This window comes from Pantoea sp. SM3, from assembly GCF_000963995.1.
Classification (GTDB): Bacteria; Pseudomonadota; Gammaproteobacteria; order Enterobacterales; family Enterobacteriaceae; genus Pantoea; species Pantoea rwandensis_B.
Map to the genome: position 1 here is coordinate 1 of NZ_JZRD01000005.1, position 113,656 is coordinate 113,656.

The following is a 113,656-nucleotide window of genomic DNA, read 5'->3' on the forward strand; positions in this document are numbered from 1 at the left end:
ACGGGGTTAGGTGGACTGAGTCCGGTACAATACCGAACTCAGTACCAACAGGCGATGCTGTAACTGTCCAGGTTAAGGGGTTCACTTCATATTGGGTGCCCTTTCACGCGAAGTAAGAAATTAGTGCTTTTGATTATCGCGTAGGTATTGCTCTGTGGACTCAATCTTTGCAATGCCAGCTTCGAGTATCGAGATGAACTGTCTGGCTACATCAGTAGTCAGCCAGTAGGTGGGGCCCACGTCAGCTTCTTCTTCTTTCTGATCCTGCGATGATAGCGAGTGCAGGCGGATCATCATGGCGTCATAACTGTCTACGGTGCTGATGTCCCATCCAACCAGCGGATGAGTCTGAATGACGTCTTTATTTCTGTCCATTATAACCTCCTTATTACTCGTTAAACGAAGTGCTTCTTGAGGTTCAATGCGGCTTTTCTTGCACTAGCGGAACAATTATAACATGAAACAGGCGGTACAATAGTTAAAACGTGTGGCGATTAAAAAGAGAACGATAATAAATGCGTTCAGAATGCGACTTTTGTCGAATAATAAAGTGCCCGGTGTGCTGGGCATTTATTCAATAGTCTGAACAGTGGCTATAGCGTAGTTATCGGCGGTGTTAAGGGAAAACTTTATGCCGAAAAAAGGGGAAGGCTTCAGGCTTGTTCTGCCGGAGGTACCTGACCATTACGCCGCTGAATCTCTTCTGCCAGCCGAGTAAAGTGCTGTTGTAACTGTGCGTCGTGGTTCTGATTTTGCGCTTCGAGCGACAGATTATGCACCAGTAACTGACTGGCGCGATCGTCGAGGCAGAACGTCAAACTGGCAAAGGCATTTTCCAGCACCGTTAAACGTCGCTGCTGTTCGGCAATTAATGCCAGCAATTCACCGAAGGTCATCGCCTCTTCTGGTTTTTCAGTAGTCATGTAAAACACCTCCCGTAAGCATGACGAGGCAAGGATAGGAGATCGTTAAACATGAGTCTAGATGCAGCGACTTTATCTGGCGAGAGGGAAATTAAAACAAAAAAACCGGGTGGCGAAACCCGGCAAAAACGGCACAGTGGCAGTTAATCAGTAATAAACCAGTCGTCTGCGCTTTCCCACGTTTCTTGTAAAATATCGCTAATGCGTTCGCGTGACGCTTTACAGCCACCAAATACGCTCAATTGATTGCCGCCCGCATAACGGACTTTGACATGGTGATCGTCATCGGGGAAATCACGGGAAATACGACGGGTGAGTTCGGCACTGAGTGCATCCAGTGCACCTGCGGGAAGGGGCTGAGTTTTCGCTACGGTAATTTCAACACGCATAAAAGCCTCCGGGATAATATACTGGTTATTTGTACAGTAAATTTATCCCGAAGGCAAGCTGTGCAATATTATTCTTTAATACGCCAGTTTAGGGTTTCACCTGCGAGGAACGGCACCAGCGTGTCATCGGCCACGTTGATGGTGTCCTGCACTGTCCAGGAGTCACGGACCAGCGTCAGTGTGCCCTCATTCAGCGGCAGCCCGTAGAAGTTCGGCCCGTTTTCTGAACAGAACGCTTCGAAATGTTCCAGCGCATTCAACTCTTCGAATACCGTGGCATAGGCAGGCAGTGATGTCGGTGCGTTAAACACGCCGGCACAGCCGCAGCTCGCCTCTTTCAGGTGACGCAGATGCGGTGCGGTGTCCGTACCGAGGAATACGCGACGATTGCCACTGGCCACCAGGCTGCGCAGTGCTTCCTGGTGAATGTTGCGTTTCAGAATTGGCAGGCAATAGAGATGAGGACGTACACCGCCCACCAACATGTGATTGCGGTTAAACATCAAATGCTGCGGCGTGATGGTGGCACCCAGCAGGTCGTTGCCCGCGGCCAGATATTCTGCCGCTTCTTTAGTGGTAATGTGTTCCATCACGACTTTCAGGGCAGGGAAGCGCTGACGCAGCGGTTCCAGCACGGTTTCGATAAAGCGCGCTTCGCGGTCAAAAATATCGATGTGCGAATCCGTGACTTCACCATGCACCAGCATCGGCATGCCGATCTGCTGCATACGGTCCAGCACGCTGGCGATAGAATCAATATTGGTGACGCCGTGGCTGGAGTTGGTGGTGGCATGCGCGGGATAGAGTTTCGCTGCGGTGAAGGTCCCGTTGCGGAAGCCACGCTCAATTTCATCCGGATCTAAGGAATCAGTGAGGTAGCAGGTCATCAGTGGCGTAAAAGCGTGTTCAGCAGGCAGCGCAGCCATAATGCGCTCGCGATAGGCAATGGCGGCCTCTACGCTGGTTACCGGTGGAACCAGGTTTGGCATGACAATCGCACGACCATTGACCGCACTGGTATAAGGCAGAACGGCATTGAGCATCGCGCCATCGCGCAGATGGATATGCCAATCGTCAGGGCGGCGAATCGTGATTTGCTGGGGTTGGGCTGTCATTCAAAAAGGCTCCGGCTGAGAAAAAACGAATGGGCACGTTTAGGCCGGGGAGTAATCATAAGGGTGTGAGCAACCGTTTGCACGGGATTTTATTGCCGGAAACAAAAACCGCACCCGAAGGTGCGGTGGTTGAGGTTAATCCGTAAACGGAATCACCAATTGTCCCGGCTTCACTTCAATGCCTTTGGCAAATTTCTTCGCCAGTGCTTCACCTTTGCTACGGTCTTCGCTTAGTACATAGGCAGGCTTCTCATTGAAGTAGCGTTTGAGAGACTCACTAAGATAAGGCGTCAGTGTTTTCATGATGGACGCCATCTTTTCTGGCTGTACTTGCGCGTCGACAATTTCAATATCATGCAGATAAATCGCGCCTTCCTGTGCATTGAAAATCGGCTGCGCTTTCATCTTGAGCTGCATCTCAGCCTGCTGCGGACCAAATAGCGAGCTGACGTTGATGTTTGCTTTGCCGGACAGGGTAATCTTGCCGGGTTCTTCACGACCAATCTGACTGGTGAGATCGCTGAGCACGATGTGTGCATTGACCAGCCCGGATACGCCGACGTCTTTTTCGAAGTTATTGCGCTTCTGCAGCGCTTGATTCACTTCCTGTTCGCTGATGGTGTATTGCGTCAATTGATTGCAGCCGCTCAACAGCACGGCTAAAAACAGGGCCAATAGCCCAGACATCGCCTTTTTCATAGATCCTCATCCTGAACGATACGGCAAAACAGCCATAGCCTGCCTGAAACCGGGCCAGGTGTCACCAGGAGAGGGATGAGAAACGCCGCAGCGTTTCTCATCGGACGGGGCTATGCCGCGATGGAAGAGAGCAGATTAATCTGGGTTTGCTTCGCCATATTGTCGCGGTAATCCGCGACGCGACTCGGCCATTCGATGCCTGCCACTAAGGTGAGCGAACGCAGGAGCGGAAACAGATTGATATCGTCTTCAGACAGTTCGCCATTCACGGCATTGGGTTTGACGATGAGCTTATCGAGCTGACGCAGGTCATCACTGATGTTTTTTATCAGCCCGGGTGCGTGTTTACGCAGCTCCGTGAAATCTCCGACGCTGGCCTGCTTTTTCTCACGGAAATAGCGACGCGCTGCCGGCGTGGCAAATTCCGCAAACGAGGCATCAGCGATGCGCGGAATCAGTAGCTTATTGATATAGCCGTTAACGCGGCGCAGCCATTCGCTGATGGCGGGGTTGTTTTTGCCGTTAAGCAGCGGCTCGCGATCCTGTTTATCCACCAGTCGAACAATGTCCATACTTTCTGGCATCGCACTGCCATCGGCTTTTTGCAGAATGGGCGCCATCTTCTGCCCGATGAGTTTTTTGGGCATCTGCTCATCGTCATTGAGCATAACGATCAATTCAACCGGCAGGTTCTTTAAGCCAAAAATCATGCGTGCTTTCACGCAGAAAGGGCAGTGATCGTAGATGTAGAGTTTCATCCCGTTTCTCCTGTGTAAATCTAAGGGTGACAAAGGTCACCCTTTTTCCGGACGTGCGGGAAGTATGGAAGAGATCCTTCGAAGGGGCAAACTAGCTGCTGAAGATGATCGGTGCCACCGGGCGCGGCTGGAACTGCCACCACAAGGCTAGCAGGGTGATGATGCCAACGCTGCTCAGCAACATCCAGGGCAGTTCAGGCAGAGCCAATTGCTGGCCCATATCGAACATCCACCCGCCACCGGAGTAGCCAATCAGACCGCCGATGGCCAGACCTAAACGACTGAATCCCATGTAACTGCCCCGCGCGCGTGAACTGGCCAACGATGCGCTGAGCGTCTCGCGTGCCGGTTCGGCGATGATGGAACCCAGGTAGAACACGCCGATTAACAAAAACAGCGAGGGCAGAGATTGGGCCATGCCGACAGGCAGCAGGCTAAAGGTCATCAGGAATAAACCCGCCATCAGCCGGGTTTCCAGCCGGAAGCGCTTTTCGCTCCAGCGGGCCAGCGGATAGAGCAGGCTGAGCGACAACATGGCCTCGATGGCGTACATCCATTTCACGGCGGCGGGTGCGCCAGCCACCTGATTCACCATCACCGGCAACATCAACATCACTTGCACGGCCAGAATGTAGTAGCCGGTCAACGTCAGCACATAAAGGCGGAAACGTTTATCCTGCCAGACGCGCTGCATACCTTCGCGCATCGCAATGCGTTCCGTTGAGATGCGCCACGCCGGTAACCACACAGCGTTAAATAGCGCCGCGGCGACAAACACCGCCGCACCTACCCAGCACACCAGACGGAAATCCCACGCCAGCAGCCAACTGCCAACCAGCGCACCCAGCACGGCGCCTGCGCTGTCCTGCATCATCAATAGCGAGAAGAAACGACCGCGCTCGCGAGCGCGTACCAGTTTCACCACCATGGCGCTACGGGGAGGATCAAACAGGGTGCCACCGAGGCCGGATAGCAAACAGGCCAGCCATAGCATCCAGGGTTGATGAGCCAGCGCCATGCAAGCGAATCCAGCTGCACGCATCAGCATTCCCGTCACGATCAGCGGACGCGCGCCGAAACGATCGGCAATCGCGCCGCCGAAAATGCCCAGTCCCTGCTGCACAAACTGACGCAAACCCAGCGCGATACCCACCATTAATGCCGCCCAGCCCAGCTGTTCAACGAAATGGATGGAAATCAGGGGGAATACCACGAAAAAGCCTAACACCACCAACATGTTATCGACTAAGAGGAATGTTTTACCGAGGCGTCGTGCCCGCGCTACCCGAGACATGCTTAATCCTGAGCAAGTGATGAGAAAAGTGACCAGTTGGTCTATTTTCCGCCTGCGCTGACGGGAAAGACAGCGTATCCAGGATGATATTTTTTCATCGAATGAGCAGAAAAATTAATCCTGATTAAGGATGAATCACGTTGTATGTTGTCGAGGGTTTTACCGTAGCGAAGGTGACGGTTATAGTGAGAAGTATCGCCTCCGGCGTACATCTTTCTTAAAGTTATTGATTTCAGGAGTCATGATGTTTGGCTATCGTTCTGCTGGACCCCGCGTGCGCCTGACTACCGAACGTTTGGTGGTCCGTTTAGTTCACGAGCGCGATGCCTGGCGATTGGCAGATTATTATGCAGAGAACCGCGTCTTCCTTAAACCCTGGGAGCCGGTGCGCGACGAAAGCCACTGCTACCCCTCAGGCTGGCAGGCACGCCTTGGGCTGATTGCAGATATGCATAAACAGGGCTCAGCCTACTATTTTGTGCTGATGGACCCGGAAGAGCATGAAGTGCGCGGTGTGGCCAATTTTAGCAACGTGCTGCGCGGTTCATTTCACGCTTGTTACCTCGGTTATTCATTAGGCGAAAAGTGGCAGGGGCAAGGCATGATGTTTGAAGCGTTGCAGTCAGCGATTCGCTACATGCAGCGGCAGCAACGCATTCACCGCATCATGGCCAACTATATGCCGCACAATCAGCGCAGCGGTGATTTGCTGGCACGTCTTGGGTTCGAGAAAGAGGGGTATGCCAAAGATTATTTGCTGATCGATGGACGCTGGCAGGATCACGTGTTGACCGCGTTGACCTGGCAGGAGTGGACCCCAGATCGTCGTGGACAATAATAAGGAAATACGCATGAAAATGGCTTTATCCGCGCATGCGCTGCGTGTGATCGGTTGCCTGCTAGAAAAGCAGGTCACCACTCCGGATCAATATCCACTTTCCCTCAATGGTGTGGTCACCGCCTGCAATCAAAAGTCCAACCGCGAACCAGTGATGAATCTGAGTGAAATGGAGGTGCAATCTCAACTTGATGAGCTGGTGAAGAAGCACCTGGTGACCTCCAACAACGGATTCGGTCAACGCGTCAGCAAGTATGAACAGCGCTTCTGTAACTCCGCATTCGGTCATTTGCAACTCAGCAGCGCGGAAGTGGCGGTACTGGCTTTGCTGTTCCTGCGCGGCGCACAAACGCCGGGTGAACTGCGCACCCGCAGTGGACGTTTGCATGAGTTCAGCGATATGAACGAGGTTGAGCAGACGCTAAACGGCTTAATCACCCGTGATGACGGTCCGATGGTGATACGCCTGGCACGCGAGCCGGGCAAACGCGAAAGCCGTTACATGCATCTGTTTGGCGGGGAAGTGGCTGAAGAGCCTGCCATGAGTGCGGATGAGAGGGACAGCGATGACCTGTTGAGCCGGGTTGCGCAGTTGGAACAGCAGGTGGCTCAACTGCAATCTCAACTGGAACAACTGCTGCAGAAGGAGCAATAACATGACGCTACGTATCGGTATTATTGGATTAGGCGGCATCGCGCAAAAAGCCTGGTTGCCGGTGTTGTCGCACGCCACCGACTGGCAGCTGGCAGGGGCATTTTCGCCGAATCAGGCTAAAGCCCAGCCGATTTGCGACAGCTACCGCATGCCATATTTCAGTCAGCTGGACGCGCTGGCGGCCGCCAGTGATGCGGTCTTTGTGCACAGCAGTACCGCCAGCCATTTTGAGGTGGTGCAGGCGTTGCTGCTGGCGGGCAAAGATGTTTGCGTGGATAAACCATTAGCCGAAACCCTGCAGCAGGCGGAAGCGCTGGTGGCTTTAGCGGAGAAGCACAAACGCAAACTGATGGTGGCGTTTAACCGTCGCTTTGCGCCACGCTATCAACAGTTGAAAGCGGAAATGCCGCGAGCGGCTTCACTGCGTATTGAAAAGCATCGCGCGGATAGCGTGGGTCCAGGGGATTTGCGCTTTACTCTGCTGGATGACTACCTGCACGTGGTGGATACGGCGCTGTGGCTGGCGGGGGGCAAACTGACGCGTGAGCAGGGCTTTATTGAAACCAATGAGGAGGGGGCGATGATGTACGCTGAACATCACTTCTCAGCAGGGGCGCTGCAAATCACCACCAGTATGCACCGTCGCGCCGGCACACAGCGCGAAGTGGTGAGCGCCATCTGCGACGGTGACTACATCGAAATTAATGAGATGCGTGACTGGCAGCAGGAGAATCTCGGCGGCTTACGCACCGATCCGGTAGCCTCCTGGCAAAGCCATCTTGTTCAGCGCGGTTTCAGCGTTGCAGCACAGCATTTTATCCAATGTGTACAAAATCAGACGATGCCTGAAACCAGCGGTGAACAGGCGCTGGCGGCGCAGCGTCTGGTGGAAAAACTGTGGCGCGATGCCGAACAGGAATAACCCCTTGTAACACTCAATGCTGGTCATTTCCCGCAGTGGCAGTAGACTATCGCCGGACATCAGCAGATGTCCGCGCTAAGTTGCTCATTTATCCGACACTTTTCAGGATGCGCCACTCAAAATGAATTTGTTGAAATCGCTGGCTGCGGTCAGTTCGATGACCCTTTTTTCCCGCGTGCTGGGCTTTGCCCGTGATGCCATTGTGGCACGCGTGTTCGGTGCCGGTATGGCTACCGATGCCTTCTTCGTGGCCTTTAAACTGCCCAATTTGCTGCGCCGTATCTTTGCGGAAGGCGCCTTTTCTCAGGCGTTTGTGCCCATTCTTGCTGAATACAAAAGCAAGCAGGGCGAAGAAGCCACGCGCGTATTTGTCGCCTACGTTTCCGGTTTACTGACGCTGGTGCTGGCGGTGGTGACGGTGCTCGGCATGATTGCCGCGCCCTGGGTGATTATGGTCACCGCACCCGGATTTGCCGATACCGCCGATAAGTTCGCACTGACCAGTTCACTGCTGCGCGTCACCTTTCCTTATATTCTGCTGATCTCTCTGGCGTCGCTGGCCGGTGCGATACTCAACACCTGGAATCGCTTCTCGGTTCCGGCATTTGCGCCGACGTTATTAAACATCAGCATGATTGGCTTTGCGGTATTTGCTGCCCCGCATTTCCATCCACCGGTGATGGCGCTGGCATGGGCTGTGGTCGTCGGTGGGGTGTTGCAACTGTTCTACCAGCTGCCGCACCTGAAGAAAATCGGCATGCTGGTGTTGCCGCGCCTCAACCTGCGTGACGCCGGCGTATGGCGCGTCATGCGCCAAATGGGACCGGCGATTCTTGGCGTCTCGGTGAGCCAAATCTCCTTGATCATCAACACCATTTTCGCCTCATTCCTCGTCTCGGGTTCAGTGTCGTGGATGTACTATGCCGACCGTCTGATGGAGTTCCCGTCGGGCGTATTAGGTGTAGCATTGGGCACGATTTTACTGCCATCGTTAGCGAAGAGTTTCGCCAGCGGTAATCATGATGAGTACTCGCGTCTGATGGATTGGGGCCTGCGCCTCTGCTTCCTGCTGGCCCTGCCGAGCGCCGTTGCTCTCGGAATCCTCTCTGGCCCGCTGACCGTGGCGTTGTTCCAGTACGGCAAATTTACCGCGTTCGATGCCGCCATGACGCAGCGTGCGCTGGTGGCGTATTCGGTAGGATTAATGGGGCTGATCGTGGTCAAAGTGCTGGCGCCCGGCTTCTATTCGCGTCAGGACATTAAAACCCCGGTGAAGATTGCGATTGTGACATTGATCATGACGCAGGTGATGAACCTGGCGTTTATCGGCCCGCTCAAACATGCCGGATTGTCGTTGTCGATCGGATTAGCGGCTTGTCTTAACGCCGCGCTGCTGTACTGGCAATTACGTAAACAGGATATCTTCCAGCCGCAGCCGGGTTGGTTTAGCTTCCTGGTGCGTCTGATGATTGCGGTTGTGGTCATGGCGGCAGCACTGCTGGGCATTCTGCATGTGATGCCGGCCTGGGAAGAAGGGCAGATGTGGTGGCGGTTACTGCGTCTGGCTGCAGTCTGCGCCATTGGCGGTGGGGCTTACTTTGTCATGCTGGGTCTGTTGGGCTTCCGCCCGAAAGATTTTGCCCGCCGTACGCTGGCATAAAAAAATCCCGCCTCGGCGGGATTTTTCTTTATTAACCTTTGCGGCTGAGCGTCGACTGACCTTTGCCTAACCCATCGGGACCGTAAAACGCCTGAGTCTGGTGCGGCTTCAGTATCGAGAGCGCATCATTGGTGAAGCTGATTTGATGCTGCAGCAGAATACCGTTATGAGTGTTGGTATCGCGCAAACGGCGGGTATGCTGCTGAATGCTCTGCCAGCGGCGTTCACGATCGCTGTGACCACCATAGGGCGCCTGAGTACCGAGTGATTTTTCGGTATTTCGGCGCATTTCGTCCAGATAATTCAACGTCGTCAGCAGCGCGCTTTTATCTTCTGATATGCGCTGCAACAGGTTGCCATTAACCTGGCCGGCAGACAGTTGCTGTTGCTCTTCATCCATCACCACAGTGAGTGAAGCCAGCACGTCCTGCATTTTATCTAAGGTGGTCAGCAGATTGTCCATTGGGATTAGTTACCCTCTAAATACGCCTTGGTATCGGCGATCAGCGCGTCGGCGATCTTACCGGTATCCATTTTCAGTTCGCCATTACGAATAGCGGTTTTCAGTTGTTCAACACGTGCAGTGTTGATGTCTTTGCTGCCCGGCTGCATTAACTGCGCCTGAGCCGTGCTCAACTTCACTTCGGCACCGCTTTCGCTGGTGCTGGCGTTGGTTGAAGCAGTCACGTTTTGGCGCACCTTGCCGTTGTTATCGTTGGTGTCGCGGGATTGTACAGTGCTCACCGGGCTTAAAGGCTGCGTTCTGTCGATGCTCATGGTCTTGCTCCTGTAAGGTCAGTTGAGGGTCAGTCAACTGAGTCAGCATAGGGTAATGTCTTTGTTGATATCTCTATCGGCAGAACAACAGGGTTCTTTAACGCTTTATAGCGATATCAGAATATTCCCATCCGCGTCGACGCGCCCACTGACAACCTGACCATTTCCCATGCGCACGCGCACCATTTGTGCCGCGCTGGCGTTGTTCAGCGCACGTCCTTCGCTACTGGCATTAAACCCGTTTCCGCTGGCTACCACCATCACATTTTGTCCTGCTTTAACCCGCCAGGGCTGACGCAACATCATCGCGGTCACCGGCTGTCCAGGCGGGATATCGCGCAGCGCAATCGCATCGGCCACGCTGTTGTTATCGAACAGGGCACGCGGAGGCAGTTCATCCAGACGCCCGGTCTCGAGACGAAAATCATTCGGGTCCAGGGTACTGCCACGTGCTACCTGACGGCTGGCAACTAAATATTGACCGGTCACCTGTACCTGAACCTGCAGGAAACGACGATTCTGATCGCAGCTGGCGGCAATGCTGAGATTGCCCCACTGGCGACTGTTGCCCGGCAGTTGTAACGCCGGCGCCTCGCAGGTCGGCCACTGCTCTTTGGGCGTGCGCACCACTACGGTCATCCCCGCGGCATGTTGCGGATCGCGCGCTTTAAAAAACTGCGTTAACTGTGCGGTCAGGTCCGCCGCATGGCCGGGCAGCGCGAAGGCCAACAACAACGTGGCCAGCAAAGGTAAAGATCTGCGCATAAACGCCTCCTGTCGAGAAGATGGCCTGAGTCTACTCTTCGCGCGAAAAATTCAATGTCAAAAATAGCCGTGATTTTTGCTGCTATTCAGACGATCGCCCTTGCATTTGTCCACTTAAGCTGTCAGCTCGAAATTCTCATTCGCGGAGGAAGCATGCTCGACAAACTCGATGCCGCGCTGCGATTTGGTACAGAAGCGTTAAATCTGCGTGCTCAGCGCCAGGAAATCCTGGCGTCCAATATTGCCAACGCCGATACCCCGGGCTACCAGGCGCGGGATATCGACTTTGCCAGCCAGCTGAGCAAGGTGATGGAAAACGGTCGCGCGGAGGGGAGCAGCATGGCGCTGAAAGTCACCTCTTCACGCCATATCGCCGCTGAAACCAACTCTCAGCCATCCATGGACCTGATGTACCGCATTCCCGATCAACCTGCCGCGGATGGCAACACCGTGGATATGGATCGTGAACGTACGCAGTTTGCTGATAACAGCCTGAAATACCAAACCGATCTCACCCTCATCAGTAGCCAAATCAAAGGCATGATGAGCGTTCTGCAGGGGCAATAACCATGGCATTGCTGAATATTTTTGATATCGCCGGTTCGGCGATGACCGCGCAATCACAGCGCCTCAACGTCAGCGCCAGTAACCTGGCCAACGCCGACAGTGTCACCGGGCCGGATGGTCAGCCTTATGTGGCAAAACAGGTGATATTCCAGACCGATGCCGCCCCTGGCGCGGCGACCGGTGGCGTCAAAGTCGCGGGCGTGGTGAACGATCCTACCCCGGCCAAATTGGTGTATGACCCAGGTAATCCGATGGCGGATGAGAAGGGTTACGTCAAGATGCCAAACGTCGATGTCGTATCAGAAACCGTTAACACCATGTCAGCGTCCCGCAGCTATCAGGCCAACGTCGAAGTGTTGAACACGGTGAAATCAATGATGATGAAAACCCTGACGATGGGTCAATAACGGAGCACGAACATGAGCGTAGCAGTCGGCGTTAATGCCAATCTTGACCCAACGGTACTGAGTTCGTCCAGTTCAACAGGGACGGGAAACAGTGCTCAGGACTTGCAGAACCAATTCCTGACCATGCTGGTGACGCAGTTGCAGAACCAGGATCCCACCAACCCAATGGACAACAGCCAGCTCACTACTCAGCTGGCGCAGATTAACACCCTGAGCGGCATTGAGAAGCTGAATACCACGTTGGGTTCTATCTCTGGTCAGCTCACCACCAGCCAGTCACTGCAGAGTACGACGCTGATTGGACATGGTGTGATGATTGATGGCAGCCAGATCCTGGTTGGCAGTGGTACCACGACCCCATTCGGGGTGGAGTTGAGTACCGCCTCTACCGCCACCACCGCGACCATCAAAGATTCGAACGGCACTGTGGTTCGCACTGTCGACTTGGGCGCATTGACGTCCGGCGTTCACGCCTTCTCCTGGGACGGCAAAGACGCGAATGGCACGACAGTGGCTGATGGCAAATATTCTGTATCGATTGCCGCCAGTAATGGCAGCACACAATTGGTGGCACAACCGCTTAATTACGCTTACGTGAATGGCGTGAGTACGGTGAATAACACCTCAAAACTGGACCTCGGCACCATGGGCTCCGCCACTCTTGATGAAGTTCGTCAGATTCTCTAATTCAATTTTAGCAGGAGACACGTTATGTCTTTTTCTCAAGCTGTCAGTGGTATGAATGCGGCCTCCAGTAACCTGGATGTCATTGGTAACAACATCGCCAACTCCGCGACCGCGGGTTTCAAATCCAGCACCATTTCGTTCGCAGATATGTTTGCTGGTTCCAATATCGGTATGGGTACCAAGGTCGCTGCGGTTATTCAGAACTTCAACGACGGTACCACGACCTCAACCAGCCGTGGTCTGGACGTGGCACTGAGCGGTAACGGTTTCTTCCGTATGACCGATGCTGCGGGTAGCGTGTACTACTCTCGTAATGGTCAGTTCACGCTGGATGCCAACCGTAACCTGGTGAACACCCAGGGCATGAGCGTGACCGGCTATCCGGCAACCGGTACCCCGCCGACCATTCAGACGGGTGCAAACCCGGTGGCATTGAGCGTACCGACGACGCAGATGTCGGCGCGCGCGACCACGACGGCCGGTTTGGTGTCTAACCTGAACTCCACAGATAGCGTGCCAACAGTGGCAACCTTCAGCGCGTCAGACGTCGATAGCTACAACGCCAAAAGCACCGTCACTGTGTATGACTCACAGGGTAACGATCATGCTCTCGACCTCTATTATGTGAAAACCAGTGATAACAACTGGGCTGTGCACGCGATTGATTCCACTACTGGAACGTCAGCAGGTGATTTCTCGATGACCTTTGACTCCAACGGTAAGCTGCAATCTATCACAAGCGGCGGGACAACCACCGCAGGCGCAACCACTGTTGGCTTGACTATTCAGGGATCTAATGGTGCTGCGGCTAATCAGGCCATCACTTTGAGCGTACTTGGAAGCCAGCAACAAAACACCGGCACCACGTCATTCGGAAACCCAACGCAGGATGGTTATGCGCCGGGCGACCTGACCAGCTACGCCATCAACGATGACGGCACCATTACCGGTACCTATTCGAACCAGAAAACTCAGCTGCTGGGTCAAATCGTTCTGGCCAGCTTCTCTAACCCGGAAGGCCTGAAGTCAGAAGGCGATAACGTCTGGTCTGCGACCAACTCTTCGGGTCAGGCGGCAATCGGCCTGGCAAACACCGGCACTTACGGTTCACTGACTTCAGGTGCACTGGAAGCCTCCAACGTCGATCTGAGTAAAGAGCTGGTCAACATGATCGTTGCACAACGTAACTATCAGGCGAACAGCCAGACGATTAAAACGCAGGATCAGATCCTCAACACCCTGATCAACTTACGTTAATTCGCTAACGGGATTGCATTATGGATCACGCAATATATACCGCGATGGGCGCCGCCAGTCAGACGATGGAACAACAATCGGTGACCGCCAGCAACCTCGCCAACGCCTCAACGCCGGGCTTCCGCGCCCAGCTCAACGCGTTGCGCGCGGTGCCGGTCAACGGCTGGTCCCTGCCGACGCGCACCTTAGTGGCTGCCTCAACGCCGGGTGCCGATATGACGCCAGGCGCCATGGACAACACCGGACGCCCGCTCGATGTGGCGGTACAGCAAGATGGCTGGCTGGCGGTGCGTACCGCTGACGGTTCTGAAGCCTATACCCGCAACGGCAACATGCAGATCAGCTCGACCGGTATTTTGACCATTCAGGGCAATCCCGTGATGGGCGATGGCGGTCCAATCGCCATTCCACAAGGCTCCGAGCTGACTATCGCGGCTGACGGTACCATCACCTCGCGTAATGCGGGTGATGCGCCAAACGCCACGGTGCAGATTGGCAAGCTGAAGCTGGTTAAGGCCACGGGCAAAGAGTTACAGCGCGGTGACGACGGTATGTTCCGTCCAACCCAGGCGACGCAGGCGACACGCGGTGCGGCTCTAGCGCCTGATGCAACGGTCGCCGTTATGCCAGGCGTGCTGGAAGGCAGCAACGTTAAGCCAGTGGAAACCATGGTCGACATGATCGCCAACGCCCGACGTTTCGAGATGCAGATGAAAGTCATCACTAACGTCGATGAAAACGAACAAAAAGCCAATCAACTGCTCAACATGAGCAGCTAAGGCGTAAGGAAAACAACATGATTCGTTCTTTATGGATCGCTAAAACCGGCCTTGACGCCCAGCAAACCAATATGGACGTCATTTCGAACAACCTTGCGAACGTTTCAACCAACGGATTTAAACGTTCGCGTGCCGTGTTCGAAGACCTGATGTATCAGACGCTGCGTCAGCCGGGCACGCAGTCATCGGAACAGACTACATTGCCTTCAGGCTTGCAGATTGGTACCGGTGTGCGCCCAGTGACCACCGAGCGTCTGCATACCCAGGGCAACCTGTCGCAGACCAGCAACTCAAAAGACGTGGCGATCAACGGTCAGGGTTATTTCGAAGTGCAGATGCCAGACGGTACCTCTTCATATACGCGTGACGGTTCATTCCAGGTGGATCAGAACGGTCAGCTGGTGACCAACGCCGGCTATCCGGTTCAGCCTGGGATCACTATCCCGGCGAACGCCACCAGCATCACCATCTCGCGTGACGGTGTGGTGAGCGTGACACAGCAGGGGCAGACCAACCCAGCGCAGGTGGGACAGTTGACGCTGAGCACCTTTATGAACGATGCAGGCCTCGATAGCCTGGGTGAAAACCTCTATCAGGAAACGCAGGCATCCGGTGCGGCGACGCAGAGTACGCCAGGCCAGAACGGCGCGGGTTTGCTGTATCAGGGTTATGTTGAAACCTCTAACGTCAACGTGGCGGAAGAGTTGGTCACCATGATTCAGACGCAGCGTGCTTATGAAATCAACAGCAAAGCGATCACCACCTCTGATCAGATGCTGCAGAAATTAACCCAGGTTTAATCTGGGGTCGTTGGGCCAGCCTGGCTGGCCCGATTAAGAACATGAATAAGGTCAGAACTCCGTGGCGAAGCAAGTGATTCTCAAGCCTGGGCATTGGTTAGTAGCCACGCTGCTACTGACATTAAACGGTTGTGCGTTAGTCCCGCGTACGCCTCTGGTGCAGGGTGCCACAACGGCAGAACCCACGCCTTCCGCACCGCCAGTGGTAAACGGTTCTATTTTCCAGGGCGTTGCGCCACTGAACTACGGCTATCAGCCGCTGTTCGAAGACCGCCGTCCACGTAACATTGGCGATACCCTGACGATTACGCTGCAAGAGAATGTCAGCGCCAGCAAAAGTTCTTCAGCTAATGCGAGCCGTGATGGCAGCAACAGCTTTGGCGTGAGCACTGTGCCAACCGGCCTGAGCGGTCTGGTCGGCGCCGCCGGTGAGAAAGCCGGTCTGGATGCCAATGGTAAAAATGACTTCGCTGGCAAAGGTGGCGCAACGGCCAATAACACCTTTACCGGCACCATCACCGTCACCGTGAATCAGGTGTTGTCGAATGGCAACCTGCGCGTGGTCGGTGAGAAACAGATCGAAATTAACCAGGGAACCGAATTTATTCGCTTCTCCGGTGTGGTTAACCCACGCACCATCAGCGCCAGCAACGCCGTGTTGTCAACGCAGGTGGCCGATGCACGTATTGAGTATGTCGGAAACGGGTATATCAATGAGGCGCAAACCATGGGCTGGTTCCAGCGTTTCTTCCTGAACGTGTCGCCGATGTAATCGAGGTAATGATGAAAATGAACACTCTGCTGCGTCTGAGCCTGAGCCTGCTGCTCGGTGTCAGTCTCATGGCCCAGGCTGACCGCATTCGCGATCTGACATCCGTGCAGGGCGTGCGCGAAAACCAGCTGATCGGTTACGGCCTGGTGGTGGGGCTTGATGGGACAGGTGACCAGACAACGCAAACCCCGTTTACCACCCAGACGGTAAGCAACATGCTGTCGCAGCTCGGTATTACCGTGCCCACTGGTACTAATATGCAGTTGAAAAACGTGGCGGCGGTGATGGTCACGGCGAAGCTGCCGTCGTTTGCGCGGCAGGGGCAGAATATTGACGTAGTGGTCTCTTCGCTGGGTAACGCCAAAAGCCTGCGCGGTGGCACGCTGTTAATGACGCCGATGAAAGGGGTCGATAACCAGGTGTACGCGCTGGCGCAGGGAAATATTCTGGTGGGCGGTGCAGGTGCATCTGCAGGCGGCAGCAGTGTGCAGGTTAACCAGCTAAACGGTGGCCGCATTACTAATGGTGCAACGGTAGAGCGCGAGCTGCAAAGTAACTTTGGCAGCCAAAACACCATCAATCTCCAATTGAATACTGAAGATTTCACCATGGCGCAGCGTATTGCCGATGCGATTAATAGCCGTGGCGTGGGTTCAGCGCAGCCACTTGATGCGCGTACCGTGCAGATTCGCGTTTCACCCAACAACAGTTCACAGGTGCGCCTGCTGTCAGAAATCCAGAATATAGACGTTTCCGTGCCGGTTGAAGATGCCAAAGTCATCATCAACTCGCGTACCGGTTCGGTGGTCATGAACCGCGAGGTAACGCTCAATACCTGTGCTGTGGCGCAAGGCAACTTGTCGGTGACAGTGAATCAGCAGCAGAACGTCAGCCAGCCGAACACGCCGTTCGCCGGTGGACAAACCGTGGCGACGACGCAGACGCAGATCGACTTGCGCCAGAGCGGCGGAGCCTTGCAGCGTGTTAACGCCAGCGCCAACCTTAATAACGTGGTCCGTGCCCTTAACGCCCTGGGCGCAACGCCGATTGAGCTGATGTCGATTCTGCAGTCGATGCAAAGTGCAGGCTGTCTGCGCGCCAAACTGGAAATCATCTGATGACCGATACGCAATCGCTGATGAGTGCGGCTTATGACAGCCGCTCACTGAACAATCTGAAACGCGAAGCCGCCGCCGACCCGAAAGGGAAGGCGCTGCAAGTGGCAAAACAGGTTGAGGGAATGTTCGTACAGATGATGTTGAAGAGCATGCGTGAAGCGTTGCCGCAGGATGGCATCTTCAGCAGCGACTCAACAAAGATGTACACCTCAATGTACGATCAGCAGATTGCGCAGGAAATCGGTAAACGCGGGCTGGGTATGGCGGATTTGATCGTCAAACAGATGCAGCCCGCGCAAGAGCCTGATGAAACCGCTGGCACGGTTCCGATGAAGCTGGATAACAGCTTCATTTATAGCAATCTGCCTTCCAATCAACTGGAGCAGATGGTACGCAAAGCGGTGCCGCGTCTGCCGGTCTCGCCGTCCAGCTTCCCAGCGGATAGCAACGACTTTATTGCCCAGTTATCCCAACCCGCGCAGGCCGCGAGTCAGCAGAGTGGTATTCCTCATCACTTGATCCTTGCCCAGGCGGCGCTGGAATCGGGTTGGGGACAACGCCAGATTCTGACGCGCGACGGCAAGCCGAGCTATAACGTGTTTGGCATCAAGGCCGGTGGTGACTGGAAGGGCGCAACCACCGACATCATGACCACCGAATATGAAGGTGGCGTGGCGAAGAAAGTGCGTGCCACCTTCCGTGTGTATGGTTCCTATATGGAAGCACTCAGCGACTACGTCAAACTGCTGTCCAATAACCCGCGCTATGCCGCCGTTGCCAACGCCGCAACGCCGGAGCAGGGCGCACGAGCCCTGCAGGCAGCGGGCTATGCCACCGATCCGAAATATGCGCAGAAATTGGTGGGAATGATCCAGCAATTCAAAAACATGGGCGAAAAAGTCGTGAAGGCTTACAGCCAGGATATTACCGATTTGTTCTGATTTTTTACCTCAAGTTTCACTTAAGCACGCCGATAACCATCATAAGCTGCGGGCGTTTTAGCCCGCCCAATCGCACTGATGACTGCCAGCCCGGTTAACGGGAAATAAAGGAACCGAGATGTCCAGCATAATTAACTCAGCGATGAGTGGGCTGAGCGCCGCACAGGCCGCATTAAGCACCACCAGTAACAACATCAGCAACTACACGGTAGCGGGTTACTCACGTCAGACCACCATTCTGTCGCAGGCCAATAGCACCCTGCAGGGCAACAGCTACTATGGCAATGGCGTGACGCTGAATGGCGTGCAGCGTGAATATGATGAGTTTGTTACTGCTCAGTTGCGCGGATCCAGTGCCAATTACAGCGCGGTGAACACCCAATACAGTCAGATTTCAAACATTGATGACCTGCTGTCGACATCGACCACCAGCCTTTCAACGTCGATTCAAAGCTTCTTTACCAATGTGCAAAACGTCGTAAGCAATGCAAACGATCCGTCTGCACGTCAATCAATGCTGAGCTATGCCCAGGGGTTGGTCAATCAGTTCCAGACCACGGCGCAGTACTTGAATAATATGCAAACCAGCGTGAATACGGACATTGCGTCCAACGTTGACCAGATTAACACCTACACCAGCCAGATTGCCGACCTCAACACCCAGATCGCAAAACTCACCACCGGCAACGGTGCTGCACCGAACGATCTGCTGGATCAACGCGATCAGTTGGTGAACAACCTCAATAACATCGTTGGGGTAAACGTCTCTCAGCAAGATGGTAGCTATATCGTCTCGATGGGGAGTGTCACTCTGGTTAACGGCAAAAACTCGACTAATTTGGTCGCGATGCCTTCCAGCGCCGATAACTCGCGTATCACTGTCGGTTATGTCGACAAGCAAGCGGGTAATGTCGAAATTCCTGAAAAAACCCTGACGACCGGTTCACTGGGTGGTTTGCTGGCGTTCCGCACGCAGGATTTAGATACCGCACAGAATCAGCTTGGCCAGTTAGCGGCAGCCTTCACCACCAGCTTTAACGCCGTGCAAACTGCAGGTTATGACAGTAACGGCGATCAGGGCACGAAATTCTTCAACATCGGCTCACCGAACGTAGTGAGTAATAGCAAAAATACGTCCACTGCAACGGTGACCGCAGAATGGTCTGATACCAGTGCACTTAAAGCCTCTAACTACTCCATGAGCTATGACAGCGCCAGCAGTACCTGGTCTGTGACTCGCTTGTCTGACAACGTGAAATTTAGCGTTACGCCTGATGCGACAGACGGCACCCTGAGCTTTGATGGTCTGAAACTAACCGTTAGCGGCACGCCTGATAATAAAGATAGTTTCCTGGTAAAACCGGTCCAGAACGTGATTAGCAGTATGTCTGTGGCTATCACGGATGAATCGCAAATCGCGGCTGCATCCAGTGCGACCAGTGGCGAAAGTGACAACACCAACGCCCAAAAAATGCTGGATTTGCAGGATGCGAAGTTGGTTAACGGCAACGCAACGATTGCGCAAGCGTATGCCAGCATCGTCAGCACGGTGGGTAACAAAACCAGCACACTGGAAACGGCCAGTACCACGCAGAAAAACGTGGTCGATCAACTTACCGACCGTCAGCAGTCGGTCTCAGGGGTGAACCTTGATGAAGAGTACGCCAACCTGACCAAATATCAGCAGTTTTATATGGCGAATGCGCAGGTATTGCAAACCGCCAGCACGATTTTCAATGCGCTGATGGACATCCGCGGCTAAGCATAGAGGATAAAAACCATGCGTCTTAGTACCAATATGATTTTTGACCAGCAGGTGCGCGGGATTACTGACTCGCAATCTTCCTGGTTAAAAGTGGGCGAACAGCTTTCCAGTGGTCGTCGTGTTAACAACCCATCGGATGATCCGATTGCGGCCTCTCGTGCCGTGGTGCTGTCGCAGTCTCAAGCGAAAAGTACCCAATATGCGACAGCGCGTAGTTTCGCGGATCAAAGCTTGTCGATGGAAGAGAATGCGCTTAAAGGCGCGACCAGTAGCATTCAGGATGCACAAACCCTGATTGTTTATGGCTCTACCGGCACACTTAGCGATGATGACCGTGCCTCTATCGCCACCCAGCTGGAAGGTATTCGCGCCCAATTGCTCAATCAGGCCAACAGCCAGGATGGTAATGGTCGCTATATCTTTGCCGGATACAAAACCGATACGGCGCCATTCACCGATACTGCCGGCACTGGCGTGAGCTATGTGGGCGGCGATCAGGCTATCACGCAGAAAGTCGATGATGGCCGCACAATGGATGTGAGCAGCACGGGATCTTCTGTGTTCATGTCGATTACCAGCAATGCGAAAGCTGAGCCAGATGGAACGGCGAGCGAGACCAATGTCTTTAATATGCTCGACAGTGCCATTGCGGCCCTCAAAGTGCCACAAGACAATGCGGATGATGCGACCAAACAAACGTTCCAGGATGCGATGGATAAAACCAACCGTGGCCTCAGTAATTCTCTGAACAATGTTTTGACCGTGCGTTCTGCAGTCGGTACACAGTTGTCAGAGCTCGACACGCTGAATGCGCAGGGTGACGATCGCGATACTATTATGACCTCGCAAATGAGTGATTTGGTGGATGTCGATTACACCTCCGCCATTTCCAGTTACACCATGCAACAGACAGCACTGCAAGCGTCTTACAAGACTTTCACTGATATGTCGAAGATGTCACTGTTCCAGCTGAATTCATAAGATCTGACTTGAAAATTTGAGCGTGCTTAAACCGGGCGCGCTTAGTTTCTCCCACTGCCTTTTGGGGCCGTGGGATTTTTTTTGCCTGTCATTTCGTCGCACAGTTCATCTCGCCTGCCTCATGCGGAGCAGTGATCTGTTTGCATACTCTGCCAGATCACCGCCTCTTCGCACCTGCCTCATGCGGAGCAGCGCTCTGTTTGTGTCATCTGTCAGTTCACTACCTCTTCGCACCTGTCTCCTGCGGAGCAGCGGTCTGTTTGTGTCATCTGCCAGTTCACTACCTCTTCAGACCTGCCTCATGCGAAGCAGCGCTCTGTTTGTGTCATCTGCCAGTTCACTACCTCTTCGCACCTGCCTAATGCGGTGCAGCGGTCTTTTTGTGTACTCTGCCAGATCACCACCTAATGCTGCGAAAGAGCAGGATCAACAGGCAATAAAAAACCCCGAACCAGTCGGGGTTTTGTTAATGCTGATTAGCGACTAAGACTTAAACGCTTTCCGGACGTGTTGCCGGTGCCGTCGCCTGATGCGTGGCGCTATGGCCGCCCGCAGAACCACGGCCTTCAAAGTCAAACGGTGGGCGAACCCAATCGCTGTGACGAACGACTTCTGGCTCCCATGCCGGAGCAGGTGCTTTGGTCATCGGCGCCGTGGCGTGATGCTTCCAGCGGGTTTCAGCGTTGCTCACTGCGGTGTCACGTGCAGCAACAGGCGCATGCGGTTCAGTCACCGGTGCAGCAGGCGCTTCAGCAGCAACTGGTGTAGCCAGTACTTCTTCCACTTGCGCTGCAACAGCTGGCTCAACTTCAGAAGGCGCTTGCTCAGCCGCTGCAACAGCAGGCTCAACTTCAGCAGGCGCTTGCGCTGCTGCTACAACTGCTTCGCTTGCCTGTGGTGCGGCAGTTTCCGCAGCAGGAACCGCTTCAGCCGGTGTCACTTCAGTAGCAGAAACCGTTTCAGTCGATGCAGGCGCCACTTCAGCAGCAGGTGCCATTTCAGACGATGCAGCAGCAACATCCGCAGCCGGTGCGACGTCAGCCTGAACATCTTCGACTTCATTAGTGATGGCAGTTTCAGCCGGTGCCGTTGTCACTTCATCGGCCGGTACGGCTTCAGCAGCGGTTTGTTGTGCAATCTGCTCAACAGCGGCAGAAATCACGGCAGGCTCTTCGTTGACAGGCGCAGCGATTGGGGTCAGATCATCGGTGTTCACCACTGGCACTTCAGTATGTGCCTGTGGCTCAGACTGATGAACAGCCTCTTGCGCTGCTGGCTGAGCAACCTGTTCTGCTGCTGCCGCAACCGGCAGTGCGTCCGCTTCACCGGTATGTTGATAGCTGTAATCTGGCATTTCGTTCAGCGCTTCCTGAGAGGAGAACTGATCGTGGGCCTGGGCAACCGGGTAGGTAATCCAGACCTTGCCGGATGCCATCTCTGGAGAAGACGCAGCCGATTCCAGCGGCATGGCTGATTGCGTTGGGTAACGCTCATCACGATAGCGACGACGACGTTGGCCGCTCACGCGCAGATGACGTGGTGAACGACGTGAGCGACGCGGCATGTTGGCGCTATCACGGTTCTCGTTATCATCCTGTTCATCCTGAGCGACTTCAGATTGCTCATTGAATGCAGCGCGCTGTGCATTTTCTACAACCGCTTCAGTGGCTGCGGGTGCCGGGTTAGCTGCCGCCACTTCGCCGGTATCACCCACACGCACGCGCTGGGTCAGTTGACGCTGTTTACGACGTGGCATGACCTGCACACGCTCTTCTTCCTGCGCAACGTTTTCATCAGCGATATCGGTCTGAGCAACGGCTTCAGCGACTTTCTGATCCTGCTGCTGATTACGTTTCTCATCCTGACGACGACGCTGGCGTTCAGCACGCTGCTCACGACGCTGTTGCTGCTGCTCATCACGCTGCTGCAGCTGCTCATCGGTCAGCGCTGGACGTTCACCACGAGGCTCGTTCTGACGCTTGTTACGGCGATTGTCCTGATTGTCACGCGGCTCGCGGGCTTCACGTGGTTCACGCGATTCGCGTGGCTCACGAGCTTCACGCGGTTCACGGCCTTCGCGACCCTGAGCATTTTCACCGTTGCGCGGAGTGCGATCGCGACGATTATTGCTACGACGGTTGTTGCGGCGGTCACCACGCTGCTGATTGTTCTCACTTTCAGCGGCTTTCTCTTCTGGTTTAGCTTCAACAGGTGCAGCAGCAGGTGCATCGCCAGCAAACAGTTTTTTCAAACCGCCCAACAGGCGAGCGACAAAGCCAGTGCTGGCAACGGCAGGCGCCGCGGCAGCTGCTGCTGGTTTTGCATCCGCTTTAACCGCAGAACGGCTCTCTTTCTCCACTTCAACCGGCGCAGGCGGCGCATCAGGCATCACAAAGGCGGCCAGAGCTGGCTGCTCAGGACGACGACGTTCGGCATGCTCTTCTTCCGAAGGCAGCGCCATCTCGGCTTCATGCAGTTTCGGCAGGTGGTAAGACAGTGTCTGCGTCTCTTCGCCTTTGCGCACGCGCAGCACAGAGTAATGTGGCGTTTCCATCTGATCGTTTGGCACGATGATGGCACGCACGCCACCCTGGCGTTTCTCGATCGCACTGACTGCATCACGTTTTTCGTTCAGCAGGTAAGAGGCGACGGGCACAGGTACAATCGCATGCACTTCTTTGGTGTTGTCTTTCAGCGCTTCTTCTTCAATCAGACGCAAGATAGACAGCGAGAGCGATTCGTTATCACGGATGGTGCCGGTGCCGCTACAACGTGGGCAGACGTGATGGCTGGATTCACCCAATGATGGGCTAAGACGCTGACGCGACATTTCCAGCAGACCGAAACGTGAAATGTGACTGATTTGAATGCGTGCACGATCCTGACGAACCGCTTCACGCAGACGGTTTTCAACCGCGCGCTGGTGTCGAACCGGTGTCATGTCGATGAAGTCGATGACGATCAGGCCGCCGAGGTCGCGCAGGCGCAACTGACGAGCGATTTCATCAGCCGCTTCGAGGTTAGTATTGAAGGCCGTCTCTTCGATGTCGCCACCGCGTGTTGCACGGGCGGAGTTGATATCGATGGCGGTCAGCGCTTCGGTGCTGTCGATAACAATCGAGCCACCGGAAGGCAAGCGCACTTCACGCTGGAATGCAGATTCAATCTGCGACTCAATTTGGTAGTGGCTGAACAGCGGGATTTCACCGGTGTACAGTTTGATTTTGCTGCTGAAGTCCGGGCGGCCGAGCGCAGCAATATGCTGACGCGCCAGCTCCAGTACTTTCGGGTTATCAATGAGAATCTCACCAATATCCTGACGCAGATAGTCTCGGAAGGCACGCACGATGACGTTGCTTTCCTGGTGGATCAGGAATGGGGCAGGGCGGCTATCCGCAGCTTTTTTGATCGCTTCCCAGTGCTTCAGTCGGAAACTCAGGTCCCACTGCAGCGATTCGGCAGATTTGCCAACGCCTGCGGTACGCACGATCAAGCCCATGCCGTCTGGCAGTTCCAGTGCGGACAGCGCTTCTTTCAGTTCGGTACGATCGTCACCTTCGATACGGCGGGAAATACCCCCGGCACGCGGGTTATTCGGCATCAGGACTAAATAGCTACCGGCCAGAGAAATGAAGGTGGTTAAGGCCGCACCTTTATTTCCACGCTCCTCTTTATCGATTTGCACGATAACTTCCTGACCTTCACGCAACACCTCTTTGATGTTTGGACGGCCGTGTGCGTTGTAATTAGCAGGGAAGTATTCGCGGGAAATTTCTTTCAGAGGGAGGAAACCGTGACGTTCAGCACCGTAATCGACAAATGCCGCTTCAAGGCTGGGTTCAACACGGGTGATTTTACCTTTGTAGATATTGGCTTTTTTCTGCTCGTGTCCGGGGCTTTCGATATCCAGATCGTACAGACGTTGGCCGTCAACAAGGGCAACGCGCAACTCTTCCTGCTGAGATGCGTTAATTAACATTCTTTTCATCGTGACTTACTCGTTATTCTCACATGAGTGATGTAGCTGCGGGCATCGTTACCCTGGACGAGAATCAACCGATGGCCCCGTGTCTTAATGCACTGACGTCAACCTCACGGCTGTCGTCGGCTAAAGGGGCGCAAATCTTGTCGGTGGCCTGTTTTTCATAAGGAAAAACAGCGCCTGAAGGTGGAATAGCTATAGAAAATTCAGAAATCCACACATCCCAGTCTGTCGTCCAGGCTGCAACCCGCAGCCCGCTAAGTGCCTGATTTAACATTACGTCTTACGCCATTGCTGCGTGTCCGTTCAATCCGGCAAAATGACTTATTTCGCTCTTTTTTCCTGCCTGAATTTTTCCAGGGCAGAAACCCCTGCATTATTCCATTGCTCACTCACATATAGCAAGGCGACTTTTGCCGAGCTGTGAAGTTTGTGCATCCTTAACCTGTTCATTTGCAGGGCTTAACATCGCATCGGTGAAAAAGTCATCATTATGGCCTTTTTCCGGAGCGACAAAGAGAGAGTTAAGCACAGAAAAAGGGGTGGCGCTATCCAGGGACACTATTTAGAATCGCCGCCATGAAAACAGAGAATCCCGGCGTACTTTATGTCGCCATTACGGCTGAAAATGCCGAACAACGTATCGATAACTTTTTGCGCACTCAGCTCAAGGGCGTGCCGAAAAGTATGATTTATCGCATCTTGCGTAAAGGCGAGGTGCGCGTAAATAAAGGGCGCGTGAAACCCGAATACAAACTACAGGCGGGGGATGAAGTCCGTATTCCTCCGGTGCGCGTGGCCGAGCGTGAAGAGCAAGCAGTATCACCGAAACTCGATAAGGTTGCCGCGCTGGCGAACGCCATTCTGTATGAAGACGATCATCTGCTGGTGCTGAACAAGCCATCGGGTACCGCCGTACATGGTGGTAGCGGTCTTAGCTTTGGTGTGATTGAAGGCCTGCGCGCGCTGCGTCCTGAAGCCCGTTTCCTCGAACTGGTTCATCGTCTTGACCGTGATACTTCCGGTATTTTGCTGGTGGCAAAAAAACGTTCTGCGCTGCGTTCGCTGCACGAGCAGTTACGTGAAAAAGGCATGCAGAAAGATTATCTGGCGCTGGTGCGCGGTGACTGGCCTTCACATTTGAAAGTGGTGCAGGCACCGTTGCTGAAAAATATTTTGCAAAGCGGTGAGCGCGTGGTGCGCGTCAGTGCGGAAGGCAAGCCATCCGAAACCCGTTTCAAAGTGGAAGAGCGTTTTGGATTCGCCACCCTGGTGAAAGCCAGTCCGGTGACCGGGCGCACGCACCAGATCCGTGTGCACACGCTGCATGGTGGCCATCCTATCGCCTTTGACGATCGCTATGGCGATCGGGACTTTGATCGTCAGCTCGCATCAACGGGCCTGGCGAGGTTGTTCCTGCATGCTGCAGCGCTGACCTTTACCCATCCGAATACCGGGGAAGTCCTGCGAATGGAAGCGCCGCTGGATAATGCACTGAAACACTGCCTGGCGCAGCTGCGTCAGAAAAAAGCCTGATTTTCCGGGCATCAACCCAGCGCGTTGATGCCCACTTTAATCAGCATCTTATTTAACGCTATCAGCGGTAATCCAATCAGCGTATTGGGATCGCGCCCCTCCAGCCGCTCAAACAAGCAAATTCCCATACCTTCGCTTTTAAAGCTGCCCGCACAATTCAACGGCTGCTCTTTTTCCACATAGTGACGAATTTCTTCCTGGCTTAGATGACGAAAATGTACGTTGAACGGTTCACAAACCACCAGCTGTTGTGCTGTTTGTGGCTGAATCAGGGCGAGCCCGGTATAAAACGTAATCACTTTGCCGCTGGCCGCATCCAGTTGTCGGCAGGCATTCTCTACCGTATGCGGTTTTCCGGTGATGTTGCCATCAAGCACGCAGACCTGATCGGAACCAATGATCCAGCTTTGTGGATGCTGAGTGGCTAGCGCCTGGGCTTTAGCCAGTGCTAAGCGTTGCACTAATTGCGGTGCGGTTTCGTTCGGTTGCGGCGTCTCGTCGCAATCGGGCGCAACGGCAATAAAAGACAGGCCAAGCTTACTCAACAAGGCCTGACGGAATGGGGAGGTGGAGGCCAAAATTAACGGTGTCATGATTTTTTTTCAGAATAGATAGCGTAAAGATGACAGGCATTTTAAACTATGCGCCGCACTGGATGCGACTAACGGGTGAAAGATGCTGTAAACCGGCCTTTTTCTTTGACTCTATGACGTTACAAAGTTAATATGCGCGCCCTATGCAAAAGGTAAAATTACCCCTGACGATCGATCTGGCCCGCGCCGCGCAAAAGCGCCTTGATTACCAAGGTGTGTATGCACCTGAATTGGTGGCGCGCCTGGCCGAAACGGTCGTGAGTGTGGACAGTGATGTGGAATGCACCATGTCGTTTGCGATTGACAACCAGCGCTTAGCGGTTCTGCAAGGAACAGCTGATGTGCAGGTGACATTGTCGTGTCAACGCTGCAACCAGTCATTCCCGCATGCTGTTCACGTAAGCTATTGCTTCAGTCCTGTCTCTTCTGATGAGCAGGCCGAGGCACTGCCGGAAGCTTACGAGCCAGTTGATATCAATGATTTCGGCGAAATCGACTTGCTGGCAGTTATCGAAGATGAACTCATCCTCGCGCTGCCTGTAGTTCCGGTGCATGATTCTGAACACTGTGAAGTGTCCGACGCGGACATGGTATTTGGCAAGTTGCCTGAAGAGGCAGAAAAACCAAATCCCTTTGCCGTATTAGCCAGTTTAAAGCGTAAGTAATAGGAGTAAGGTCCATGGCCGTACAACAGAATAAACCAACCCGTTCTAAGCGTGGTATGCGTCGTTCGCACGATGCGCTGACCACCGCAGCTCTGTCAGTAGATAAAGTTTCTGGTGAAACTCATCTGCGTCACCATATCACTGCGGATGGTTACTACCGCGGTCGCAAGGTTATCACCAAGTAATTCTTTGCGGTTACGCAAGGCGATACCTTGACACGTTTGACCCTGGCAGTTGATGCCATGGGCGGGGATTTCGGTCCCTGCGTGACAGTGCCTGCATCCTTGCAGGCACTGGCCTCTCATACGAATCTGGTTCTTCTTCTGGTCGGTGATCCCGACATCATCTCGTCATTTCTTGCCAAAGCGGATTCCTCGTTACTGGGGCGTGTGCAGGTTATCCCTGCCGAATCGGTTATTGCAAGTGATGCCAAGCCTTCACAAGCCATTCGGAACAGCCGCGGCAGCTCGATGCGTGTGGCACTCGAACTGGTGAAAGAGGGTAACGCGCAAGCCTGTATCAGTGCAGGCAACACCGGCGCGTTAATGGGGCTGGCAAAAATGTTGTTGAAGCCGCTGGATGGCATTGAGCGTCCGGCGTTGATGACCGTTCTGCCGCATCAGCAGCAGGGTAAAACGGTGGTGCTGGATCTCGGCGCAAATGTGGAATCGGATAGCGATATGTTGGTGCAGTTTGCCATCATGGGCGCTGTCATGGCTGAGGAAGTGCTGGAAATCGACAGACCGCGTGTCGCGTTGCTCAACATTGGGCAGGAAGAGACCAAGGGGCTGGAAACGATTCGCACAGCATCTGCGGTTCTGCGGGAGACGCCGCAAATCAACTATATTGGTTATCTTGAGGGGAATGATCTCCTCACCGGCAAGACGGATGTGCTGGTCTGTGATGGCTTCGTGGGAAATGTCACGCTTAAAACCATGGAAGGCGTGGTAAGAATGTTTCTTTCTCTGCTCAAGTCGTCAGAGGATGGGAAAAAACGGGCATGGTGGCTGAAATGGGTAGGGCGCTGGCTGCAAAAGCGTCTGGCTAAACGTTTCGGCCATCTCAACCCCGACCAGTACAATGGCGCTTGTCTGTTAGGATTGCGCGGAACAGTGATCAAAAGCCACGGTGCGGCGAATCAACGTGCGTTTGCCGTGGCGATAGAGCAGGCAGAGCAGGCGGTGCGCAGGCAAGTCCCAGAGAGGATTGCGGCGCGCCTTGACGCTGTATTAGCCAGGAGTGACAAAGCGTAGATGTTTACCAAAATTATCGGTACGGGCAGCTATTTGCCTGAGCAGGTTCGCTCCAATGCGGATCTGGAAAAAATGGTGGAGACTTCGGACGAGTGGATTGTCACGCGTACCGGTATCCGTGAGCGCCGCATTGCCGCGCCAGATGAAACGGTTGCCACTATGGGCTTTGCGGCTGCACAGCGCGCGCTAGAGATGGCGGGCGTTGCGGCCAGCGATGTCGGCCTGATTATTGTGGCGACCACCTCTTCCAGCCATGCCTTCCCAAGTTCAGCGTGCATGATCCAGCAGATGCTGGAAATTAATGACTGCGCTTCTTTCGATCTGGCTGCTGCCTGTGCAGGTTTCACTTATGCACTAAGTGTTGCCGATCAATACATCAAAAACGGTGTGGTCAAACACGCGCTGGTGATCGGTGCGGACGTCTTAGCCCGCACCCTCGATCCTAACGATCGTGGCACCATCATCCTGTTTGGTGACGGCGCTGGCGCTGTGGTGCTGGGTCAAAGTGAAGAGCCGGGTATCCTGTCAACGCATCTGCATGCTGATGGTCGTTATGGCAAGCTGTTGACGCTGCCGTATCAGGATCGTGAACATCAGGATGAACCAGCCTATCTCACGATGGCCGGTAATGAAGTCTTTAAAGTCGCTGTGACCGAGCTTGCCCATATCGTGGACGAGACGCTGCAAGCCAACAACCTTGATCGCGAAATGCTCGATTGGCTGGTGCCACATCAGGCCAACCTGCGCATTATCAGCGCAACAGCCAGAAAGCTCGGCATGGGCATGGAAAAAGTGGTGGTGACGCTGGATCGTCATGGCAACACTTCAGCGGCTTCGGTGCCAAGTGCACTGGATGAAGCGGTGCGAGATGGCCGTATCAAGCCTGGCCAACTGATTTTGCTGGAAGCCTTTGGTGGTGGTTTCACCTGGGGTTCTGCGCTGGTTCGCTTTTGATTGACAGGAACGACAGATGACACAATTTGCTTTTGTTTTCCCAGGACAGGGCTCACAGACCGTCGGCATGTTGGCCGATCTGGCTGTGGAAAACCCGCAGGTTGAAGCCACTTTCCGTGAAGCTTCTGACGCACTGGGATATGACTTATGGCAGTTGGTACAACAAGGTCCAGCTGAAGAACTGAATAAGACCTGGCAGACGCAACCTGCGTTGCTGGCGGCTTCCGTCGCGATTTATCGCGTCTGGCAGAGCAAAAATGGCCCGCAGCCTACGCTGATGGCCGGCCATAGCCTGGGTGAATACTCTGCGCTGGTGTGTGCTGGCGTATTGAACTTTGCGGACGCGATCAAGTTAGTCGAATTACGCGGCAAACTGATGCAGGAAGCGGTTCCTGAAGGGACCGGCGCCATGCAGGCAATCATCGGACTCGACGATGAGTCTATCCGTAAAGCGTGCGAAGAAAGCGCGCAAGGTCAGGTGGTTTCACCGGTGAACTTCAACTCGCCAGGCCAGGTGGTCATCGCGGGTAACAAAGAAGCGGTTGAGCGTGCAGGTGCTGCCTGTAAAGCGGCCGGTGCCAAGCGTGCGTTGCCATTACCGGTGAGCGTTCCTTCGCATTGCGCGTTGATGAAGCCTGCAGCAGATAAACTGGCTGTGGCACTGGAAAGCATCACTTTCAATGCACCGACTGTGCCTGTCGTTAATAACGTAGACGTCAAGTGTGAAACCGATGCCGCTGCGATTCGTAGTGCACTGGTTCGCCAGTTGTATAGCCCGGTGCGCTGGACCGAAGCTGTTGAATTTATTGCCACCCAAGGCGTTGGCCAGTTGCTGGAGATCGGTCCAGGTAAAGTCCTGACCGGTCTGACCAAACGTATTGTGGATAGCCTGACCGCTGCAGCCGTGAACGATTCTGCTTCACTGTCTGCTGCGCTTACACAGGAATAAGAGGAAAAACATGAGCTTTGAAGGTAAAGTAGCGCTGGTGACTGGCGCAAGCCGCGGCATTGGCCGTGCAATCGCGGAAACGCTGGTTGCGCGCGGTGCGAAAGTGGTGGGCACCGCCACCAGCGAAAGCGGTGCGGAAGCAATCAGTGCTTACCTCGGCGATAACGGCAAAGGTCTGCTGTTGAACGTGACCGATGCGACCTCTATTGAGAGCGTGCTCGAGAAAGTTCGCGCTGAATTTGGCGAAGTGGACATTTTAGTCAATAATGCAGGCATTACGCGTGACAATCTGTTGATGCGCATGAAGGACGATGAGTGGGCGGATATCCTCGATACCAACCTGACATCTGTCTTCCGTCTTTCTAAGGCGGTTATGCGTGCCATGATGAAAAAACGCGTGGGCCGTATCATTACCATCGGTTCTGTAGTTGGAACCATGGGTAACGCGGGTCAAACAAACTATGCGGCAGCAAAAGCTGGTTTGATTGGCTTTAGCAAATCACTGGCGCGAGAAGTCGCGTCACGTGGCATTACCGTAAACGTCGTGGCTCCGGGCTTTATTGAGACGGACATGACGCGTGCACTGAACGAAGATCAGCGCTCGGGCATTTTGGCAGAAGTGCCGGCAGGTCGTTTAGGCGACCCGCAGGAGATTGCCAATGCTGTTGCATTCTTAGCCTCTGACGAAGCCTCTTACATCACGGGTGAGACGCTCCACGTCAATGGCGGCATGTACATGGTCTGATAATCACGAAAACATTTGCATTATCTGCGGTAAACACCGCAGAATAGCGCAAAATCGTGGTTCGACCAGCCGGGATTTTGTTGCATCTTTTTCAACATTTTATACACTACGAAAACCATCGCGAAAGCGAGTTTTGATAGGAAATTAAATAGTATGAGCGATATCGAACAACGCGTTAAGAAAATCGTAGCTGAGCAGCTGGGTGTTAAAGAAGACGAAGTGATTAACACTGCTTCTTTCGTTGAAGACCTGGGTGCAGATTCTCTTGACACCGTTGAGCTGGTAATGGCTCTGGAAGAAGAGTTTGATACTGAAATTCCAGACGAAGAAGCTGAGAAAATCACTACCGTTCAGGCAGCGATCGATTACATCAATAGCCACCAAGGCTAATGAATATCTTCAGGCGGTCACCTCGACCGCCTGAGTTTTATGTTTGCCCCACATAGCGTTATTTTTTCCCTCCCTGGAGGACGTACGTGTCTAAGCGTCGTGTAGTTGTGACTGGTCTTGGCATGTTGTCTCCTGTCGGCAATACCGTAGAGTCTACCTGGAGTGCTCTCCTTGCCGGTCAGAGCGGCATCAGCCTGATCGACCATTTTGATACTAGTGCCTACGCAACACGCTTTGCGGGCTTAGTAAGAGATTTTAATTGCGATGAATTCATCTCGCGCAAAGATCAGCGCAAGATGGATGACTTCATCCAATACGGCATTGTTGCTGGTATTCAGGCTATGGCGGACTCCGGTCTGGTCGTAACTGATGAGAATGCCGGTCGCATCGGCGCAGCTATCGGTTCCGGCATCGGCGGACTGGGTTTGATTGAAGACAACCACAGTTCACTGGTTAACGGCGGTCCGCGCAAAATCAGCCCGTTCTTTGTTCCTTCTACCATTGTTAATATGGTGGCAGGTCATCTGACCATCATGTACGGTCTGAAAGGTCCAAGCATTTCTATTGCAACCGCTTGTACTTCAGGTGTGCACAACATTGGTCATGCTGCGCGTATCATTGCGTACAACGACGCCGATGTCATGCTGGCCGGTGGTGCTGAAAAAGCCAGTACCCCGCTGGGTGTGGGTGGCTTTGGTGCTGCACGTGCGCTCTCAACCAATAACGATAATCCTCAGGCGGCAAGCCGTCCGTGGGATAAAGACCGTGATGGTTTCGTGTTGGGTGATGGTGCAGGCATTGTGGTGCTGGAAGAGTACGAGCATGCGAAAAAGCGCGGTGCGAAAATTTATGCTGAAATCATCGGTTTCGGCATGAGCAGCGATGCTTACCACATGACGTCTCCGCCGGAGGATGGTTCAGGTGCTGCAGCAGCGATGGTGAATGCATTGCGTGATGCGCAGCTGAACGCTGAACAGATTGGCTACGTCAACGCGCATGGCACCTCAACGCCAGCGGGTGACAAAGCTGAAGCTCAGGCGGTCAAGTCTGTATTTGGTGCAGCGGCTCACAGCGTGATGGTGAGTTCTACCAAATCCATGACTGGGCACTTGCTGGGCGCAGCAGGCGCAGTAGAAGCGATTTATTCGATTCTGGCGCTGCGCGACCAGGCGGTACCGCCAACCATCAACCTGGATAACCCAGATGAAGGTTGTGACCTCGACTTCGTGCCGCATACAGCACGTCAGGTGAGCGGACTGGAGTACACGCTGTGTAACTCCTTCGGATTTGGCGGCACCAACGGCTCGCTGATCTTCCGCAAGGTATAAGCTTTACCCAGCCAAACAGAGGCCCGCAATGCGGGCCTTTTTTATATTTTGTCACGCAGTGACGTGGATTCTTACCGCTGTCAGTGGTATTCAGACTGGCAGGGCAGCCAAAGGTGAGCGGTATGTGGATAAACGGCGTAGAGCAGTTCGAACTTTCTGCGCGCGATCGCGCGGTGCAGTTTGGTGATGGCTGTTTTACCACTGCTGCGGTAGTGGCAGGCAAGATACAACTGATGAACGCCCATTTGCAGCGATTGCAGGAAGGCTGTGAGCGTTTATTCATTCCCTTACCGGATATGGCGCAGCTGGCCGAGGAGATGCAGCATGCCGCCAATGGTCAAACCCAGTCGGTTTTAAAAGTGATTCTGACGCCAGGTGTCGGTGGACGGGGATATAGCCGAACCGGTTGCACAACCCCGACGCGCATCCTCTCCCTTTCGCCGTGGCCGCAACACTACACCACTTTGCAGCAGCAGGGTGCAGCGCTGATAACCAGCCCCGTGAGACTGGCGCGTAATTCACTGCTCGCCGGCCTCAAACATCTTAACCGACTGGAACAGGTGCTGATCCGTCAGCAGCTCGACCACACCGATGCTGATGAGGCGCTGGTGCTTGACACTGCAGGGACGGTGGTGGAATGCTGTGCGGCCAATTTATTCTGGCGCAAAGGCGATCAGGTTTTCACGCCGCGTCTTGAGCAAGCGGGTGTCGATGGCATTATGCGCCGTTATCTGATGGCGAAGATGGCGTCGGAAGGCCAGGCTTGTCAGTTGATTGAAGGAAGCAGGGACGATGTGCTGAACGCCGATGAAGTGGTGATCTGCAATGCCCTGATGCCGGTTTTACCTGTGCGGAAAATTGACGATGTTTCGTTCACCGCACGCACGCTGTACCAGCAGCTGTATAACAGTTGCCAGAAGATGGAAGCATCATGACCCGAATGAAAAAAATACTCGCCAGCGCTGTGGCGATTGCCGGCCTCGCGGCGGCATTGAGTTATTGGCAGATTGAACGTTTAGCCGATACCCCTTTGACTATTAATCAGGAAACGATCTACACATTGCCCGCAGGTAGTGGTCGGGTCGTGCTGGAAGCGCAACTGGAAAGCCAGCACATCATTCCGGAAAGTATCTGGTTTGGGCCGCTATTGAAACTTGAGCCTGAGCTCGCGAAGTTCAAAGCCGGAACCTACCGACTGGAAAGCAATATGACAGTAAGGCAGCTGCTGCAGTTGCTGGCCAGCGGTAAAGAAGCGCAATTTCCGGTGCGGTTTGTCGAGGGTTCTCGCCTGAAGGAGTGGTTGGCCGAACTGCGTCAAGCGCCCTATATCAAACATACGCTAGCTGACGATCAGTTTGCGACCGTCGCCGCTGCGCTGAAAATGGATGCAAATCAGCTTGAGGGCGCTTTCTACCCCGACACCTATTTGTATACGGCTAACACCAGTGATGTATCGCTGTTGGAGCGTGCGCACACGCGCATGAATAAACTGGTGGATGAGATCTGGCAGGGGCGGATGGACAATCTGCCCTATAAAAAAGAGCAAGATCTGGTCACCATGGCCTCGATTATCGAAAAAGAGACCGGCGTGACGGAAGAGCGCGCGCGCGTTGCCTCGGTCTTTATTAATCGTTTGCGCACCGGCATGAAGCTGCAAACCGATCCAACCGTGATTTACGGTATGGGCGATAACTACACCGGTACGATTACGCGTAAAGACCTCGAAACGCCGACCGATTACAATACCTACACGATTAGCGGATTGCCGCCAGGTCCTATCGCGATGCCAGGTCGAGCCTCGCTGGAAGCGGCGGCGCATCCAGAAAAAACCAACTATCTCTATTTTGTCGCGGATGGCAAAGGCGGACATACCTTTACCACCAATCTCGCCAGCCATAATAAAGCGGTGCAGGTCTATCGGCTGGCCATGAAGGAAAAAAATGAAAAGTAAGTTTATCGTCATTGAAGGCCTTGAAGGCGCGGGCAAAACCACTGCGCGTGATGCTATCGTGGCGGTGCTGCATGAGCAGGGTATCGACGATGTGGTGTTCACCCGTGAGCCCGGCGGCACGCCGCTGGCAGAACAATTGCGCGTGCTGGTGAAGCAGGGAATTGATGGCGAACAGGTGACTGACAAAGCCGAATTGCTGATGCTGTATGCTGCCCGTGTTCAACTAGTCGAGAACGTCATTAAGCCTGCATTAGCGCGTGGCGCCTGGGTGGTTGGCGACCGTCACGATCTCTCATCCCAGGCTTACCAGGGCGGTGGCCGTGGCCTGGATACGCAGTTGATGACCACCCTGCGCGATGCGGTATTGGGCGACTTCCGTCCGGACTTGACCCTATACCTGGATGTGACACCGGAAATTGGCCTGCAACGCGCGCGTGCTCGAGGGGAACTCGATCGTATTGAGCAGGAATCACTGCGTTTCTTTGAACGCACGCGTGACCGTTATCTGGCGTTGGCTGCCTGCGATGACACCATTTTAACCATTGATGCGACACAAAATATTGAAGAGGTGACATCGTCACTTAAATCAGCGCTACAGAAATGGCTGGCAGGTCAGGCGGCATGAACTGGTATCCGTGGCTGAATCAGCCCTATCGGCAGATTATCAGCCGTCATCAAAGCGGTCAGGCGCACCATGCCTTGCTGATACAGGCCATTAATGGCATGGGTGACGATGCGTTAGTGTGGGGTGTTAGCCGCTGGTTAATGTGCCAACATCCAGAAGGCTTGAAGAGCTGCGGCCATTGCCACGGCTGCCAGCTGATGCAGGCGCAGACGCATCCTGACTGGTATCGCCTGGAAGCAGAAAAAGGCAAATCTTCACTGGGTATTGATGCGGTCCGTGACGTCACCGAGAAGCTCTACCATTTTGCTCAGCAGGGCGGAGCAAAGATTGTCTGGTTGCCGGATGCGGCGCAGCTCACTGAGGCCGCAGCCAATGCGTTGTTGAAAACCCTGGAAGAGCCTCCTGCCAACTGCTGGTTTTTCCTCAGCGTCCGTGAGCCATCACGTTTGCTGGCAACATTGCGTAGCCGTTGCATGACATGGCATCTTTCCCCACCGGAAGAGCTGCCCAGTTTGCAATGGCTGCAGAAGCAGTTGCCGCAATCCGAGCCAGTACTGCGAGCCGCTCTGCGCTTGAGCAATGGCGCACCTGCTGCGGCGTTGACCCTGCTACAGCCTGAGCGCTGGCAGGCACGTGAGAAGCTGTGTGAAACCTTGCTCAGCGCGTTGAACAGCGATGTACTGCAACTGCTGCCCGCGCTGAACAGCGACGATGTGGCAGAGCGTCTCAGTTGGCTGATTTCATTACTGGTGGATGCCATGAAAGTGCAGCAGGGTGCCAGCAACTGGTTGAACAACGGCGACCATCCTGATGTCGTATCGCAACTGGCTCAGCAGTTTAGCAGCAGCGCGCTCAACGCCAGCGCCCAGCAGTGGATGCAGTGTCGTGAGCAACTGTTGCATGTCGCCGCCCTGAACCGTGAACTGATTTTGACCGATCGCCTGTTAGCCTGGGGACGCTTAATGTCGCCCTCGGCGGTCGGCTAAGCGCAAAAGAGAGAAGTATGTTTATTGTTGATTCGCACTGCCATCTTGATGGCCTGGATTATGAGAAGCAGCACCGCGATCTGGACGATGTGATCGCCAAAGCCGCAGCGCGTGACGTGAAGTTTATGCTGGCGATTGCCACCACGCTGCCGGATTACTACAAGATCAAGCAACTGGTCGGCGACAGGGAAAACATCGCTCTGGCGTGCGGCGTGCATCCGTTGAATCAGGAAGCGCCGTACGATGTCGAAGAGTTTCGTCGACTGGCCGCTGAAGAGCAGGTGATTGCACTGGGCGAGACCGGGTTGGATTACTTCTATCAGCAGGAGACCAAAGCGCAGCAGCAAGCCTCGTTCCGTGAACACATCCGTACCGGCATCGCGCTGAATAAGCCGATCATCGTACACACTCGTGATGCACGTGAAGACACGCTGGCGATCCTGCGTGAAGAGCAGGTGGAAAAGTGTGGTGGCGTACTGCACTGCTTTACTGAAGATAAAGAGACTGCGGCGCAGTTGCTGGATATGGGCTTCTATATCTCCTTCTCCGGCATTTTGACCTTCCGCAATGCTGAACAGATTCGTGATGCCGCGCGCTACGTGCCGCTGGATCGCATGCTGGTAGAGACCGACTCGCCGTATCTGGCGCCGGTTCCGCATCGTGGCAAAGAAAACCAGCCTGCCTTTACGCGCGATGTCGCGGATTATATGGCTGTGCTGAAAGGTGTTGATATCGAAACCCTGGCCGCGGCCACCACAGAAAACTTCTCGCGTCTGTTCCATGTCCCAATGAGCCGACTCGGCGGCTAATCCGCTTTATTTCAAACTCTGTAATAAATCCATAATCACTGACCTGTGCGGCATATAACGCGGCACGGGCAGTGATTTATTGCTGTTTCTCCAGGCAATTCAGTCAAAAATAACAGAAAGCAAGCGTTCGTCTTGAGCGAAACGTGATAGCCGTCAAAGTAACAAATATCGATTTATTTTACTCTTCGTAATAAATCAAAAGACGCTCAGCGTCACCCCGGTGAAGGATCCTCCCCCTTTGCCAGCGCACTGCGCAAATATGCACTCATACTCAGGAGCTTCTATGTTCAAGAACGCATTTGCGAACCTGCAAAAAGTAGGTAAATCGCTAATGTTGCCGGTATCGGTTTTGCCGATTGCCGGTATTTTATTAGGTGTTGGTTCGGCTAACTTCAGCTGGTTGCCTGCTGTGGTTTCACATGTGATGGCGGAGGCGGGCGGTTCCGTGTTCGCCAACATGCCGCTGATCTTTGCGATTGGCGTGGCGCTTGGTTTTACCAATAACGATGGCGTATCGGCGCTGGCTTCCGTGGTTGCTTACGGCATCATGGTGAAAACCATGGCGGTGGTTGCACCATTAGTGTTGCACTTGCCGCCAGCGGAAATTGAGGCCAAACACCTTGCCGATACCGGGGTGCTGGGCGGGATCATTGCCGGTTCGATCGCCGCGTATATGTTTAACCGTTTCTATCGCATCAAGCTGCCTGAATATCTTGGCTTCTTCGCCGGTAAGCGTTTTGTACCGATCATTTCCGGTCTGACCGCGATTTTCACGGGTATCGTGTTGTCCTTTATCTGGCCACCAATTGGTACCGCGATTCAGGATTTCTCACAATGGGCGGCTTATCAGAACCCGGTGGTGGCATTCGGCATTTACGGTGTGGTTGAGCGTTCGCTGGTGCCGTTTGGTCTGCACCATATCTGGAACGTGCCTTTCCAGATGCAGATTGGTGAGTTCACCAACGCCGCAGGTCAGGTGTTCCACGGTGATATCCCACGCTATATGGCGGGCGATCCAACCGCAGGTAAACTCTCTGGCGGCTTCCTGTTTAAAATGTACGGTCTGCCTGCGGCTGCGATTGCTATCTGGCACTCGGCTAAGCCGGAAAACCGCGCCAAAGTGGGCGGCATTATGATCTCCGCCGCGCTGACCTCGTTCCTGACCGGTATCACCGAACCGATTGAATTTTCGTTCATGTTCGTGGCGCCGATTCTGTATGTCATCCATGCGATTCTGGCGGGTCTGGCATTCCCAATCTGTATTCTGCTGGGTATGCGTGATGGCACCAGCTTCTCACACGGTCTGATTGACTTTGTGGTGCTGAGCGGTAACAGCAGCAAGATCTGGTTGTTCCCGATTATCGGTATCATTTACGGCCTGATTTATTACACCGTTTTCCGTGTATTGATTGTGAAATTGAATCTGAAAACACCTGGACGTGAGGACACCGCAATGGAACAGAGCAGTGCCACCGGTAGCGAGATGGCAGGCAAACTGGTTACTGCATTTGGTGGTAAAGAGAACATCACCAATCTCGACGCCTGTATTACGCGTTTGCGTGTGAGCGTCGCGGATGTGGCGAAAGTGAATCAAAATGAACTGAAAAACCTCGGCGCGCGTGGCGTGGTGGTGGCCGGTTCCGGTGTTCAGGCGATCTTCGGCACTAAGTCCGATAACCTGAAAACTGAGATGGATGATTATATTCGTAATATGTAAAGGGTTGGGGTCGGTCTGAGGCTGACCTCAAGGTCAAGGCAGTGGCCGAGCCTGTGCGATGAAGCGGCGGCAGATCGTAAAGACGCCATAAACCATCCCTGGGGCTCGGCCCGCGACATCCCTGTCGCGGGACGCTTTACTCCTCTGCCGCCGCTTCCTCGCACCTCACCTTAGGTGCGGTATTGGAAAAAACCTCAGTACTTCATCGGATTTATCAGACTCACCGTCAGAAATTAGGGTTTCGGTGTTAGCGGTATTGGATGGTCATGCTAAATTCCACTGCCTATGGTTACTGACTCGAAAAACTCTACACGTCTGCAACCGCTATCTCCCACTTGAACGTAAATGCGACTACAAATAAACCCGCAGATACTCCGTAAGACACAGCAGCGCCATCGCCTGGCCATAGGGCATTGACGTCAGCGGCACCTGGCGGTAGTAGTCCAAATCGCGGCCCATCGCGGTGCCAAAAGAGACCTGTTTTAACTCTCCGTCTTCATCAATATTGGCGATCACGCCACGCAGGGCTTTTTCCGCCATCGGGCGATATTCATCAGACAAATATCGTTTACGCACCGCTTTGAGAATCCCATAAGCGAATCCCGCAGTGGCAGACGCTTCCGGATAGCTTTGTGGATCGTCAAGCAAGGTATGCCAGAGACCGCTGCTGTGCTGGCAAGCGGCTAATGCCTTTACCTGACTGGCCAATACCTGCTGCAGGAAGCGACGCGTGGCATGCTGTTCCGGCCAGTTCATCATCTCAAGGAAATCCGGGATGACGATGGTCAGCCAGCTATTACCGCGTGCCCAACGGGCATTGGCAAAGTTGTGTCGGCCATCGAAGGTCCAGCCGTGGAACCACAAACCGGTTTGGCGATCCATCAGGTATTGGGTGTGGATCAGGAATTGATAACTGGCTTCTTCGACAAACTCCGGGCGATCGAGTAACTGGCCGATCTTCGCCAGTGCCATCACGCTCATCATCAGGGTGTCGTCCCACAGCTGCTGGGTATTTTCGTTGTTGTAGACGATGTGCTGCAGACCGCCTTGCTCAGTGCGCGGCATTTCATACATCACCCACTCAGCCCAGCGTTCCAGCACCGGGCGCCATGCTGCGTTACCCGTCTCTTCATAGCGATAAGCCAGCGTCAGGAACGGGCACACGGTGTTAACGTTTTTGGTGGGCGTGCCCTCTGCAATGCGCGCGCTAAACCAGTCATCGATGATTTTGAGTGTCGTCTGATCGCCGGTCTGCTGGGTGTAATGCAGCATGCCATACAGCCCGATGCCGTGCGTCCATTCCCAGCCAGCCCAACCTTTAGTATCAATGACGCGGCCATCATCCAGCCGCAGCAAAAACTCGCCGCTATGATCGGTGATATTGACCAGGTTGTCGGTGAGTTTGTGGATCAGTTGCACTAATTCACTGCGTGGCAACAGGTATTCAGGCTGGCGTAACAGAGCGCTGTGTTTTACCGGAAATACAGTCATGGTTCATTCCTATCGTTAATCAGGGTAGGGAGAGGAGGTAAGCTGCCGCGTTGTGTGGATAGCGCTGGCGCCGGGAGCTTACTACGGTTGAGGTAACCGACATTGTTATTGCCCCACAGATTTTCATAGGGCATCCCGGCTAGCGTTTCGACGATGGCACGTGCCTGCGGCGTAATTCGTTCCGGGACAACGCGTCCGGCTTCACGCATCTTCAGCGTCTCTTCGCGCAGCACGGTGTGGGTATGCAGATTAAGTTTGAAGCGTAGCGACACAATGAAACCGCAGGTCAGGACGCCAACGGTGCCGATGCTGAGGATCAGCAGAATGCTGTGGCTCACCGCAGGAACCTGCTCAGCTTTACCGGAGGTAAAACCGGCCAGTTGCAGCAGGATGCCAACGATCATCACGGCACCGGCCTGCGAGGCTTTGCGTGTCAACGTCATGATCCCGGCGAAAATCCCTTCGCGCCGTTGTCCGGTGATCACTTCATCGACATCGGCGATATAGGTGTAGGTATTCCATGGCACGTAGTTGATGCCACCACGTCCTAAACCGGCGAAGGCCGAGATAAGCACTAACAGCGCGAAGTTATCGTGCATTCCGCTGTACCACAGCCCGGCGTAGGAGAGGGCGCTGAGGCCAAACAGCACCACCACCAGACGATAGGCGGGGGCCGGTCCGAGGCGTATACACAGCGGGATCATTGCCATCACTGCGATAAATTGCAGCACCGCCATCGTTCCCATCAGGCTGGAAGCGATTTGCGCGCTCTGCATCAGTACCAACACCACGTACCAGGTAAATACCGCATTAAAGACGTCCTGAGCGATGTAACCGCCCAAATACATGCCAAGATGCTGACGAAAGATACGGATGCGCAGCGTGGAGGCGAGCTCGATATACAGCCGTTTCAGGCTTTGGAACAGCGAGAGTTGCGTCTTTTCTTCTTCGGCTCGACGTGACTCGGCGGAAAAATCCTCCGGTGCGCGTTCCCAGGTGAAGCGCCACACCAGGGTTAGCACCAGCGCACAGATCACCGAGAACACCAGGCTGGCATAAAAGAAGGAGATGGGATTCTCTTTGCCAAACCAGCCAATCAAAATGCCGGGCAGGAAGGCCGCCAGAATGGAGGAGAGCTGCGCCAACGCGATACGCGCGCCGGAGAAGCGGCTCTTTTGTTTAAAGTCATCGGTCATCTCCGGCACCAGCGTTTCGTAGGGCACCAGAATCATGGTGTAGACCATATCGAACAGCAGATAAGTCAGCAGATACCACCAGAAACTCATGTCGCCAATCCACATCAGGCTATAGCTGAAAACACACGGAATACCGAGCAGGATAAAGAACTTGCGGCGGCCAAAGCGCTTGCCAAGCCAGGTAGATCCGAAGTTATCGGTGAGAAAGCCCATCAGCGGGCTGACGACCGCATCCAGCACGCGGGCAGCAGCGAAAATAAAGGTGGCTTCAATCGGCGAAAGCCCGCAGAAGGTGGTGTAGAAATAGAGTAACCAGGCAGCGGTGAGCGCCGTGGTGCCGGCGCCGAGAAAATCCCCGGAACCGTAAGCCAGATAATGGCCGAGACTAATTTTACGAGACTGCATGGCAGGTTCTCCTTGAAATCGACGGATGACACATCCCTCATTACTCCGTACTGCTTGCCCGGATTGGATAGAAAGTAGAGCGCGGTGCAGCGGCAAACCTTCGCGATTTGGCAAGGGTTGACGGTTGAGTGGCAAAAACACAAAGAAACTGGCGTGATATCTCTAATTTATAAAACAGCGTTTCATTTTAATGATCGGCGACGGCATAAATTTGAGAGGGAGAGCACAGCAATACTGCCTGGGGGATGAAATGGTGCAAAGGCAGCCATTTAACAGAAGAAAAGTGGTACTGAGGTTGAAAGCAAACGAATTCCTCGCGCATACTGCCTGACTGAACTCAGGCTTAAGGAAATGCACCATGGCTGAAGAAACCATTTTCAGTAAGATCATTCGTCGCGAAATCCCCGCCGACGTGGTTTATCAGGACGAACTGGTCACCGCCTTCCGCGATATCGCGCCTAAAGCGCCAACGCACATTCTGATTATTCCTAATGTATTGATCCCTACCGCTAATGACGTGCAGGAAGCCCACGAGCATGCGTTGGGCCGTATGATTACCGTGGCGGCGAAAATTGCGAAAGAAGAAGGGATTGCCGAAGATGGCTATCGCCTGATCATGAACTGTAATCGTCATGGTGGTCAGGAGGTTTATCATATTCATATGCACCTGGTCGGCGGTCAGCCGCTGGGTCCGATGCTGTCTATCTAACCTCAGGCGGACCTTGTGATGCGTCAATGGCTGAGTGGCCTGCTGCTGCTGTCCCTTGCCGGGTGTAGCAGTGACAAACCGATGATCAACACGTCGCAATCGCTGGTGATGGAGTCTTCCGTGCTTTCTGCGGGCATCATCACCGATGAACCCACGCTGGCCAGCCGTGATGGGCAAATGCGAGCCTCGAGCGTCCTCTTTAATCAGCGGGAAACGCCAGTGACCGTACATTACCGTTTCTATTGGTATGACGAGAAGGGACTGGAGATTACCCCGGAAGAGCCGGCTCAGACCCAAATTGTCCCGGCGCATGGCAGCACTGAAGTTGTCTCTCAAATCGGTAACCTGACCGCCAGTAAGGTGCGTCTCTATCTTTATCTCTGAGGAGTAACCTGTGATTCGCAGTGTAAAACATTCCAGCGCGCTGTTATTTGCGTTGATGCTCACCGGTTGTGTGGTGAAACAGCAAACTCCGGCGCCGGTTGAACCGACCCAGCCGACGACGCCAACCCAACCAGAGCAGCCACCTGTGCAGCCGGTGCCGCCGCCGGAAAATGTGCCGCAGCCACCGAAGCTGAAAACCATTAACTGGAATGCCAGCGTGCAGCCATTAGTGGGGAATATGGTGCAGTCTGCGGGTGTTAATCCAGGCAGTGTGCTGCTGGTGGACCGCATCAAGAACAGCACCAACGGCGCGTTGCAGAGCGATAAAGCCACCGATGCCATCCAGAATGCGCTGGCAAACAACGGCAAATTCACGCTAGTGACGCCAGAACAGCTGGCACAGGCCAAACAGACGCTGGGCTTATCAGCCGATGACAGCCTCAATTCGCGCAGCAAAGCGATTGGCCTGGCACGCAATGTCAACGCGCAGTATGTGCTTTACAGCAGCGCCCAAGGCGATGTGAAAGCACCAACGCTGCAGATGCAGCTGATGCTGGTGCAGACCGGTGAAATTATCTGGTCAGGCAATGGTATTGCTCAACCCTGATCCCTTACTGCAACAACGGATTCAGCAACAATGGCCGACGGCGCAAGCTGCCGGTCATTTTTTCGCGCTGCCGGGATTGAGTGGCAACAGTGTTCGGGTGAAAACCGAGCAGGGTGAGCTGCTGGCGCGTCGTGCGCCGCAGCAACCGCTCCCGTTTGTTGATCGTCAGCGCGAATATCGCATCTTGCGTCAAATGCGTGCTGCGCACCTCGGGCCAACGCCACTGGATTGGCATCATCCCTGGTTATTACAGAGCTGGTTGCCCGGCGAGGTGCTGACCCCTGCGCAGTTCAATCAACAGCGTGATGCGGTGCTTGCCTTGCTGCATCGCCTGCATCAGCAGCCGCTGACAGGCTATCGCTTGCGACTGACACCGCTGTTGCAACACTACTGGCAGCTGTGCCAGCAACGCCACTGGCGCTGGCAACATCAACTCCAGCGCCTGATCAGGCAGGGTGAACCCCGGCCGTTACGCCTCGTGCCGATTCATATGGATGTTCACGCCGGCAATGTGATTGCCACACCAGACGGCTTACGTCTCATCGATTGGGAATATGCTGCCGATGGTGATGTGGCATTGGAACTCGCGTCGCTCTGCGCGGTCGATGGAGAACACCAAATCGACTGGATTGCGGGTTACGCGCAACGCAGCCAGCTTGACGAAGCGCAACTTAAGCGACATATGCGGCGCTGGCAGCCGTGGCTGCACCTGCTGATGGCCAGCTGGTATCAGCTGCGCGCTGAACAGAGCGGTGACCCTCATTTACAACAGCTGGCGCAGGCCAGCTGGCAGGATCTTTAACTCAGGATTGTAACCATGACCATGAATACTCCCGGCCCGCTGATGCTGGATGTTGAAAGCTACGAACTCGACGCCGAAGAGCGTGAGATTCTGCAACATCCTCTGGTGGGCGGACTGATTCTGTTTGCCCGCAACTTCCACGATGTGGATCAGCTGGCAGAACTGGTGCGCCAGATTCGCACCGCTTCGCGCAATCGTTTAGTGGTCGCCGTGGATCAGGAAGGCGGGCGCGTGCAGCGCTTCCGTGAAGGCTTTACCAAACTCCCCGCGATGCAATCTTTTGCCGCCCTGCACGATATCGCCACTGCAGGTGAAGTCGCCCAGCAGGCGGGCTGGCAGATGGCAGCGGAAATGATCGCGATGGATATCGACATCAGCTTTGCCCCAGTAATGGATATTGGCCACATCAGCGCGGCGATTGGCGACCGTTCCTTCCATGAAGATCCCGCGATTGCATTGCAAATTGCCCGCCGTTTTATCAACGGCATGCACGAAGCGGGCATGAAAACCACCGGCAAGCATTTCCCCGGCCACGGTGCGGTGAGTGCTGATTCCCACAAAGAGACCCCGCGTGATACGCGCGATGCCGCCACGCTGCGCCAGCATGACATGGCCATCTTCAAACAGTTAATTGATGAGCAGTTACTGGATGCGGTGATGCCCGCGCACGTTATCTATACTGAGGTGGATCCGTTACCTGCCAGCGGCTCGCCTTACTGGCTGCAAACGGTGTTGCGCAAAGAGTTGGGCTTCAACGGTGTCATTTTCTCCGACGATCTGTCGATGGAAGGTGCTGCGGTGATGGGCAGTTATGCTGAGCGCGCGCAGCAGTCGCTCAATGCCGGCTGCGACATGATCCTGGTGTGCAATCAGCGCGCCGGAGCGGTGAGTGTGCTGGATAACTTGACGCCGATCCAGGCGGAGCGTGTGACGCAGTTATACCATCAGGGGCGTTATACCCGAGAAGCGCTGCAATCCAGTGAACGCTGGAAGCAGAATCATCATCAGCTGAGCGCATTGCAGGAGCGCTGGCTGGAGCATAAAGCGTCGGGCAGATAAGCGTCGCTGCCCGGATTTCATTCCACGCTGAGGATAATCATGATCATCTATCTGCACGGTTTTGATTCCAACAGTCCGGGCAACCACGAAAAAGTGCTGCAACTGCAGTTTATTGACCCGGACGTCAGACTCATCAGTTACAGCACGCAACACCCCAAACATGACATGCAGTTTCTGTTGAAAGAGTGCGATAAATTGCAGCAGCAGGGCGGTGATGCTCATCCCTTGATTTGCGGGGTGGGGCTTGGGGGTTACTGGGCCGAACGTATCGGTTTTCTCTGCGGTATGCGCCAGGTGATCTTCAATCCCAACCTGTTTCCGTTTGAGAACATGGAAGGCAAGATTGATCGTCCGGAAGAGTATCTGGATATCGCCACCAAGTGCGTCAGTGATTTTCGCGAGAAGAATCGCGATCGCTGCCTGACCATTTTGTCCCGTCATGACGAGGCGCTGGATAATCAGCGCACGGCCGCGCAACTGCATCCTTTCTATGAAATCGTGTGGGACGAACAGGCCAGCCATAAATTCAAGAACATCTCGCCGCATTTACACCGCATTAAGGCCTTTAAATCCCTCGCCTGAGCCTCCGCGCGCCGTGTGATGCGGCGCACAAAACGTTTAACATTCTGATAATGCGCTTGAAAGATTGATGTACATCAATTTTCTTATGATATGTCGTTAGCGCCGTGATATTCTGCCCTCAGCTCGCGATTTAACGTCGCCAACCCTATGTTTATTAAGGTTTTTAGTAACCATTAATTAACTATTGGTTTACAACTTTGAGGGGGTCTTTGTTGACTACATCTATGGAAAAAATCGTCATTATTGGCGGTGGTGCCGGCGGCTTAGAGCTGGCAACGCAGCTCGGTCACAAGCTGGGTCGGAAGAAGAAAGCCGAGATAATTCTCGTCGATCGCAACCACAGCCATCTGTGGAAGCCATTGCTGCATGAAGTGGCAACCGGTTCGATGGACGAAGGGATCGATGCCCTGAGCTATCTGGCGCACGCGCGTAATCACGGTTTTCAGTTCCAGCTGGGTTCGCTGACGCAAATCAACCGCGAAAACAAAACCATTGAGCTGGCGGAAATCCGCGATGCTAACGGTGAATTGCTGGTGCCGCAGCGCGAGATGGCTTATGACCGTCTGGTGATGGCGCTGGGCAGTACTTCCAATGACTTCGGCACACCGGGTGTGAAAGATCACTGTATCTTCCTTGATAACCCGCATCAGGCTCGTCGTTTCCACAACGAGATGCTTAACCTGTTCCTGCGCTTCTCCGCCAGTGAAGGTAGCCTGGAAAAAGTGAACATTGCGATTGTCGGCGGCGGCGCCACCGGCGTTGAGCTGTCAGCAGAACTCTACAATGCCGTGAAGCAGCTGCACAGCTATGGCTACAAAGGCCTTGATAGCTCTGCACTGAACGTGACGCTGGTGGAAGCCGGTGAGCGTATTCTGCCAGCCTTGCCACCGCGCATTTCTGCTGCGGCACACCAGGAACTGACCAAGCTCGGCGTACGCGTCTTGACGCAAACCATGGTGACCAGCGCGACAGAAGAGGGGCTCAATACCAAAGGCGGCGAATTTATCAATGCTGACCTGATGGTGTGGGCTGCCGGTATTAAGGCGCCGGACTTTATGAAAGAGATTGGTGGGCTGGAAACCAACCGCATCAATCAGCTGGTGGTGAAAGACACGCTGCAAGCCACACTGGATGATGACATCTACGCGATTGGCGACTGCGCTTCCTGCGCACTGCCGGGCGGCGGTTTTGTGCCACCGCGCGCGCAGTCTGCACACCAGATGGCGTCACGCGCGCTGGAAAATATTCTGGCACAACGCAAAGGCAAACCGCTCAAAGCTTACGTCTATAAGGATCACGGTTCGCTGGTGTCACTGTCACGCTTCACCACGGTGGGTAGCCTGATGGGCAACCTGATGCGCGGCTCGATGATGGTAGAAGGGCGCATTGCGCGTTTCGTCTACATTTCTCTATATCGCATGCACCAGATTGCGCTCCACGGATACTTCAAAACCGGCCTGATGATGCTGGTCGGTAGCCTGAACCGTGTGCTGCGTCCTCGCCTCAAGCTGCACTAATGATTGCCGGGCGGTTATCTGCCGCCCGATGCCGCTCCGCCTGCCGTAACCTGCTGAAAAACTACAATTCAGTTTAAGGTTACGGCGGTATTTCAGCTTCTCTCAGAACTCTCCGAAAAACTGGCCCTGACGGCTTTCCGTTGCGTTTCCTCCATTAATCTGATGTTGCAATTACGGACCATCTGTAAAACTTATATCCACAAACACGGCGCGGCGCGCACGCCGGTTATGCCTCGGCTACACAGGATTTCGTAGCGGCAGGAATGCGCGGTAACAACATTCAGGAGGACATTCCTGTGAATAAATCAATGTTAGCGGGTATCGGTATCGGCGTGGCAGCAGCGTTAGGGGTTGCCGCAGTCGCCAGCATGGATGTCTTTGATCGCGGCCCGCAGTATGCACAAGTTCTTTCGGCTACGCCGATCAAAGAGAGCATTAAACAACCGCGACAGGAGTGTCGCAACGTGACGTTAACGCATCGTCGTCCGGTACAGGATGAGAACCGCATCGCCGGTTCAGTACTGGGTGCAGTGGCGGGCGGCGTGCTCGGTCACCAGTTTGGTGGCGGTCGTGGGCGCGATGTCGCAACGGTAGCGGGCGCGCTGGCGGGGGGTTACGGTGGTAACCAGGTGCAGGGGGCACTGCAGGATCGTGATACCTACACCACCAACGAGCAGCGTTGCAAAACCGTTTACGACAAACAGGAAAAAATGCTGGGTTATGATGTGACCTATAAAATAGGCGACCAGCAGGGCAAAATCCGCATGGAAAATGACCCTGGCACCCGCATTCCGCTCGACCGTAATGGTCAGCTGATCCTGAATTCGAATCAGGCCTGATTGGGCAAAGACACGTCACAGCAGCAGTAACGAAAAAAGCGCCGTAAGGCGCTTTTTTTATGGTGTAAACCGGAGCGGCGAGATGTATCTCGCGTCCCGATAGCCACAATGTTGCATGCAGAAGCGCAAGGTATTGCTTCGCCAGGCGAGATGCGGCTAAACCCGATTCTTCGCCAGTTCGGCAATGAAGCCCTGCACCCACTCCATCCGTACTTTGCGCTCTTCCAAATCACGAGTGAATCTCAGACGGGTTGGACCATCCAATTTCCACTGTTTAGGATCTTTTTGCAGCAGGCCAATTAACCAACCGGGATCGACATGGTTCTGCGGCGCGAACTCGAAGAATCCGCCTTTTTCACTGGCTTCAATTTTACGCACGCCCAGTTCTCGCGCCACCAGACGTAAAGCCGCCACATCCAGAAGGTTGCGCGCCGCATCCGGCAATTTGCCGAAACGGTCGATCATCTCAACCTTCAGCTCAGCCAGTTCCTGCTCGTCACTGGCTGAGGCAACGCGTTTATAGAGTGACAAACGCGTGTTCACATCCGGGATAAAGTCATCCGGCAGCAGCGCAGGCATGCGCAGTTCGATTTCGGTCTGGTTGCTGGTGAGATCTTCCAGCGACGGCTCGCGCCCGGCCTTCAGCGCATCGACCGCGTTTTCCAGCAGTTCCATATACAGCGTGAAACCGATCGTTTCCATCTGGCCGCTCTGATCTTCGCCCAGCAGTTCACCGGCACCGCGAATTTCAAGGTCGTGCGTCGCCAGCGCAAAGCCCGCGCCCAGGTCCTCCAGCGAGGCAATCGCCTCCAGACGCTTCTGCGCATCAGTGGTCATGGCTTTTGGATGCGGCGTTAACAGCCAGGCATAGGCCTGATGGTGTGAGCGTCCGACGCGGCCACGCAGCTGATGCAGCTGCGCCAGGCCAAAGTGGTCAGCACGCTCAATGATGATGGTGTTAGCGCTCGGCACATCAATACCGGTTTCGATGATGGTGGTACACACCAGCACGTTAAAACGCTGGTGGTGGAAATCATTCATCACCCGTTCCAGCTCGCGCTCGCGCATCTGGCCGTGACCGATGGCGATGCGGGCCTCAGGCACCAGCTCCGCCAGGCGTTGTGCGGCTTTTTCAATGTTCTCGACATCATTGTAGAGATAGTAAACCTGACCGCCGCGCAAAATTTCACGCAGCAGCGCTTCTCGCACCACCAGGCTGTCGTACTCGCGCACAAAGGTTTTCACCGCTAAACGGCGGGCTGGCGGTGTCGCAATGATCGACAGATCGCGCATGCCGCTCATCGCCATATTCAGCGTACGTGGGATCGGCGTGGCAGTCAGAGTCAGGATATCAACGTCCGCGCGCATCGCTTTAATACGCTCTTTATGGCGTACCCCAAACCGGTGTTCTTCATCGACAATCAGCAGGCCGAGATCGTGCCATTTCAGGTCGTTTGACAGCAACTTGTGCGTGCCGATCAAAATATCCACTTTGCCTTCACGCGCCTGTTCCAGCACCTGATTTTGCTCTTTGGCGCTGCGGAAGCGTGACAGCATCTCAATGCGCACCGGCCAGTTGGCGAAACGGTCGCGGAAGTTATCGTAATGCTGCTGCGCCAGCAGGGTGGTGGGCACCAGCACGGCGACTTGTTTGGCATTCTCCACCGCGAGGAAGGCGGCGCGCATCGCCACTTCAGTTTTACCAAAGCCTACGTCACCGCACACCAGACGATCCATTGCCAGCGGCTGGCACATGTCGCTCAGCACGGCATTAATGGCCTGGCCCTGGTCCGGCGTTGTCTCAAACGGGAAGCCTTCGCAAAACAGTTGATACTGATCGCGATCGTGCTTAAAGGCGAAGCCGGTTTTGGCCGCACGTTGGGCGTAGATATCCAGCAGTTCGGCGGCTACATCACGCACTTTCTCGGCCGCTTTCTGGCGTGCGCGTGACCAGGCATCGCTGCCAAGCTTGTGCAGCGGGGCATTCTCATCCGCGCCACCCGCGTAGCGGCTGATCAGGTGCAGTGATGAAACGGGCACGTACAGCTTGGCGTCGCCCGCATAGGAGAGCATCAGATATTCCGCGACAATGCCGCCAGCTTCCAGCGTGGTCAGGCCAATATAACGACCCACACCGTGTTCCAGATGCACCACCGGCTGGCCGGGGTGTAACTCGGCGAGGTTGCGAATCAACACATCGGGATTGATGGTACGGCGATTATCCTGGCGACGACGGCTGACACGCTCACCCAGCAGGTCGCTTTCACAAATCAATGCACGATGGCCCGCGCTATCAATAAAGCCGCGTTCGCTGGCGCCAATCATTAAACTGTGCGGCTGTTTGGCGGCTTCTTCAAAGCGTTCAATCGGCTGTGGGCGCAGTTTGATGCGCGCCAGCAGCTCCTGCAGGCTTTCACGGCGGCCTTCACTTTCCACCGAGAAAATGATCTGCCCATCAAACTGCTCCATGAACTGACGCAGCAGATCGAGTGGCGCTTTAGCCTGGGCCTGTACTGTCAGTTCCGGCAGCGGTTGATAGCCGAGATTGGTATTGGCGGCTTTTTCTGGCAGCGTTTCGCTGCTGAGCTGCATGCGTGGCCAGGCTTTCAGTTCGCCAAGCAACGCGTCCGGGCGCAGCCACAACGTTGCAGGCTCCAGCAGCGGGCGCATAGGATCGATGCGACGATTTTCGAAACGCGCGTTAGCATCCTGCCAGAAGCGATCGGCGCTGCCGTGCAGATCGCCACTGTTGAGTACCAGCGTGTTAGCAGGCAGATAGCTGAACAGGGTGGGCAACTCCTGTTCAAAGAACAGAGGCTGCCAGTATTCGATCCCGGCCGGCAGCGTGCCTTTGCTCACTTGCTGATAGACATGCTCCGGCTCGCGGCGCACATCAAATAGCTCGCGCCAGCGGCTGCGGAACAGCTCAATCGCTGCTTTATCAGTAGGAAACTCGTGCGCAGGCAGCAGATTGATGGCATCAACCGCTTCCAGCGTGCGTTGGCTGTCCACATCGAACAGGCGCAGGCTGTCAATTTCGTCATCAAAGAAGTCAATGCGATAGGGCTGATCGCTGCCCATTGGGAACAGATCCAGCAGCGCGCCACGCGTGGCGTACTCGCCGTGTTCCATCACCTGATCGACATGGCGATAACCAGCCTGCTCCAGCTGATCACGCAGCGCATCGCGCGAGAGTTTTTGCCCCTGTTTCATCACCAGCGCATGGCCGTGCAGGAAGCTGTGCGGACAGACGCGCTGCATCAGCGTGTTGACCGGCATAATCAGCATGCCGCGCGTCAGATTGGGCAATTGATAAAGGGTGGAAAGACGGGCGGAGATAATGTCCTGATGCGGCGAGAAGCTGTCGTAAGGCAGCGTTTCCCAGTCGGCGAGATTGGTGACCGGCAGATCGGTGAACTGGCGAATCTCCTCCTGCAGACGCAGGGCAGATTGCATATCTGGCGTAATCATCAACACCGGACCCGGGTGGCGTTCGGTGATACTGGCGCACTCAACCGCCTGCGCGGCGCCAATCAGTTCGCCGAGCTGACGATGATCGCCCGCTTTCGCAGGCAGGGTATAACGACTCTGTTCCGACATAAGGACTCGACATTCTCTCCTTGGATTCCAGGGCGTCATCATTCCATAATCCGCCCTGAGGATCATCTGTCGCTGTGCTATTTCTCATCGCCCTTCATATTTCGCGCTGTGGCCACGTTGGCTGCGTTTGCGAACCCCAGTCACTTACTGGATTGCTGTGTGTAGTGCATGCGCGGACGATCAACGTTGGCCCAGGACAGCTCTTTTTCCAGATGATAGCTGTGATTGCCGTCGTCCCACTTCACGTAATAGCCGGTTGCCGCATCTCCCTGTTCAAAGACGTTGACGATCTCGCCTCTGATTTCTCCCGATTTGTGCTTCACGATACTGCCTTTGGGATATCTGAACATGAGATGTACTCCTTTTCGCCCTGCATACTTCGCGCTGTGGCGGTATTGGCTGCGTCTGCGAACCCCCGTCACTGACTTCAGTAAGCTCCCGGGGATTCACAGGCTTGCCGCCTTGCCACAGCACGAATTATTTTGGGCTGACTGCGGTGCCGGTTGGACATAAATTCTTAACTGCAAGAGCGAGTCTACAGCAGGGTATGCCTAATAAACGCACAATGAGTATCATTATTTTGTCGCAATTTTATGCATTGACGCAGATTGCGACGTATTTGGATGCAACTTTGCCACAGACTCAGAGGGTTAGAGGTTTCATAAACAGGGCTGCTCCTTTATCATCCCACTACTTATTTTCAGGCAACTGCCAAGACGGATCTCATGTATCAACCAGTCGCGTTATTCATCGGTTTGCGCTACATGCGTGGACGTGCCTCAGACCGCTTCGGTCGCTTCGTCTCCTGGCTTTCCACCATCGGTATCACGCTGGGCGTGCTGGCGCTGGTCACCGTGCTGTCGGTGATGAACGGCTTCGAGCGTGAGCTGGAGGGCAATATCCTCGGCCTGATGCCGCAAGCGTTGGTCACCAGCGACAAAGGCAGCATCAATCCACAACAGGTGACGGCGCAGAGCCTCAAACTGCAGGGCGTCACGCGTGTCGCCCCGCTGACGACCGCGGATGTGGTGCTACAAAGCGCGCGCAACGTTTCTGTGGGCGTGATGCTGGGCATCAATCCTGATGAGCAGGATCCGCTGACGCCTTACCTCGTCAATACTCAGCAAAGCGTGCTGCAATCGGGCCAATATAATGTGATTCTCGGCGAACAACTGGCGTCTCAGTTGGGTGTGAAACGTGGCGACCAGCTGCGTCTGATGGTGCCTACGGTGAGCCAGTTCACGCCGGTAGGTCGCTTGCCAAGCCAGCGTATCTTCACCGTCGCAGGCACCTATGCTGCTAACAGTGAAGTCGATGCCTATCAGATTCTGGTTAATCAGCAGGATGCCTCCCGCGTGATGCGCTATCCGCTGGGTAACATCACCGGCTGGCGTTTGTGGCTGGAGAAACCGCTGAATGTGGATGCCTTCAGTGAACAGCACCTGCCGGATGGCCTGACGTTAAAAGACTGGCGCGAGCGCAAAGGCGATCTGTTCCAGGCGGTGCGTATGGAAAAAAACATGATGGGGCTGCTGCTGAGCCTGATCATCGCGGTAGCGGCGTTTAACATCATTACTTCACTCGGTCTGCTGATCATGGAAAAGCAGGGTGAAGTGGCGATTCTGCAAACTCAGGGCTTAACCCGCCGACAGATCGTCGCGGTGTTTATGGTCCAGGGCGCCAGTGCTGGCATTATCGGCACCTTGCTCGGTACGCTGCTGGGTGTGCTGCTCGCCAGCCAGCTTAATAATTTGATGCCGGTGATTGGCCTGTTCCTGGATGGCGCGGCGTTGCCGGTCGATATCAACGTCTGGCAGGTGGTCACTATCGCGCTGGTCTCCATGATCGTCGCGCTGCTCTCAACCCTTTATCCGTCATGGCGCGCTGCCGCCGTTCAACCCGCTGAGGCTTTACGTTATGAGTAATACCCCTTTGTTGCAGTGTCGTGACCTGTGCAAACGCTATCAGGAAGGCAGCGTGCAGACCGATGTGCTGCGCAATGTGGCTTTTAGCCTGCAGCCAGGCGAACTGACGGCCATCGTTGGTAGCTCCGGCTCGGGTAAAAGTACCTTACTGCATCTGCTCGGCGGCCTCGATGCGCCCACTTCGGGTGACGTGGTGTTCGACGGCAAATCACTGAATGCCATGTCCTCTGCAGCGAAAGCCGAACTGCGCAACCGCGAGCTGGGCTTTATCTATCAGTTCCACCATCTCTTGCCAGACTTCACGGCGCTGGAGAACGTGGCGATGCCATTGCTAATTGGCAAAACTGCAAAAGCAGAAGCCGCCTCGCGCGCGCTGGAAATGCTGGCGGCGGTCGGACTGGAAAAACGTGCTGCGCATCGTCCATCTGAGCTGTCAGGCGGTGAGCGTCAGCGTGTCGCAATTGCGCGTGCGCTGGTGAACCGTCCGCGCCTGGTGATGGCGGATGAGCCGACCGGCAACCTGGACGCGCGTAATGCCGATGCGATTTTCAAACTGCTGGGCGAGCTGAATCAGCAGCAGGGCACCGCATTTTTGGTGGTGACGCACGATCTGAATCTGGCTAAACGTCTGAATCGCCAGATGGAGATGCGCGATGGTCAGCTGAGCGAGCATCTGACGCTGGGAGCTATCTGATGGGTTCGTCATTATCCCTGCTGCTTGGCCTGCGCTTTAGTCGCGGTCGGCGGCGCGGTGGCATGGTCTCACTGATCTCCATCATCTCGACCATCGGCATCGCCCTGGGTGTTGCCGTGTTGATTATTGGCCTGAGCGCGATGAACGGTTTTGAACGCGAGCTGAACAAACGCATTCTGGCCGTGGTCCCGCACGGTGAAATCGAACCGGTGAATCAACCTTTCCGCAACTGGCAGCCGATGATTGCACCGATTGAAAAGGTGCCGGGTATCGCGGCAGCGGCGCCTTACATTAACTTTACCGGCTTGATTGAAAGTGGCGCGAAGATGCAGGCGCTGCAGGTTAAGGGTGTCGATCCGCAACAGGAATCGCGGCTGAGCGCTTTGCCGAGCTTTGTCGATGGCGATGCGTGGCAGCAGTTCGGCGCGGATAAACAGCAGATCATCCTCGGTGGCGGCATTGCGAAATCGCTTAACGTGAAGCAGGGCGATTGGATCACCATCATGATCCCGAACAATGACGGTGAAAATAAGCTGCTGCAACCGAAGCGTATTCGTCTGCAGGTATCAGGCATTCTGCAACTCAGCGGGATGCTCGACCACAGCCTGGCGCTGGTGCCGCTGGCGGATGCGCAAAAATATCTTGATATGGGTGACAGCGTCAGCGGCATTGCGCTGAAGATGAGCGATCCTTTCCAGGCGCAAAAACTGGTGCGTGATGCCGGTGAAGCCACGCACTCCTATGTCTATATTAAGAGCTGGATTGGCACCTACGGTTACATGTACCGCGATATCCAGATGATCCGCGCGATTATGTATCTGGCGATGGTGCTGGTGATTGGCGTGGCCTGTTTTAATATCGTCTCGACGCTGGTCATGGCGGTGAAAGACAAGAGCAGTGATATTGCGGTGCTGCGCACGCTGGGCGCCAAAGATGGCCTGATCCGCGCCATTTTTATCTGGTATGGCTTGCTGGCCGGATTGCTCGGCAGCATCAGCGGTGTCGTGGTGGGCGTGCTGGTGGCGCTCAACCTGACGCCGATCGTGCGTGGACTGGAGCATCTTACCGGTCATCAATTGCTGGCGGGGGATATCTACTTCATTGATTTCCTGCCATCGGAGCTGCACTGGATTGATGTGATTTCGGTGCTGGTGACCGCTATCCTGCTCAGCCTGATTGCCAGTTGGTATCCGGCGCGGCGTGCCAGTCGAATCGATCCGGCTCGCGTACTGAGCGGACAGTAATGATAAAAAACGCAGCCGCCTTCGCGGCTGCGCACATTTTCAGCGTCTGTGGCATGCAGCCGTCATGCGCAGCCGCTATTATCGGGAACCATTATCCTGAGCCAAACACCCGACATGCGGTGACAACCACCGCAGCATAAGGAGCTTTTATGCGCATACCGCGCCGCCGCCTACGACTCGCCCGTGACAAGAAAAATCGCCGCAAAGTGCATCAGCGCTTTCGCCAGCGCATCTTTGAACGCGATCGCAAAGCTGAACTGGCTGCGCACCCGCAGCCGCGCGTCGTGGTACTGACCGGCGCTGGCATCTCCGCCGAGTCAGGCATTCAGACCTTTCGCGCTGCCGACGGATTATGGGAAGAGCATCGGGTTGAAGATGTTGCCACACCAGAAGGATTTCATCGTAATCCCGATCTGGTGCAAGCATTCTACAATGCGCGCCGCCGTCAGTTGCAACAGCCGGAGATTCAGCCAAATGCCGCGCACAAAGCGCTGGCCGAGCTGGAGCAGGTGCTGGGCGACAACTTCCTGTTGGTGACGCAGAACATCGATAATCTGCATGAGCGGGCAGGCAGTCAGCGCGTGCTGCATATGCACGGTGAATTGCTAAAAGTGCGCTGTGAAAGCAGCGGACAGGTGCTGGATTGGACGGAAGATGTGAAGCCGGACGATCGCTGCACCTGCTGCCAGTTCCCGGCCCGACTCCGTCCGCATGTGGTGTGGTTTGGCGAAATGCCGCTCGGCATGGAAGAGATTTATCAGGCGATCGAGAAAGCCAATCTGTTTATCGCCATTGGCACCTCCGGGCATGTCTATCCCGCCGCCGGTTTTGTGCATGAAGCAAAACTGCAGGGTGCGCATACCGTTGAACTCAATCTGGAGCCAAGTCAGGTTGGCAATGAGTTCGCGGAAAGCCAGTACGGCTTAGCCAGTGAAGTGGTACCGGATTTTGTGCATACCTTTCTACGCGGGCTGTATAAGTAAGACGATATCTGGTTAAGCACTTTGCGCTGAGAACGCTAACCTGAAGGATAATGATTTGACGCAACATGGCGCGCCTCACGCGCCATGATAATAACGCAGGTTCTTTAGAGGGATGACAAATGGATCAATTACTTGAGCGTTTTCTCAGTTATGTGGCAGTAGAAACTCAGTCAAAACCGCAGGCGCGTCAGGTGCCCAGCAGTGAAGGGCAGTGGACGCTGGCGCGTCAGTTACAGGAAGAGCTGATTGCACTGGGATTTGTTGATGTATCCCTGAGCGATCACTGCTGCGTGATGGGCACTTTGCCCGCCAACGTTGACTGGCCGACCCCGGTGATTGGCTTTATCTCGCATATGGATACGTCACCGGATTTCACCGCTAAAAACGTCAATCCGCAGATTATCGAAAACTACCGTGGCGGCGACATTGCGCTGGGCAACGGCGATGAAATCCTCTCGCCGGTGATGTTCCCGATCCTGCACAAGTTGATTGGCCATACGCTGATCACCACCGATGGCAAAACCTTGCTGGGCGCAGATGATAAAGCGGGTATCGCTGAAATCATGACGGCGATGGCGCGTCTGGTGAAGGAGGATATTCCGCACGGCGCGATTCGTGTGGCGTTTACCCCTGATGAAGAGATTGGTCGCGGCACCTCTCATTTCGATGTTGAAGGTTTTGCAGCGGACTGGGCGTACACCATTGATGGCAGCGATCTTGGCGAATTTGAATTTGAAAACTTCAATGCCGCGACCGCGATGGTGAAAATCACCGGCAATAACGTGCACCCCGGCAGTGCGAAAAACGTGATGGTGAATGCACTGGATCTGGCAATGCGTTTCCACGCTGAGCTACCCGCCAAAGAAAAACCTCAGTTCACCGACGGTTATGAAGGCTTTTTCCATCTGCACACCATCAAAGGCACGGTTGAGCATGCCGAGTTAATGTATCTGATTCGTGATTTCGACGCCGACAGTTATGAACAGCGTAAACAGCTGCTGGAAGAGATTGCTGCGCGCGTTGGGAAGGGGCTGCAGGCTGAATGCTCAGTGAAAGTAGAGATCAGCGACAGCTACCGCAATATGCGTGAGAAAGTTGAGCCACATCCGCAGATTATTGAGCTGGCGCTGCAGGCCATTCGTGATTGCGGTATCGAGCCGGTGGTGAAGCCGATTCGCGGTGGCACCGACGGTTCTGCGCTATCGTGGAAAGGTTTGCCGTGTCCAAACCTGTTCACCGGCGGTTATAACTACCACGGTAAACACGAGTTCGCGTCATTAAATGTGATGTCGCAGGCGGTAGATGTGATTGTACGCTTGTCTGCTCTGGCAGCAGAGAAGAAATAGTATGAAAAAGGCCTGCTAAGCAGGCCTTTAATCAATATCTTACGTGGCGGCGCAGTCGACAGCGTCTCTGTCGCGGCAAACACGTGTGACAAATCGCGCCGTGATAAAGAGACGCGATTTTAGTGCAACAGATTACTCACCGAAGAACCAGTAGCCGCTGTTCACCAGCGCCGCAAGCTGTGCCAGCAGTGACGGATCGTCCAGCGCATCGCCGAAATCTTCCAGCGTTAACACCTGATTGTGTGCCAGTGCCGCCAGCACTTCTGGGTGGCTGCACGCCACACGTTCCCCGTTCACAAATACCGCGTCGCCCAGCGTCAACACGCGCAGGCCGCCAAGGCGCGTCAACGCATCGCCTTGCTGCAGCGCATCATAAATCTCATCAGGCTGATACGGCGGCTCTGGTGGGGCGATATCCAGTTCGTGACGTGACTGCGAGATAAACTCGCCAAACCACTGATTGAACTGTTCTGGTTGGTTGATCACATCCAACATCACCTGACGGATCCCTTCCACTTCAGAGGGCAAAATCTGTGACGGACAATCGCGCGAAGGCACATCTGGATCGCTGAAACGATAGCTGCCCAGCTCATGTGCCAGCATAAAGTCGGCGAAACCGCTAATCAGCTCGCGGCCATTGGGTGCACGGAAACCGACCGAATAATTGATGGCATTTTCCAGCGAATAGCCCTCATGCGGGAATCCTGGCGGAATGTACAGAATGTCGCCCGGCTCCATCTCTTCGTCGATGATGGCATCAAACGGCTCAACCTGCAGCAGATCGGGATGCGGGCAGTGCTGTTTCATCGGCACTTTTTCGCCCACGCGCCAGCGACGACGGCCGGTGCCCTGAATGATAAACACATCATACTGGTCGAAGTGTGGGCCTACACCGCCGCCCGGAACGGCAAAAGAGATCATCAGATCGTCGATGCGCCAGTCAGGCAGGAAACGGAACGGGCGCATTAGCGCGGCAGAAGGTTCATGCCAGTGATTAACCGCCTGCACCAGCAGCGACCAGTTGCTTTCACCGAGATGATCATAGCTTTCAAACGGACCATGGCTAACCTGCCATTTGCCGTTGTTATGGCTCACCAGGCGGCTGTCCACCTCGTTTTCCATCGCCAGACCCGCCAGCTCATCAGGAGAAATGGGATCAATGAAGTTTTTAAAACCACGCTTGAGCACCACCGGACGTTTTTGCCAGTAGCGCTGAATAAAGTCGGGCCAGTTAATATCGAGCTGATAGTCCATACGAGTGTTCCGGTTAGGGCCATGAATGCAGGCAAGTATAACAGCCCGCAGGCCTTTCTACTCGCGGTGATGTTCAACTTCCTGACGCTGGAAAATCACTTCCATGCGGGCACCGCCCAGCGGGCTGGTGCTGGCGATCACCTGACCGGCGTATTGTTCGAGGATGTCGCGGACCACGGCTAAGCCAAGGCCCTGGCCGGGACGTAACGTATCGGCACGCTGACCGCGCACGAAGATCAGATCGCGTTTGCTTTCAGGAATGCCGGGGCCGTCATCATCAATAAACAGATGCAGTGCCTTGTCGGTTTGCCGTGCGCTGACCTCAATAAATTCCAGGCAGTATTTGCAGGCGTTATCCAGCACGTTGCCCAGCACTTCCATAAAGTCATTTTGGTCACCGATAAAGGTCAACTCGGGGGAAATATCCAGGGTGATTTCGACACCTTTGCGCTGATAAACCTTATTCAGCGCCGAGCAAAGGCTGTCCAATAGTGCCGACACCGAATGCAGATCGCGCTGCAGCGGATTATGATCGGCCTGCATACTGGCACGATGCAGGTAGTAGCCAATTTGTTGTGAAATACGGCTGATCTGCTCCAGCATCACCGGCTCGGCCTGCTCCACGGTGAGCTCCTTGCCGCTGCGCAGGGAGCGCAAGGTACTCTGCAACACCGCCAGCGGGGTTTTCAGGCTGTGCGTTAAATCAGACAGGGTGGTGCGATAACGCGTGTAGCGCTGGCGCTCATTGGTCAGCAGCAGGTTGAGATTTCGCACCAGGCTGCGTAACTCCTGCGGCGGATTGTCGTCCAGATTCTCGCGATGGCCCGTTTCCAGTTCCCGCACCTGCGCGGTTAAATCACCAATAGGGCGCAGGCTCCAGTGCGCCGCCAGCCACAGCAGCGGAATCACTAACAGCAGGTTCGCTGCCAGCACATAGCTAAACCATGACCACACCACATCCGAGTGCTGCAGTTCCTGGGGAATGGAATCCACCACTACGATGGTCAGTGCCGGTAAGTTCGTGGTGGCATCGTAACGGTTGACGGCGACCGAGTGGGTAAAAGTGTCGTTGTTGTCGCTGTCCAGTTGATGCAACCGCTCTTTGACCTCGGAGTTGTTGCCGATGGCGGCCAGACTGGTGCGATTTGTGGTGTCGATTTCATAAAAATCGGGTTTGAGCAGCCACTCACGCCGAATGTTTTTGCGGATGTCCGGCACATCACGCTGCTGCCACAGCAACTTGCCGTGTTCATCGTAGATAAACACCAGCGTCGGGAAATTGAGCGTCATACGCTCTGGCTGGGCAATGGTCAGCTTATTGTTTTGCCACTGCGCCAGGGTGAAGAACAGGTTGCTCTCGCCGCGCATCACGCGATAGGTGTTTTTATCGAAACTCACCACATAGCCGACTACGGCAACCATGCCGTAGGAGAGCGACAAAAACAGCACAATAGCGGCGGTCGCCAGTAAAAACCGGGCGCGTAATGAGAAAGGACGTAAGCGATTCAGCCAATTCATAAATCAGAGATCAAAGCGATAGCCCTGGCCGCGCACGGTGTTAATCACTTCGGTCGGATGGAGCGCAAGAATCTTTTTACGCAGGCGACCCATCAAAACATCAATGGTGTGGCTCTCGCGCAGTTCGGCATCGGGATAGAGTTGCAGCATCAGCGAATCTTTGCTGACCACTTTTCCGGCGTTGCGGATCAAGGTTTCTACAATGGTGTACTCAAATGCGGTGAGTTTAACCGGCGCATCATTGACGGTGACTTCACGACGTGACAGATCAACCTGGAAAGGCGGCATCGCAATGATCTGTGAAGCGTGTCCACTGTTGCGACGCATCAGCGCCTGCAAACGTGCAGCGACTTCTTCGATATGGAAAGGTTTGGTGACGTAGTCATCGGCACCGGCTTCGAGTGCTTCCACTTTAGCCTGCCAGCCTTCACGCGCCGTCAACACCAGAATCGGTTGACGCACAGCATCACCGCGCCAGCGACGAATCAACGACATGCCATCTTCATCAGGCAAGCCTAAATCGACCAGCGCAATGTCGGGAATGTGTTCCTGCAGGAAATAGTCGGCTTCTTTGGCATCTTCGGCAGCATCCACCTGATGACCCATTTCACGTAACTGCACGGCGAGATGATGACGCAGCAGTGCATTATCTTCCACAACCAGAACACGCATAGAATTTCCTTACCTTCAAACTCAGTGATGATGGCAAGAGTATATGTTAAGCGAGCTAAACAAGAGAACAACACTTGACTGTCATCGTTTGAACGACAGCAAAAAAACGCGGCGAGTATTCATTCCGGACGCAGGCAACAAGGGATTGATGCACTTGCCGATTTGCAGGCGCTCGACTGCCTGAGAGGAAGAGTAGGGTGTGCCCGCAGGCACACCCTTAATGATTATTTTAAATCATCAACCATCTGAATGGCGCGGCCGAGATAGTTGGCCGGTGTCATCTGCTTCAGACGCACTTTCTCTTCTTCCGGCAGTTCGAGGCTGTCGATGAAGGCCTGCATACCGGCTGCATCCACACGTTTGCCACGCGTCAGCTCTTTCAGCTTTTCGTATGGCTTCTCGATACCGTAGCGGCGCATCACGGTCTGGATCGGCTCGGCCAGCACTTCCCAGTTGTGATCCAGTTCGTCCAGCAGACGATCGCGGTTCACTTCCAGTTTAGAGATACCTTTCAACGTCGCCTGATAAGCGATCAGCGCGTAGCCCACGCCGACGCCGAGGTTACGCAGTACGGTAGAGTCGGTGAGATCGCGCTGCCAGCGGGAAACCGGCAGTTTGCTCGCCAGGTGCTGCATCACCGCATTCGCCAGACCGAGGTTGCCTTCCGAGTTTTCGAAGTCAATCGGGTTTACTTTATGCGGCATGGTGGAAGAGCCGATTTCGCCGGCGATGGTTTTCTGCTTGAAGTGATTCAGGGCAACGTAACCCCAGATATCACGGTCAAAGTCGATCAGGATGGTGTTGAAACGCGCGATGCAATCAAACAGTTCTGCGATGTAATCATGCGGTTCGATCTGCGTGGTGTACGGGTTCCAGGTCACGCCCAGTGAGGTCACGAACTGCTCGCTCAGCTGATGCCAGTCAACTTCCGGATACGCAGCAATGTGAGCATTGTAGTTGCCGACCGCGCCGTTGATTTTGCCCAGCACCTCGATTTTGCTCAACTGACGCAGCTGACGCTCCATGCGGTAAGCGACGTTGGCCATCTCTTTACCCATGGTGGAAGGCGTAGCGGGTTGGCCGTGCGTACGAGACAGCAGCGGGATATCGCGATATTCCTGCGCCAGACCTTTCACCGCATCGATAATTTTGTTCCAGAAAGGCACGATGACGTCACGGCGAGCGGTTTCCAGCATCAGCGCGTGCGACAGGTTGTTGATATCTTCAGAAGTACAGGCGAAGTGGATGAACTCTGATACCGCATGCAGCGCAGGGACATCAGCCACTTTCTCTTTCAGGAAGTACTCAACCGCTTTGACGTCGTGGTTGGTGGTGCGTTCGATGGTTTTGATGCGCGCCGCGTCTTCTTCGCTGAAATTGGCGACAATAGCATCAAGGAAAGCGTTTGCGTCAGCATCAAATGCAGGAACTTCCTTGATCTCTGCGGTCGTAGCCAGTTTCTGTAACCAGCGAACTTCAACCTCAACGCGGAATTTCAGCAAACCGTATTCGCTGAAAATGGCGCGCAGCGGGCTGACTTTATCGCCATAACGGCCATCGACAGGTGAGACGGCGGTCAGAGAGGATAATTCCATCAGTGCAACTCCTGAATCGTTAACAAATTAGGGCAGGGCGGCGCTTAATACGCCGGGCCCAACCGGGATAAAATGGTTTTGGCTTCACGCAGCAAACGCTGACGCGAGAACATCAGCTGCAGGCGGCCACCGCCCACCTGCTGCCACAGCACAGCAGCACGAATACCTGCCAGCAAGGTGGCTCGCACTTTACTCTGTACCTGAGAATTCTGTAATACCTGCGGCGAACCGGTGACCTGAATGCGCGGACCCAGTGGGCTAATGACATCGACATAAATCCCTGCCATGGCACTGGTGATGGTTTCAGATTCCAGCTCGTAATGCGCTAATTGGCGATCAAGTTGCGCAATACGCTGAGAAAGGGTGTTCAGCGCCGCGCTGTTGCCGTGCAGTTTTCGTTCCAGCACCATCATGCTCAGGGTGTAACGTGTCAGTTCGGCCCCGGCACCCTGGCGGCTGCCGCTGTTCAGCACCGCCATCAGCGATTCCAGGCCGAGATGCAGATTCGCTTCATCATTGCCAAATACCGCCAGCGTCGAGCCGGGGTTCAGATCCAGCAGGCTGCGCAGCGACACGGTTAATGCGGCATTGTTGCAACTGCCCTGATGCGCTAATTGCTGCACCAGATGCGCGGACTGACAAATACCCGCGAGCGCGAGCGTTATCTCATAATAGTTCTTGGCCACGCTTAACTCCTGTCATCGCGTCGGCAGCGCCGACCTCAGGCTTCTGCCAGGGGCAGGCGCTGTTCAATAATGCCGCCACCGAGGCAAACATCACCCAGATAAAATACGGCCGACTGGCCAGGCGTGACGGCCGCAACCGGCTCGTCAAAACGCACTTCAATACGATTGCTATCCAGCGGAATGATTTCACAGGGAATATCGGTCTGGCGATAACGGGTTTTCACCGTGCAGCGCAACGGGGCCGTCATCGTTTGGCGATCAACCCAATCCAGTTGCTGAGCAATCAAGCCAACAGACATCAGGCGTGGATGTTCTGCACCCTGCGCCACCACCAGGCGATTGCGTGCGACGTCTTTGTCGACCACATACCAGGGATCGTCATTGCTCTCTTTGCGACCACCAATCCCCAATCCTTTGCGCTGACCCAGCGTGTGATACATCAGCCCCTGGTGTTCACCGACAATCTCACCCTCAACGGTTTCGATTTCGCCCGGCTGTGCAGGTAAGTAACGGCCAAGGAAGTCGCGGAATTTGCGCTCGCCGATAAAACAAATGCCGGTCGAGTCTTTTTTCTTCGCAGTGATCAAATCCAGTTCTTCAGCGATACGCCGAACTTCAGGCTTCTCCAGTTCACCCACCGGGAACAGGCTTTGCGCAATCTGTTCATGACTCAGGGTGTAGAGGAAGTAACTCTGATCTTTATTGCCGTCGAGACCGCGCAGTAACTGGCTGGTGCCATTCACATCGGCGCGGCGCACATAGTGTCCGGTGGCGATGAAGTCTGCACCAAGATCTTCAGCCGCGAATTCAAGGAAGGCCTTAAATTTGATCTCTTTATTGCACAGAATATCGGGGTTTGGCGTGCGGCCCGCTTTGTACTCTTCCAGGAAGTGTTCGAACACGTTGTCCCAGTACTCAGCGGCGAAGTTGATTTTGTGCAGTTTGATGCCGAGTTTGTCACACACGGCTTGAGCGTCAGCCAGATCATCAGCGGCGGTGCAATACTCCTCGCCGTCGTCTTCCTCCCAGTTCTTCATGAACAGGCCCTCAACCTGATAGCCCTGCTGTTGCAGTAACCAGGCGGATACGGAAGAATCGACGCCGCCGGACATCCCGACGATCACTTTTTTCTGGCTGTTGTCAGACATGACGCACTCTTAATTACGATAAAAACAGGCGGCGCATTCTATCATGCCGAAGCCGGGCGCGCACCTTCGTGAAACGGCCATTGGAACGGCGCCACCAGTTGCAGCGGATAACGTGCGCCTTGTTGCCACAATCGTACACTCTCAGCGACCAGCGGTGAACGCAGGCGATTCGCCGTCAGAATCTGCTCTGGCGGCAGCCACCAGCAACAATCGATGTCACGATCGTGCGGAGACGTCTCGCATTTTTCTGGCAGATCGAGGCCAAACAGGAAACGCACAAAAGGTGTATCGTCAGGCGCGATCCACTGCTGCACGCCGAGGAAATATTCGGGTTGAGCATCAATGCCGGTTTCTTCAAACAACTCACGCTGTGCGGCTTCGAGCAACGTTTCATCGGCTTCGAGATGACCCGCCGGCTGATTCCACGTAATGCGGCCGTGAACACGCTCTTCGACCACCAGTAATTCGCCTTGCGCCTGCACGATACAAGCTACCGTTACATGAGGTTTAAACATCCTTTCTCCGAAATTGTTAACTAAAAGTTATTGAAAAGTGGTGCTCTAAACGTTGGCACTGATATCGCGCCACTCTCCCAGGGCTAAATCGTCGAGTTGATATTTGCCCATGGCAAAGCGAATCAGGCGCAAGGTGGGAAAACCAATATGTGCCGTCATGCGCCGCACCTGACGGTTACGCCCTTCGTACAGGGTGATTTTCAACCAGCTGGTCGGGATCGCTTTACGCTCGCGGATCGGCGGCTGGCGCGGCCAGAGCCACTCTGGTTCAGTGACCAATTCCACGCCAGCAGGCAGCGTGGGTCCATCATTGAGGGTGACGCCGTTGCGTAACAGGGATAAATCTGATTCCTGTGGTGCACCTTCAATCTGCACATAATAGATTTTTCCGGTGCGCTTTCCGGGCTGCGTCAGTTGCGCCTGGAGCGCGCCATCGTTGGTCAGAATCATCAAACCTTCGCTGTCACGATCGAGGCGGCCGGCGGCATAAACGTCGCTCACCGGCACGAAATCCTTGAGCGTGCGGCGTCCTGCTTCATCACTGAACTGCGGTAAAACATCGAAAGGTTTGTTAAAGAGTATGACGCGTCGCGGTCCTTTTGGACGTGTGTCACGGCGCACGGGCTGGCGTGCGGCGGTGTTTGGACGCTTATCCTGGTGAATTCGTTGAGAAGTTTTTCGCATGGGCTTTGCAGTCAGAAACAATCGGCGCATTATAACGCGAAACTGCGGTGATTGGCGTAGCGGAAATATTCAAGTAGTATTGACCCGCATCTTACAAATCATTAACAAAAAATCGCTCGAAGGAGAGGTTGATGGAAAGCAAAGTAGTTGTTCCGGCGGAAGGTCAAAAAATCACCCTGGTTCAGGGCAAACTCACTGTTCCGAATAACCCAGTCATTCCTTACATCGAAGGTGATGGCATCGGCGTTGATGTTTCCCCTGTAATGCTGAAAGTGGTTGATGCCGCTGTGAAGAAAGCCTACAACGGCGAGCGCAAAATTTCCTGGATGGAAATTTATACTGGTGAGAAATCAGTAGAACTTTACGGTCAGGACGTCTGGCTGCCGCAAGAAACCCTCGATTTAATCAAAGAATACCGCGTTGCCATCAAAGGCCCGCTGACTACCCCAGTCGGTGGCGGTATTCGTTCTCTGAACGTTGCGCTGCGTCAGGAGCTGGATCTGTACGTGTGCCTGCGTCCGGTTCGCTACTACACCGGTACCCCAAGCCCGGTTAAACGCCCAGAAGATACCGACATGGTGATCTTCCGTGAGAACTCAGAAGATATCTATGCCGGTATCGAGTGGAAAGCGGGCACGCCAGAAGCGGATAAAGTGATCAAGTTCCTGCGTGAAGAGATGGGCGTGAAGAAAATTCGTTTCCCTGAGCAGTGTGGTATCGGCGTGAAGCCGTGCTCTGAAGAGGGCACTAAACGTCTGGTACGCGCAGCGGTTGAGTACACCATCACCAACGATCGTGATTCTCTGACCCTGGTTCACAAAGGCAACATCATGAAGTTCACCGAAGGCTCATTCAAAGACTGGGGCTACCAGTTGGTGAAAGAAGAGTTCGGCGGCGAGCTGATCGATGGCGGTCCGTGGATGAAGTTCAAGAACCCGAACACCGGCAAAGAGATCATCGTGAAAGACGTGATCGCTGACGCCTTCCTGCAGCAGATCCTGTTGCGTCCAGCCGAATACGACGTTATCGCTTGTATGAACCTGAACGGTGACTACATCTCTGATGCCCTGGCGGCACAGGTTGGCGGTATCGGTATCGCACCAGGCGCAAACATCGGTGACGAATGTGCACTGTTCGAAGCCACCCACGGTACGGCACCTAAGTACGCGGGTCAGGATAAAGTGAACCCAGGTTCCGTTATCCTGTCCGCAGAAATGATGTTGCGCCACATGGAGTGGTTCGAAGCCGCAGACCTGATTGTTAAAGGCATGGAAGGCGCAATCGCCGCTAAGACCGTGACCTATGACTTCGAGCGTCTGATGGATGGCGCTAAACTGCTGAAATGCTCAGAGTTTGGTGACGCGATCATCGCGAACATGTAATTTCTGCCAGCCAGAAATTGAGACGGGAGCCCATGGCTCCCGTTTTTTTATGCGCTAAATTAATCGGCCTGCTGTTCAACGGATTTGGCGGATGACGCATGCTGCTGTGACAAGCGCCAGAAATCATTGCCGCCCGGATGCTGATACATGCGCAGCCCAAACTGGCCGACAATCGCATAGATATATTCGAAGATCGCTGACTGCGAATTCTCATACTCGACCCAAAATATCGACGAGGTGAAGCAATAAACTTCTACCGGCAAACCTTCCGGCGAGGGCTTCATGGTGCGCACCACGATATACATATCTTGCTTAATATCATCGCGCTGCGACAGCCACGCGGTGAGATATTTGCGGAACACCGTCAGGTTAGTCATGCCGTTGTCAGCAAACCAGCGATCGCCCACAGCATTGCTGTCACGGCCATCCATTAACGCTGAAAGCTGCTCGTTAACACCGCGAATCTGGCTCATCTGCTGAATGAGTTCGTGATCGAGAAAGCGAATCGACATTTGGTCGAGGTGAAAGCTTCGCATAATACGGCGCGCGCCGGAGGAGAACATCGCCTGCCAGTTGGTATAGGTTTCAGTGAGGAAGTTTTTCGTCGGGATGCGTGACAACGTGTTATCCCAGTTACGCAGCGTAATGGTGTGCAGTGCAATATCAATCACTTCGCCGCTAATGCCTTTATCCGGCATCTCAATCCAGTCACCAAGTTGCAGCACGTCGTTGGATGACACCTGAATATTCGCCACCAGCGACATTAAGGTGTGCTGGAACACCAACATCAATACCGCAGCAACCGCACCCAAACTCGAGATAATAATCACTGGCGATTTATTCGACATAATGGCCAGGATCATGATCGCCGAAATAATGTGCACCAGGATCTTGCCGACCTGAATATAGCCCTTTATCGAGTGATTCTTACGCTTTGATTTGCGGGAGTAGGAGTTGTTAACAATCTCCAGCACTTCTGTGAAGAACAGCGACAGATAAACAAAGAACAAAATGCCGCAGATTGTCTTAATAGCAATCAGCAGATGCTCGGGCAGATCTGGCATAAACTGCAGCAGGTAATAGACCGTGATCACCGGAATAAAATTAGAGAGCTTTTCAGAAAGCCGCACATCTTTATCGAGTGGAACCTGTTTTTTGTGTGTGCTAAAGAAGACCTTGCGCACCACCTTCACCACAAAGAATTTGCAGATCAGATGCGTCACCATCCCCGCAATCACCAGCAGCAGCAAGCTAAAAGTGGTGGATAGCAGGGTGTTACTCTCAATAAATTTCTGGATATCGCTTAAATAATTCATATTCACAACATGCCTGACAACGTTGGCGGGGATTCAATCACAATCCGTCTGCGGGCTATAAGCGACGCGTGCGCAATCTGCATAGTTCATCACGATTGGGACAATGCTTTGCGTGCCGCTTCAGCGAGGAAATGGCTGCGGCTGGTATAACGCGCATCATGACCCACAACACGATCAATTTTCTCAATTAACAGATGTGGCATGGTGATATTGATACGCTCAGATTTTCCAAGATAGCGAGTGATATCAATATCCACATACATCCAGATCCCCGGCTGACTCAGATTGTTCATCCAACGCTGCGAAGGCTCAGGGATCAGCAACCCTTTTTCGACCATCAATTCAAAGTGAGCATGTAATGCCTTGTGGGCATCGTGCAGTGTATGTTCCGGGGTGTTGCCAGCAAAATAGCAGCCTGTGACATCAGGAAAAAAACCACTGGCTGAGCCATCAGCATCGACTTCGATTAAGGCGGGAAACAGCATAGCTTCTCCTGAAAATTGAAAGGTGAGTTAGTGATGATGAAACAGGTTTGCATCCTTAAGAATCTGCATCAGCGTGCCTTTTTTTAAATCTTTCTTGGGATGCGGAACGGTGATGAGGTGGACAAATGCCGGGTGTGAAAACTGATGATGGCTGCCCTTAATTCTCTCCAGAATCCATCCATTGCGCTTTAGTAGCTTAATCAACTCTGCGCTTTTCATTGCTGTCCTCGAGGTGAGATTATACACACGATACACACTTATGCAATGCGATTGTTAGGGGTTGGAGTGTGACTGCGAGTAACTTAGCGAAGCTGACTTAAGGTATGCATGCCTTACAATGTCGTTTTGCGAGCTCTCTCCGCGAGAATCAACGGATTTGAACAATACATTTCGAAAAACTTTGAAACAGCTTGCATTCAGACGGCCTTCATCGTGCCTTTTCTGATTGAAACCGCTATCTTCAACGCTTCTGATTTGGAGGTGGTATGCAGGGTGTAATCAAATTCGTTAAAGGCTGGCTGCTGTTTTCTCTATTGTGGGGCATCTTCATGTGGTTTATGTCGTGGCAGGCGCAAGGCGAGGCGATCCCGATGGTAATAGTGAAAAGCTTATACGCCGGGTTGATTTATCAGGCGCTGATGACCATGGTCGCACGTTACAAAGCGCGTCGTTCACAAGCCTGATTGCTCACAACTGCCCAAACAGCTTTGCGCAGTGCTGACGCTAATTTGCACTCTCTCAGGCAATCTGAGCCGACTTAAATCAGTGTGGATGGGCGTAGGGATGGGGAAGAAGACAATCGCGGCGTGGTTTTTCCTGCTGGTTTCATTTTGCAGTTGTGCGCAGTTACCGGATCAGCCGCAGAACATGTCGATGCACCATGGTCGTCATCTGGATGTGAATAACAGCACGGCTGATGTGGCTGAGACGCCGGATGAACATATTCAGGAAAGGTTGGATGAGGCCGGTCATCATCAATAAGCGTTGGGGCCAGGAAGGCCCCCCATCGCAGCTTATTTCCTGCCCAGCAGGAAACCGACAATAATGCCGATGCTGGCTGCTACCGCCAGGCCAGTTGCCGGATTATCACGTACCGATTTGACCACACAGTCTGCCGCATCCTGCACAGCATAACTGGCTTGCGCGGGATAACGACGCGCGGCACCTTTAGCCTGATGTTTGCGAGAGCCGGTCCATTCCCCGATTTTTTCTTCAACTGCGCCCGCTGCTTCATTCAATTTTGCTTCCGCTTTATCAGTCATGATGACTCCCTGCTGGTTGTGAATATTACGATTCAGCGTAGTCACAGATTTTCAGACCAGCAACCCAACGAGCATTCAGGTTGTAACAGCTGTTTGCAGGAACAGAGAATTCTGTCCAGGCTTGAAGATGGCAGGGGGCGTGATGCATCTTGCCGAACTAGCTCAACGGCAGCGGGAGGAAATATGAAACGTGATGTGCTGAACGACGACGATTACGATGAAGTATGCCGGGTAATTGGCGATGCGGTGATCGTCCTTTCCGAATGTGGCCATGAAACGAAAAGAGCAGAGATTACCGAATTACTGCAGCGAACCCGCCACCATCGCTCGCATGATGAACGCGACGAGCAGCGGATGCTGGAGCATGCGATTCGTCTGGTCAAACCCTAAGCCCGATAGGGTGTCACGAGACGCCCTCAGGGATTGCCGCGGTAAGCCGGATACCAGGTCACTAAAAAATGGCGTAGATGATCGAAACACCACTCGGCATCGTCGGCTTGCTGACAATAATAGCGAATGGTGACTTTCTCATAGCGCATATGACGCTGATGCAAAGGTGACCAGCCCCAATCCATCACGGCGCGGGCGTAATTGACCAGGGTGCCGCTCTGCATGTTGTGCTGCTTCTCTTGTCGGCTCAGATAGAGTTCAAATGCCTGATCCAGACTTTGCGTCTCTTCACTGCTGCCACTCGATAGCGCCGGGCGTAAAGCCACATCGATAAATCCGCACACGCCGTCATCACGCTGCTGCCAGTCACAGGCTAAGGTCATAAATACTCCCTCCTGCAAATTCACCTCTTCGAGTAAACGCCGTAAATTTTCGGAATGTTTACCCGCTGAGATCTCGTCGATGCGATCGGTCTCCAGCGTGAGGTCAAATCCACAAGGATTCACCGAACCATCTGCGTTGGTGGAAGCGGGGAAGGGAAAGTCGATGTAGCCGTTATTGTCCAGACTCTTTTCCATAGTACAGGTCCGCAGCGTGAGGAAGCCTGACAATAAACCATCTTTCCCGGCTAAGCACGTTTAAGGGCACGTCCAGGTAATCATGGTGTTCTGATAAGGGTTGATCAGACGGAATTGCTTATCTGACAGCCGCTGAGCGGTGAAGCCCTCAGGCGTCACGGCAGAAGGGACATACTGGAAACGATCGCTGGAGTGCAGTGTGCCGCTTTTCACCGCCACGCCATCACGCGTAACCGTAAAGGCATTCACCAAATCGAAAATGCGCGCCTGAGTCTGCCCAATTGATTGTCCATAAATGGTCGCGACTTCGCCCGGGCAGTCGACACCTTTGGGCGTGGAGCTGCAACCAGCCAATAATAAGAGGGTGAGTACTACCGTGATTCGCAACATGATCCTGTCCTGGTTCGATTCCTTGTTTGCAGTGGCCCGTCAATGCCCACTGATATGCTGATCATAGCAGGTCTGGCACCGCTTCCCATTTGTCATTTGCTTAATCGTTAAGCGGTAAGAATGTAAAGGGGTGACTTTGGTAGCAGATAAACGTTATTCTTGCCAGCGTTGCGCATCAGGTAAGCAAAACAAGGGCAAATCTATGAAAGAAGAAGAAGCCAGTTTAATGATTCTTCAGCACGCGATTGATAAATTAGAAGCCGACAAAAAAAAGCAGATTATGAACTGTGTAGCGGCCATACAAGAAGTGATGCAAGGCTTCGATCCGGAAGATGCGGGTCTGGCGTTAATGTTAGTCGCTGCACAGGTTGCAGCAGAGTAATCCCTTTCGGTCATTCCTTCCCCATCCGTTGCGATGGAAATCCATGCAATATAGCTGCTGCTCAGTCGATACCGGCTGATGCGCAGCGATTGTTCTGCACAGATTAATCTTTCTCCTGGTTCACATGACTCCGCGCTGTGCTAAACCTGACAGTGAATCCAAAAGGAGGATGAGATGAAAAAGACATTGTTTTTAATCGGTACTTTTAGCCTTGGCCTACTGCTGGCGGGCTGTGCATCCGATCACGTCCTGCACACCACCGATGGACAAACCATTGTGGTGCAAGGTAAACCTAAAGTGGATGAAGATACCGGCATGATTACTTACAAAGATATTGATGGTAAAGAACAGCAGATAAACCGTAATCAAATCAAAGATATGAACTCGGTTAGCTAAGGTTTTCTTTACCCTTCTATCCTTGCAGGCCCGTACTCAACGGGCCATTATTCGTCTTCTCGCTTTTTTCTATGTTACGCTTCTCTGCATAAAACCCAACTAAATCATCATCTAACCTCAGCGGAGATCCCAATGAAGGCGATAGCTATTGCCGTTGGCTTAATGGCGTGCCAAATCGCGCCGGCCTGGAGCGAAACCGAATTTCAAATTACCTGTCCGGGGCGCCCGACCATGACGGTATCGCGTGCGGAATACGGTTTAAGCACGCTGATGTGGCCAACACGTCATTTTCAAATTGCAGCAGGGCAACAGCGCACGCGTTTGCAAGGCGGGGATAAAGTGGCGATCACGCGTTTTCGTAATGGCGATCAGCTGATTGTGAACAAAAATAATGACGATACGTTCTTTGTCTATGCCGATAGCGATAAACTGATTCCCTGCAATCGCACCGAAAAACGCGATGCGGAAATTCTTTCGCTGGAACGTTACGACGATAGCCAGCGCCCCAATTCATAGTGGCCAGTCAAAGGAGAAGACGATGCAATTAAGCGTAACCGACACCGTTACCGCACAGGATCTGGATGATGTTCGTCTCGGCCTCACCGAATATAACAGCCGCTTTATCGATCCCAGTGAGATGCAGGCGATTGGCGTCTTCATTAAGGATGCTTCTGGCCGCAAGCTGGCCGGGTTGACCGGTTCCACCTTTGGTAACTGGCTGCGCATCGACCTGCTATGGGTCGGCGATGCGTTACGCGGGCAGGGGGCTGGCACACAGTTGATTCAGGCCGCCGAAACAGAAGCCCGCGCCCGTGGTTGCCTTTATGCGCAGGTTGATACGGCCAGTTTCCAGGCGCGCCCGTTCTATGAAAAGATGGGCTACACCTTACGCTTCAGCCTCGATAATTATCCGCGTTTGCATCAGCGTCATTACCTCAGTAAATCGCTGTAATCAGATCAGTGGCTGCTGGCGCAAATCCAGCGGCGATTGCTCTGCCTCATCGATCGCCGCCAGCCAACTCTGCAAATCGACTTTCGCCCATGACAGGTGACCACGCGTGGTGCTCATTAGCACCACGTCCGGGCGCAGTGCGCGATACAGTTCCAGCGACTGCTGCAACTCCAGCGGATTACTCTCCGGTACTAACACGCTGATCCAGCGGTTGTAGTCACAGGTCAAGGTATCGCCAACAAACAGATAGGTCTGGCCCAGCGGGGAGTGATAAAGGTAACTGCAACTGCCGGGTGTGTGGCCGGGTGTGGGCAGCAGATGGAAGTCACCAAAGTGGCTTTCCTGCTGAATGAAGGTCTCATCGGGTTCGACAATCAGACTGACGGGCCCCAGTGAACGGCTGTGACAGTAGAGCGCACTGTTAAAACGCTGCTGGATCGCCACGGCGCCTGGGGCGGCTTCATGCCAGTGGGTGAGGTAGTGACGAATCACGCCGCCCGCATCATTGAGAAACTCATGATCGAGCGGATGTTCGACACGGCCGATGACCAGATTGCCGCGCGGATGGCGCAGCATAAAGCCATGCATCATTAAATCTTGCGCCGTTTCTTCGGCGGGAAATTCCGGGGTGGAGATCCACAAATCTTCGTACAGTGGCTTCAATGTCGGTCTCCTGCGGCAAAACGTTAGCGCAATGTCGGGTGGCCGGTGAAGGCAAGCTGTGCTTCGCCCTGTTCAAGCTGTAAGGTGGCGCTGGCGCCCAGCGGCAGCGTGACGGTGTCGGCATCGTGGCCAAACGCCAGTTCGCTGATCACCGGTAGCTGATATTCATCGCGGATGCGTTGCCATACGCTGGCAAAATCGAAACCATTGTCATAAGCAGACAGTGATGTGCTGGTAAAACTGCCGGTGATGATCGCCCGCTGGCGCGCCAGAATGCCGCTCTGTTGCAGTTGAATCAGCATGCGCTCTATGCGGAAAGGATGCTCATTCACATCCTCGATCACCAAAATGCCGTTTTCAATTTGCGGCATCCACGGTGTGCCGATCAGAGAGCAGATCATCGCCAGATTGCCGCCCCACAAGGTCCCTTGCCAGCGTCCCGCATCCGGGCTGTGGGTCTGCCAGCCTATATTGACTGTAGGAGAAGAGAGCGTCTGCCAAAAGTGTGACAAGGTAAATTCGGATAATGCCTCTGCGCCGAAGTTGCCGGCCAGCATCGGGCCGCTGAAGGACACCAGCCCGGTTTGCGCCAGTAACGCCAGTTGAATCGCGGTGAAATCACTGTGTCCACAAAGCGCGATAGGTTGATTGAGCAGCCGACGCTGCAGACCGACATAATCAATCTGATCCAGCAAGCGCGAGGCACCGTAGCCACCGCGCACCGCCAGCACAATATCGGGCAGCGTGCTCAGTGTTGCCAGCTGGTTCACATCATTCAACCGTTCCCCGTCCTCGCCCGCAAAACGCTGGAAGCGGCGTGTAATCGCTGATAAGTTGTCCAACTGATGTCCCTGAGCCTGTAAACGACTCACTGCACGTTGGGCCGCATCCTGATTATGGCAGTAGCCGGAGGGGGCGATCAGACGAATGGAGCGGGGGGAAAGCATAGCGTTCATCCTGATTTAGAGTGGCCTGCCGATGATGGCGAAATCCGTTACCGATGTCACGGCAGCACAAGGTTTTTTACGTATTTAGGATAAACGGTAATTTTGCATTGCGCTGCGCCAGGTATCATAGCTTGCGCCAACTCTATTGCGGAACCAAAAATCAGTGAAAATTCGACTACTTATGCTATCTGCGCTGTTGCTCGCGGGCTGTGCCAGTGAGCCAGAAAAAACGGTCGTGCCAGAGAAAAATACGCCATTAACCCAGGCACCCCCGTCGAAAGTGAATGATGCATGGTCAATGTTTACCGAAGATGCCGCCAGTCATTATGGCGTTGATGAGAAGTTAATCAGCGCCATTATTAGTGTCGAATCCGGGGGCAATCCCACCGTTACCAGCCGCTCAAACGCGGTAGGGTTGATGCAGATTAAAGCCTCAACGGCGGGGCGTGCGGTGTATCGCACTCAGGGACGTCACGGTCAGCCGACGTCTTCGGAATTGCGCGATCCAGCGAGAAATATCGATATCGGCGCGGCATATCTCAAGCTGCTGCAGGATTCTGAGTTGGCCGGTATTCGAAATCCACTGACGCTGCGCTATGCCACCATCGTTTCTTACGCCAACGGTGCCGGTGCGTTGCTGCGCACCTTCTCACGAAATCGCGATCGGGCGATTGCGATGATCAACTCGATGACGCCGGACGAATTCTATCAGCATGTGCAGGATAAACATCCGGCGGCACAGGCACCACGTTATTTGTGGAAGGTCACGACAGCATACCGAACCATCGGTTAAGTCGTCCTGGCGAAGCGCGGCTCGTCAGGGCCGCGCCTTAAAGCACACTGTTAATTCGTTCATTCCATCAGCAATCGTGCGGTGGGATAGTCCACAATCAGCACTTTCACATATCCACCGCGCAACGCTCCGCGAATCGCCTGGGCTTTCTCTTTGCCGCCTGCCAGCGCTACCACTTGCGCGCACTGTTTAACCTGCGCCAGCTCCATGCCAATCACCGGATCTTCCTCGGCGTTCAACACCGGTTTTCCGGCAGCATCAAAATAATGCAAACAGATATCGCCCACCGCACCGCGCTCGGCCAGCGTGCGCAGCATCTCGCCGTCATAGTAGTTGCCGGAATTGCGTAGCAGCGCAGAAGGCTCAAGATCGCCAATGCCGACAATCGCCAGATCCACTTGATCAAACTTTTCCAGCACCACGGCCACGTCTGGGTTGACTGATAAGCGTTGACGATCCTGCACTGAATGCTCAATCGACTGCGACGGCAGCAACCAGGCCGGGCAATCCAGCAGCGCCGCCAGATTCTGCGTCAGGATGGTGGCCTGCACGTTGCCGTTCGCGCCCACCCCGCCGAGCAACTGGATCACGCCTTTGCAGGGCGCACTCAGCGGATGCAACGCGTCCACCATCGCGCGAATGGTGCCACTCCATGATGAAATGCCGATCAATTCATCGGCGCGCAGGCGGGTTTCCAGATAGTGCGCCGCCGCTGAGCCAATCGCCTGTTTAATTTGCAGCGCGGAAGCCTGATCCGGCACATCGACCACAATCACCTGTGGCAGCTGATACTGCTGCTCAATCGCCTTCTCCAGTTCGGGAAAGACATTGGCGGGTGGCACCACGCTGATCTTTACCACGCCTTCTTTCACGCTGCGATTGAGAATGCGTGACACAAAGGATTGCGACAGCTTCAGCAGCTGCGCAATGTCGGACTGCTTCATGCCTTCCACATAATAAAGCGTGGCGATTTTCACCATCAGCCGCTGTTCGTCCTGTTTTGCCATGGTTTTTTCTCTCTCTTAACCTGCCTGGTATTGTTAATCAGGCTGTCATAAATAACAACGCAGAACATTTTGTGATCGTTTTCGCTTTTTCAGGATCGCGCGATGGACGAGTTCAGGAAGCCAGCGCATAGTCATTATGCATATAAAATCGCAATTGAATATATATTCAAGCGGAGAAAAATTAATGAAAGCTTCTGTCCTCAAAATGACCCTACTGGCTTCACTGATGTTGGCCTCAGCGGCAACGCTGGCGGCAGAGAAAGGCTTGATTGCTATTATCACGCCTTCTCACGATAACCCGTTCTTTAAAGCCGAAGCCGATGGCGCGCAAGAGAAAGCCAAAGCGCTCGGTTACACCACGCTGGTGGCCTCGCACGATGATGACGTGAACAAACAGAACCAGCTGATCGAAACCGCCATCGCGCGTAAAGCCAAAGCGATCATTCTGGATAACGCCGGTGCTGACGCCACTGTCGGCCCGGTGCAAAAAGCCAAAGATGCCGGCATCCCCACCTTCCTGATTGACCGTGAGATCAACAAAACCGGCGTCGCCGTGGCGCAGATTGTCTCCAACAACTATCAGGGCGCGCAGTTGGGCGCAGAGAAGTTCGCTAAGTTGTTGAACGGCAAAGGCGACTACGTTGAGCTACTGGGCAAAGAGTCGGATACCAACGCGGGCGTGCGCTCACAGGGCTATCACGATGTGCTGGATGACTATCCCGATATGAAGATGGTGGCGCAGCAGAGTGCCAACTGGAGCCAGACCGAAGCCTTCAGTCGCATGGAAACCATTCTGCAGAAAAATCCCAACATCGTCGGGGTGATTTCCGGAAATGACACCATGGCGCTGGGTGCGGAAGCCGCGCTGAAAGCCGCCGGTAAAACCAACGTGATCGTGGTCGGCTTTGATGGCAGCGACTACACGCGTGACTCCATTATCAATAAAGGCAACATCAAAGCCACGGTGCTGCAGCCAGGCTGGGATCAGGCACAAATGGCGGTTGAGCAGGTGGATTACTACCTGAAAAACGGCAAAGCGCAAAAAGAAGAGAAGCAGCTGATGGATTGCGTGCTGATCGACGACAGCAACGCCGCGAAGCTGAAAAACTTCAACCTAGCGAAATAAGACGGAGGTCGGCATGAAGGGAAAAGCAGCAGCCGGGCTGATGGTTGGGCTCTTATCGCTGATATTGACCGCCTGCACCGTGGTGGATCTCGATGCAAACGGCAATCCCATCATGCCGAAAGATCCGAATGCCAAACCCGGCTACAGCAACCAGACGCCACAGCAGATTGCCGAATCGAGCTGGGCCAGCCGGGTGCAGCAACCGGCTGAGAAGCAGGCGCTGAGCTGGGCGGATATGGAAACCAAAAGTCATACCGTTAAGGCAGGGGGCAGCGAAAGCGTGTTTGTGCGTGCCGGAGGAACCGTCACCGCCTTTGATAACAGCAACGAGCGGGAACGCAGCCTGACCGTCACCATCAATGGCAAACCGGTCAAGGTGTTGATTGGGCCGGTACTGCGCAGTAATGCGATTCGTGATGCGGCGGGCTATCGCTTTGAAGAGTTCACCAATCAGGTGCAATACGCCCAGCTGACTAAAGCGTTGAACCGCCATGCCGTCCAGCAGCTACCGCCGGTGGATGCCAGTTGGGTCGGCAAACCGGTGCAGGCGCTGTTGGCCGTCAGTATCGAGCCGAATCAGGTGGATGACGTGGTGGCGATTCAGTTGCAGCAGGGGAATCCATGATGAGCGATGAAATCATCCTGCAGGCCAAACAGATGTCGATGTTGTTTCCAGGCACCCTGGCGCTGGATCGTGTCGATTATCGCGTGTGGCGCGGCAAAGTGAACGTCATCATCGGCGAAAACGGGGCGGGGAAATCCACGCTGATGAAGATCCTCGCCGGGGTACAGCAGCCCACCAGCGGCGAAATGTTCCTTAACGGCGAAAAAGTGGTGTTGAGCAGTACGCGAGACGCCGCCCGTCACGGTATCGGCATGGTGCACCAGGAACTCAACCTGTTTGAAAACCTGAGCGTGGCGGAGAACATCTTTCTGGGACGGGAAATCCAGCGCGGCATCAGCCCGATTAACGAAGCAGAACAGAAGCGACGTACGGCTGCGTTATTGCAACGTCTCGACCAGCCAATTTCACCGGACGAGATAGTCGGTAACCTGAAAGTGGGTCAGCAGCAGTTGGTGGAAATTGCCAAAGCGCTGGCAGAAAACGCCGACATCTTAATTCTGGATGAGCCGACCTCGGCGTTGAGCAAAACCGAAGTGGAGATTCTGTTCCGCGTGATCCGCGAACTGACGCGGCAGGGGGTTTCCATCATTTATATCTCACATCGGCTGGAAGAGCTGATGGCGATTGGTGATGTGATTACCATCCTGCGTGACGGACGTTTTCAGGCGGAAGCGAAGGTCAGCGAAATCGATGTCCCCTGGATCGTGCGTGAAATGCTCGGCAGCGAACCGGTGAGTAACTTTCTGCCGCCTAATCGTCAGTTCGGGGCGGCGGTGCTGGAAGCCGAGCACATCACCTGTGTCAGTGCCCATGGCAATACGCTGGTGGACGATGTCAGTTTCAATGTACGCGCCGGGGAGATCGTCGGCATTTATGGCCTGATGGGCGCGGGGCGCACCGAGCTGTTTGAGTGCCTGCTCGGCAGCCAGCGCAACTATCTCGGCAAACTGTGGCTGGACAGCAAACCGTTACCCACACGCTTGCCAACCGCCGAACGTATTCGTATGGGCATGAGCCTGGTGCCGGAAGATCGTAAACGGGCCGGTATTTTCCCGGTCTCCTCTGTGGCCAGCAATCTCACCATTGCCAGCTTGTGGCGACGATTATCGCATCGCACCGTGATCTCCGAACAAGCTGAACGCGAAGCGGTAAACAGTACGGTAGGCAATCTGGCCATCAAAATCTCGTCGCCCGACGTGGCGATCAGTGCGCTGAGTGGCGGCAATCAGCAGAAAGTGGTGATTGGCCGTTCATTGCTCACCAATCCACGTTTACTGCTGCTGGATGAGCCCAGCCGGGGCATTGATGTGGGTGCCAAAGCGGAAGTGTTCCGCATGATGGTGAAACTGTCAGAGCAGGGCATTGCCGTGGTGTTCTCCACCTCCGATCTAAAAGAAATTATGGCCGTCGCCGATCGCATTCTTGTGATGTCTGGCGGCAAGTTGACAGCTGACCTGCCGCGCGCGGAAGCGGAAGAGGCGGCGCTGGTTAAAGCAAGTGCACAGGGGTTCTGAGCATGAAAAACAATGGCGCAATGGCGCTCGCTTCGCCAGGTAAGGTTTTCAACTCGCGTGAAGGCATGATTCTGCTGCTGTTAAAACTGCGCACCTTTATCGCGTTGTTCCTCATCGTCGGCTTCTTTGCGATTACCGTGCCGGATTTCCTCGCCGTGGGTAGCATGGTGATCATGGTCAAACACATCGCCATCAATGCGTTTCTGGCGCTCGGCATCACCTTTGTCATTATCACTGCGGGTATTGATCTCTCCATCGGCGCCACGCTGGGCCTGTGCGGCATGATTGCCGGCTGGTTGATTACCAAAGGCATTGTGTTGCCGATGTTTGGCATCGCCATCTTTCCCAGCGTTTGGGTGATTGTGCCCGTGGTGATAGTGGTAGGCGGACTGATTGGCGCGGTGAATGGCTGGATCATCACCAAATACAACGTGGCCCCGTTCATCTGCACGCTGGGCACCATGTACATCCTGCGCGGGGCGGCGATGCTGACCTCTGGCGGCGAAACCTTCCCCGGCTTGCAGGGCAATCCGCTGCTGGGTAACACCGGTTTCGACAAAATCGGTGCGGGGTATTTTCTCGGCTTACCGTGGGCCATCTGGATGATGGTGGTGCTGGCGTTGGTGATTGCCTATGTGGCGCGCCGCTTGCCGTTTGGCCGTCAGGTGTATGCGATTGGTGATAACGAGCGTGCGGCGGAACTCTCCGGCGTCAAAGTGAAGTCGGTGAAAATCTGGGTTTACACCCTTTCAGGTTTCTGTGCGGCGATTGCTGGCATTGTGGTGTCTTCGCAGCTGGTGGCCAGCCATCCGGCGAACGGTACCTCATTCGAGATGAACGCGATTGCGGCCGTGGTGCTCGGTGGTACTTCACTGGCTGGCGGACGCGGCACCATTCTCGGCACGCTGGTGGGGGCCTTTGTCATCGGTTTTCTGGCGGATGGCTTGATCATGATGGGCGTCAGTGAGTTCTGGCAAATGGTGATCAAAGGCATCGTGATTATCGTGGCGGTGATCATCGATCAGATGCAAAGCCGCATGCAGCAAAAAGCCGCCGTGGTGGCGCAGAAGGCATTGATTCAGGAAGGTGAGGCCAAAGGTTAATCATTACCCGTCATAAGCTGAGCCGCAGGTGCGTGGGTTGCACTTGCTCACCCCAGTCACTTACCTGAGTAGGCTCCTGGGGATTGACGAGTTGGCCGCCTTCCCGCAACTCAGCTTATTTAGGGTAAAAATCGAGGTAAATTTTTTTACCTGTTTTGAATATATATTCAATAACGCTTTAAAATGCAGAGGTGTCTATGAATCCTTTCAAATATTCGGTGGCGGACCTGGCAGCGAAAGCGCGCGCCGTACGTCGCCGCATCATCCAGCTCAATGCCGGTAGTCCGGCGGGTGGACACACCGGTGCCGATCTCTCTCAGGTCGAAATCCTGACGGCGCTCTATTTCCGCATCCTGAATTGTGCGCCGGATCGCACCAACGATCCGCAGCGTGACATCTACATCCAATCGAAAGGGCATGCGGTCGGCGGCTATTACTGTGTGCTGGCAGAGGCGGGTTATTTCCCAACCGAGTGGCTGCCCACTTACCAGCATTCGGATTCACATTTGCCGGGCCATCCGGTGCGGCAGAAAACGCCGGGCGTGGAACTCAACACTGGTGCACTGGGGCACGGCTTACCGGTGGCGGTGGGTATTGCGCTGGCGGCGAAGAAAGATAACAGCGACCGCCGCGTCTTCGTGGTAACCGGCGACGGTGAACTGGCCGAGGGCAGTAACTGGGAGGCTGCGCTGGTGGCGGCGCACTACAACCTCGATAACCTGGTGATCATCAACGACAAGAACAAACTGCAACTGGCAGGGCACACGCGCGACATCATGAACACCGATCCGCTGCCGGATAAATGGCGCGCCTTCGGTCTGGAGGTCACTGAGTGCAACGGTAATGATATGGCTTCCGTGGTGGAAACCATTGAAAACCTGCCGCGTAACGGCAAACCGCAGGTGATTGTGGCGCATACCGAGAAAGGCTTTGGCATCTCCTTTATTCAGGGCAAACCAGAGTGGCATCACCGTGTGCCGAAAGGGGAAGAGATCGAACTGGCACTGGAGGAATTAAAAGATGAGTAATGCAAAACACCTGGCCACGGTGATGGTGGAAGCCTTTATTGACGCGGTCAATCGCGGTGTGGATCTGGTGCCAGTGGTGGCGGATTCCACCTCAACGGCAAAAATATCACCTTTCATTAAGGCGTTCCCGGATCGCCTGATCAACGTCGGTATTGCGGAACAAACGCTGGTGGGCACAGCAGCTGGTCTGGCAATCGGTGGAAAAGTGGCGGTGACCTGTAATGCCGCACCGTTCCTGATTTCCCGCGCCAACGAGCAGGTAAAAGTGGATGTCTGCTACAACAACACCAACGTCAAACTGTTTGGCCTGAATGCCGGTGCCAGTTACGGCCCTCTGGCCAGCACCCACCACAGCATTGATGACATTGCGGTGATGCGTGGCTTCGGCAATATCGAGATTTACGCGCCATCCTGCCCGCTGGAGTGCCGCCAGATCATCGATTATGCCCTTGCGCATGTGGGGCCGGTTTACATCCGTCTGGATGGCAAGGACCTGCCTCAGCTGCACGACGAAAACTACCAGTTCCGTCCCGGTCAAATCGACGTCATGCGTGAAGGCAACGACATCGTGCTGGTGGCGATGGGTTCCACCGTGCATGAGGCGGTGAGCGCGGCTGAGCAATTGCATGCACAGGGAATCAGCGCAGGTGTGATCGCCATTCCATCAATTCGTCCCTGCGATACCCAACAGCTGCAAGAGCTGTTAAAGCATTATCCGGCGGTGATCACCGTAGAGGAGCACAATGTTAACGGCGGCGTCGGCAGCCTGGTGGCCGAAGTGCTGGCTGAAGGTGGCTGCGGCATTCCGCTGTTACGTCTGGGCATCCCCGATGGTCAATACGCGATTGCTGGCGACCGTGCCTCCACGCGCGCGCATCATGGTATTGACGCCGCCAGCGTGGTGAAGAGTGCAGTGCGCATGTGTGCAGGAGCGTAAACATGGCGGGTCCATTAATACTGGCAATTGATGAAGGTACCACGAACGCGAAAGCCATAGCGGTGGACCGCGCAGGCAAGGTGGTGGCGCGCGGCAGCCAGCCTCTGACGCTAGCCCATCCGCAGCCTGGATTGGCCGAACAGGATCCGCTGGCGATCTGGCAGGCGGTGAAACAGGCGATTGAAAGCTGTCTGGCGCAGTGCGGCGGGGCAGAGGTGGCCGCCGTCGCGATCAGCAATCAGCGCGAGTCGGTGCTGATCTGGCAGCGCCGCGACGGGCAGCCGCTGACGCCGCTGGTGAGCTGGCAGGATCGTCGCTCAGAAGCGTTTTGTCGTGATTTACGCATGGCGGGTAAAGCGCCACGCATCACCGGCTTAACCGGTTTGGCGGTCGATCCGATGTTTCCCGCAGGCAAACTCACCGGGATGCTGGCGGCGATACCGGATGGCCAGGCGCGTGCGCAGGCCGGTGAACTCTGCATTGGCACTGTGGATAGCTGGCTCAGCTGGCAACTCAGCGGCGGCGAGAGTTTTATTACCGATCACGCGAATGCGGCCCGCACCCAACTCTATAATTTGCACAGCGGTGACTGGGATGAGGAACTGCTGACGCTGTTCCATATTCCGCGCACGGCGCTGCCACATATTGTGCCCTCCGCCAGTGCGCAGGGTGTTGTCACGGTACAGGACATCGCCGGACTGAAAGCGGGTACACCCATTTTGTCGCGCATTGGCGATTCCCATGCGGCACTGCAGGCGCAACGCAGTGCGGGTGAAGAGGTGGTGAAAGCCACTTACGGCACTGGTTCATCGCTGATGATGTCAATGGCCACACCTTTGCTGACCGAAAACGGCCTCAGTACCACGGTGGCGTGGCACGATGGCACGCTGCGATTTGCCTTTGAAGGCAACATCACCCATACCGGTTCAGGCGCGGCCTGGCTGGGACGCATGCTGGGCATCAGCGATCCGCGTGAACTGACGGCAATGGCGCAGCGCAGCGAACATAATCAGGGCATCTATTTCGTGCCTGCCTTGTCAGGCCTGGGCGCGCCCTGGTGGGATTTGAAGGCGCGCGGCATGGTATGTGGCCTTACCGATGCAGCCACGCCAGAGGTGCTGGCGCGCGTGGCGCTGGAATCTATCACCTTCCAGATTGCCGATGTGTTCTTCGCGATGGAGCAGGCCAGTGGTGTGCAGTTGCCCGCGCTCTGTGTGGATGGCACGGCGACCGAAAACAGTTGGCTGATGCAGTTACAGGCAGACGTGTTGCAGCGGCCGTTGAAACGTGCCCCCACCGCTGAAGTCTCCGCCCTTGGTGCCGCGCTGCTGGCGGGGCGCTCATTAGGCTGGTGGCAGCAGGGCAGTGATATGCAGGCGTTGCAGGGTGGCAGCGTGATGGAGCCGCGCAGCGATCGCGCGACCATTTTGCAGGAGAATTATCGCGGCTGGCTGGAAGCGGTGGCGCGTTGTCGCTATCAACCGCACCATTAATCTTTATCGTCTCAAAGACAACGTATCGCACGAGGGCGAGTCACACCGCGCCCGCCCAGGCGTGATAAATCATGTCGAAGAGAAATCTGCGGGGTTCACTCTGATCCCCGCATGTTACTCAATTACTGGAAGCGATTCGCTTTGTCGCGCGCCAGACGCTCCAGCGCAAAGATCACCTGCTGTAGCTGGCGTTCCTGCACCGGCTCAATGGCGGTAAAGCGGAAGCTGAGACGGGGGGTTGTGCGGGTTTCATTCTTGCTGGTGACGGTGCTGCGCTCGCCAATATGCAGCAGCTGTGCGGTGACCTCAAAATGACCGTATTCGCCCAATTCCACACGCAGGTTCTTAAAGGTATCACCCCGATTCAGGCCTTCAGGCAAGCTGTCATCCAGCAATACGCCCGCGCCACCGAGAGAGAGATCCTGTAAACGAAAACGCGCTTTGCTACCATCCGGCCACTGCGTATGGCAGTAAAACACCGGTTCCATCGGGGCGGAAACACGGAAAAATTCACGACGCTGAATCTGCCACAGCAGCTCAGGCAGTGGGGCAGTGAAAGCGGGTAAGCCTTCAAACTCGGTGCGCTCAAGTTTGATCAAGCCAAACTCTACTTTTGCCCCCTGGGTTTCTGCCGCGATATTCACTTCACCGCCCTGCAGCGCTAAATCGTTATCCAGCGCATTGCTGCCGAGATCGAAAATGACGCGATCTTCATCCGCATCCAGCATGCGGCTAATAAATTGACCGCGCGAAAAACTGACCATTAAAGGGGTCTGGAAACGCAACAAATCCTTCATTACGTTTAAAACAGCAAGGGTGCCTCGTTTGAGATATTGTTCGTTATCGGCGTCTTTCACATCCTGCTCCACTTATCCGATTGTTATTATCACGGGTGACACGGCTATCGAACTGTTATCGACGTTTTAACAAAAAGCTTTAGCCTGCTAACTCTCTATCTACTGTGATGTTCCTCAAGCAGATTAAAAATTTCCGACTATACTAATCGCAGTGAACACCTTGATTCATAACGTAAGGAGCAGTAAATGGGTATTCTTTCATGGATTATTTTTGGTTTGATTGCCGGGATCATCGCTAAATGGATCATGCCAGGTAAAGATGGCGGCGGATTCATCATCACTGTGGTACTAGGGATCGTCGGCGCGGTGGTTGGCGGCTGGATCAGTACCCTGTTTGGCTTCGGCAAAGTTGACGGTTTCAACTTTGGCAGCTTCGTGGTGGCGGTAATTGGTGCCATCGTGGTGCTGTGGATCTATCGTAAAGTTCGAACCTAGTAGCGCACTCTGATTTTATGAAATCCGCATCCCCAACGGGATGCGGATTTTTTTATGGCGGTTAGAAATCGTAACCCACGGTGGCGGTAATGGTCCGCTCCGCACCGCGATAGCAGTATCCGGTGCCATAACAGGCGGCGAGATACTTTTTGTCGGTCAGGTTATTGGCATTCACCTGCAGCCATGCCCCTTTCAACTGTGAATCCCACGCACCGAGATCGGCACGAACGGAAGCATCAAACAGCGTCACTGACGGCAAACGAGTGGTGTTTTCATTATCAGCCCACTGCTTACCGATGTAACGCACACCCGCACCGGCGCTCAGCCCGTAATCAAACTGATAGTGACCCCAGAATGACGCCATGCTGTTCGGCGTGACGTAAGGCGTATGGCCATCATTTCCGTCAACGGAATCTTTGAAACGCAGATGGTTCAGCGTGTAACCGGCAATGGTGCTGAGTCGCGGCGTCAGTTGATTACGTGCTTCCAGCTCAATGCCCTGCGAATGCACTTTGCCGGAAGGGCTGTAGGTGCTGTCCACCACGTTACGGTTCGCCACATCGTTTTGCGTCAAATCGTATAGCGCGATGGAGTACATATCGCGTGTGCCCACAGGCTGGTATTTCACACCGGCTTCATACTGCTCGGAAGTGGTTGGCTTCAGCTGATTGCCGTCTGGGTCGGTCAACGAAGCCGGGGTAATCGCCTGGCTCCAGCTGACGTAAGGTGAGATGCCGCTGTCGAACGCATACAGCAGCGCAGCACGGCCGCTGACGTGGTCATCCTGGCGACGGCTGGTGCCATTATTGGAGACGATGCGATCGTAGCGGCCAGAGAGATCCAGATGCCAGCGGTCGAGTTGCATTTCATCCTGCAAATAGAGCCCGGTCTGATAATAGCGACGCGTTTGTTCGGTCCAGCTGTAATCCGGCATGCTGCCGAACGCTTCGCCCGTCCAGGGGTTTAATGAACTCGCATAGCCACTGGCTTTACTCAAATCGTTCTTATAACGGTGGTATTCGGCACCGAGGATCACCCGATGCTGCAGCGCGCCGGTGGCAAAATCGGCCTGCAGACGGTTGTCGTTGGCCCATGCGCTAAGCGAAGAACGTTCACCGGAGTAGTAGCGGGTCAGCAGGTCCGGGTTAGCGGCGTCCCAGCCAATCTGATACACCTGATCAAGATCGACATTAGAGTGGCTATAGCTGGCGGTAGAGTAGACAGACCACACTTCATTGAAGCGGTGCGAGAAGTCATAGCTGTAAATCTGTTCGTGGCGTTTGAACTGATCCAGCGCGCTGTCGCCCTCATAGAATCCATCACTCAGCTTGCGGCCATTATGGCTGTAAAGCGTGCCTTCAACCGGTACGGAACCGTGATAACCGCCGGATGGATCTTTTTGCAGATAGGCACGCAGCACCAGACTGGTGTCTTCGCTGGGTTGCCACAGCAGCTGTGGCGAAATCGCATATTTCTCTTCACGGGTGTGATCGTATTGCGTGTCGCTGTTACGCGTGATGCCGGTGAGACGGAAGGCCCACTGATCGTTAATCGCATTGGTGTAGTCAAAGGCGGCGCTGTTGGTGGCGTTGGTGCCGGTCGACAGGCGGAAATGGCCCTCTTCAGCAAACTGCGGCCGTTTGCTCACCTGATTGACTAATCCGCCTGGCACGGTCTGGCCGTAAAGTGCGGAGGAGGGGCCTTTGATCACATCAACGCGATCGAGGAACCAGTTATCCACCTGCAAGATGTTGAAGCTGCCGCCATCACTCATGATGCGCAAGCCATCCAGGAAGGTGTTGTCGACATCGCCGCCATGGAAACCACGTAGCGCGATGGTGTCATAACGGGTGGCGGCGCCGCCGAAGTTGGTGAATACGCCCGGCGTATAGTTCAGTACCTGATTGAGATCCTGCGCACCCTGATCTTCCATCTGCTGACGTGTTACCACCGAGATGGACTGCGGCGTGGTGATCAGCGGTTGATCGGTTTTACTGCTGCCGCTGCTGCGGGTGGCGAGATAGCCTTGTGTCGGTGAGCTGGCGCTCTCCTGCGGTTGCGCGGTGACCACGATGGACTCTTCTGCGAAGGTTGCAGCAGGAAGGGCCAGAGCCAGCGCACAAAGCACGCGGGCACGATTAAGGGGAAAAAGCGTCATCGGAAATCCTTTAACGGGAAACAGAACAAAAGCAGCACTCAACCAGCACTGCAGTAAATTGAGAATGCGATTAAAATTAAGAGTGAGAATTATTATCTTTTAGTGAGGTATGTTTCAAGTTGTGAATGTGAGTGAAAGAGATTGTGAGGAAATGAACGGGAAGGGTGGCGTAGCGAGTACGGCTTTAAGTGAGAACAGGTTTCATGATTCAGTCATATAATCTGTCGCGGTGCGCGAGGGTGTGGAAACCTGAGGTGATGACTTCACTGCGTTAAGTGGTGACATCGCATGCCTGAGGGGATGGTATTAAGCCCCCTTGGCTTTGACAGCGCGAACCGATTGCGCTGCTACCGTTTGACAAACAAAGCAGTAGCAGCGGTTTTATTTAAGAGAGTAAGAGGGTTATTTCCCCGCATTCAGTGCGGGCATATTCGGGATATCGCTCGCGTTATTACAGGTGTTATCTTTCGGGCAGTATTTATCCAGTAGTTTGAGCGTCACGCCATTGGTCCAGCCGAAGCCGTCCTGCAACGGATATTCACCGCCACCACCCCCACCCAGTTGCGCGCCTTCCACCACATACTTCTCAACCAGCTTGTGCTCTTTGTCGTAAGTGGCCTGCACGTTCTGCAGGAAGCGCTGACCAATTTCCTGCGCCAGCTTGGGTTGCTTGTAATGTTCCAGACCTTCCACCGCCACCCATTGCAGCGGCGCCCAGCCATTTGGTGCATCCCATTGCTGACCATTATTAACGGTTGTCGTCACCAAACCTCCCGGTTTCAACAGCTGTTTCTCAACCGCTTTGGCGGTGCGGTCCGCCTGTTTTTCACTCGCCACCTGCATATACAGCGGGAACAGGGTAGCGGCGGTTAACTGCGGATGAACGTGTTTTTTCTGCCAGTCATAGTCGGCGTACCAGCCTTGCTTCTCATCCCACAGATAACGATTAATCGCTGCCTGACGTTTTTCAGCATCGGCCGCGAACTGTTTGGCTTTGTCATCCTGCTGTGCCAGTTTCGAGGCTTTGGACAACACCTGCTCCAGATGGAACATCAGGCTGTTAAGATCGACCGGTGCCAGCTGGGTGGTGCGGATCGAGGCCAAATTGTGGGCATCGGTAAACCAGCGAGAGCTGAAATCCCAACCGGAGGCCGCACCGGCACGCAGATCGCGATACACCTGCTGTTTATTGCGATCTGGCGCTTTGTTGGCGGTATTCACATCGTCGAGCCAGGACTCGGTGCGTGGAGCATCGCGGTCATCCCAGTAACGGTTAAGCAGCGTGCCGTCACCCAGTTTAATCACGCGCTTGCTGGCTTCTCCGGCCGCGACTTTATCGCTGTCCGCCATCCAGTAGTCATACTCTTTCTGCAACTGCGGCAGATACTGGCGGTAAACATCATCACCTTTGTGCGTCGCCAGCAGATCCACCATCAGGCTAAAGAACGGTGGCTGTGAACGGCTGAGATAATAGCTGCGATTGCCGTTCGGGATGTGGCCGTATTTATCCAGTTCGGTGGCGAAGTTATCCACCATATCCTGCACGCGATCCCAGTGCCCGCTCTCGGCGAGGCCCAGCATGGTGAAGTAGCTGTCCCAGTAATATACTTCGCGGAAACGGCCGCCGGGGACCACATAGGGTTTCGGTAGCGGCAACAGGGAATCATACTGGCTGGCGGTCGGTGTCGATCGTGTCAGCACCGGCCACAGGCCGTTGATATGTTCACGCAGGCTTTGTCCGGCAGGCGGCACGTATTTGTCCTGCTCTTTAGGCAGGGTGAAATTAGCGTCCACGAAATGCTTGAGGTCGAAGTTGCGCTGGCTCTTTTGCATCTGCCAGTCCGCCAGTATCGAAGAAGGATTGTACTTCGGAACCGCATCGGCAAAGGTTTTCTGATCCGGATAAAATTTTGCCTGCTGTACTGCATTAAACAGAGGCCCAAGGCGGATATCGGGCGGCTGTGGCTGGCTGCTTAGCATTCGGCTGGTATCTTCCGCCTGCGCAACAGAGGCGCCGGCCAGCAGCGCCGCGCTCAGTAACAACGTCAGTGGCGCGGGCGTGAATTTGACATTTTTTATCATCGGTTTTTCTCCTTGTCCGAAAAGGTGGTGTGCTAACACATTGACCACCCGAACAACTTTAGTCGTTAACGCGCCGCTTAGCCGCCTCAAGCCATGGAAATGTGAAGCCGTGGGAATTAATCACGCAAGAAATTGCATTAACAGTGAGGTTTTTGCTTGCCCTTCACCGCTATTTGCCTGAGGCTGAAGGAAAAAAGGAGAGCTGTATGGAGATTATCTGGTATCACCCGTCGCAAGCCCCCGATCGCTGGCTTGCGGGACTGCGTCAGCGTTTACCGCAAGCCAACGTGCGCTACTGGCACCCGGGCGACACGGCTCCGGCGGATTATGCCATCGTGCGTTCGCCCCCCATCGAGATGCTGGCTGGCCGTCCGTTAAAAGGCGTGTTTGCCATGGGCGCGGGCGTCGACGAAATTCTTAAGCAACTGCGCGCTCATCCTGAAATGCTAGCCGATGACGTACCGCTGTTCCGCCTCGAAGATACCGGTATGGCGCGTCAGATGCAGGAGTATGCGAACTGGTGCGTGCTGGGCTGGTACCGCCGCTTCGCCGACTATCGTCAGCAGCAGCAACAGGCGCACTGGCAACCACTCGACACAGCGGATCGCGCCGACTTCACCATCGGCGTGCTCGGTGCGGGAGTGCTGGGCAGTAGCGTGCTTGAAAGCTTACGTCAGTGGGGTTTCCCGCTGCGTTGCTGGAGCCGCTCGGCTAAGCAGATTGATGGCGTGCAAACCTTCCACGGTCGCGATCAGCTGGATGCGTTTCTCGATGGCACTCAGGTGCTGATCGACCTGTTGCCCACCACGCCGGAAACCACCAACCTGATCGATGAAAAGTTTCTGCGCGTGTTACCGCAGGGTGCCTTTTTCCTCAATCTGGCGCGCGGCGCGCACGTGGTGGAAGCCGATCTGCTGGCCGCATTGAACAGCGGTCAACTGGCGGGTGCGGCGCTGGACGTGTTCCAGACCGAGCCACTGGCGGCGGATCACCCGCTCTGGTCTCATCCACATGTCACATTGACGCCACATACTGCGGCTATTACGTTGCCCGGCGAGGCGATGGATTTCATTGCTGGTGCCATACTTGCTCTGGAGCAAGGGGATCAACCGGGTGGTTTAGTCGATCGTCAGCGCGGTTATTAATTCACATTGAGTCAGGAGAAGAGGATGTATCCCGTCGATTTGCATATGCACACCGTTGCCAGTACCCACGCCTACAGCACACTGCATGACTATGTGGTGCAGGCGAAGCAGAATGGCCTGAAGCTGTTTGCCATCACCGATCACGGCCCGGATATGGCGGATGCGCCGCACTACTGGCACTTCGTTAATATGCGTATCTGGCCACGCGTGATTGATGGCGTAGGCGTGTTGCGTGGTATTGAAGCCAACATCAAAAATCAGCAGGGTGAAATTGACTGCAGCGGCCCGATGCTGGATGCGCTGGATCTGATTGTGGCGGGTTTCCATGAGCCGGTGTATGCACCGCGTGATAAAGCGCATCACACGGAAGCGATGATTGCCGCCATGGCCGGTGGGCTGGTGCACATTATTTCGCACCCGGGCAACCCGAAATTCCCGGTGGATATCCGCGCCATTGCCGAAGCGGCCGCGCATTATGATGTGGCGCTGGAGATCAACAACTCTTCCTTTACTCACTCACGTCCGGGCAGCGAACCGAACTGTCGCGCCATTGCTGAAGCGGTGCGTGATGCCGGCGGGCGTCTGGCGTTTGGGTCGGATTCGCACACCGCATTTACCCTTGGTCATTTCGAACACTGCATCCGCATTACGCGCGAAGTGGATTTTCCCGAGGATCGCGTGTTAAATGTCACGCCGCGCCGCCTGCTCGACTTCCTCGAACAGCGAACCGGTAAGCACATTGCTGAATTTGCGGACTTTTAACTTTTAGCCTCAAGGAATTCTGTTGCATGAATGAGTTTTCCATTCTCTGCCGCGTCATCGGCTCGCTGTTCAACCGCCAGCCACAAGATCCATTGCTGGTGCCGCTCTTCACCATGCTGCGTGAAGGCAAACTGAAGGCTCAGTGGCCGCTGGAGCAGGATGAACTGTTAACCCGTCTGCAGCAGAATAGCGATCCGCAGGCCCTGGCGGCGGATTACAACGCACTGTTCGTCGGCAGCGAATGCAGCGTACCGCCTTACGCTTCGCAGTGGCCAAACGGTCCGCAGGAAGCGGATGTCCGTGCCTTCCTCGCCTCACGTGGCATGCCGTTAAGCGATGCGCCTGCCGATCATTTTGGCGTGCTGCTGCTGGCGGCCTCGTGGCTGGAAGATCAGTCAGCGGAAGATGAGTTCGCCGCGCAGCTGGCGCTGTTTGACGACTACCTGCTGCCATGGTGCGGTGCGTTCCTGGGCAAAGTGGAAGCGCACGCAACCAGCGCCTTCTACCGCACGCTGGCTGCGCTGAGCCGTGAAGCCATTCAGGCGATGTACGATGAACTGAACGAAGGCAACGGCGAAGAAGCCTAATCACCAGCTGGCTACGCTGCTGCCGAGCTTAACGCCCGGCGTGGCGCAGATCATCGGCGTGCCGGGCAGATACGCAGCGGCACGCAATCTTTCGGCAATCCCCCACGCGTTGATCTCTACTGTCGGCAGGGCATCGCCGTGCTGTGCCGCAATGCCATGCTGCGGCTGTGGCGGGGACGCGCCAAACTGTTGCAACAGTCTTGCGGTGCGCGCCAGTGATAAGCGTGCCTGCCAGCCAACGTGATTTTCCCGACGCTGTCTCATCCCTTCCAGTACGGCGGCGGCCATCATATAGCCGGTGGCGTGATCGAGTGCCTGCACTGGCAGCGGCGTCGGTTGGACGTTACCACGCCAGATCATGCCCTGTTCAGCGATGCCGCATCCCATCTGCACCAGGCTGTCAAAGCCGCGCCGATTACGCCATGGCCCGCTCCAGCCCCACGCATTCAGGCTAACATCCACCAATCCGGGCGACAGTTTGCGGCGTGATTCTGCATCCAGCCCCAGCTTTTCCAGCGCATCCGCGCGATAGCCATGCACCAGCACATCAGCGTGTTTGATCAGATCGCGCAGCTGCTCAACGCCCGCTCTGGATTTGAGATCGAGTCGTGCGCAGCGTTTGCCGCAGGTGATCTCCTCTTCCAGTGTTGGCTCTTCCCAGCCGTAAGGATCGATACGTAAAACCTGCGCGCCAAGGCTGGCGAGAAAACGCGTGGCGACCGGCCCGGCGATAATGCGCGTCAGATCCAGCACGCGTACGCCCAGCAGCGGACGGGCAAGCGGCAGTTGCCAGCCAGGCGTGGGTGCATCTCCGGTGGCCTGTTGGGCGATCAGCGCTTCACTGCTGACGGCCATCCCTTGTGGGTGTTGCAACCACTGTTGCTCACTGCGCATCTGCGCAGCACAGCCGCCAGCCTCGATCACGGCCTGCTCCAGCGCGGCCGCTTGCCACTGAGACACCCGTTGCGCTAATGCGGCGCGGTCGGCTTGTTGGCCCAGCACCTGCTCCATCGCGGCACGATGATGCGGGGCGTTGGTGTGCAGACGGATCCAGCCATCGGTGGTGGCATAGTCGCCAGCAAAAGGGTCCCAAAGTGCGGCAGGAGGACGATTTAACGGCGTGAGGCTGTGCTGAAACCAGCGAGAGGCGAGCCGCACATTGACGCTAACCGGGGTCGATTGCCCGAGCAAGTCGCTCACTGCCTGGCTTGCGAGCCCAATGCTGGTGGCGGCCAGTTCACTGACGGCAAACGCAGAGGAAAAGGTATCGGGCTGGAGAAAGCTAAGCGCGGGAAGGGGTTCCGCGCCACGCAATCCTTGCCACAGTTGCTGCCATAATGCGGCAGCAGATTGAGTATCCATATTGAGTCTCCGGAAAACGCGCGAGACTCAAGCATAGCAGAGGGGATCTAACGGCGGTGTAAACGCGGAAAACGCGCGTGCATGCGCAGATTGCGCAGGTTGATCACCGCAATGGCCGTGCCGAGCACCACCAGAGACGCGCCGAGGATCTTGAAGCTGTTCATGCTGTCGCCCAGCACGAATACGCCCATCAAAACCGCCAGCACAGGCGTGAGCAGCGAGTAAGGCATGATTAAGTTGACGTTGTACTTTTTCAGTAACCAATACCACAAGGTATAAGCCACGATCGAGGAAGCCAGCGCGCTGTAAAGAATACCAAACCAGCCGCGCCAGCCCGCGTGGCTTAATGCGTAAAACTGATGCGATTCGGTAAGCCAGGAAGCGGCACCGACAATCGGCACGGCAAGGAATGAGATCCAGCCGGTGAGCGTCAGCGGTTTTATCGGCGGCGATTTCTTCACGATCATATTGCTGATGGCCCAGCCAAAGGCGCTGCACAGCAAAATACACAACACCCACCACGCAGGAATGGTTGGGCTGCCAGAGAGCACCGCCACCCCACTTAACGAGACCGCGATGCCGAATAACTGCACCAGGCGCAGCTTCTCTTTCAACACCAGCATCGCCAGCAGCATGGCAATCGGCGTGCCGAGCTGCACCACAATCGCGCCGGTTCCGGCATCGGTGTAGCGCATGCCGACAAACAGCAGCGAGAAATGCATAAAGCCAAAGGTGAAGGCGAGGGTAAGCAGCCACGGCAGCTGTTCACGCGTGATGCGGCAGAACGGCACCAGCACAATCGCCACCACCACGAAACGCATCCAGGTGAGGAACAGCGGCGGAAGTTCCAGCAATCCCCACTTCACCGCCACGTTGTTGAAAGCCCAAATGGAAACCACCATCAGAACCATAAAGAAATGCCGCACTGCCACAATGTCATCCTTCACATGAAAGGGGGTATCACCGGCTAATCATGGCACGAAGCCGTGCATTTCTGTGACATTGTGCAAAAATTTTTTTCATTAAGGTATGAGCTTATGCAGGAAAAAAATAAGACAGGTCACTGATTTCCTGTCAAAGTGGATGTCCGAAAGCTGACTCCGTGAAGGAATGAATTCGGAATGACACACACCCGCGCGTTACCCCTTGCTCTGATTCAACTCGAAGTGCCGCCACCGCAGGTTGTGGCGCAAATTGGTGAACAACCCGTCTGGTTTATTGATGCGCTGCAACTGCAGCCTGATGACTATGTGATTGTCCGCCCGCATCTTGGCGAAGAGCTGCCGGCGTTTGATCGCGTCAGCGGCGCCATTCTCAGCGGCTCCTGGGCAATGGTCACCGACCACGCCGACTGGAGCGAGCGCACGGCCGCATGGATCCGTGGTGCCATGGAAGCCGAGCTGCCACTGCTGGGCGTCTGTTACGGCCATCAGCTGATGGCGTATGCGTTGGGCGGAAAAGTGGGCGATAACCCGAACGGATGGGAACGTGGATTGAAAACCCTGACGCAGCAGGCGCAGCGCGATCCGTGGCTGGCAACGCTGCCCGGCGAGTTTCAGGCATGGCTTTCGCATCGCCAGTCGGTGATTAGTCCCCCGCAGCACGCCGTAGTACTGGCGCAATCTGAGCTGGATGGTTGCCAGATTTTACGCTATTCCCCGCAGGCGCTGTCGGTACAGTTCCACCCGGAGTTTACCCGCGACATCATGACCGCTTGTTTACCGGCGGGCGTGTGTGATGATGGTGCGCAGGTCGCAGGTGAGGATTGGTCACGCGAGTTGTTGCGTCGTTTCTGGTTGCAAACGCGGCCACAGCCGCGCGTGCAGGCTCAGGGCGCGTAATGCCGAGTGCAGCGATAAACCCAGGCGGGCGGCATATTTTTCAGCACCCGCTGGCGCTGCCACGTGAAGTAGCGTGACAGGGTAGGTTGGGTCAATGAGGTGTATTGAAACTGGATAAATACACCGCGCGGGCCCAGCACATCGTGGACGGCACTCAGAATCGCTTCACGCGTTTCCGGCGGCAGCGACAGCAGCGGCAGGCCGGAAAAGATCACATCGTATTCACCAGACAGGTATTCGGCCGAGCAGGCACGTACCTGCATGCGCGGATCGGTCCATTCGCGCAAGCTCTCGACTAAATCCGGGCTGATCTCAAACACATCCAACTGCGCTTGCGGCGACATTCTGTCCAGAATATGCCGGGTTAACACCCCGTCTCCGGCACCCAGTTCGGCGATACGCAGGCTGTGATCCCAGCTGGCGGCATCACACATGGTGCGACACAGCGCAGCAGAGGAGGGCGTGATGCTGCCCATCTTGCGCGGGTTTCGAATAAATTGCTGAACAAAGTTCGCTTTGGCGCGCATTAACGTCAGGGCTGAAGCCAACATCTCTTTCTCCTGATGAGTATCCTGTTTCATATTGACCAAATTCATTGCGTTTGTTTCGCTTTTCGCTGCATATGCGGCAAAACTCGGAATTTTCCGCAACGAAGCGGGAGGTTGACGCGTATTTGTGATGTGCATAAATGTGCACCCTACGAAAATCGTGCATGAGGACGGTAGGGTTGCCATTTATGGCGACCGAAAACCCTGCACGATGTTCAAAGGGTTGGCATTTCTGGCGACTAAAAATCCTGCACGATGTTCGTAGGGTTGGCATTTCTGGCGACCGAAAACCCTGCGCGATGTTCGTAGGGTTGGCATTTCTGGCGACTAAAAATCCTGCACGATAGTCGAAGGATTGCCATTTCTGGCGACCGAAAATTGTTGTGACAGAGGCTTTTTCTTTAGTCGCAACCCTGGTTTAGCGCCTGTGCAAAATCTCAAATCAACAATCCCGGAATTTTCCTTCGGTGCGGTCACAGTTTCCCGCTCTGCGATCTGACAGGTTGACATTGATCGATCAATGTTAATAACAGGTTTCTTAGTTGTTATTCGCCACTCTGTCCCGCAAGGAGAAACACCATGCGTTACGCTGCTCCGGGAGAACAAGGTTCTCTCATCACTCTGCAACCGCGTTATGGCAACTTTATCAACGGCGAATTCGTTGCGCCGGTGAACGGCCATTACTTCGTCAACACGACCCCGATTAACGGTTCCACCATCGGCGAGTTCCCGCGCTCGGACAGGGCCGATGTCGATAACGCAGTCGCGGCAGCACAGGCCGCTGCGGATGCCTGGGGCAAAACTTCCCCGCAGGCGCGTTCGCTGGTGTTGCTGAAAATCGCCGATCGACTGGAAGAGAAACTGGAATATATCGCAGTCAACGAAACCTGGGATAACGGCAAGCCGGTGCGTGAAACCCTGGCTGCCGATTTGCCGCTGGCGGTAGACCACTTCCGCTACTTCGCGGGCTGCGTGCGCGCACAGGAAGGCACCGCAGCGGAAATCGACGAATTCACCGCCGCTTACCACTTCCATGAACCGCTGGGCGTGGTCGGGCAAATCATCCCGTGGAACTTCCCGCTGTTAATGGCGGCGTGGAAACTGGCCCCTGCGCTGGGTGCGGGTAACTGCGTGGTGTTAAAACCGGCTGAGCAAACGCCTTTGTCGATCACCCTGTTTATGGAAGTGATTAAAGACCTGGTGCCACCGGGGGTCATTAACGTGGTACACGGTTACGGTAAAGAAGCCGGTGAAGCGCTGGCATCACATCCGGGTATCGCCAAGATCGCCTTTACCGGGTCTACCGCCACCGGCGGGCATATTCTCGAACTGGCGGCGAAAAGCCTGATTCCGTCTACTGTTGAGCTGGGCGGTAAATCACCGAACATCTTCTTTGAAGACATCATGGATGCGGAAGAGAGCTTTATCGAGAAAGCAGCAGAAGGCGTGGTGCTTGGCTTCCTGAATCAGGGGGAAGTTTGTACCTGTCCGTCGCGTGCGCTGGTACAGGAGTCGATCTTTGAGCCGTTTATGGCAGCTGTCATGAAACGTATCAAAACTATCAAACGCGGCGATCCGCTGGATACCGAAACCATGATTGGCGCGCAGGCGTCGCAGCAGCAGTTCGATAAAATCCTCTCTTATCTGGAAATCGCCCAGCAAGAGGGCGCTCAGGTGCTGCACGGTGGTGGCGTGGAGAAAATCGGTGAAGCATTTGATAGCGGCTACTACATCCAGCCCACGCTGCTGAAAGGCGACAACAGCATGCGCGTCTTCCAGGAGGAGATCTTCGGGCCGGTGGTCGGTGTGCTGACCTTCAAAGATGAGGCAGAAGCCCTCGCCATCGCCAATGACTCGATTTATGGGCTGGGTGCTGGCGTCTGGACCCGTGACATCAACCGCGCGTATCGCATGGGACGAGCGATTAAAGCGGGTCGTGTCTGGACCAACTGTTATCACCTCTATCCGGCACATGCCGCATTTGGCGGCTACAAAAAATCCGGGATTGGCCGTGAAACCCATAAAATGATGCTCGATCACTACCAGCAAACCAAAAACCTGCTGGTGAGCTACAGCACGCAACCGCTGGGCTTCTTCTAAGCACTCAGGCAGCGGGTCATGCCGCTGCCTTTTCTCCCACATGCCTCATTCGGACTAATCCTGCCGCCATTCGCATCTACCCTATAAGGGCGTTTTCTTTCTCCCTTATTCAGGATGGTGAATCATGCGTATTGCGGCAACGCTCTCTGTCTGCCTGCTTTCTCTCTCTTTCACGGTCTCGGCGATTCCGAGTGCCATTCCCACCGGCGTCACCTATTACGATCCCGCGCGAGCCTGGAACGGTTATGTGGTGATCCCCGGCAGCGATAACCAAACACACTTAATTGATATGACCGGGCAAGAAGTGCATCGCTGGGCGTACGAAGGGTTCCCGAGCTGGCCGATACCCACTGATCGCGTCAACGGCCAGCGTGGTCATCTGCTGGTACAGCTGGAGCGTCAGAAAGATCTCGACAAAGAAGCCAGCCCCGGCAACGGCATGGTGAATGCCAGCGTGGCGGAGGTGGACTGGAACGGTGCGGTGCAGTGGCAATACGGCAGTCAGCAGCAGCCGGTGCATCAGCACCATGAAATCCAGCGGCTGGCAGACGGGAATACGCTGGTGCTGGGTGCGGCACTGCGCCAGTTGCCCGGCTACAACTATCGCATCATCGATAATACGCTGGAGGAGGTGTCGCCGCAGGGAGAGAAGCTGTGGAGCTGGTCAGTGGCCGATCACCTCAATGAGCTGGGTTTTTCTGACGCGCAGCTGGCGATGATTCGTGACAGTCAGGACGCCGACTTTTTGCATATGAATACGGCGGCACCGTTGGGGCCAAATCCGTGGTTTGATAAAGGCGACCCGCGTTTTGCCCCTGACAACATCCTGTTTAACTCGCGCAACGGCAATGTCGCGGTGATTGTTGATCGACAGACGGGAAAAGTAGTGTGGCGCATCGGGCCCGATTATCCGGCGCTCAAGCTGGATACGCCTTTGCCACGTCCGCTGGATCAACTGATTGGCGAGCACGATGTGCACATGATCGGACCGGGGTTGCCGGGTGCTGGCAATATTCTGATTTTTGATAATCAGGGCAACGCCGGATTCCCGCCCTCACGGCAAGGATTCTTCTCTGCTTCACGCGTCATTGAAGTGAACCCGCAAACTCAACAAATCGTCTGGGAATACACCGGTGAGAAGTCGGGACAGGCGATCTCCACCTTTTACAGCGCCTATATCAGCAACGCGCAGCGCCTGCCGAATGGCAACACGTTGATTAACGAAGGGCAGAGCGGCCGCCTGTTCCAGGTCACGCCGCAAGGTGAGATTGTCTGGGAGTACGTCAGCCCGTTTTACGGCAAAGCGATGCCGCGTGACCACTACCGCGGTAATACGGTGTATCGCGCTTATATGGTGGATTACCGCTGGGCACCAGAAGGGACAGCGCACAGTGAGAAAGCGGTGACGGCGGATTGCAGCCGTTATCCGGCGTTACCGGGGTGTCCGGCGCTCACCTCTGCACCGTAAGAAATGTGCGTTACTTCTTTAATCTGACTGTCATTTGGCCGTGCCAGAGTGCCTGCATCACGAATACAGACAATTCCGCTACATTTAAGCCGTGTCTTGACGATATTAAGCAGTAGGGAATCTAAGATAGTGCGCCATTTTAAGGAGATAACATGAACACACTGCATAAATTTCAGCAGCAGCATGATGAAGTGCTGGATGCCGACGATCAGCACATCATCACGGTGAATCTGCCGGGCCGTCAGGCGATTTACGTGATTGGTCAAAACGATGATGATGCCGATATGCTGCTCGACGTACAAATCGGTGCGATGTAAGCGCCGCGTAGTGCTCACCCCATAAAAAAATCCGCAGCCCTTAAGCCGCGGATTTTTTGTTTAGCACGGCTTAAAGCCTTACTTCACACAGGCAGAACACTGGTTGTGGATCTGCTGGAAGAAGTCGTTGCCTTTGTCATCCACCAGGATAAACGCCGGGAAGTTCTCGACTTCAATCTTCCAGATGGCTTCCATTCCCAGTTCCGCGTACTCCACGCACTCCAGACTCTTAATACTCTGCTGCGCCAGCACCGCTGCCGGGCCGCCGATGCTGCCGAGGTAGAAGCCGCCGTGTTTATGACAGGCATCGGTCACCTGTTTGCTGCGGTTGCCTTTTGCCAGCATCACCATGCTGCCGCCATTTTCCTGCAGCAGATCAACGTAAGAGTCCATACGACCCGCGGTGGTTGGGCCAAGTGAACCAGAGGCATAACCTTCCGGGGTTTTCGCCGGGCCTGCGTAATACACCGGATGATCTTTGATGTACTGCGGCAGACCTTCGCCGTTGTCGATGCGCTCTTTCAGCTTGGCGTGGGCAATATCACGCGCCACGATAATGGTGCCGTTCAGCGACAGGCGAGTTGCCACGGGATAGGATGACAGCTGCGCCAGAATGTCACTCATCGGGCGGTTAAGATCGACATTTACCACTTCGCCTTCGCCCTGCTGACGCAGTTCTTCCGGGATATAGCGGCCTGGGTTATCTTCCAGTTTCTCGATCCAGATGCCTTCACGGTTGATTTTGGCTTTGATATTACGGTCAGCCGAGCAGGACACACCCATGCCGACGGGACAGGACGCGCCATGACGTGGCAGACGCACCACGCGAATATCGTGGGCGAAGTATTTACCGCCAAACTGTGCGCCAAGGCCCAACTCTTGTGAGGCTTTCAGCAGCTCCTGCTCCAGCGCGACATCACGGAACGCCTGACCGTGTTCGTTACCTTCGGTCGGCAGCGAATCGTAGTAGTGGGTCGATGCCAGCTTCACGGTTTTCAGCGTGCTTTCTGCTGAGGTGCCGCCAATCACAAACGCGATATGGTACGGCGGACAGGCTGCGGTGCCGAGCGACATCATCTTATCGACCAGATAATTCTTCAGCTTGGCCGGGGTAATCAGCGCTTTGGTTTCCTGATACAGGTAAGTTTTGTTGGCAGAACCGCCGCCTTTGGCAATGCACAGGAATTTGTACTCGTCGCCATCCACGCTGTAGAGGTCGATCTGCGCCGGCAGGTTAGTGCCCGTATTGACCTCTTTGTACATATCCAGCGCCGCGTTCTGTGAGTAACGCAGGTTGTCTTCGATAAAGGTGTTATAGACGCCTTGTGACAGTGCGGCTTCGTCGCCACCGCCAGTCCAGACGCGCTGACCTTTTTTGCCCATGATGATTGCCGTGCCGGTGTCCTGGCAGGTCGGCAACACGCCTTTGGCGGCGATTTCCGAGTTACGCAGGAACTGCAGGGCAACGTATTTGTCATTCTTGCTGGCTTCGTCATCCGCCAGAATCGCGGCAACTTGCGCCTGATGCGAGGCGCGCAGCATGAATGAAGCATCATGGAATGCCTGCTTCGCCAGCAGCGTCAGGGCTTTAGGATCGACTTTCAGCACCTCTTCGCCATCGAAGTTGGCTACTGAGACGTAATCGCGGCTCAGCAGATAGTATTCGGTATCATCTTTGGCGAGAGGAAAGGGATTCTGATAATAGAAGGGTTTGTTCGACATGTTGGCTCACTTAGCTTCGTGTCGCCTGTCAGAGTGGCAGGTGACAAATTAGGCGATTTGTTTTTTGATTTTCTCTCACCAGCCCTCCGCAAGGACTGACTGGCGAGCATCATAACACTTTCACGGCTCTGCGCGGCTCCGATTTTAACATCGGAGCAACATCATCAGAACATCATCACCATCCATGGGTAGGCAATAACCATCAGAGCAATCAGGAAGATAGCGCCAAAGATGGTACCGAGACGCCAGTAATCTTTGGTTGGCAGGTAGCCGCTACCGTAGTAAATCGGGCTTGGGCCGGTGCCGTACGGGGTGATAATACCCATCACACCTAAGGATACACACATCATCAAACAGAACACTGGCATGTTGATGCCCGGAATCGAGGCGGCGATTGTCAGCATCGCCGGCAACAGCGCAGTGGTGTGCGCCGTGGTGCTGGCGAACAGGTAGTGCAGTAAGTAGAAGGCAACCAGCAACACCACCGCCGAGACTTGTGGGTCATAACCTTGCAGCAGTTGCGCACCTTCTTTACCCAGCCAGGCGATAAAGCCCACACGCGCCAGACCATCCGCCAGAGCGACCAGGGTGGCGAACCAGGCAAAGGTATTCCATGCCGCTTTGTTGCTGGTGATATCGTTCCAGTTGAGTACACCGGTCCACAGCATCAACACGATAACCAGCAGGGCAGCCATCGCCGGTTCAATCCATGCTGCAGCGAAGATCCACATCATCAATGCTGAGACCACAAACACCAGCAGCAGGATTTCGTTGCGTGACAGCTTGCCGAGCTTCGCCAGTTCAGCTGTCGCCCAACGTGGCACTTCGTCATTGACCTTCACTTCTGGCGGATAGAGCCAGTAAGCCAGCAGCGGCATGGTGAGAATCAACAGCACGCCCAGTGGCAGGAAGGCGAGGAACCACATGCCCCAGGAGATTTCGAAGCCTACCACGCTTTTCACCAGCGCCAGTGCCAGCAGGTTAGGTGCCAGCGCAGAGAGGAACATCGAACTGGTGATACAGGCAGCGGTGATGGCAACCCACATCAGGTAAGAACCAATCTTACGTGCGCTCGGGTCATTTGGTTTTGAACCGTACAGCGGCGGCAGGTTGGCGATAATTGGGTAGATGGTACCGCCACTGCGCGCGGTGTTAGACGGCGTAAACGGTGCCAGTAACAGGTCAGCGAAGGTGATGGCGTAACCGAGCGTCAGGCTGCGACGGCCGAGATACTTCACCAGAATCAGCGCCAGGCGGCGTCCGAACTGGGTTTTATCGTAGCCGGCGGCAAACATGAAGGCACCGAAGATCAGCCAGACGGTGGAGTTGCCGAAGCCACTCACTGCCCATTTGAACGACTGCGCCGCCGTTTTAAACTTGGGGTCCGCCAGTTCGGCCGGGCTAAACAGCACCCACTGGCTGAACAGCGCTATCACCACCACGCCGGTCAGGCCGATAACCGCACCTGGCAGCGGCTCAAAGATCAGCCCGACAATCACGCCAACGAAGATAGCAAAGAAGTGCCATGCGTAAGGTTCCAGCCCGGCAGGGGTAGGAACCAGCAGCAACAGCACCGCCACAATGATCGGCAGGCACAACATAATCAGGCGATTCTTTTTCCCCGGCGCCGCAGGAGGCACTACGGGGGAGGCACTCTGGGTTGTTTGTGTGTTCATAGTTTTGTCTGCAAGTTAGGAAGAATGCGATTGATTGTCACGAACACACTGTTCTTTATGCGTGCAGCAGATGAGTCGTGACAATTTAAATTTTGTGCTTTGATGAAACTTTGCTTTGCAAATTCGATACGCGAATTATCAATTGAATGCAGCTAAGATGCGATTAATTAAAATATCTCTTTTGATCTAGATCAATAAAAAATATGCACTGTTTTTTAATTTTTATCTTTTGCTTTTTATTTAACTTTCTGTCTGCTGTGGATTAAACGCTACAAACTATCGAAACGCGAAAAATCGAGCAAAATGAGGCGGGTTGGAGGCTTTTATCTTTATGATAGTACTGCATTTGTTTTAAATGTAAGGAAAAAGTTGATTTTTGTCAAGTCTTGGTTAAAACTTAGCGGAGCGCCTATTCTGGCAATGAACATCAAATATCATTTCCAAACGTAAAACTTATATAACTAACATTCTGGGTTATGTAACTAAATAAAATGGTATATTTACGCCATGAAATCGGACCACTTAAATAATTATAAAGCCGCGCCGAACCGCCAAAGAATTGAATACACAATTTCTTAATTCTGGAGTTGCTCATTATGAATAAGCTCACCCCAATCCTTAACCCGCTAACGCTGCCGAAAGGTGCGGTGCTGAAAAACCGTCTGGTGATGGCCCCGATGACCACCTGTACCGGCTATTTTGACGGCGGTGTCACCAGCGATCTGGTCGAGTATTACCGCGTACGTGCGGGCAGTATCGGTACGGTGATTGTTGAATGCTGCTTTATTGATAATCGTGGCCCTGCTTTCCCTGGCGCGTTGGGTATCGACAGCGACAACAAAATTGCCGGGCTGGCGAAAATCGCCCATGCGATCAAATCTGAAGGTTCAAAAGCCATTCTGCAGATTTACCACGGTGGCCGCATGGTGGAACCGGCGTTGATTGGCGGTAAAACCCCTGTTGCACCGAGCGCTATTGCTGCACCGCGTGACGGTGCCACCAAACCGCAAGCGCTGACCGCCGAAGAGGTCGATGTGATGATCACCAAGTTTGGTGATGCGGTAAACCGCGCGATTAAAGCCGGTTTTGACGGTGTTGAGATCCACGGCGCAAACACCTATCTGATCCAGCAGTTCTACTCCCCTAACTCCAACCAGCGCGACGACAAATGGGGCGGCAGCCGCGATAACCGCGCACGCTTCCCAATGGAAGTGCTGGAGATCACCCATAAAATGGCCGATCGCTTTGCGGCGGCAGATTTCATCATCGGTTATCGTTTCTCACCCGAAGAGCTGGAAGTCCCCGGTATCCGTTGGGATGACACGATGTATCTGCTGGAAAAACTGGCGGCGCGCGGTCTCGATTACGTGCACTTCTCCGTCGGCCAGCTGCTGCGTCCATCCATTGTCGATACCAAAGATCCAACGCCACTGATCACCAAATATCTGGCCGAGCGCTCTGCCACGCTGGCGAAAGTGCCGGTGATTGGTGTGGGCGGAGTGGTGAATAAAGAAGATGCCGAGAACGCGCTGGAGCACGGGTTTGATCTGGTGGCGGTCGGTAAAGCCTGCATCGCCTATCCGGACTGGGCGGATCGCATCATCAAAAATGAACACATGGAACTCTACATCGACAGCACCAAGCGTGAGGCGCTGACGATTCCAGAACCGCTGTGGCGCTTCTCGCTGGTGGATGCGATGATCCGCGACGTCAGCGACGGCCATCGCAAATACAAAGCCGGGGTTTACCAGGCGAAAGTCGAAGCCGAAGCGCTGAAACTGAAAATCAACGTGACGCTCGACACGGACCGTATCACCGATATCTCACTGGTGCCGGACCCCAGTCTGGATGTCGATTTCACCAGCACCTTCGAAAGCCTGCGTGAACGCATTTTGGTGGCGAACAGCCCGCACGTCGATGCCATCACCGGCGCCACTACGCAGAGTGAGGCGCTGAAAAAAGCGGTATCCCGCGCACTGACCACCTCCAGTAAAGAGTATGTGATTGAAGAGGGCGGTAACCCGAACGCACCGGTCAATTATGACGTGGTAGTGGTGGGCACGGGCGGTGCCGGTCTGGCGGCGGCGATTCAGGCGCACGATGACGGCGCACGCGTGGTGATCATCGAGAAGATGCCGACCATTGGCGGTAACACCATCAAAGCCTCGGTGGGCATGAACGCCGCTGAAACCCGCTATCAGAAACTGAAAGGCATCGAAGACAGCAAAGAGCTGTTCTACGAAGAGACGCTGAAGGGCGGTAAATTCAAAAACAACCCGGTGCTGTTGCGCGAGTTTGTTGAGCAGGCGCCAGAAGCAATTGAGTGGCTGGCCGCGAAAAATATCGAGCTGTGCGACATCACCATTACCGGTGGCATGAGCATTGACCGCACGCACCGCCCGGAAGACCGTTCTGCCGTCGGTGGTTTCCTGATCAGCGGTCTGGTGAAAAACGTCAACCAGCGTGAAATCGAAGTGCTGCTGGAGACCTCCGTTTCAGAAATCCTGGTGGAAAACGGTGTCGTCACCGGCGTCAAAGTGGTGGATGAGTACAACGACAGCCGCATTCTCAATGCGAAGAGCGTGATCGTTGCCACCGGCGGTTTCAGTGCCAACCGCGAGATGGTGGTGAAATATCGCCCTGAACTGGATGGCTTCGTCACCACCAACCACAAAGGTGCCACCGGTAGCGGTATCGCCATGCTGCAGAAAATTGGCGCGGACACCGTGGACATGGGCGAGATCCAGATTCACCCAACGGTTGAACAGACCACTTCTTATCTGATCTCTGAAGCGATGCGCGGCGGCGGGGCGATTTTGGTCAGCCAGGCCGGTAAGCGTTTCTACAATGAGATGGAAACCCGTGACAAAGTCTCTGCTGAGATCATCGCACTGCCAGAGAAAAGTGCATGGATCGTGTTTGATGAGCAAGTCCGCGCCAACAACAAAGCAGCCGACGAATATATCGCCAAAGGCTTTGTGATTAGCGCACCGACGCCGCACGAACTGGCGGTGAAACTCAACATGGATCAGGAAGCGCTGCAAACCACACTCGGCCGTTACAACGAGTTTGTGGCGAAGCAGGATGATGAAGACTTCGGTCGTAAGACGGCGCTGCGTCACCCGCTGAACAAAGGCCCGTACTTCGCCATCCGCATCGCCCCGGGCGTGCACCACACCATGGGCGGTGTCACCATCAACACCGATACCGCGGTGCTGGATGCACAGAAACAGGTGATTCCAGGTGCCTGGGCAGCCGGTGAAGTGGTGGGCGGTATCCACGGTGCTAACCGTATCGGTGGTAACGCGGTGGCGGATATCATCATCTTCGGTATCAAGGCCGGCCACAATGCGGCTAAACTGGCGTTAGGAAACTAATTAACGTTAATTACCCCAAATATTGCGTACCAGAGTAAGGCGTTAAAGTGTGAATTCCGGTGACTGACAAGCGTCGGTCACCGGGTGACATGCACAAGGCACTGGCGCGCAATATGGCGGGTAAACGAGGCTCTATGACCGAAGGCGTCTACTCTTACTCCGCTGTTCTGATGGGTTCTCCCATTCTGCTTAAACTGTTCGACGATAACCCCACCTTAGCCCGTCAGGTCTTTCAACTTATCAAGCAGCAAGAAAACCTGTTCACCGTTAATCGTGCTGAATCCGAAGTGATGTCAATCAACCAGGCGGCGGGTCGCCATGCGGTGCGCGTCAGTGAGGCCGTGTTTCGGCTAATCAGCGTGGCGCATGCCGTCAGTGTGTCGCCCGGCAGCGCGTTTAACTTCACTATCGGCCCGGTGGTGAAACGCTGGAAGATTGGTTTTCAGGGCCATGCCGTCCCTCCCGCTGATGAAATAGCCGCACTGCTGCCATTGACCGATCCGCACCAGGTGATCCTCAATGAGGAAGATCGTTCTGTGTTCCTGCAACAGCCGGGCATGGAGATCGATCTCGGGGCCATCGCCAAAGGTTATATCGCTGATGTGGTGCAGGCATTTTTACGCCAGCAGGGCGTGCCGCAGGCGTTGATCAATCTCGGGGGCAACGTGCAGACGCTCGGTGCACCGCCGCATGAGCCACAAGGCTGGAGCATCGGCCTGAAAAAGCCGTTTGGACGCGAGGATGAACTGCTGGGTGTATTGCAGGTGCAGGGTAAATCGGTGGTGACATCGGGGATTTACGAGCGCTATTTCGAACTGGACGGCAAGTGCTGGCACCATATCTTCGATCCCCACACCGGCTATCCGCTGGATAACGAGTTGCTGAGCGTGACGGTGATTTCCGATCGTTCTCTGGATGGTGACATCTACACGACGTTGCTGTACGGCATGGGCGTGGAGCAGGGGCTGGCCTATCTGGCCGACCAGCCCGATCTGGATGCGGTGTTTGTGACGCGCGATCGACAGATCATCTGCTCTTCACCGCGCCACTTCCAGTTCCAGCAGCGCGATTTCGCCTGGCAGCTGCGTTACTGACAGTATTGCTGCAACAGCGAATGGTATTCCGGCTGTAAACGATAGCGATACACCGGACGGCCCGTTGCACCGTAGTGAATGCTGGTGAACAGAATATTAATCTGCGCCAGCCAGATCAGATATTTACGGCATGACACGCGCGAAATATTCACTTCTGCCGCCAGCTCATCGGTGGAGAACTCATGGCCGGGATGGGCATCAATCCACTGACACAAGGTACGCAGCGTTTGCGGCGTTAAGCCTTTCGGCAGGCGCTTGTTGTCATGCTGCGTTGCCGGGTTGCCATGGATCAACAGATCGACATCAGACTGCTGATAATAGTGCTGATTATCCATTAACGACTTCTTCTGCTGCCAGCTGGTCAGCGCCTCTTCAAAACGCGGGAACTGGAACGGCTTGATCAGATAATCCACCACGCCATAGTGCAGCGAGGTTTTGATGTTCTCGGCATCGGCAGCGGATGAAATGATGATCACCTCGACCGAACTCTGGGCTTTGCGCAGTTCCGGCAGCAGATCGAGGCCATTCTCTTGCTGCATATAGATATCCAGCAGCACCAAGTCGATCGGGGTGTCGCTGTTGAACAGAATCTCTTTGGCTTGCTTCAGGGTCGAAGCGGTTCCACAGCAGTGGAAGCCCTGAACCTGGCCGATAAACGAGCGGTTCAGTTCAGCGACCATGGCGTCATCATCGACCACTAACACATTGATCATGCGGATTGGTTTCCTCCATCCCAGGGAAGTTGTACTAAAAATTGGGTAAAGACGCCGGGTTCTGACTCAACGGTCACGCCGCCACCGAGGTTTTCCGTCTGCTGTTTCAGCAGGAACAGGCCCACGCCACGGTTCTCTCCTTTGGTGGAGAACCCTTTATCAAAAATTGTCGCGAGATTGGCAGGCTCAATGCCGGGACCATCATCACTCACTTCACACGCCAGCCAGCCATTTTGATAGTGCAGCATCACATGGATCTCGCCTTCGGTCTGCTCGCTGAGCGCATCAATGGCGTTCTCCACCAGATTACCAACCACGGTGATCAGGGCCGCCATCTGGTCTTCGTTGCCGCTGTCTGGCACAAAGCTGGCATCGCTGATGGTCAGGCGATGACCGCAATCCGAGGCGCGATTGATCTTGCTTAGCAGGAAACCGGCAATCACTGGTGACTTGATGCGATCCAGCAAATAGCCAATCTCAGTCTGGTAATTATTGGCGGTTTTCAAAATATACGCTTCCACCTGCGTATAGTTTTTCATGTGCAGCAGGCCGAGGATCACGTGCAGTTTGTTCATGAACTCGTGCGAGCGCTCCCGCAGCGCATCGACGTAGTTTACCATGCCCGTCAGTCGCTGCATCAGTCGGCTGATTTCGGTCTTGTCCCTGAAAGTACAGACCGCGCCAATAATACGTCCCTGGCTGCGCACCGGCACTGTATTGCACAACAGCAACCGTCCATTCACATTCAGCTCTTCATCACGACGCGCACGGCCGCTGTGTAGCACATCTCGCAGGTGTTGGTTGATGACCGAGGCATCATCAATTCCCTCATTATCGATCATGCCGCTAGACGACGGCTCATTGAGCAGGGTACGCGCGGCCTGATTCACCAGCGTTACCTGCGCCTGATCGTCCATCGCCACCACGCCCTCTTTGACTGAGTTGAGAATCGCCTGACGCTGCTCAAACAGAGTGGAAATCTCGTAGGGTTCGAGGCCGAATAAGATGCGTTTCAGCACGCGCACCAGCACAAAGGTGCCAATCGCGCCCGCCAGCGTACCAATCAGGATGGTCCAGATAATGCTCCAGCGGCTTTCGTTGATCTGATCGGTGACGGCATCGAGGGAGATACCAATCGCCACTACACCGATTTGCCGATCCTCCGCGTTATACACCGGCGTGAAGACGCGCAGCGCTTTTGCCAGCGAACCTTTGTTCACCGAGACGTTTTCATGGCCGCGCAGGGCAGGCCCGATGTCCTCGCCGATAAAGTGCTTACCGACCAGTTCCGGATTGCGATGAGAATAGCGGATACCGTCCATATTGGTGACGGTAATAAACAGCAGATTGTTGCTCTCTTCCACGGCTTTCGCGATGGGCTGAATATTGGCATTGGCCACCGGCTGCGTCAGCGCCTGCTGAATCTCCGGCGATCTTGCCAGCGTGCGGGCCACCGCCATGGCCTTATCTTCCAGCTGGGCGCGGGTTGAGGCACCAATCTGGAAGAAATAGAACATGTGCACACTTAGCAGCACCAGCACGATCACCGCGCTGAGCATCAGCGTCACCAGCGTGTTGAGTTTCATCGGCCGCTTGCGCGCGGGGATTGCGGGTTGAGGCGTGGTCATCATCGCTCCCTGAAGAGAAGAGGGCGCTATTATGACGGTTAAATGCAAAAAGGTCGTCATAAATGACGACCTTTGATGGCGATGGATGCGGTGTTTAACAGCCGCATCTCAAGGGCAGAATCAGCCCTGTTTCACGCGATTGGCAAAGCTCTTACGCAGCTTCTGCAGTTTCGGTGGGATCACCGCCATGCAGTAACCGTTACGCTGACCGGCGCCATCCCAGTAATCCTGATGATAATCTTCCGCCGGATACCACTCTTTCAGCGGCTCGATGGTGGTGACCACCGGCACGTTGAGATCGGCTTGCGCACGCGCAATTGCGGCAATCGCTTCGGCTTCCTGCTCTGGGGTCGCCGGGAAGATCGCTGAACGATACTGAGTACCGACATCGTTGCCCTGACGGTTCAGCTGTGTTGGATCGTGCGTCGCAAAGCTGATGTCCAGCAGATCGCCGTATTTCACCTGCTCGGGATCGAAGCCGACGCGGATCGCTTCAGCATGGCCGGTGGCACCGCTGCACACCTGCTCATAGGTTGGGTTCGGGCGCTCCCCGCCGGTATACCCACTTTCGACTGACTCCACGCCAATCACATCTTTGAACACTGCTTCGGTACACCAGAAACAGCCACCGGCGATCACCGCATATTCGGTTGCCATTGTTATTACTCCTGTCAGGTCGAAAGCGTTACTGTGAGGGCGCTCGAAGGCGAATTCAAGCCGCTTAAATTAACATTTCTGGCTTAAAATCATGGTGCTTGTCGAGCACGCTATGACTCATAACGGTAAAACGTCCTTCGCCAGTGTAGTGCAGCGTCGGCGGAAATTCCGGTTTATCGGCCACGTGCGCTTTGACGATTTCGAAAATAAAGAAGCTGTAGTTATTCACCATCGAATCGTCATACAGCTGGCACTCAAAGCTGGCGAAGCACTCATCGATCAGTGGCGCATTCACCACTTTTGCCGGTTCTGGCGTGAGGTGAAAGGCATCGAACTTATCGAGGCGATCGCCATGGCAGTTACCAATCGCCACCACGCTATCCACCCAATCCGCCGAGGGGATGTTCATCACGCACTGTCCGCTTTGCCGAATCAGCTCATGGCTGTAGTTGCCGTTGGCGATCATGCAGCCCACCAGTGACGGCGAGAACTCCAGAATGGTGTGCCAGCCGAGCGTCATGATGTCGTGGTGATCTTCAAATTGCGAACTCAACAACACCACCGGACCAGGTTCCAGATACTTCCGCGCCTTGCTGACCGGAAAGTCGATTTTATGCAGGCGTTGACTCATCATGCGTCTCCTTATTTTTGCAGAGATAGCGTAAGTGTAGATGCCAGGCTTTACTGGACCGGCATTTAACGGCATGGTAGAGCGTCATTTTATCTGGAGCTGGTCAATGGAATCTGCGTCTGTGTCCACATCTCGTCCTGTTTTGCATCTGCTGTGCGGCAAAATCGCTGCCGGAAAATCAACGCTGGCACATCAACTGGCCCAACAGACCGGTGCGGTGATTATCAGCGAAGACGCCTGGCTGGCGCATCTGTTCGCCGAAGAGATGCAGGATGTTGCGGACTACGTGCGTTGTGCGGGCAAGTTGCGTAATGCGATGACGCCACACCTGATCGCCCTGCTACAGCGCGGCGTGTCAGTGGTGCTGGATTTCCCGGCGAACACCGTCGGCCAACGTCAGTGGATGAAGGCGGTGATCCAGAGCGCACAGGCGGAGCATCAACTGCACTTTATCGATGTGCCCGATGCGCTGTGCAAGAGCCGTTTGCATGCGCGTAATGCAGAAGGTGAGCATGACTTCGCGGCGACCGATGCGCAGTTCGAGGTGATCAGCAGCTACTTCGTCGCACCGCATGCGGATGAAGGGTTTAATGTGGTGATGCACGGTTAAGACTGACGATGACTGGCTGGGTATTTGCGCCAGTCAGCTTGTAACGTCCCTGCAAAATCTCCGGCTATTTATTGAGTTGATTGATGATTCTTTTGAGGGTGTTGTAGGGGCCTTCCAGCGTGACCTCGTTGTCATCGTTGCGTATATAAATGCGCTGGGATTTGAATCTTCGGTATTTCGCTATTTTAAGCTCATAATCACCTTGCTCAGTTTGCTGGTAATGGTACTTCTTCAGAACTGAATCCAGGTCGCTCAAGCGAATGGGTGACTTAATCCTCAGCGACGCAATATTGGTAAACCAAAAGCTTGC

Annotated in this window: 117 protein-coding genes (1 of these 117 cut by a window edge); 70 read left to right on the top strand and 47 right to left on the bottom strand. The window is 54.7% G+C overall.

The window, feature by feature from the left end:
• Window positions 1–120: 120 nt before the first annotated feature.
• The 7 genes from bssS to mdtH form a co-directional block, all read right to left on the bottom strand.
• Entirely contained in the window at window positions 121–375 is a 255-nt protein-coding gene (gene bssS / locus VI01_RS02275; RefSeq protein WP_013508627.1) for a biofilm formation regulator BssS, read from the bottom strand.
• 278 nt (window positions 376–653) lie between these two features.
• On the bottom strand, window positions 654–923 hold the full coding sequence (locus VI01_RS02280) for a hypothetical protein (RefSeq protein ID WP_038647637.1): 270 nt from the start codon (window positions 921–923) through the stop codon (window positions 654–656).
• 143 nt (window positions 924–1,066) lie between these two features.
• Window positions 1,067–1,312 carry a DNA damage-inducible protein I gene (dinI, locus tag VI01_RS02285; RefSeq protein WP_034820137.1) on the bottom strand — a complete coding sequence of 82 codons (246 nt, stop codon included), beginning with the start codon at window positions 1,310–1,312 and terminating at the stop codon, window positions 1,067–1,069.
• 68 nt (window positions 1,313–1,380) lie between these two features.
• Window positions 1,381–2,427: a dihydroorotase gene (gene pyrC, locus VI01_RS02290; protein ID WP_045813850.1), complete on the bottom strand. Its 1,047-nt coding sequence runs from the start codon at window positions 2,425–2,427 to the stop codon at window positions 1,381–1,383.
• A 135-nt stretch (window positions 2,428–2,562) separates the two neighbouring features.
• A complete protein-coding gene (locus VI01_RS02295) occupies window positions 2,563–3,126 on the bottom strand; it encodes a lipoprotein (protein WP_045813851.1) in 564 nt (187 codons plus the stop codon).
• 110 nt (window positions 3,127–3,236) lie between these two features.
• Entirely contained in the window at window positions 3,237–3,884 is a 648-nt protein-coding gene (gene grxB / locus VI01_RS02300) for a glutaredoxin 2 (RefSeq protein ID WP_045813852.1), read from the bottom strand.
• A gap of 91 nt (window positions 3,885–3,975) precedes the next feature.
• Window positions 3,976–5,178 (bottom strand): multidrug efflux MFS transporter MdtH, encoded by a 1,203-nt coding sequence (mdtH, locus tag VI01_RS02305; protein WP_045813853.1) that lies wholly within the window; start codon window positions 5,176–5,178, stop codon window positions 3,976–3,978.
• Between the two features lie 244 nt (window positions 5,179–5,422).
• Between mdtH and rimJ the strand changes: the two genes are divergently transcribed.
• The 4 genes from rimJ to murJ all read left to right on the top strand — a co-directional run bounded on the left by rimJ (window position 5,423) and on the right by murJ (window position 9,253).
• Window positions 5,423–6,016, top strand: a complete 594-nt coding sequence (gene rimJ / locus VI01_RS02310) for a ribosomal protein S5-alanine N-acetyltransferase (RefSeq protein WP_045813854.1) — start codon at window positions 5,423–5,425, stop codon at window positions 6,014–6,016.
• Between the two features lie 13 nt (window positions 6,017–6,029).
• Window positions 6,030–6,671: a DUF480 domain-containing protein gene (locus VI01_RS02315; protein WP_045813855.1), complete on the top strand. Its 642-nt coding sequence runs from the start codon at window positions 6,030–6,032 to the stop codon at window positions 6,669–6,671.
• A 1-nt stretch (window position 6,672) separates the two neighbouring features.
• Window positions 6,673–7,593 carry a Gfo/Idh/MocA family protein gene (locus VI01_RS02320; protein WP_045813856.1) on the top strand — a complete coding sequence of 307 codons (921 nt, stop codon included), beginning with the start codon at window positions 6,673–6,675 and terminating at the stop codon, window positions 7,591–7,593.
• A 121-nt stretch (window positions 7,594–7,714) separates the two neighbouring features.
• Complete coding sequence (murJ, locus tag VI01_RS02325) at window positions 7,715–9,253, top strand: murein biosynthesis integral membrane protein MurJ (protein ID WP_045813857.1); 1,539 nt, start codon at window positions 7,715–7,717, stop codon at window positions 9,251–9,253.
• A 31-nt stretch (window positions 9,254–9,284) separates the two neighbouring features.
• Here murJ and flgN read toward each other — a convergent pair whose 3' ends face one another.
• From flgN to flgA, 3 genes are all read right to left on the bottom strand, one after another.
• Window positions 9,285–9,716 carry a flagellar export chaperone FlgN gene (gene flgN, locus VI01_RS02330; protein WP_038647618.1) on the bottom strand — a complete coding sequence of 144 codons (432 nt, stop codon included), beginning with the start codon at window positions 9,714–9,716 and terminating at the stop codon, window positions 9,285–9,287.
• 5 nt (window positions 9,717–9,721) lie between these two features.
• Window positions 9,722–10,030 carry a flagellar biosynthesis anti-sigma factor FlgM gene (gene flgM, locus VI01_RS02335; protein WP_038647616.1) on the bottom strand — a complete coding sequence of 103 codons (309 nt, stop codon included), beginning with the start codon at window positions 10,028–10,030 and terminating at the stop codon, window positions 9,722–9,724.
• A 105-nt stretch (window positions 10,031–10,135) separates the two neighbouring features.
• Entirely contained in the window at window positions 10,136–10,795 is a 660-nt protein-coding gene (gene flgA, locus VI01_RS02340; RefSeq protein WP_045813858.1) for a flagellar basal body P-ring formation chaperone FlgA, read from the bottom strand.
• A 153-nt stretch (window positions 10,796–10,948) separates the two neighbouring features.
• On the opposite strand from flgA, the gene flgB reads away from it, so the two are divergent.
• The 11 genes from flgB to flgL all read left to right on the top strand — a co-directional run bounded on the left by flgB (window position 10,949) and on the right by flgL (window position 20,869).
• Window positions 10,949–11,362 (top strand): flagellar basal body rod protein FlgB, encoded by a 414-nt coding sequence (gene flgB / locus VI01_RS02345; RefSeq protein ID WP_034830667.1) that lies wholly within the window; start codon window positions 10,949–10,951, stop codon window positions 11,360–11,362.
• A gap of 2 nt (window positions 11,363–11,364) precedes the next feature.
• A complete protein-coding gene (gene flgC, locus VI01_RS02350) occupies window positions 11,365–11,769 on the top strand; it encodes a flagellar basal body rod protein FlgC (RefSeq protein ID WP_034830669.1) in 405 nt (134 codons plus the stop codon).
• Between the two features lie 12 nt (window positions 11,770–11,781).
• The gene (gene flgD, locus VI01_RS02355; protein ID WP_045813859.1) at window positions 11,782–12,456 is read left to right on the top strand and encodes a flagellar hook assembly protein FlgD; all 675 of its coding nucleotides are present in this window, start codon (window positions 11,782–11,784) and stop codon (window positions 12,454–12,456) included.
• 24 nt (window positions 12,457–12,480) lie between these two features.
• A complete protein-coding gene (flgE, locus tag VI01_RS02360) occupies window positions 12,481–13,713 on the top strand; it encodes a flagellar hook protein FlgE (RefSeq protein ID WP_045813860.1) in 1,233 nt (410 codons plus the stop codon).
• Window positions 13,714–13,733: 20 nt separating this feature from the next.
• Window positions 13,734–14,492 (top strand): flagellar basal body rod protein FlgF, encoded by a 759-nt coding sequence (locus VI01_RS02365; protein ID WP_034830676.1) that lies wholly within the window; start codon window positions 13,734–13,736, stop codon window positions 14,490–14,492.
• A gap of 17 nt (window positions 14,493–14,509) precedes the next feature.
• Window positions 14,510–15,292: a flagellar basal-body rod protein FlgG gene (gene flgG, locus VI01_RS02370; RefSeq protein ID WP_034830678.1), complete on the top strand. Its 783-nt coding sequence runs from the start codon at window positions 14,510–14,512 to the stop codon at window positions 15,290–15,292.
• 61 nt (window positions 15,293–15,353) lie between these two features.
• A complete protein-coding gene (locus VI01_RS02375) occupies window positions 15,354–16,064 on the top strand; it encodes a flagellar basal body L-ring protein FlgH (RefSeq protein ID WP_034830679.1) in 711 nt (236 codons plus the stop codon).
• A gap of 11 nt (window positions 16,065–16,075) precedes the next feature.
• Entirely contained in the window at window positions 16,076–17,182 is a 1,107-nt protein-coding gene (locus tag VI01_RS02380) for a flagellar basal body P-ring protein FlgI (protein ID WP_045813994.1), read from the top strand.
• Complete coding sequence (gene flgJ, locus VI01_RS02385) at window positions 17,182–18,123, top strand: flagellar assembly peptidoglycan hydrolase FlgJ (protein ID WP_034830681.1); 942 nt, start codon at window positions 17,182–17,184, stop codon at window positions 18,121–18,123. The genes VI01_RS02380 and flgJ overlap by 1 nt, the downstream gene beginning before the upstream one ends.
• Before the next feature lie 118 nt (window positions 18,124–18,241).
• Window positions 18,242–19,885, top strand: coding sequence for a flagellar hook-associated protein FlgK (flgK, locus tag VI01_RS02390; RefSeq protein WP_038647608.1), 1,644 nt, complete (start codon window positions 18,242–18,244; stop codon window positions 19,883–19,885).
• A gap of 18 nt (window positions 19,886–19,903) precedes the next feature.
• Window positions 19,904–20,869: a flagellar hook-associated protein FlgL gene (gene flgL, locus VI01_RS02395; protein WP_034830684.1), complete on the top strand. Its 966-nt coding sequence runs from the start codon at window positions 19,904–19,906 to the stop codon at window positions 20,867–20,869.
• A gap of 490 nt (window positions 20,870–21,359) precedes the next feature.
• Here flgL and rne read toward each other — a convergent pair whose 3' ends face one another.
• On the bottom strand, window positions 21,360–24,857 hold the full coding sequence (gene rne, locus VI01_RS02400) for a ribonuclease E (protein WP_045813861.1): 3,498 nt from the start codon (window positions 24,855–24,857) through the stop codon (window positions 21,360–21,362).
• A 64-nt stretch (window positions 24,858–24,921) separates the two neighbouring features.
• Window positions 24,922–25,128, bottom strand: a complete 207-nt coding sequence (locus VI01_RS25290) for a hypothetical protein (RefSeq protein ID WP_141399045.1) — start codon at window positions 25,126–25,128, stop codon at window positions 24,922–24,924.
• Window positions 25,129–25,430: 302 nt separating this feature from the next.
• On the opposite strand from VI01_RS25290, the gene rluC reads away from it, so the two are divergent.
• Window positions 25,431–26,387: a 23S rRNA pseudouridine(955/2504/2580) synthase RluC gene (rluC, locus tag VI01_RS02405; protein ID WP_045813862.1), complete on the top strand. Its 957-nt coding sequence runs from the start codon at window positions 25,431–25,433 to the stop codon at window positions 26,385–26,387.
• Window positions 26,388–26,398: 11 nt separating this feature from the next.
• On the opposite strand, the gene VI01_RS02410 is transcribed toward rluC, so the two are convergent.
• Window positions 26,399–26,980, bottom strand: coding sequence for a nucleoside triphosphate pyrophosphatase (locus VI01_RS02410; RefSeq protein ID WP_197079556.1), 582 nt, complete (start codon window positions 26,978–26,980; stop codon window positions 26,399–26,401).
• A 143-nt stretch (window positions 26,981–27,123) separates the two neighbouring features.
• Here VI01_RS02410 and yceD point away from each other — a divergent pair, with 143 nt between their 5' ends.
• From yceD to ptsG, 14 genes are all read left to right on the top strand, one after another.
• Window positions 27,124–27,645, top strand: a complete 522-nt coding sequence (yceD, locus tag VI01_RS02415; RefSeq protein ID WP_034830691.1) for a 23S rRNA accumulation protein YceD — start codon at window positions 27,124–27,126, stop codon at window positions 27,643–27,645.
• A 14-nt stretch (window positions 27,646–27,659) separates the two neighbouring features.
• The gene (gene rpmF / locus VI01_RS02420; protein ID WP_007885783.1) at window positions 27,660–27,830 is read left to right on the top strand and encodes a 50S ribosomal protein L32; all 171 of its coding nucleotides are present in this window, start codon (window positions 27,660–27,662) and stop codon (window positions 27,828–27,830) included.
• A 27-nt stretch (window positions 27,831–27,857) separates the two neighbouring features.
• Complete coding sequence (gene plsX, locus VI01_RS02425; protein ID WP_045813864.1) at window positions 27,858–28,898, top strand: phosphate acyltransferase PlsX; 1,041 nt, start codon at window positions 27,858–27,860, stop codon at window positions 28,896–28,898.
• Window positions 28,899–29,852 carry a beta-ketoacyl-ACP synthase III gene (locus tag VI01_RS02430; protein WP_034830694.1) on the top strand — a complete coding sequence of 318 codons (954 nt, stop codon included), beginning with the start codon at window positions 28,899–28,901 and terminating at the stop codon, window positions 29,850–29,852.
• A 16-nt stretch (window positions 29,853–29,868) separates the two neighbouring features.
• Window positions 29,869–30,801 carry an ACP S-malonyltransferase gene (gene fabD, locus VI01_RS02435; RefSeq protein WP_045813865.1) on the top strand — a complete coding sequence of 311 codons (933 nt, stop codon included), beginning with the start codon at window positions 29,869–29,871 and terminating at the stop codon, window positions 30,799–30,801.
• Window positions 30,802–30,811: 10 nt separating this feature from the next.
• Window positions 30,812–31,546 carry a 3-oxoacyl-ACP reductase FabG gene (gene fabG / locus VI01_RS02440; protein WP_045813866.1) on the top strand — a complete coding sequence of 245 codons (735 nt, stop codon included), beginning with the start codon at window positions 30,812–30,814 and terminating at the stop codon, window positions 31,544–31,546.
• A 153-nt stretch (window positions 31,547–31,699) separates the two neighbouring features.
• Window positions 31,700–31,936 (top strand): acyl carrier protein, encoded by a 237-nt coding sequence (gene acpP / locus VI01_RS02445; protein WP_007885774.1) that lies wholly within the window; start codon window positions 31,700–31,702, stop codon window positions 31,934–31,936.
• 86 nt (window positions 31,937–32,022) lie between these two features.
• Window positions 32,023–33,264 carry a beta-ketoacyl-ACP synthase II gene (gene fabF / locus VI01_RS02450; RefSeq protein ID WP_034830699.1) on the top strand — a complete coding sequence of 414 codons (1,242 nt, stop codon included), beginning with the start codon at window positions 32,023–32,025 and terminating at the stop codon, window positions 33,262–33,264.
• A gap of 122 nt (window positions 33,265–33,386) precedes the next feature.
• The gene (pabC, locus tag VI01_RS02455) at window positions 33,387–34,199 is read left to right on the top strand and encodes an aminodeoxychorismate lyase (protein WP_045813867.1); all 813 of its coding nucleotides are present in this window, start codon (window positions 33,387–33,389) and stop codon (window positions 34,197–34,199) included.
• Window positions 34,196–35,215: an endolytic transglycosylase MltG gene (gene mltG, locus VI01_RS02460; protein ID WP_045813868.1), complete on the top strand. Its 1,020-nt coding sequence runs from the start codon at window positions 34,196–34,198 to the stop codon at window positions 35,213–35,215. Before pabC ends, mltG begins: the two co-directional genes overlap by 4 nt.
• Window positions 35,205–35,840, top strand: a complete 636-nt coding sequence (gene tmk, locus VI01_RS02465) for a dTMP kinase (protein WP_045813869.1) — start codon at window positions 35,205–35,207, stop codon at window positions 35,838–35,840. Before mltG ends, tmk begins: the two co-directional genes overlap by 11 nt.
• A complete protein-coding gene (gene holB, locus VI01_RS02470; protein WP_045813870.1) occupies window positions 35,837–36,826 on the top strand; it encodes a DNA polymerase III subunit delta' in 990 nt (329 codons plus the stop codon). The genes tmk and holB overlap by 4 nt, the downstream gene beginning before the upstream one ends.
• 17 nt (window positions 36,827–36,843) lie before the next feature.
• A complete protein-coding gene (locus VI01_RS02475) occupies window positions 36,844–37,635 on the top strand; it encodes a metal-dependent hydrolase (RefSeq protein WP_034830707.1) in 792 nt (263 codons plus the stop codon).
• A gap of 283 nt (window positions 37,636–37,918) precedes the next feature.
• On the top strand, window positions 37,919–39,352 hold the full coding sequence (gene ptsG / locus VI01_RS02480) for a PTS glucose transporter subunit IIBC (protein WP_045813871.1): 1,434 nt from the start codon (window positions 37,919–37,921) through the stop codon (window positions 39,350–39,352).
• 351 nt (window positions 39,353–39,703) lie between these two features.
• Here ptsG and VI01_RS02485 read toward each other — a convergent pair whose 3' ends face one another.
• Complete coding sequence (locus VI01_RS02485; RefSeq protein ID WP_045813872.1) at window positions 39,704–40,843, bottom strand: glycoside hydrolase family 105 protein; 1,140 nt, start codon at window positions 40,841–40,843, stop codon at window positions 39,704–39,706.
• Window positions 40,840–42,444 carry an MFS transporter gene (locus tag VI01_RS02490; RefSeq protein ID WP_045813873.1) on the bottom strand — a complete coding sequence of 535 codons (1,605 nt, stop codon included), beginning with the start codon at window positions 42,442–42,444 and terminating at the stop codon, window positions 40,840–40,842. The genes VI01_RS02485 and VI01_RS02490 overlap by 4 nt, the downstream gene beginning before the upstream one ends.
• A 358-nt stretch (window positions 42,445–42,802) precedes the next feature.
• Here VI01_RS02490 and hinT point away from each other — a divergent pair, with 358 nt between their 5' ends.
• The 8 genes from hinT to VI01_RS02530 all read left to right on the top strand — a co-directional run bounded on the left by hinT (window position 42,803) and on the right by VI01_RS02530 (window position 48,943).
• On the top strand, window positions 42,803–43,153 hold the full coding sequence (gene hinT / locus VI01_RS02495) for a purine nucleoside phosphoramidase (RefSeq protein WP_038647576.1): 351 nt from the start codon (window positions 42,803–42,805) through the stop codon (window positions 43,151–43,153).
• Window positions 43,154–43,171: 18 nt separating this feature from the next.
• The gene (locus VI01_RS02500; RefSeq protein WP_045813874.1) at window positions 43,172–43,537 is read left to right on the top strand and encodes a YcfL family protein; all 366 of its coding nucleotides are present in this window, start codon (window positions 43,172–43,174) and stop codon (window positions 43,535–43,537) included.
• Window positions 43,538–43,547: 10 nt separating this feature from the next.
• Window positions 43,548–44,144 (top strand): penicillin-binding protein activator LpoB, encoded by a 597-nt coding sequence (lpoB, locus tag VI01_RS02505; protein WP_045813875.1) that lies wholly within the window; start codon window positions 43,548–43,550, stop codon window positions 44,142–44,144.
• The gene (thiK, locus tag VI01_RS02510) at window positions 44,104–44,946 is read left to right on the top strand and encodes a thiamine kinase (protein WP_369801855.1); all 843 of its coding nucleotides are present in this window, start codon (window positions 44,104–44,106) and stop codon (window positions 44,944–44,946) included. Before lpoB ends, thiK begins: the two co-directional genes overlap by 41 nt.
• A 15-nt stretch (window positions 44,947–44,961) precedes the next feature.
• Entirely contained in the window at window positions 44,962–46,005 is a 1,044-nt protein-coding gene (nagZ, locus tag VI01_RS02515) for a beta-N-acetylhexosaminidase (protein ID WP_045813877.1), read from the top strand.
• A 39-nt stretch (window positions 46,006–46,044) separates the two neighbouring features.
• The gene (gene ycfP / locus VI01_RS02520; RefSeq protein ID WP_038647566.1) at window positions 46,045–46,587 is read left to right on the top strand and encodes an alpha/beta hydrolase YcfP; all 543 of its coding nucleotides are present in this window, start codon (window positions 46,045–46,047) and stop codon (window positions 46,585–46,587) included.
• A gap of 212 nt (window positions 46,588–46,799) precedes the next feature.
• Complete coding sequence (locus tag VI01_RS02525) at window positions 46,800–48,104, top strand: NAD(P)/FAD-dependent oxidoreductase (protein ID WP_156149327.1); 1,305 nt, start codon at window positions 46,800–46,802, stop codon at window positions 48,102–48,104.
• Between the two features lie 296 nt (window positions 48,105–48,400).
• A complete protein-coding gene (locus VI01_RS02530) occupies window positions 48,401–48,943 on the top strand; it encodes a glycine zipper 2TM domain-containing protein (protein WP_034822117.1) in 543 nt (180 codons plus the stop codon).
• 156 nt (window positions 48,944–49,099) lie between these two features.
• Here the strand turns inward: VI01_RS02530 and mfd are convergent, their stop codons facing one another.
• Window positions 49,100–52,543, bottom strand: coding sequence for a transcription-repair coupling factor (mfd, locus tag VI01_RS02535; RefSeq protein ID WP_045813879.1), 3,444 nt, complete (start codon window positions 52,541–52,543; stop codon window positions 49,100–49,102).
• A 140-nt stretch (window positions 52,544–52,683) separates the two neighbouring features.
• Window positions 52,684–52,893, bottom strand: a complete 210-nt coding sequence (locus VI01_RS02540; protein WP_038647560.1) for a hypothetical protein — start codon at window positions 52,891–52,893, stop codon at window positions 52,684–52,686.
• 375 nt (window positions 52,894–53,268) lie between these two features.
• Here VI01_RS02540 and lolC point away from each other — a divergent pair, with 375 nt between their 5' ends.
• The 5 genes from lolC (at window position 53,269) to pepT (ending at window position 58,735) form a co-directional block, all read left to right on the top strand.
• Entirely contained in the window at window positions 53,269–54,468 is a 1,200-nt protein-coding gene (gene lolC / locus VI01_RS02545; protein WP_045813880.1) for a lipoprotein-releasing ABC transporter permease subunit LolC, read from the top strand.
• On the top strand, window positions 54,461–55,162 hold the full coding sequence (gene lolD, locus VI01_RS02550; protein ID WP_034822051.1) for a lipoprotein-releasing ABC transporter ATP-binding protein LolD: 702 nt from the start codon (window positions 54,461–54,463) through the stop codon (window positions 55,160–55,162). Before lolC ends, lolD begins: the two co-directional genes overlap by 8 nt.
• Window positions 55,162–56,406, top strand: coding sequence for a lipoprotein-releasing ABC transporter permease subunit LolE (gene lolE / locus VI01_RS02555; protein WP_038647554.1), 1,245 nt, complete (start codon window positions 55,162–55,164; stop codon window positions 56,404–56,406). Before lolD ends, lolE begins: the two co-directional genes overlap by 1 nt.
• 149 nt (window positions 56,407–56,555) lie before the next feature.
• Window positions 56,556–57,389 (top strand): Sir2 family NAD+-dependent deacetylase, encoded by an 834-nt coding sequence (gene cobB, locus VI01_RS02560; RefSeq protein WP_045813881.1) that lies wholly within the window; start codon window positions 56,556–56,558, stop codon window positions 57,387–57,389.
• Between the two features lie 119 nt (window positions 57,390–57,508).
• The gene (pepT, locus tag VI01_RS02565; RefSeq protein ID WP_045813882.1) at window positions 57,509–58,735 is read left to right on the top strand and encodes a peptidase T; all 1,227 of its coding nucleotides are present in this window, start codon (window positions 57,509–57,511) and stop codon (window positions 58,733–58,735) included.
• Between the two features lie 132 nt (window positions 58,736–58,867).
• Here pepT and VI01_RS02570 read toward each other — a convergent pair whose 3' ends face one another.
• The 8 genes from VI01_RS02570 to rluE all read right to left on the bottom strand — a co-directional run bounded on the left by VI01_RS02570 (window position 58,868) and on the right by rluE (window position 66,837).
• Window positions 58,868–59,989: a cupin domain-containing protein gene (locus VI01_RS02570; RefSeq protein WP_038647550.1), complete on the bottom strand. Its 1,122-nt coding sequence runs from the start codon at window positions 59,987–59,989 to the stop codon at window positions 58,868–58,870.
• Between the two features lie 57 nt (window positions 59,990–60,046).
• A complete protein-coding gene (phoQ, locus tag VI01_RS02575; protein ID WP_034822039.1) occupies window positions 60,047–61,507 on the bottom strand; it encodes a two-component system sensor histidine kinase PhoQ in 1,461 nt (486 codons plus the stop codon).
• A gap of 3 nt (window positions 61,508–61,510) precedes the next feature.
• Window positions 61,511–62,179 (bottom strand): two-component system response regulator PhoP, encoded by a 669-nt coding sequence (gene phoP / locus VI01_RS02580; RefSeq protein WP_034822036.1) that lies wholly within the window; start codon window positions 62,177–62,179, stop codon window positions 61,511–61,513.
• A 224-nt stretch (window positions 62,180–62,403) separates the two neighbouring features.
• Complete coding sequence (purB, locus tag VI01_RS02585) at window positions 62,404–63,774, bottom strand: adenylosuccinate lyase (protein ID WP_034822034.1); 1,371 nt, start codon at window positions 63,772–63,774, stop codon at window positions 62,404–62,406.
• 44 nt (window positions 63,775–63,818) lie between these two features.
• Window positions 63,819–64,460 carry a high frequency lysogenization protein HflD gene (gene hflD / locus VI01_RS02590; RefSeq protein ID WP_034822031.1) on the bottom strand — a complete coding sequence of 214 codons (642 nt, stop codon included), beginning with the start codon at window positions 64,458–64,460 and terminating at the stop codon, window positions 63,819–63,821.
• 35 nt (window positions 64,461–64,495) lie between these two features.
• Window positions 64,496–65,608 (bottom strand): tRNA 2-thiouridine(34) synthase MnmA, encoded by a 1,113-nt coding sequence (gene mnmA / locus VI01_RS02595; RefSeq protein ID WP_038647542.1) that lies wholly within the window; start codon window positions 65,606–65,608, stop codon window positions 64,496–64,498.
• 41 nt (window positions 65,609–65,649) lie between these two features.
• On the bottom strand, window positions 65,650–66,123 hold the full coding sequence (locus tag VI01_RS02600) for an NUDIX domain-containing protein (RefSeq protein WP_045813883.1): 474 nt from the start codon (window positions 66,121–66,123) through the stop codon (window positions 65,650–65,652).
• A gap of 45 nt (window positions 66,124–66,168) precedes the next feature.
• Entirely contained in the window at window positions 66,169–66,837 is a 669-nt protein-coding gene (rluE, locus tag VI01_RS02605) for a 23S rRNA pseudouridine(2457) synthase RluE (RefSeq protein WP_045813884.1), read from the bottom strand.
• Window positions 66,838–66,938: 101 nt separating this feature from the next.
• Here rluE and icd point away from each other — a divergent pair, with 101 nt between their 5' ends.
• Window positions 66,939–68,189 carry an NADP-dependent isocitrate dehydrogenase gene (icd, locus tag VI01_RS02610; protein ID WP_038647536.1) on the top strand — a complete coding sequence of 417 codons (1,251 nt, stop codon included), beginning with the start codon at window positions 66,939–66,941 and terminating at the stop codon, window positions 68,187–68,189.
• Window positions 68,190–68,248: 59 nt separating this feature from the next.
• Here icd and VI01_RS02615 read toward each other — a convergent pair whose 3' ends face one another.
• From VI01_RS02615 to VI01_RS02625, 3 genes are all read right to left on the bottom strand, one after another.
• Complete coding sequence (locus tag VI01_RS02615; protein WP_045813885.1) at window positions 68,249–69,505, bottom strand: mechanosensitive ion channel family protein; 1,257 nt, start codon at window positions 69,503–69,505, stop codon at window positions 68,249–68,251.
• An 89-nt stretch (window positions 69,506–69,594) separates the two neighbouring features.
• Window positions 69,595–69,990 carry a type II toxin-antitoxin system HicB family antitoxin gene (locus tag VI01_RS02620; RefSeq protein WP_045813886.1) on the bottom strand — a complete coding sequence of 132 codons (396 nt, stop codon included), beginning with the start codon at window positions 69,988–69,990 and terminating at the stop codon, window positions 69,595–69,597.
• A 27-nt stretch (window positions 69,991–70,017) separates the two neighbouring features.
• Entirely contained in the window at window positions 70,018–70,209 is a 192-nt protein-coding gene (locus VI01_RS02625) for a type II toxin-antitoxin system HicA family toxin (protein ID WP_045813887.1), read from the bottom strand.
• 266 nt (window positions 70,210–70,475) lie between these two features.
• Between VI01_RS02625 and VI01_RS02630 the strand changes: the two genes are divergently transcribed.
• Both VI01_RS02630 and VI01_RS02635 read left to right on the top strand, forming a co-directional pair.
• The gene (locus VI01_RS02630; protein ID WP_045813888.1) at window positions 70,476–70,673 is read left to right on the top strand and encodes a DUF6404 family protein; all 198 of its coding nucleotides are present in this window, start codon (window positions 70,476–70,478) and stop codon (window positions 70,671–70,673) included.
• Window positions 70,674–70,773: 100 nt separating this feature from the next.
• The gene (locus VI01_RS02635; protein ID WP_045813889.1) at window positions 70,774–70,971 is read left to right on the top strand and encodes a hypothetical protein; all 198 of its coding nucleotides are present in this window, start codon (window positions 70,774–70,776) and stop codon (window positions 70,969–70,971) included.
• Between the two features lie 32 nt (window positions 70,972–71,003).
• Here VI01_RS02635 and VI01_RS02640 read toward each other — a convergent pair whose 3' ends face one another.
• Window positions 71,004–71,252 carry a DUF883 family protein gene (locus tag VI01_RS02640; RefSeq protein WP_034822005.1) on the bottom strand — a complete coding sequence of 83 codons (249 nt, stop codon included), beginning with the start codon at window positions 71,250–71,252 and terminating at the stop codon, window positions 71,004–71,006.
• Window positions 71,253–71,435: 183 nt separating this feature from the next.
• Here VI01_RS02640 and VI01_RS02645 point away from each other — a divergent pair, with 183 nt between their 5' ends.
• Window positions 71,436–71,642: a DUF2767 family protein gene (locus tag VI01_RS02645; protein WP_038647528.1), complete on the top strand. Its 207-nt coding sequence runs from the start codon at window positions 71,436–71,438 to the stop codon at window positions 71,640–71,642.
• 26 nt (window positions 71,643–71,668) lie between these two features.
• On the opposite strand, the gene VI01_RS02650 is transcribed toward VI01_RS02645, so the two are convergent.
• Window positions 71,669–72,220 carry a hypothetical protein gene (locus tag VI01_RS02650; RefSeq protein WP_045813890.1) on the bottom strand — a complete coding sequence of 184 codons (552 nt, stop codon included), beginning with the start codon at window positions 72,218–72,220 and terminating at the stop codon, window positions 71,669–71,671.
• A 60-nt stretch (window positions 72,221–72,280) separates the two neighbouring features.
• The gene (locus tag VI01_RS02655) at window positions 72,281–72,610 is read right to left on the bottom strand and encodes a hypothetical protein (RefSeq protein WP_045813891.1); all 330 of its coding nucleotides are present in this window, start codon (window positions 72,608–72,610) and stop codon (window positions 72,281–72,283) included.
• 202 nt (window positions 72,611–72,812) lie between these two features.
• Here VI01_RS02655 and VI01_RS02660 point away from each other — a divergent pair, with 202 nt between their 5' ends.
• From VI01_RS02660 to VI01_RS02675, 4 genes are all read left to right on the top strand, one after another.
• Window positions 72,813–72,992 (top strand): hypothetical protein, encoded by a 180-nt coding sequence (locus VI01_RS02660; protein ID WP_045813892.1) that lies wholly within the window; start codon window positions 72,813–72,815, stop codon window positions 72,990–72,992.
• A 174-nt stretch (window positions 72,993–73,166) separates the two neighbouring features.
• Window positions 73,167–73,388, top strand: coding sequence for a YgdI/YgdR family lipoprotein (locus VI01_RS02665; protein WP_045813893.1), 222 nt, complete (start codon window positions 73,167–73,169; stop codon window positions 73,386–73,388).
• Window positions 73,389–73,520: 132 nt separating this feature from the next.
• Complete coding sequence (locus tag VI01_RS02670) at window positions 73,521–73,904, top strand: hypothetical protein (RefSeq protein ID WP_045813894.1); 384 nt, start codon at window positions 73,521–73,523, stop codon at window positions 73,902–73,904.
• Between the two features lie 22 nt (window positions 73,905–73,926).
• The gene (locus tag VI01_RS02675) at window positions 73,927–74,340 is read left to right on the top strand and encodes an N-acetyltransferase (RefSeq protein ID WP_045813895.1); all 414 of its coding nucleotides are present in this window, start codon (window positions 73,927–73,929) and stop codon (window positions 74,338–74,340) included.
• Here VI01_RS02675 and VI01_RS02680 read toward each other — a convergent pair whose 3' ends face one another.
• Together VI01_RS02680 and ldcA are read right to left on the bottom strand one after the other, a co-directional pair.
• Complete coding sequence (locus VI01_RS02680) at window positions 74,341–75,003, bottom strand: MBL fold metallo-hydrolase (protein ID WP_038647517.1); 663 nt, start codon at window positions 75,001–75,003, stop codon at window positions 74,341–74,343. It abuts the gene before it with no gap.
• 23 nt (window positions 75,004–75,026) lie between these two features.
• Window positions 75,027–75,950 carry a muramoyltetrapeptide carboxypeptidase gene (ldcA, locus tag VI01_RS02685; protein ID WP_045813896.1) on the bottom strand — a complete coding sequence of 308 codons (924 nt, stop codon included), beginning with the start codon at window positions 75,948–75,950 and terminating at the stop codon, window positions 75,027–75,029.
• A gap of 163 nt (window positions 75,951–76,113) precedes the next feature.
• Here ldcA and emtA point away from each other — a divergent pair, with 163 nt between their 5' ends.
• A complete protein-coding gene (gene emtA, locus VI01_RS02690) occupies window positions 76,114–76,743 on the top strand; it encodes a membrane-bound lytic murein transglycosylase EmtA (protein WP_075564066.1) in 630 nt (209 codons plus the stop codon).
• A 59-nt stretch (window positions 76,744–76,802) separates the two neighbouring features.
• On the opposite strand, the gene VI01_RS02695 is transcribed toward emtA, so the two are convergent.
• Window positions 76,803–77,750: a sugar-binding transcriptional regulator gene (locus tag VI01_RS02695; RefSeq protein WP_045813897.1), complete on the bottom strand. Its 948-nt coding sequence runs from the start codon at window positions 77,748–77,750 to the stop codon at window positions 76,803–76,805.
• Between the two features lie 184 nt (window positions 77,751–77,934).
• On the opposite strand from VI01_RS02695, the gene VI01_RS02700 reads away from it, so the two are divergent.
• From VI01_RS02700 to VI01_RS02730, 7 genes are all read left to right on the top strand, one after another.
• Entirely contained in the window at window positions 77,935–78,876 is a 942-nt protein-coding gene (locus VI01_RS02700) for a D-ribose ABC transporter substrate-binding protein (protein ID WP_034821972.1), read from the top strand.
• Window positions 78,877–78,889: 13 nt separating this feature from the next.
• Window positions 78,890–79,501 carry a DUF2291 family protein gene (locus VI01_RS02705; protein ID WP_045813898.1) on the top strand — a complete coding sequence of 204 codons (612 nt, stop codon included), beginning with the start codon at window positions 78,890–78,892 and terminating at the stop codon, window positions 79,499–79,501.
• Window positions 79,501–81,015: a sugar ABC transporter ATP-binding protein gene (locus tag VI01_RS02710; protein ID WP_045813995.1), complete on the top strand. Its 1,515-nt coding sequence runs from the start codon at window positions 79,501–79,503 to the stop codon at window positions 81,013–81,015. Before VI01_RS02705 ends, VI01_RS02710 begins: the two co-directional genes overlap by 1 nt.
• A 2-nt stretch (window positions 81,016–81,017) precedes the next feature.
• A complete protein-coding gene (locus VI01_RS02715; protein WP_045813899.1) occupies window positions 81,018–82,118 on the top strand; it encodes an ABC transporter permease in 1,101 nt (366 codons plus the stop codon).
• A gap of 197 nt (window positions 82,119–82,315) precedes the next feature.
• Complete coding sequence (locus tag VI01_RS02720) at window positions 82,316–83,146, top strand: transketolase (RefSeq protein ID WP_045813900.1); 831 nt, start codon at window positions 82,316–82,318, stop codon at window positions 83,144–83,146.
• On the top strand, window positions 83,139–84,083 hold the full coding sequence (locus tag VI01_RS02725; protein WP_045813901.1) for a transketolase family protein: 945 nt from the start codon (window positions 83,139–83,141) through the stop codon (window positions 84,081–84,083). Before VI01_RS02720 ends, VI01_RS02725 begins: the two co-directional genes overlap by 8 nt.
• 2 nt (window positions 84,084–84,085) lie before the next feature.
• Complete coding sequence (locus tag VI01_RS02730; protein WP_045813902.1) at window positions 84,086–85,576, top strand: FGGY family carbohydrate kinase; 1,491 nt, start codon at window positions 84,086–84,088, stop codon at window positions 85,574–85,576.
• A 122-nt stretch (window positions 85,577–85,698) separates the two neighbouring features.
• Here the strand turns inward: VI01_RS02730 and VI01_RS02735 are convergent, their stop codons facing one another.
• Entirely contained in the window at window positions 85,699–86,433 is a 735-nt protein-coding gene (locus VI01_RS02735) for a flagellar brake protein (protein WP_045813903.1), read from the bottom strand.
• 186 nt (window positions 86,434–86,619) lie between these two features.
• Between VI01_RS02735 and VI01_RS02740 the strand changes: the two genes are divergently transcribed.
• Window positions 86,620–86,868 (top strand): GlsB/YeaQ/YmgE family stress response membrane protein, encoded by a 249-nt coding sequence (locus VI01_RS02740; RefSeq protein ID WP_038647498.1) that lies wholly within the window; start codon window positions 86,620–86,622, stop codon window positions 86,866–86,868.
• 61 nt (window positions 86,869–86,929) lie between these two features.
• Here VI01_RS02740 and VI01_RS02745 read toward each other — a convergent pair whose 3' ends face one another.
• Both VI01_RS02745 and treA read right to left on the bottom strand, forming a co-directional pair.
• Window positions 86,930–89,026 (bottom strand): TonB-dependent siderophore receptor, encoded by a 2,097-nt coding sequence (locus tag VI01_RS02745; protein ID WP_045813904.1) that lies wholly within the window; start codon window positions 89,024–89,026, stop codon window positions 86,930–86,932.
• Between the two features lie 402 nt (window positions 89,027–89,428).
• Window positions 89,429–91,108, bottom strand: coding sequence for an alpha,alpha-trehalase TreA (gene treA / locus VI01_RS02750; protein WP_045813905.1), 1,680 nt, complete (start codon window positions 91,106–91,108; stop codon window positions 89,429–89,431).
• A gap of 206 nt (window positions 91,109–91,314) precedes the next feature.
• Between treA and ghrA the strand changes: the two genes are divergently transcribed.
• The 3 genes from ghrA to VI01_RS02765 are packed head-to-tail and all read left to right on the top strand — an operon-like array spanning window position 91,315 to window position 93,602.
• The gene (gene ghrA / locus VI01_RS02755) at window positions 91,315–92,253 is read left to right on the top strand and encodes a glyoxylate/hydroxypyruvate reductase GhrA (protein WP_045813906.1); all 939 of its coding nucleotides are present in this window, start codon (window positions 91,315–91,317) and stop codon (window positions 92,251–92,253) included.
• A gap of 24 nt (window positions 92,254–92,277) precedes the next feature.
• On the top strand, window positions 92,278–93,015 hold the full coding sequence (locus tag VI01_RS02760; RefSeq protein ID WP_034821944.1) for a phosphatase: 738 nt from the start codon (window positions 92,278–92,280) through the stop codon (window positions 93,013–93,015).
• Between the two features lie 26 nt (window positions 93,016–93,041).
• Window positions 93,042–93,602 carry a molecular chaperone gene (locus tag VI01_RS02765; RefSeq protein WP_045813907.1) on the top strand — a complete coding sequence of 187 codons (561 nt, stop codon included), beginning with the start codon at window positions 93,042–93,044 and terminating at the stop codon, window positions 93,600–93,602.
• On the opposite strand, the gene VI01_RS02770 is transcribed toward VI01_RS02765, so the two are convergent.
• Entirely contained in the window at window positions 93,603–94,964 is a 1,362-nt protein-coding gene (locus tag VI01_RS02770; RefSeq protein ID WP_045813908.1) for a CoA transferase, read from the bottom strand.
• Between the two features lie 47 nt (window positions 94,965–95,011).
• Window positions 95,012–95,896: a DMT family transporter gene (locus tag VI01_RS02775; RefSeq protein ID WP_045813909.1), complete on the bottom strand. Its 885-nt coding sequence runs from the start codon at window positions 95,894–95,896 to the stop codon at window positions 95,012–95,014.
• A 189-nt stretch (window positions 95,897–96,085) separates the two neighbouring features.
• Here VI01_RS02775 and VI01_RS02780 point away from each other — a divergent pair, with 189 nt between their 5' ends.
• Window positions 96,086–96,805, top strand: coding sequence for a glutamine amidotransferase (locus tag VI01_RS02780; RefSeq protein ID WP_038647485.1), 720 nt, complete (start codon window positions 96,086–96,088; stop codon window positions 96,803–96,805).
• Here the strand turns inward: VI01_RS02780 and VI01_RS02785 are convergent.
• Window positions 96,793–97,356: a class I SAM-dependent methyltransferase gene (locus VI01_RS02785; protein ID WP_038647483.1), complete on the bottom strand. Its 564-nt coding sequence runs from the start codon at window positions 97,354–97,356 to the stop codon at window positions 96,793–96,795. The two genes, VI01_RS02780 and VI01_RS02785, sit on opposite strands and share 13 nt — an antisense overlap.
• 576 nt (window positions 97,357–97,932) lie before the next feature.
• Between VI01_RS02785 and VI01_RS02790 the strand changes: the two genes are divergently transcribed.
• The 3 genes from VI01_RS02790 (at window position 97,933) to VI01_RS25545 (ending at window position 101,238) form a co-directional block, all read left to right on the top strand.
• Window positions 97,933–99,453, top strand: coding sequence for an aldehyde dehydrogenase family protein (locus VI01_RS02790; RefSeq protein ID WP_045813910.1), 1,521 nt, complete (start codon window positions 97,933–97,935; stop codon window positions 99,451–99,453).
• 124 nt (window positions 99,454–99,577) lie between these two features.
• Window positions 99,578–100,921 (top strand): aryl-sulfate sulfotransferase, encoded by a 1,344-nt coding sequence (locus VI01_RS02795; protein ID WP_045813911.1) that lies wholly within the window; start codon window positions 99,578–99,580, stop codon window positions 100,919–100,921.
• A gap of 152 nt (window positions 100,922–101,073) precedes the next feature.
• Window positions 101,074–101,238, top strand: coding sequence for a hypothetical protein (locus VI01_RS25545; protein WP_167540449.1), 165 nt, complete (start codon window positions 101,074–101,076; stop codon window positions 101,236–101,238).
• Between the two features lie 78 nt (window positions 101,239–101,316).
• On the opposite strand, the gene fumA is transcribed toward VI01_RS25545, so the two are convergent.
• Window positions 101,317–102,960, bottom strand: a complete 1,644-nt coding sequence (gene fumA / locus VI01_RS02800) for a class I fumarate hydratase FumA (protein ID WP_038647479.1) — start codon at window positions 102,958–102,960, stop codon at window positions 101,317–101,319.
• Window positions 102,961–103,124: 164 nt separating this feature from the next.
• Complete coding sequence (locus tag VI01_RS02805) at window positions 103,125–104,636, bottom strand: anion permease (RefSeq protein WP_045813912.1); 1,512 nt, start codon at window positions 104,634–104,636, stop codon at window positions 103,125–103,127.
• A gap of 596 nt (window positions 104,637–105,232) precedes the next feature.
• Here VI01_RS02805 and VI01_RS02810 point away from each other — a divergent pair.
• Window positions 105,233–108,013: a flavocytochrome c gene (locus VI01_RS02810; RefSeq protein WP_045813913.1), complete on the top strand. Its 2,781-nt coding sequence runs from the start codon at window positions 105,233–105,235 to the stop codon at window positions 108,011–108,013.
• Between the two features lie 134 nt (window positions 108,014–108,147).
• The gene (locus VI01_RS02815; protein ID WP_045813996.1) at window positions 108,148–109,107 is read left to right on the top strand and encodes an FAD:protein FMN transferase; all 960 of its coding nucleotides are present in this window, start codon (window positions 108,148–108,150) and stop codon (window positions 109,105–109,107) included.
• Here VI01_RS02815 and dcuR read toward each other — a convergent pair.
• The 4 genes from dcuR to VI01_RS02835 form a co-directional block, all read right to left on the bottom strand.
• Window positions 109,101–109,820 (bottom strand): two-component system response regulator DcuR, encoded by a 720-nt coding sequence (gene dcuR, locus VI01_RS02820; protein WP_045813914.1) that lies wholly within the window; start codon window positions 109,818–109,820, stop codon window positions 109,101–109,103. The genes VI01_RS02815 and dcuR overlap by 7 nt on opposite strands.
• Window positions 109,817–111,448, bottom strand: coding sequence for a sensor histidine kinase (locus VI01_RS02825; protein WP_045813915.1), 1,632 nt, complete (start codon window positions 111,446–111,448; stop codon window positions 109,817–109,819). Before VI01_RS02825 ends, dcuR begins: the two co-directional genes overlap by 4 nt.
• Window positions 111,449–111,568: 120 nt before the next feature.
• Entirely contained in the window at window positions 111,569–112,105 is a 537-nt protein-coding gene (msrA, locus tag VI01_RS02830) for a peptide-methionine (S)-S-oxide reductase MsrA (RefSeq protein ID WP_038647471.1), read from the bottom strand.
• A 64-nt stretch (window positions 112,106–112,169) separates the two neighbouring features.
• Window positions 112,170–112,736, bottom strand: a complete 567-nt coding sequence (locus tag VI01_RS02835; protein WP_045813916.1) for a flavin reductase family protein — start codon at window positions 112,734–112,736, stop codon at window positions 112,170–112,172.
• Window positions 112,737–112,842: 106 nt separating this feature from the next.
• On the opposite strand from VI01_RS02835, the gene VI01_RS02840 reads away from it, so the two are divergent.
• A complete protein-coding gene (locus VI01_RS02840) occupies window positions 112,843–113,346 on the top strand; it encodes an ATP-binding protein (RefSeq protein ID WP_045813917.1) in 504 nt (167 codons plus the stop codon).
• 64 nt (window positions 113,347–113,410) lie between these two features.
• Here the strand turns inward: VI01_RS02840 and VI01_RS02845 are convergent, their stop codons facing one another.
• Window positions 113,411–113,656: the 3' portion of a hypothetical protein gene (locus VI01_RS02845; protein WP_156149328.1), read on the bottom strand. 183 nt of this gene lie beyond the right edge of the window; 246 of the gene's 429 nt are visible here — the last part of the coding sequence; its start codon lies off the right edge, out of view; it ends in the stop codon at window positions 113,411–113,413.

Excerpts from the sequence above, each read along its gene's own strand:
- holB (WP_045813870.1), top strand. The coding sequence starts at position 35,837 with ATGAACTGGTATCCGTGGCTGAATCAGCCCTATCGGCAGATTATCAGC.
- VI01_RS02670 (WP_045813894.1), top strand. The coding sequence starts at position 73,521 with ATGAAGGCGATAGCTATTGCCGTTGGCTTAATGGCGTGCCAAATCGCG.
- VI01_RS02645 (WP_038647528.1), top strand. The coding sequence starts at position 71,436 with ATGAAACGTGATGTGCTGAACGACGACGATTACGATGAAGTATGCCGG.
- VI01_RS02410 (WP_197079556.1), bottom strand. The coding sequence starts at position 26,980 with ATGACACCGTTAATTTTGGCCTCCACCTCCCCATTCCGTCAGGCCTTG.
- VI01_RS02675 (WP_045813895.1), top strand. The coding sequence starts at position 73,927 with ATGCAATTAAGCGTAACCGACACCGTTACCGCACAGGATCTGGATGAT.
- mnmA (WP_038647542.1), bottom strand. The coding sequence starts at position 65,608 with ATGTCTGACAACAGCCAGAAAAAAGTGATCGTCGGGATGTCCGGCGGC.
- VI01_RS02700 (WP_034821972.1), top strand. The coding sequence starts at position 77,935 with ATGAAAGCTTCTGTCCTCAAAATGACCCTACTGGCTTCACTGATGTTG.
- flgB (WP_034830667.1), top strand. The coding sequence starts at position 10,949 with ATGCTCGACAAACTCGATGCCGCGCTGCGATTTGGTACAGAAGCGTTA.
- VI01_RS02620 (WP_045813886.1), bottom strand. The coding sequence starts at position 69,990 with ATGCTGTTTCCCGCCTTAATCGAAGTCGATGCTGATGGCTCAGCCAGT.
- hinT (WP_038647576.1), top strand. The coding sequence starts at position 42,803 with ATGGCTGAAGAAACCATTTTCAGTAAGATCATTCGTCGCGAAATCCCC.
- tmk (WP_045813869.1), top strand. The coding sequence starts at position 35,205 with ATGAAAAGTAAGTTTATCGTCATTGAAGGCCTTGAAGGCGCGGGCAAA.
- VI01_RS02615 (WP_045813885.1), bottom strand. The coding sequence starts at position 69,505 with ATGAATTATTTAAGCGATATCCAGAAATTTATTGAGAGTAACACCCTG.
- VI01_RS02705 (WP_045813898.1), top strand. The coding sequence starts at position 78,890 with ATGAAGGGAAAAGCAGCAGCCGGGCTGATGGTTGGGCTCTTATCGCTG.
- flgE (WP_045813860.1), top strand. The coding sequence starts at position 12,481 with ATGTCTTTTTCTCAAGCTGTCAGTGGTATGAATGCGGCCTCCAGTAAC.
- VI01_RS02315 (WP_045813855.1), top strand. The coding sequence starts at position 6,030 with ATGAAAATGGCTTTATCCGCGCATGCGCTGCGTGTGATCGGTTGCCTG.
- fabG (WP_045813866.1), top strand. The coding sequence starts at position 30,812 with ATGAGCTTTGAAGGTAAAGTAGCGCTGGTGACTGGCGCAAGCCGCGGC.
- flgL (WP_034830684.1), top strand. The coding sequence starts at position 19,904 with ATGCGTCTTAGTACCAATATGATTTTTGACCAGCAGGTGCGCGGGATT.
- VI01_RS02695 (WP_045813897.1), bottom strand. The coding sequence starts at position 77,750 with ATGGCAAAACAGGACGAACAGCGGCTGATGGTGAAAATCGCCACGCTT.
- pepT (WP_045813882.1), top strand. The coding sequence starts at position 57,509 with ATGGATCAATTACTTGAGCGTTTTCTCAGTTATGTGGCAGTAGAAACT.
- VI01_RS02840 (WP_045813917.1), top strand. The coding sequence starts at position 112,843 with ATGGAATCTGCGTCTGTGTCCACATCTCGTCCTGTTTTGCATCTGCTG.
- flgM (WP_038647616.1), bottom strand. The coding sequence starts at position 10,030 with ATGAGCATCGACAGAACGCAGCCTTTAAGCCCGGTGAGCACTGTACAA.
- VI01_RS02570 (WP_038647550.1), bottom strand. The coding sequence starts at position 59,989 with ATGGACTATCAGCTCGATATTAACTGGCCCGACTTTATTCAGCGCTAC.
- flgC (WP_034830669.1), top strand. The coding sequence starts at position 11,365 with ATGGCATTGCTGAATATTTTTGATATCGCCGGTTCGGCGATGACCGCG.
- VI01_RS02725 (WP_045813901.1), top strand. The coding sequence starts at position 83,139 with ATGAGTAATGCAAAACACCTGGCCACGGTGATGGTGGAAGCCTTTATT.
- VI01_RS25290 (WP_141399045.1), bottom strand. The coding sequence starts at position 25,128 with ATGTTAAATCAGGCACTTAGCGGGCTGCGGGTTGCAGCCTGGACGACA.
- VI01_RS02660 (WP_045813892.1), top strand. The coding sequence starts at position 72,813 with ATGAAAGAAGAAGAAGCCAGTTTAATGATTCTTCAGCACGCGATTGAT.
- VI01_RS02765 (WP_045813907.1), top strand. The coding sequence starts at position 93,042 with ATGAATGAGTTTTCCATTCTCTGCCGCGTCATCGGCTCGCTGTTCAAC.
- VI01_RS02380 (WP_045813994.1), top strand. The coding sequence starts at position 16,076 with ATGAAAATGAACACTCTGCTGCGTCTGAGCCTGAGCCTGCTGCTCGGT.
- VI01_RS25545 (WP_167540449.1), top strand. The coding sequence starts at position 101,074 with ATGAACACACTGCATAAATTTCAGCAGCAGCATGATGAAGTGCTGGAT.
- VI01_RS02500 (WP_045813874.1), top strand. The coding sequence starts at position 43,172 with ATGCGTCAATGGCTGAGTGGCCTGCTGCTGCTGTCCCTTGCCGGGTGT.
- ldcA (WP_045813896.1), bottom strand. The coding sequence starts at position 75,950 with ATGCTTTCCCCCCGCTCCATTCGTCTGATCGCCCCCTCCGGCTACTGC.
- lolE (WP_038647554.1), top strand. The coding sequence starts at position 55,162 with ATGGGTTCGTCATTATCCCTGCTGCTTGGCCTGCGCTTTAGTCGCGGT.
- mltG (WP_045813868.1), top strand. The coding sequence starts at position 34,196 with ATGACCCGAATGAAAAAAATACTCGCCAGCGCTGTGGCGATTGCCGGC.
- VI01_RS02810 (WP_045813913.1), top strand. The coding sequence starts at position 105,233 with ATGAATAAGCTCACCCCAATCCTTAACCCGCTAACGCTGCCGAAAGGT.
- msrA (WP_038647471.1), bottom strand. The coding sequence starts at position 112,105 with ATGGCAACCGAATATGCGGTGATCGCCGGTGGCTGTTTCTGGTGTACC.
- murJ (WP_045813857.1), top strand. The coding sequence starts at position 7,715 with ATGAATTTGTTGAAATCGCTGGCTGCGGTCAGTTCGATGACCCTTTTT.
- VI01_RS02710 (WP_045813995.1), top strand. The coding sequence starts at position 79,501 with ATGAGCGATGAAATCATCCTGCAGGCCAAACAGATGTCGATGTTGTTT.
- VI01_RS02655 (WP_045813891.1), bottom strand. The coding sequence starts at position 72,610 with ATGTTGCGAATCACGGTAGTACTCACCCTCTTATTATTGGCTGGTTGC.
- VI01_RS02365 (WP_034830676.1), top strand. The coding sequence starts at position 13,734 with ATGGATCACGCAATATATACCGCGATGGGCGCCGCCAGTCAGACGATG.
- mdtH (WP_045813853.1), bottom strand. The coding sequence starts at position 5,178 with ATGTCTCGGGTAGCGCGGGCACGACGCCTCGGTAAAACATTCCTCTTA.
- VI01_RS02720 (WP_045813900.1), top strand. The coding sequence starts at position 82,316 with ATGAATCCTTTCAAATATTCGGTGGCGGACCTGGCAGCGAAAGCGCGC.
- ptsG (WP_045813871.1), top strand. The coding sequence starts at position 37,919 with ATGTTCAAGAACGCATTTGCGAACCTGCAAAAAGTAGGTAAATCGCTA.
- VI01_RS02780 (WP_038647485.1), top strand. The coding sequence starts at position 96,086 with ATGACACACACCCGCGCGTTACCCCTTGCTCTGATTCAACTCGAAGTG.
- VI01_RS02485 (WP_045813872.1), bottom strand. The coding sequence starts at position 40,843 with ATGACTGTATTTCCGGTAAAACACAGCGCTCTGTTACGCCAGCCTGAA.
- VI01_RS02795 (WP_045813911.1), top strand. The coding sequence starts at position 99,578 with ATGCGTATTGCGGCAACGCTCTCTGTCTGCCTGCTTTCTCTCTCTTTC.
- fumA (WP_038647479.1), bottom strand. The coding sequence starts at position 102,960 with ATGTCGAACAAACCCTTCTATTATCAGAATCCCTTTCCTCTCGCCAAA.
- dinI (WP_034820137.1), bottom strand. The coding sequence starts at position 1,312 with ATGCGTGTTGAAATTACCGTAGCGAAAACTCAGCCCCTTCCCGCAGGT.
- ghrA (WP_045813906.1), top strand. The coding sequence starts at position 91,315 with ATGGAGATTATCTGGTATCACCCGTCGCAAGCCCCCGATCGCTGGCTT.
- VI01_RS02665 (WP_045813893.1), top strand. The coding sequence starts at position 73,167 with ATGAAAAAGACATTGTTTTTAATCGGTACTTTTAGCCTTGGCCTACTG.
- bssS (WP_013508627.1), bottom strand. The coding sequence starts at position 375 with ATGGACAGAAATAAAGACGTCATTCAGACTCATCCGCTGGTTGGATGG.
- VI01_RS02815 (WP_045813996.1), top strand. The coding sequence starts at position 108,148 with ATGACCGAAGGCGTCTACTCTTACTCCGCTGTTCTGATGGGTTCTCCC.
- flgG (WP_034830678.1), top strand. The coding sequence starts at position 14,510 with ATGATTCGTTCTTTATGGATCGCTAAAACCGGCCTTGACGCCCAGCAA.
- ycfP (WP_038647566.1), top strand. The coding sequence starts at position 46,045 with ATGATCATCTATCTGCACGGTTTTGATTCCAACAGTCCGGGCAACCAC.
- rluE (WP_045813884.1), bottom strand. The coding sequence starts at position 66,837 with ATGCGCCGATTGTTTCTGACTGCAAAGCCCATGCGAAAAACTTCTCAA.
- VI01_RS02745 (WP_045813904.1), bottom strand. The coding sequence starts at position 89,026 with ATGACGCTTTTTCCCCTTAATCGTGCCCGCGTGCTTTGTGCGCTGGCT.
- lolD (WP_034822051.1), top strand. The coding sequence starts at position 54,461 with ATGAGTAATACCCCTTTGTTGCAGTGTCGTGACCTGTGCAAACGCTAT.
- phoP (WP_034822036.1), bottom strand. The coding sequence starts at position 62,179 with ATGCGTGTTCTGGTTGTGGAAGATAATGCACTGCTGCGTCATCATCTC.
- purB (WP_034822034.1), bottom strand. The coding sequence starts at position 63,774 with ATGGAATTATCCTCTCTGACCGCCGTCTCACCTGTCGATGGCCGTTAT.
- VI01_RS02740 (WP_038647498.1), top strand. The coding sequence starts at position 86,620 with ATGGGTATTCTTTCATGGATTATTTTTGGTTTGATTGCCGGGATCATC.
- VI01_RS02625 (WP_045813887.1), bottom strand. The coding sequence starts at position 70,209 with ATGAAAAGCGCAGAGTTGATTAAGCTACTAAAGCGCAATGGATGGATT.
- VI01_RS02760 (WP_034821944.1), top strand. The coding sequence starts at position 92,278 with ATGTATCCCGTCGATTTGCATATGCACACCGTTGCCAGTACCCACGCC.
- mfd (WP_045813879.1), bottom strand. The coding sequence starts at position 52,543 with ATGTCGGAACAGAGTCGTTATACCCTGCCTGCGAAAGCGGGCGATCAT.
- VI01_RS02835 (WP_045813916.1), bottom strand. The coding sequence starts at position 112,736 with ATGAGTCAACGCCTGCATAAAATCGACTTTCCGGTCAGCAAGGCGCGG.
- fabD (WP_045813865.1), top strand. The coding sequence starts at position 29,869 with ATGACACAATTTGCTTTTGTTTTCCCAGGACAGGGCTCACAGACCGTC.
- acpP (WP_007885774.1), top strand. The coding sequence starts at position 31,700 with ATGAGCGATATCGAACAACGCGTTAAGAAAATCGTAGCTGAGCAGCTG.
- icd (WP_038647536.1), top strand. The coding sequence starts at position 66,939 with ATGGAAAGCAAAGTAGTTGTTCCGGCGGAAGGTCAAAAAATCACCCTG.
- pyrC (WP_045813850.1), bottom strand. The coding sequence starts at position 2,427 with ATGACAGCCCAACCCCAGCAAATCACGATTCGCCGCCCTGACGATTGG.
- VI01_RS02790 (WP_045813910.1), top strand. The coding sequence starts at position 97,933 with ATGCGTTACGCTGCTCCGGGAGAACAAGGTTCTCTCATCACTCTGCAA.
- VI01_RS02320 (WP_045813856.1), top strand. The coding sequence starts at position 6,673 with ATGACGCTACGTATCGGTATTATTGGATTAGGCGGCATCGCGCAAAAA.
- VI01_RS02805 (WP_045813912.1), bottom strand. The coding sequence starts at position 104,636 with ATGAACACACAAACAACCCAGAGTGCCTCCCCCGTAGTGCCTCCTGCG.
- flgN (WP_038647618.1), bottom strand. The coding sequence starts at position 9,716 with ATGGACAATCTGCTGACCACCTTAGATAAAATGCAGGACGTGCTGGCT.
- yceD (WP_034830691.1), top strand. The coding sequence starts at position 27,124 with ATGCAAAAGGTAAAATTACCCCTGACGATCGATCTGGCCCGCGCCGCG.
- flgA (WP_045813858.1), bottom strand. The coding sequence starts at position 10,795 with ATGCGCAGATCTTTACCTTTGCTGGCCACGTTGTTGTTGGCCTTCGCG.
- VI01_RS02785 (WP_038647483.1), bottom strand. The coding sequence starts at position 97,356 with ATGTTGGCTTCAGCCCTGACGTTAATGCGCGCCAAAGCGAACTTTGTT.
- phoQ (WP_034822039.1), bottom strand. The coding sequence starts at position 61,507 with ATGAATTGGCTGAATCGCTTACGTCCTTTCTCATTACGCGCCCGGTTT.
- rluC (WP_045813862.1), top strand. The coding sequence starts at position 25,431 with ATGAAAACAGAGAATCCCGGCGTACTTTATGTCGCCATTACGGCTGAA.
- VI01_RS02295 (WP_045813851.1), bottom strand. The coding sequence starts at position 3,126 with ATGAAAAAGGCGATGTCTGGGCTATTGGCCCTGTTTTTAGCCGTGCTG.
- VI01_RS02715 (WP_045813899.1), top strand. The coding sequence starts at position 81,018 with ATGAAAAACAATGGCGCAATGGCGCTCGCTTCGCCAGGTAAGGTTTTC.
- VI01_RS02280 (WP_038647637.1), bottom strand. The coding sequence starts at position 923 with ATGACTACTGAAAAACCAGAAGAGGCGATGACCTTCGGTGAATTGCTG.
- rne (WP_045813861.1), bottom strand. The coding sequence starts at position 24,857 with ATGAAAAGAATGTTAATTAACGCATCTCAGCAGGAAGAGTTGCGCGTT.
- dcuR (WP_045813914.1), bottom strand. The coding sequence starts at position 109,820 with ATGATCAATGTGTTAGTGGTCGATGATGACGCCATGGTCGCTGAACTG.
- grxB (WP_045813852.1), bottom strand. The coding sequence starts at position 3,884 with ATGAAACTCTACATCTACGATCACTGCCCTTTCTGCGTGAAAGCACGC.
- VI01_RS02825 (WP_045813915.1), bottom strand. The coding sequence starts at position 111,448 with ATGACCACGCCTCAACCCGCAATCCCCGCGCGCAAGCGGCCGATGAAA.
- rimJ (WP_045813854.1), top strand. The coding sequence starts at position 5,423 with ATGTTTGGCTATCGTTCTGCTGGACCCCGCGTGCGCCTGACTACCGAA.
- VI01_RS02475 (WP_034830707.1), top strand. The coding sequence starts at position 36,844 with ATGTTTATTGTTGATTCGCACTGCCATCTTGATGGCCTGGATTATGAG.
- VI01_RS02630 (WP_045813888.1), top strand. The coding sequence starts at position 70,476 with ATGCAGGGTGTAATCAAATTCGTTAAAGGCTGGCTGCTGTTTTCTCTA.
- rpmF (WP_007885783.1), top strand. The coding sequence starts at position 27,660 with ATGGCCGTACAACAGAATAAACCAACCCGTTCTAAGCGTGGTATGCGT.
- treA (WP_045813905.1), bottom strand. The coding sequence starts at position 91,108 with ATGATAAAAAATGTCAAATTCACGCCCGCGCCACTGACGTTGTTACTG.
- VI01_RS02730 (WP_045813902.1), top strand. The coding sequence starts at position 84,086 with ATGGCGGGTCCATTAATACTGGCAATTGATGAAGGTACCACGAACGCG.
- VI01_RS02490 (WP_045813873.1), bottom strand. The coding sequence starts at position 42,444 with ATGCAGTCTCGTAAAATTAGTCTCGGCCATTATCTGGCTTACGGTTCC.
- pabC (WP_045813867.1), top strand. The coding sequence starts at position 33,387 with ATGTGGATAAACGGCGTAGAGCAGTTCGAACTTTCTGCGCGCGATCGC.
- VI01_RS02635 (WP_045813889.1), top strand. The coding sequence starts at position 70,774 with ATGGGGAAGAAGACAATCGCGGCGTGGTTTTTCCTGCTGGTTTCATTT.
- VI01_RS02770 (WP_045813908.1), bottom strand. The coding sequence starts at position 94,964 with ATGGATACTCAATCTGCTGCCGCATTATGGCAGCAACTGTGGCAAGGA.
- VI01_RS02600 (WP_045813883.1), bottom strand. The coding sequence starts at position 66,123 with ATGTTTAAACCTCATGTAACGGTAGCTTGTATCGTGCAGGCGCAAGGC.
- VI01_RS02650 (WP_045813890.1), bottom strand. The coding sequence starts at position 72,220 with ATGGAAAAGAGTCTGGACAATAACGGCTACATCGACTTTCCCTTCCCC.
- VI01_RS02430 (WP_034830694.1), top strand. The coding sequence starts at position 28,899 with ATGTTTACCAAAATTATCGGTACGGGCAGCTATTTGCCTGAGCAGGTT.
- lolC (WP_045813880.1), top strand. The coding sequence starts at position 53,269 with ATGTATCAACCAGTCGCGTTATTCATCGGTTTGCGCTACATGCGTGGA.
- nagZ (WP_045813877.1), top strand. The coding sequence starts at position 44,962 with ATGACCATGAATACTCCCGGCCCGCTGATGCTGGATGTTGAAAGCTAC.
- flgK (WP_038647608.1), top strand. The coding sequence starts at position 18,242 with ATGTCCAGCATAATTAACTCAGCGATGAGTGGGCTGAGCGCCGCACAG.
- cobB (WP_045813881.1), top strand. The coding sequence starts at position 56,556 with ATGCGCATACCGCGCCGCCGCCTACGACTCGCCCGTGACAAGAAAAAT.
- flgD (WP_045813859.1), top strand. The coding sequence starts at position 11,782 with ATGAGCGTAGCAGTCGGCGTTAATGCCAATCTTGACCCAACGGTACTG.
- flgJ (WP_034830681.1), top strand. The coding sequence starts at position 17,182 with ATGACCGATACGCAATCGCTGATGAGTGCGGCTTATGACAGCCGCTCA.
- VI01_RS02540 (WP_038647560.1), bottom strand. The coding sequence starts at position 52,893 with ATGTTCAGATATCCCAAAGGCAGTATCGTGAAGCACAAATCGGGAGAA.
- VI01_RS02640 (WP_034822005.1), bottom strand. The coding sequence starts at position 71,252 with ATGACTGATAAAGCGGAAGCAAAATTGAATGAAGCAGCGGGCGCAGTT.